The sequence below is a fragment of the Streptacidiphilus monticola genome (genome assembly GCF_042658505.1).
GTDB classification, from domain to species: Bacteria; Actinomycetota; Actinomycetes; order Streptomycetales; family Streptomycetaceae; genus Streptacidiphilus; species Streptacidiphilus monticola.
In genome coordinates this window covers 1-81,887 of sequence record NZ_JBHSQJ010000049.1, presented here as the reverse complement: position 1 = coordinate 81,887, position 81,887 = coordinate 1, and the positions used below count along the sequence as shown (strand labels likewise).

Below are 81,887 nucleotides of genomic sequence, written 5' to 3'. Positions count from 1 at the left end.
TCGGCTACAGCTTCATCCACAGCGCCGTCGACGACCACAGCAGTTGTCCCTGACGGGTCGTCACTGACGGGTCGCCGGCCCGGTCGGAGCGCGGCAGGGATGAGACCCTCGGGGCGGTGAGGGGTGCGCGCCGTGGCGCAGCGGGAGGGGCCGCAGCGGCTTGCCAAGTGCAGGACGGGATTTCTCACCCCATTCTTGACCCGGGTTCCGCTCGGCCGCCGGAATGCTGACGGCCTATCAGATGTCCTGGCTGCAGCGGCTCGTGCGCATGCAGCCGAATTACCGGGCGGCTTTTCCCATGCGGGCGTCCCGCGGGCAATCCCCCAGCTGGTGGCACAGGAAACCGCCAGTCGGTGGGCTACGCGTGTGGAACGGGCGCTGACCACGGCTGATGTTCACTCGCTGGTCGGTTTGTCGCCCACTTCCTGTGAATTGCCTGTTGACCCGGAATCGACAACTCTGCTTTGCTCCCACTCATCGGACGGCGCACACCACCACAAGTGGTGACACGAGTTCAATCGCCTTTCCGAGCATGCGAGTTGGTCTGGCGCAGTGCTGCGCCGCCGTTCCCCCACAGGGCAAGCGGACGCTCACCCTCGGCTTCGTCCGGGCGTCCGCGTCGAGAGAGGAACTCTCCCCAGATGCGCATCTCCCGCGTCAGAGCTGCGGCGCTCACCAGCGTCGTCGGCCTCGGCATAGCAGTCAGCGGACTGGCGGCCGTCCCCGCCTCCGCCCAGGGCGGCGGGCCGCAGAACCCGTACAGCCCCGCCTATCAGCACAGCTACCGCCACGGCGTGGTGCCGACGGTCGAGATCAACCAGAAGATGCACGGCTGGAAGGTCACCCACGCGGTGGCCACCGGCCAGCAGACCCTGTCCTACGGCGGCGGCGTCGACGGCATCGGCGTGCAGAGCGGCCACTCCAAGGTCTACCTGGTCTTCTACGGCACCCAGTGGGGCACCCAGAGCACCAACTCCAGCGGCGACCTGACCTTCTCCGGCGACCCGTACGGCGCGGCTCCGGTCACCCAGGAGATGTTCAAGGACATCGGCACCGGCGGCGAGACCTGGTCGGCCGACCTGACCCAGTGGTGCGACGGACCCAACGTGGCTACCGGCGCCACCAGTTGCCCGGCCAACGCCAACTTCATCCCGTACCAGAGCGGTGGCGTGCTGGCCGGCGTCTGGTATGACAACGCTGCCGCCTCGCCGAGCAACGCAACCGGCAACCAGCTGGCCAAGGAGGCCATCAAGGCCGCCGGGCACTTCGGCAACACCACCGCCGCGGCCAACCGCGACGCCTACTACGTGGTGCTCTCGCCGCACGGCACCGACCCGGACAACTACCAGGACCCGAACACCGGTTACTGCGCCTGGCACGACTGGAACGGCGACACCACCCTGAGCGGCGGTGCGGCTGCCTCCTCCTACGGCGACATCGCGTTCTCGAACCAGCCCTACAACATCGACCAGGGCTCCTCCTGCGGCACGAACTTCATCAACTCCGGCTCGGCGGGCATGCTCGACGGCTGGACGATGACGCTCGGCCACGAGTGGCACGAGATGATGTCGGACCAGAACCCGGCGGGCGGCTGGACCAACCACGTCTCCGGCTCGTCCTACAACGGCCAGGAGAACTCGGACGAGTGCGCCTGGATCGCGGCCGGTCAGACCGGTGGCGCGGCCAACGTGACCATGGGCACCGGCACCTTCGCGGAGCAGGCCAGCTGGTCGAACGACACCAACTCCTGCGCCATCTCGCACGCCATCCTGAACCACGGCAACGTGGTCACCGTCACCAACCCGGGCGCGCAGACCGGCACCGTGGGCACGGCGGCCAGCCTGCAGATCCAGGCCAGTGACTCGGCCTCGGGCCAGACCCTGAGCTACAGCGCGACCGGCCTGCCGGCCGGCCTGTCGATCAACTCCTCGACCGGCCTGGTCTCCGGCACCCCGACCGCCGCGGGCACCAGCAGCGTCACGGTCACCGCGACCGACGGCACCGGGGCCTCCGGCTCCACGTCCTTCACCTGGACCGAGAACGCGGTCGGCGGTGGCGGCGGCGTCACCAACGGCGGCTTCGAGACCGGCAGCCTGAGCGGCTGGACCAGCACGGGCACCGCCTCGGCACTGAGCACCGCGGCGCACTCGGGCAGCTACGGGGCCCGCCTCGGCTCGACCAACCCGTCGACCGACTCCACGGCCGCGCAGACCTTCACCGCGCCGACCGGCACCAGCAAGCTGTCCTTCTGGTACAACAGCACCTGCCCGGACACCCTGACCTACGACTGGGCGACGGCCACCCTCAAGGACAACACCACCGGCACGACGACCACGATCCTGCCGAAGACCTGCGCCGCCTCCGCCTCGTGGACCCAGGTCAACGCGTCGATCACGGCCGGCCACAGCTACACCCTGACGCTGGCCAACCACGACGACAACTACGCGGGTGACGCCACCTACACCTACTACGACGACGTGGTCCTCTCCTGACCCGACGTCATGAAACCGGGTCCGTCCGACGGACCTGACACGCACCAGCAGTCCCGGGGGTCGGCTCTCTGCCGGCCCCCGGAACCGTTTCCGGGTGCGCTCCATCCAACCCCCGGAAAGGATCGATCCCATGAAGCCCTCGCGTCTTCTGCTCCCTCTGGCCGCCACCGCAGCCGTCGCCCTCGCGGGCTGCGCCTCCTCCAGCTCGGCCGGTGCCGGCGCGGCCGGCTCCGCGAGCCCGTCCGCCCCGGCGGCCGCCTCGTCCTCCGTGGCTGCTTCCTCCCCCTCCGCGTCGGCGTCCGCCTCGGCGACCTCCACGCCCTCCGCGTCCGGCGCGTCAGCGTCGGGCCCGGCCCAGGCGTCGGTGTCCGTCGACGAGCGGGCGAGCGGCACCACCGTGCACCTGCCGGTCGGCGGGTCGCTGCTCGTGGTGCTGCACAGCACCCAGTGGGCCTTCCCGCAGAACTCGGCGCCCGCGCTGCTCCAGCAGGTCGGCCGACCGCTCTCCGCCCCGGGCGGGACCTGCCCGCCCGGCCAGGGCTGCGGAACGGTGACAACCCGTTACCTCGCCCGCCAGGCCGGGACGGTGACCGTCACCGACCACCGCAGCTCCTGCGGCGAGGCCCGGCGCTGCAAGCCCGGCGAGGGCGACTTCCGACTGACGGTGGTCGTCGGCACCGGCGGGTGAGCCGGTCGCCGGGCAGGTGCCCGAGCCGGCCGCGTAGGGTGCGGGGATGATCGCCAAGGACTATCTCTCCGAGCTGTTCTCCCTCGACGGCCGCGTCGCCCTGGTCACCGGCGGCAGCTCCGGCATCGGCCGGGCCATCGCCGCCGCGCTGGCCGGGGCCGGCGCCCGCACCGTGGTCCTCGCTCGTGGCGAGGCGGAACTCGTGGAAGCTGTCCGGGAGTTGACGGAAGCCGGGGGTCAGGCGGCTTGGGTGGCCGGAGACCTCGGGACCCGGGCAGGGGTACGGGCGGCGGCCGAGGCCGCGGTCGGGGTGTTCGGGGAGCCGGACATCCTGGTCAACTCCGCCGGCATCAACCTCCGCCCGCCGATGGGGGAGTTGGACGAGGAGGTCTGGGACCGCACGATGGCGGTCAACCTGGAGGCGCCCTTCCTGCTGGGGCAGCGCTTCGGCCCGGGCATGGCGGAGCGGGGCTTCGGCCGGATCATCCACGTCAGCTCGCAGCAGGCGCACCGCGCCTTCGTGCAGAGCGGGGCGTACGGAGTGTCCAAGGGTGCGCTGGAGTCGCTGGCCCGCTCCCAGGCGGAGGCCTGGTCGCCGCACGGTGTCACGGTCAACACCCTGGTGCCCGGCTTCGTGATGACCCCGCTGAACGCCCGGCTGTCCGCCGACCCCGAGCGGGTGGCGGCGCTGGCGGCCCGGACCCTGGTCGGGCGCAACGGGCTCGCCGAGGACTTCGCCGGCGCGGCCGTCTTCCTCGCGAGCGCCGCCTCGGCCTACGTCACCGGGCAGTGCCTCTTCGTGGACGGCGGGTTCTCGTCCCACTGACGGCCCGGTGCGGCCCACCGCGGGTCCGGCACCGGCCCACCGGGGGCCCGTTCCCTCGGACTTGGCAGACTGCTGCGCCATGGGGAACGGAACTTTCACGGTCGATCGCCTGGTCGACGGCCAGGGCTGGAAGGCGGACGCCGCCGCCGAGCGCGGGTACGCCGTGGTGCGCACACCGGTCGGCGAGCTGCAGTTGACCAGGTCCGGCACGGGGTCGCAGCAGCGTCACGAGCGGTGGCGTCTGCTGCTGGGCGCGGTGGAGCTGCTGCGCATCGACGACGCCTCACCGGCCGGGCTGCGCTGGAAGGGGCGGAAAGCGGCCGCCGACATGCACGGGTGCCTGGCCGGTGCGCGGCCGTTCACGCTCCGGCTGACCCGGCGGCTGCGGCCGTCGCGCCGCGAGGTGCGGTTCGACCTCGGGGACGGGTCGGCCTACCGCTTCGGCTGCGGACGCCGCGGGCGGGTGGAGCTGACCTGGGCGGGGCCGGACGGCGGCGGCAAGGTGCTCGCCGAGCGGCGGGGCGGTCGGTGGGGCGCCGGGGCGGAGTCGGCGGACGCGGCCGCGCTGGTGGCGCTGTTCGAGGTGTCCGGGCTGCGGCGGTGGACGGGCCGGCCGGTGCTCCGCTCGTGGCGGCTGGCGGCGACGCTGGAGTGGTTCGCCTGGGCCCTGTTCTACGCGGCCGCGTTCGTCCTGGACTGACCGATCGCTGTTGCAGAGCGGTGACAGGGCCCCGACGTTCTGCTGATGATCGGCTGTAAGGATCTTCTCATCGCCGAAAGTCGGCCCGCACGTTCTGGGGGGATCACCAATGTCCGTTCGTCGCAAGGCAGTTGCCGCATCCGCCGTTGCCGCTGTCGCGCTGGGCGCGGTCGCCGCGCTGCCGGGGGCCGCCGCGCAGGCGGCCGTCAAGCCGTTCACCGTGACGCTCGGCAAGCCCAGCGCCTCGGTGCTGTACCCGGGCGGGGTCAGCCGCACCTTCCTCTTCAAGGTCACCAACAACACCGGCAAGGCCGAGAAGGTCTCCGGCGACCTGGGCGGAAGCGCCAAGGGCGCGATCGCGCTCAACGGCAACGACGTGCGCTTCTCCATCGCACCGGTGCACGCGCCGAAGACCGCCTTCCAGTTCGGCGGCGAGGACGGCGGCATGATCGGCTCCTTCTACCCGAAGGGCCAGGAGTGGGGCAGCTACTTCACGCTGCCCGCGCACACCAGCTACACCTGGAAGATCACCGTCGGCCTGAACAAGAGCTGGCCGGTGAACGACAGCCGGTACTACCTCTTCGCGGGCGCGCACGACGACGCGAACCACTACGCCTCGGGGATGGCCAACTTCCAGGCGGGCAGCGGGCGCAACGGCGGTCCGGTCGTGGCCAAGCTGACCGGTGGCACCACGCTCAAGGCCTCCGCTCCGGTGTACGAGACGCTGACCCTCACCAACCGCACCGGCGCCGCGATCAGGAGCAGCTACGAGGCGCTCGGCTACGGCGAGAACACCCCCGGCCCGGGCTCGGACGCGACCATCGACTACGACCTGTGGAACGGGCACGCCTGGGTCCCGGTCAAGGACTCCACGCTGGCGCACCCGACCACCTGGGCCAACGGCGCCACCCTCAGCTACAAGCTGCGGGTCCGGGTCGTCGGCAAGGTCGGCACGGCCGGCAAGCTGACGCTGTTCGTGGACGGTGGCGCCACCGGACGCTACATCAGCTGGGGCGTGAGCAAGGACCTGCAGGTCGTCAAGGGCTGACCCGCCGGCCTGCACCAAGTCGGCCTGCACCGGCACAGGGGCCGACGAGGGGCAAACGGGGGAACGAGCGGGGGAACGGGGACGGCGGTGCCCGGGCGTCGGAGNNCGGAGACGGCGGCCGGGCCCCTCCGTTTGTTCGGACTACAATTACTTGCTGGAAGCAAGCAAGTAAGGGGGAACGGCCATGAGAGCCACACCCGAGGAGGCCCCGGGAGACGGCGGCCACGCGGCCGGAAGCGCGACCCGGCCCGCCACGGACGGGGAGACGCTCGCCGACGCGGCCGCCCTCGGCGAGGAGATGGCGCGTTTCATGCGCCTCGTGGGCGCCTGGAAGCAGCGCATGCGGGACGAGAACGGCGGCGACCGGCTGCTGCTCGCGCGCCTGGTGCGGCAGGGACCGCGGCGCGCCACCGACCTCGCCGCGGAGACCTTCCTCGACCTGTCCACCGTCAGCCGCCAGGTGCGCTGCCTGGTCGAGCGCGGTCTGGTGGCCCGCCGCCCGGACCCCGACGACCGCCGCGGCGCCCTGCTGATCGCGACGGAGGCGGGTCAGGACGCCTTCGCCCAGTACCGGGCCGAACGAAACCGGCAGATGGCCGAGGTGCTCGGCTCCTGGCCGGAGGACGAGCGCCATGAGCTGGTCCGGCTGCTGACCCGCCTCAACGACGACTTCGCCGAGTACCACGCCCGGGCCGCGGTGCCCCAACTCCCCGTACAGAACCAGACTCTCGGAGCGGCCCAGTGAGCAGCCAGAGCAAGACCACCCCGCCCGCCACCGCACCGATATCCGGTCCAGGCGGGCTGACCCACCGTCAGATCCTGACCATCCTCAGCGGCCTGATGCTGGGCATGTTCCTGGCGTCGCTCGACCAGACCATCGTCAGCACCGCCATCCGCACCATCGCAGACGACCTGCACGGGCTGAGCCAGCAGGCGTGGACGACGACGGCGTACCTGATCACCTCGACCATCGCCACGCCGCTCTACGGCAAGCTCTCCGACATCTACGGCCGCAAGCCCTTCTTCCTGGCGGCCATCAGCATCTTCGTGGTCGGCTCCTTCGCCTGTACCTTCTCCACCTCGATGGTGGAGCTGGCCGCCTTCCGCGCCTTCCAGGGCGTCGGCGCCGGCGGTCTGATGGCGCTGGCCCTGGCGATCATCGGCGACATCGTGCCGCCCCGGGAGCGGGCCCGGTACCAGGGCTACATCCTGGCCGTGTTCGCCACCTCCAGCGTGGCCGGGCCGCTGGTCGGCGGTTTCCTCGCCGGGCAGGACACGCTGCTGGGCATCGCCGGCTGGCGCTGGGTCTTCCTGGTCAATGTGCCGATCGGCATCGTCGCCCTCGCCGTCGTCGCCAAGGTGCTGAACGTCCCGCACACCCGGCACGACCACCGCATCGACTGGTGGGGCGCGGCCACCATCATCATCGGCGTGGTGCCGCTGCTGCTGGTCGCCGAGCAGGGCCGCGACTGGGGCTGGACCTCCGGCCGGGCCTTCGCCTGCTACTTCGTCGGCGTGCTGGGCTGCACGGCCTGGGTGTTCGTCGAGCGGCGGATGGGCGACGACGCGCTGATCCCGATGCGGCTGTTCTCCAACAACGTGTTCAGCCGCACCAGCATCCTCTCGGTGCTGGTGGGCATGGCGATGTTCGGCGGGATGATGATGATCCCGCAGTACCTCCAGATCGTGAAGGGCGCCAGCCCCACCAAGTCCGGCCTGATGATGCTGCCGCTGATGGCGGGTCTGATGGCGGCCGCGATCGCCACCGGCCAGACCACCTCGCGCACCGGCCGCTACAAGATCTTCCCGGTCATCGGCACCGCGCTGATGTGCGTGGCGATGCTGCTCTTCTACTTCGAGGTGCAGTGGGACACTCCGCTCGGCGAGACCATGGGCTTCATGGCGCTGCTGGGCATCGGCCTCGGCTTCACCATGCAGACGCTGACGCTGGCGGTGCAGAACGCCGTCCCCGCACGGGACATGGGTACGGCCACGGCCTCGTCCACGTTCTTCCGGCAGCTCGGCGCGACGGCCGGCACCGCGGTCTTCCTCTCGGTGCTGTTCAGCACGGTGGGCGACCGGATCCTCTCCGCCTTCCACAAGGTGCAGACAACTCCCGCGTTCCAGCAGGCACTTCACGCCCACCCGAACGCGCTCGGAGGCAGCAGCTCGAAGTCGGTGCTGAGCGACTCGTCCTTCATCCAGAAGCTGGACCCGGTGCTGGCGGCCCCGTTCAAGATGGGCTTCGCGGACTCGATGCACCTGGTCTTCCTCAGCGCCGCGGGCATCTCGGCGGTGGCGTTCGCGCTGATGCTGACCATCCCCGAGGTACCGCTGCGCCGGATGTCCGGCGTTCAGGCGCAGGCGGCCGAACGGGCGTCCAAGGGTGGTAGCGTGTCCGCTTCCGAGTAGGGACCACAGCCACAAATCGGACAAGAATCGGGATGGGCAATGAAGGGCTTCCGTAGCTTCCTGCTGCGCGGCAACGTCGTCGACCTGGCCGTCGGTATCGTCATCGGCGCGGCCTTCACCGCAGTGGTGAACGGGTTCGTGACGGCCTTCCTGACGCCGATCGTGGGCCTGATCACCAAGTCGACGGGCGACTACAGCAAGAAGAGTTTCACGGTCAACCACGTCACCTTCCCCTACGGCACGCTGGTCGCCGCCGCGATCAGCTTCGTGCTGATCGCCGCGGTGGTCTACTTCTGCGTGGTGCTCCCGGTGAACAAGCTGCACGCCCGATTCACCCCGGCCGCCGAGCCGTCGGCGCCGAAGAAGGACTGCCCGGAGTGCCTGAGCAGCATCCCGGCCCAGGCCACCCGGTGCGCGTTCTGCACCGCCCAGGTGCCGGTCGCGGTGCTGCCCAAGCAGTAGCCGGCGCAGGTCAGCTGACGACGAGTGCGGGCCGACGGGGATCGTCGGCCCGCACCGTCACATCTGCGGCCAGTTCGGGCTGGACCTCCTCCGCGTAGCGGGCGAAGGCGGGCAGCGTCCACTGCTCCCCCGGCGGTGTGCGGCGGGCCAGCGCCCCCGGGGTGAGCCGGAGATGCACGCTCAGGTCCAGCGGGAACCAGCGGTTCAGCAGCAGCGGGCCGTCCAGCAGGACCACCCCGCCGGGGGCCAGCGGCACCGGCCGGGCACGGGTCGCGCGGTCGCGCTCCGCATCCCAGAGGGACGGCAGCACCTGCCCGCTGCCGTCCGCCTCGGTGGGGTCGAAGACCTCGCGGAACAGCGCGCCCACGTCCAGCCATCGCTCGTAGTACGCCTCGACGTCCTGACGGCCGAACTCGAACCGCAGCGAGCTCGGGCGCAGGAAGTCCACGGCGCGGACCCGCTGCACCGGCCGGCCGCGCAGCCGCAGCGGCTCCACCAGGGCGTCCGCCAGGACGTCCGTCCCGGCGGCGGGCGCACCGTCCACGGCGACCCGCAGCCACGGCGAGGCCGCGGAGCCGGCGGCGGCGTCGATCCGCTCGGCCAGCTCCGCGACCAGGGCCTCCGGCGTCAGTGGCCGGACGGTGGGCCGACTCAGGCGGACGCCTCGTTCAGCAGCGACAACTCGTCCTCGGTGAGCGTGAGTTCCACCGAGGCCAGGAGCGCGGGGAGCTGCTCGGGGGTGCGCGCCGAGGCGATCGGCGCGGCGACGGTGGGCTGCGCCCGAAGCCACGCGAGGGCCACGCTCGCGACCTGCGCGTCGTGGGCTGCCGCGACCTTGTCCAGCGCCTCGAGCACCTTCGGGCCGCGCTCGCTCTCCAGGTACTTGCCGGCGCCCCCGGCACGCACGCTGTCCACGGTGGCGCCCGGACGGTACTTGCCCGTCAGGAAGCCGGCGGCGAGACCGTAGTAGGGGACCGCGGACAGGCCGAAGTGCGCGACCACGTCAGCGAGTTCGCCCTCGTAGGTGTCGCGGGAGACCAGGTTGTAGTGCGGCTGCAGCGCCACGTACTCGGCCAGGCCCTCGCGCCGGGCGAACTCCAGCGAGGCGCGCAGCCGCTCGGGGGAGATGTTCGACGCCGCGACCTGCCGCACCTTGCCGGCACGGACCAGCTCGTCCAGGGCGGTCACGATCTCCTCGACCGGGACCGACTCGTCGTCGAAATGGGTGTAGTACAGGTCGATCGTCTCGACGCCGAGGCGCTTGAGGGAGGCTTCGGCGCCGGCGCGGATGGTCTCCGCCTTGAGCCCCTTGAACTGGGGGTGCGCGCCGACCTTGGTGGCGACGACGAAGTCCGCGGGCTTGCGCGAGGCGAGCCAGGCGCCGAGCACGCCCTCCGACTCACCGCCGGTGTGCCCGGGCGCCCAGGCGGAGTAGACGTCGGCGGTGTCCACGAAGTTGCCGCCGCCGGCCAGGTACGCGTCGAGCACGGCGAAGGACGCCGCCTCGTCCGCCGTCCAGCCGAAGACGTTGCCGCCCAGGGAGAGGGGGAAGACCTGGAGGTCCGAACTGCCGAGAGGAACACGAGTCATACCCCGGTCCAACGTGATCACCCGCGGAGCGATTCCCCGGCTGTGTGACAGGACTGCTACAAGGGGCACACTCTTTCGTCCCGTCCGGTTGGCTAGAGTCTGGCGACATGGCGAACTACCAGCAGCAGCCCAGCGCCCCCCAGTACCCGCAGACCCCCCAGTACCCGCAGACCCCCCAGTACCAGCAGTACCCGCAGGGCGGTCAGTACCAGCAGGCCGGCGCCTACCCGCAGGGAGAGGCCTACCCGCAGGCCCCGCAGTACGACGACACGTCCGCGAGCACGCAGATGTTCAAGGCCTTCGTGGACGAGCCCAAGCAGCAGGCTGTGACCGCTGCCATGCCCAACGAGACCCGGCGGACTGGCATGATCGCCCTTGGCGTGGTCGTGGCCCTGGCCGTCCTGGTCGGCGTCGTGATCCTGGCGGTCAAGTAGGGCGAGGCGAAGGAGCGGCACCGCGATGGCTGAGGCAGCGGAACCGGGGGGTGGCCGGAGCCTCGGCCTGAGTGGTGCCGTGAACGCCCGCGACCTGGGCGGCTACCGCGTCGCGGACGGCCGCAGCGTGCGCGCGGGCCGCGCGCTGCGCGGTGATTCGCTGCACCGCGCCACCGACGGCGACCTGGAGCTGCTGGCCGCACTGGGCGTGCGGACCGTGGTGGACCTGCGCGGACTCAACGAGGTCCAGGAGAACGGCGAGGACCGCCTGCCCGCGGGCGCGGGCCTGGTGCGCCGCCCGGTCTACTCGCCGGACCACGACATCTACATCGAGCTGCGCGACGCCCTCGCCGGGGCGGACCCGGCGGTGCAGCACGCCCTGCTGGGCAACGGGGCGGGCGAGCGGATCATGGTCGAGATGTACCGCTGGTTCGTCACCGACGCGACGATCCGGGCCCAGTTCGCGGAAACGGTCCGGCAGTTCGCGGATCCTGCCGCGAGCCCGGTCTACTTCCACTGCACGGCGGGCAAGGACCGCACGGGCTGGACGGCGGCGGTCCTGCTGACCGCGCTGGGCGCGGACCGGGACACGGTCTACGCCGACTACCTGCTGACGAACGAGCGCGCGGCGGCACTGCACGCCCGGATCCTGGACCTGCTGGGGACCCGGGGCATGATGCGGGAGCCCGAACTCATGCGCCCGATTCTGCGCGTGGAACGCGCCTATCTGGACGCGGCGTTCGAGGCGGTGGCCGACGGCTGGCCCTCCTTCGACGCCTTCCTCGAACAGGGCCTGGGCCTGGACGAGGCCACGCTCGAAGCCGTCAGGAAGAACCTCCTGCATTAGGGGACCCCTTCGGGGGCGCGCGGCTGCGGACATGTGTTGCTCGCGCCCACGCGGCGGAGCCGCACATGTCTGCAGCCGCGCGCCCCTGGCGGGGCTAGCTGTCGGAGGTCAGGCCGTGGCGGAGTTGGGCGAGGGTGCGGGTGAGGAGGCGGCTCACGTGCATCTGGCTGATGCCGACCTCCTCGCCGATCTGGCTCTGCGTCATGTTCTGGAAGAACCTCAGCATGATGATCCGGCGCTCCCGCGCCGGCAGCTTGGCCAGCAGGGGCTTCAGGGACTCGCGGTACTCGACCCCCTCCATCCCGGCGTCCTCGTAGCCGATCCGGTCCGCCAGGGGCCCCTCGCTGTCCTCCTCGGAGGGGTTGCTGTCCAGGGAAGACGCCGTGTACGCGTTCCCCACCGCCAGGCCCTCGACGACGTCCTCCTCGGTGACGCCGAGGTACTCCGCGAGCTCGGCCACGGTGGGTGAGCGGTCCAGCCGCTGGGACAGCTCGTCGCTCGCCTTGGTCAGCGCCAGGCGCAGCTCCTGCAGACGGCGCGGGACCCGCACCGACCAACTGGTGTCGCGGAAGAAGCGTTTGATCTCGCCGATGATCGTCGGCATCGCGAACGTCGGGAACTCGACGCCCCGGCTGTGGTCGAACCGGTCGATGGCCTTGATCAGGCCGATCGTGCCGACCTGGACGATGTCCTCCATCGGCTCGTTGCGGCTGCGGAAGCGGGCCGCCGCGTAGCGGACCAGCGGGAGGTTGAGCTCGATCAGCGTGTTGCGGACGTAGGCGCGGTCCGGGTGGTTCGCCTCCAGCGCGGCGAAGCGGAGGAAGAGGGAGCGGGAGAGCGTCCGCGTGTCGAGCGGCTCAGCCCCCTCGGCCTGACGCGGGGCGGGGAGAACCGGGATGCTGCGGACGAGAGCGTCGGACACGCTACCCCCTTCTGATCTGACCTGCTCTGCCGGTGCTGGCGGTGCATCTGTGCAGTTGATGTGTCGACATGGCGATGAGCCGTGACACGAGGGGAATACCGGTCCGGAGGCGGGGCCAAACCCGAACAGCGCCAGTTGTCACGCAGTGGTAACCCGGTTCAACACCAGGCGCTTTGGGCAGACTGATCCTCTTGTATGACTGGAGTAAGCGCTGCTGACGTCGCGTCAGCCGGCTCAGTTCTCCCAGGAGTTGCCGCTCCGCAGCCTGGCGAAGATCCTGGCCAGCAGGCGTGAGACGTGCATCTGGGACATCCCCAGCTCGGTCGAGATCTGCGACTGGGTGAGGTTGCCGAAGAATCGCAGCATCACGATCTGGCGCTCCCGGTCCGGCAGTTGCACGAGGAGGTGGCGCACCATGTCGCGATGCTCCACATGGGTGAGCGCGCTGTCCTCGTACCCGAGGCGGTCCAGCAGGGCAAGTCCGCCCTCGTGCTCCTGCGCGGCCTCCAGCGAGGTGGCGTTGTAGGCGCGGCCGGCGTCCAGGCAGGCGCGCACGTCCTCCTCCGGGATGCGCAGGCAGGCGGCGATCTCCGGGACCCGGGGCTGGCGGCCGTGGGTGACCGTCAGCTCCTCCATCGCACCGCTGACCTGGACCCACAGCTCCTGCAGCCGGCGCGGCACGTGCATGGTGCGGACGTTGTCGCGGAAGTAGCGCTTGATCTCGCCGAGGATCGTCGGCAGCGCGTAGGTGGGGAACTGGACGCCTCGGGACAGGTCGAAGCGGTCGATGGCGTTGATCAGGCCGATGGTGCCGACCTGCACCACGTCCTCCATCGGCTCGTTGCGGCCGCGGAAGCGGGCGGCCGCGTAGCGGACCAGCGGGAGGTTGATCTCGATCAGCGCGTCCCTGACCCGCTCGTGCTCCGGGGTGCCGGGCGGGAGCTCCGTGAGCCGTTCGAACAGGACCCGGGTCAGCGCCCGTACGTCGACCCGTGAGCCCTCGGTCGACGGCGGCGTCTGCTCCGGCAGCGCCTGCTCGGGAGGAGCGACGGGGGGCGCGGGGTCTTCCTGTGCGCCCCCTGGGGCCTGCTTCACGACCATGCCACCCCCTCGATACCTTGCGTTCCTGTGCGCGACCGGCTATTCCGGCAAACCGGTCATAGCATCACAAGAGGGGCGCTGGTCGGCAAGGACCAAAACAGGGGTGTTGGTCGCCGGTCGTCCGATCGGACGAGTCGTCAGAAGCCTTTCGCCGCAGCTCAGACGTGGAAGTCGGCGATCACCCAGGTGGCGATGGAGCGCCAGTGGTCGACGGCGGCCAGGTGGTCCGGGTGGGTGGCGTAGCCCGTCAGTCCGGCCTCGTCCTCGACCAGGCTGTTGATCGCGAAGTCGTACGCGTTGTCGCGGGGCGAGACGTTCCAGCCGCACTGCCACTCGCGGAGCTGCTCGATCTTGCCGCCCAGGGCTTCGAACATCGCGGCGCCCTCGAGCGCGCGCGGGTCGTCCTTGGCGACGCCCTCGTTCAGCTTGAACAGGACCAGGTGGCGGATCATGGCGCGGCTCCTCGGGTGCGTCCGGTGACGGGTGCCCCGAGGCTACCGAGTCCCGTCCGGCACTACTTGACCAGGTTGGTCATGAAGGTGCCGAAGGCCTTGGCGGCCGTGGAGATCCCGGTGAAGCCGTCCTGGACCAGCTGCGCCGCCCGGGCCGGCTGCGTGATGATCGTGTAGAGCACGAAGATCACCAATGCATATGTGGCGATCTTCTTCGCCTGCCCCATCCCCGGCCGCCCCCTCCCCTGTGGTGCCTCACTCCAATGGCCGAAAGCCTAGCCCGTTCCACCCCTGTCAGGGACGTGTGAGCGACGTGGGACCAAGGTCCCGCGAAGACGGGACGGAGGCCCGCGGCGCAGGCGGCGGGGAACCGGCAGGGTGGAAGACGTACCGGGTACGGTCTGGCAGGAACCCCCCGGTACGTGGAGCCGGAGCCCCCGCTGTGGGACCGGCCTGCGCGTCCGCCCGCGGACCGCGCGGCGGGTTGTGGGGCTCCGCCCGGGGGAGCGGCACGTCCCCCCACGCGCTGCTCCCCCATCTCCGGGCCGTCCTCGGAGTCGACGACCCTCGGCGCCGCTGAGGGGCTGTCAGTTCATCGGCACCAGCGTCAGATAGGCGATCCCCATCACGCCGCGGTAACCGCGCAGCCAGCTGCTGCGATGACCGTCCAGGCGCGCCCGCGTCTCCTCGGCCAGCGGATGCCCGGGGTGGGCGGCCAGCCACTCCTCCACATCGGACTGGTAGCCCGACTCGAACTCCTCCCACTCCTCGGGGCTCGCCGTCTCGATCCAGGACGTGCGGAAGCCGGCCGCGACGGCCAGATCCGTCAGGCCGGCCAGGTCGTGCAGCTCGGCCGCGGAGGCGCCCGGCCACATGTGGCCCAACTCCTCGTCGGTGGGCGGACGCTCCCAGAAGCCTTCGGCGAGCAGCACCCGGCCGCCCGGGTTCACCAGGGCGTGCAGCTCCTTGAGCGCGACCGCGGTGTGCTCGGGCGGCTCCGCCTCGCTCAGCGCGTGGCTGGCGCTCAGGCAGAGCACGACGTCGGCGCGGCCGCGTGCGGTGCCCACCGCCGACTCCGCGACGAACTCCACCCGCTCGGCGAGTCCCCGCTGCCGCGCGTTGGCCCGCCCCCGGGCCAGGTCCTCCTCCTTGACGTCCAGGCCGACGCCCCGGGCCTCCGGCACGGCCGCCAGCAGACGCAGCATCAACTCGCCCCAGCCGCACCCGATGTCCAGGACCGTGCGGGGACCGGTACGGGCCAGCCGCTCGACGATGCGGGCGGCGCGCCGGTCGGAGAGCGGGCCGTGGAAGTCGAGCCGGGTGAGCCGCGGGGGCACGGTGGAATCAGTCATGCCCGGCACCCTAGGCGCGGGGGCGGCTCCGAGTCGTGCGCGTTTCGGCGACGTCGGCGCCGGGGCCGGCCCCGGACGCGCGCGGCCGCACCGCCCCGGCGGACCGGGACGGTGCGGCGGGGGTTGCCGGGCGGGACCGCCCGGCCGTGACGGGGGATCAGATGCGGTCGGCGGCGATCAGCAGGTACTGGAAGGAGCCGTCCCGGTAGGAGGAGAGGAACGGTTCTTCGATGCCGGTGGCGACCGAGGACTTCGACCGCAGCTCCCAGTAGGGGATGGTGAGCGGCGTCAGGTCCCGCACCTCCACCGGCACCAGGCGGTTGGCGGCCAGGGCGCGGAAGTACTCGCTGCGGCCGTGGATGTTGCACTCGTAGTGGGCGTTGATGGTGGACACGGCCTTGCTCGGCTGGCCGTAGACCTCGTTGTAGCAGCCGGTGATGGTGACGTAGCGGCCGCCGCGCTTCAGCAGCCGGGAGTGTGCGGCGAACAGGTCCATCAGGTCCACGTACATGGTGGACTCGTTGTTCCAGACCGCCTGGTAGGCCCCGGCCGTGAAGCCGGTGTCCAGCATGTTGCCGACGTGGAAGGAGACCCGGTCGGCCACTCCGCGCCGGCGTGCCTGCTCGTTGGCGAACGCGGCCTGCTTGCTGGAGAGCGTGATGCCGTCCACGTGGCAGCCGAAGCGGGCGTTGGCCAGGATCGAGGTCCCGCCGCGACCGCAGCCGGCGTCGAGGATCCGGTCCTCGGCGCCGACGTAGCCGAGCGCGCCGAGCAGCACCTCCGCCTGCGCGGTCTCCAGGCGGTGCAGTTCGTCGATGATCGCCTGGTCCCGCTCCGCCGCGGGTCGGTCCAGCACCGTCCAGTCGACGTCGCCCACTCCGTAGTGGTGGTGGTAGAGCCCGTCCACGTCTCCGAGACGGAGGTTGACCGGCCGCTCCTCCTCGTTCCAGTAGCGGGCGATGTCGTTCTGGTAGGGGCTGATCGACGTGGTCATGCAGTCTCCTCCTGGGACCAGAAGTCGGGCAGGGTGTAGCGGAAGGTGTTGCTGGCGTGCCACTCGTGGTTGCCGGCCACCCAGGCGGCCAGGCCGGCCAGGTAGCGGGCGAGCACCGGGTCCGGGAACTGGGCCCGCAGGTGCTCGCTCTCGGTCTCGAAGCGGCGCATGATCTCGTTGTGGATCTCGACGGCCCTGAGGAAGGCGTCGCGTTCGGACAGCCCGTCCCGCCGGGCGAGCACGGTGGGCAGGTTGAGGTGGGGGCGCGGGGAGCGTTGCTCCTTGGTGTACGAGTAGAGGTCGTTGACGAGGGTGGCGGCGTTGCCGCCGAGCGCGGTGATCCGCTGGAGCGCGGGCAACGCCTGGACGTGGGCCGGGAGTTCGTAGCCCGCGACCAGGTCGTTGAGCGTCAGACAGGGACGGAAGTTGTTGAACTGACGCATCACCAGGTACTCCCAGACGGGAGGGGTGACCTGGTCCAGGCTCCAGGCGGCCTCGTTGAGGTACCCGAGGTGGAGCCGGGCCAGATCGTGCCGGAGCCGGTCGCCCTGGGCCGGTGCGGCCCAGGGCAGCGCGAGCTCGATGGCCGAACGGTAGGCGCGCAGCGGCCCGTCGGCCGCCATGCCCTCGCGCCAGTGGGCTTCGTACTCGGGGGTGGAGTGCAGCGGGTCGAGCGCGGAGTGGGCCAACCCCAGCCGCGCGCCCAGCCCTTCGGGCGAGCCGCCGTGGTCCTCGCAATACTCGTCGTCCACCGCGTTCTCGGCCACGAGCAACCGGGCGGCGACGACGAGCCGTTCGACGTCGGCGTGGTCGGGGTGGGAGAGGCAGACGGACCGGCCGAAGCCGAAGCCCGCGAACTGGTCCTCCCACTCGGGCGGTACCAGGTCGAGGGTCCGCGCCCACTCCTCGGTGCGCCGGTCGACCTCGGCGACGAGGGCGGGATCGGGCCGCACCGCGGGACGGTAGTGCAGCCCCGGGATCGGACGGACCGGGATCTCTCCCGGGGGCGTGCTGCGTCCCTCGGCGGCGGGAGCGTCAGGGGCTTCCCGTGTTTCATGTGCTGCCCCTGCTCGCGGTGCGTCCTCGGGGTCCGGCTGCACGGGCCGGCCGGCGACGCCGGTCCGCCCGCCTGGGGGCTCCGGAACCGGCAGGCCGGGTATGCGCAGTCCGGACGTGCCGATGCCGCTGGGTCCGTAGGGGATGTCTCGGAGGTCCCCGCGGGGGGAGTGGTGGGAGTCGTCGGTGGCCATGGAGTGCTTGGCTGGGACGGGCAAGCTGAACTCGCACTTCTTCGTCGTGAATCCGGCCGCGGACAGACAGGCCATGCGGTGCCTGGACCGTTCCGGTACGGTGCACCGCGCCTTCGAGGTCAGATCTACCTCGCTCGAAGCCCCCGTATGCGCCTGCCCCCAGCCGCACGGACGTGCGGCGGGTGAGCGCCCGGAACGCCTGTGCGAGGGGAACGCCCGGGCGCGGCTCGGCGCCGGCCGCCCGCCCCGCGCGTCAGCCGAGCCGTTCCTGCCGCGTCCGGCCCGCTGCTCTCCGTCACTCCACTCCGGGCGGCTCGGCCCCGGCGGGCAGGCATGCCCGGAACAGGCCCAGCAGCTGCTGCCCCGCAGGGCTGTCGGCCTTGAACGTGCTCCCCCAGTCCTCGGACGGTATCCGCGGGCCCCACCAGCGCACGCGGTCGCAGTTGAAGCAGAAGGCGGCCTCGAAGAGGAACCCCGCCGCTCCATGCACGCGGACGCCCCACCCGGGCTCGAAGCACAGGAACATGGCGCTCTCCGGGACCTGCGCGATCACGGTCCGGAACGCGCCGATCTCAGCGGCTCCCCAGCGGGCGATGACCTCACCGCGCACGACATCGCGGAGGCCGACCCGCTCGTAGTCATGGATGCGGACCACCTCCACGGTCTCCGCCTTCTCGACCGCGCCCGGCAACCGCACCCGTTCAGGGTGCCCGGCGCCGCCCTCCTCCGCCAGCCCCTCGTGGGGCTGCGGTTCGGACCACGTCTGGGACCGGAATCGAGACCGCTACGACGGAAGGCCCCGACCGTGCAGGGCGGGGCCTTCCGTTTGTGCTGCTCAGAGCGGTAGCGGTGGGATTCGAACCCACGGTGGAGTTGCCCCCACACACGCTTTCGAGGCGTGCTCCTTTGGCCGCTCGGACACGCTACCGGGGGATACCTTACCGGATGCCCAGAGCTGGTCCTAACCACTTGGCGGGCGGCCCCACCAGGGGAACAGGGGCGGGCGTCACTCCGTCAGCAGCCGGTGGCCGTCGAAGAAGGAGAGCAGGAGGTCCGCGCACTCGTCCGCGAGGACGCCGGGGACGACCTCGGGGCGGTGGTTGAGGCGGCGGTCGCGGATCACGTCCCAGAGGGAGCCGGCGGCGCCGGCCTTCTCGTCGTGGGCGCCGTAGACGACGCGGGCGAGCCGGGACAGCACGATCGCGCCCGCGCACATGGTGCAGGGCTCCAGGGTGACCACGAGCGTGCAGTCGGAGAGCCGCCACTCCCCCTCGCGGCGCCCGCCGACGCCCGCGGCGGAGGCCGCCTGGAGCGCGGCAGCCGCCGCGCGGATCGCGACGACCTCCGCGTGGGCGGTCGGATCTCCCACCGCCTCGCGCTCGTTGTGGCCCCGGCCGATGACCGCGCCGTCGGGGCCCAGCACGATCGCCCCCACCGGGACGTCGCCGGTCGCCGGGGCGAGGGCGGCTTCGGCGAGGGCGAGGCGCATGGCCGGGTGCCACTTGTCACGAACAGGGTCGGGGCGCATGCCCCCAGTCTTACCGGATGGGTTCAGCGGACCGCTTCGAGGACCTCGCCGCAGCCCAGGGCCTCGGCGATCTCCGACAGCGCGTCGCCGGTGGACCCCTCCCCGGCGAGGTCCATCAACTCCTTTGCGCCGAAGCCGAACTCCATCAGGAGTCCGGCGTCCCCCAGCGGTCCGTTCGGGACTCCGTCCGCGTCGGCGCGGGCGTCGTCGTCCTCCTCCTCGTCCGTCTCCGACTCGGCGTCCTCGTCGTCCAGGTCCACCACCAGGTGGTCCAGGTCGTCGAGGTCGTCGGCGTCGACGCCGAGCAGTTCGTCGGTCAGCACGATCTCGCCGTAGGCGCTGCGGTTGGCCGCCGCAGCGTCCGAGACGAAGATGCGCGGGTCCTCCTCGCCGTCCACGCGGACGACGGCGAACCATGCGTCCTCCTGCTCGAGGAAGACCAGCACGGGCTCCTCGTCCACCGCGGCCTCACGTGCCAGGTCGGCCAGGTCGGCGAGGGTTTCGACGTCGTCGAGATCGGTCTCGCTCACGTCCCACCCGTCCTCGGTGCGAGCAAGCAATGCAGCGAAGTACGCCACCAGCGACTCTCCCAGGTCATTGGCCACAGGACCGGCCCCCGGTCCAGGGTGTCCAGGTGCGAACGCCCCATCGGCATCGTGACAGATAGCAGCGCGCTCCGGGGAGTGTTCGGGCGCGCGTCTTCCCTGGTCGTGTCGGGCTGTTCGAGAACGTGCGGGTGACGGGGCTGTCGGTGGCTGACGTCGTGTCAGCAGCGGAAGGTCAGTACCGGAAGGTGCGCATCCGTGCGGCCTGCCGCAGCCGCTGGACCTTGGTGCGCCGGGGGTGGACGCGTTCGCGCAGTTCACGTGCCTCGGCCAGCTCGCGCAGGAACACCGCGCGGCGCCTGCGGCGCTCGACCGGATCCTCTACGGGTTCGTCGTCGCTGGGCTGCTGCTTCGGCATGGGGCACCTCCGGCACCTCCGCTGAGCGGTTCGTCCCCTCCACCTTCCCCGTCCGCGCCGTAGCACACCACCTGACGGCTCGTCCGATCGTCGCTGGTGGGAGCGGCGTGTCGAGGGCGGCTCGCTGCTCGGCTAGCCTCGACGCATGCGGATTCATGTCCTGGACCACCCCCTGGTGGCGCACAAGCTGACCACGTTGCGCGACGAGCGCACCGACTCGCCCACGTTCCGCCGCCTCGCGGACGAGCTGGTGACGCTGCTGGCGTACGAGGCCACCCGGGACGTCCGGACCGAGCCGGTGGAGATCACCACGCCTGTCGCGGTGACCACGGGCGTGAAGCTCTCCTACCCGCGCCCGTTGGTGGTGCCGATCCTCCGGGCCGGCCTCGGCATGCTCGACGGCATGACCCGGCTGCTGCCCACGGCCGAGGTCGGCTTCCTCGGCATGGTCCGCAACGAGGAGACGCTGGAGGCGTCCACCTACGCGACCCGGATGCCCGAGGACCTGTCGGGGCGTCAGGTGTACGTGCTCGACCCGATGCTGGCGACCGGCGGGACGCTGGTGGCCGCGATCCGCCTGCTGATCGAGCGCGGAGCGGACGACGTGACGGCCATCTGCCTGCTGGCCGCGCCCGAGGGGGTCGCGGTGCTGGAGAAGGAGCTGGCCGGCCTGCCGGTGACCGTGGTCACGGCGGCGGTGGACGACCACCTCAACGAGCACGGCTACATCGTCCCGGGCCTCGGCGACGCCGGGGACCGCCTCTACGGCACGGCCGGCGACTAGCCCCTGCTCGGGGCCCGCAGGGCCCCTTCGGGGGCGCGAGGATCCCTCGTTCCCGGGTTGGAGTGCCCCCACCGCGAGGACACACCACCCGGGGAGGTCCGACCCCATGTGCGGGACGGACCTCCACGGGTGGTGTGTCCTCGCGCAGTTCCTCACGCCCCGTAGGGGGCCTGCGGGCCCTACTTGCAGGCGGCCGAGGATGACGGCTTCGGGCTCGGGGAGGCCACCGCCGCGAGGGCCTGGGCGGCCTGGGCCGGTGTCAGCAGCGCGGTGAAGCCGTTGCCGATCACCAGGTCCACCGTGGCGTCCTTGCGGGTGTCCACGTGCGTGGCCGCGCCCGAGAGCTCCGTGCCCAGCACGGTCATCAGGGGCTTGCTCGCGGCGCCGCCGATGATCTCGCCGGTGGTGGTGACCTTGTGGTCCAGCGTCGCCGGGGCGTTGCCGATCTTGCCGATCTTGAAGCCGCGGGCCTTGAGCTGGTTGGCCGTGTTGCCGGCCAGGCCCGTGCGGGTGGTCGCGTTGTAGACGTTGACCGTGATCGCCGACGGCGAGGGCAGCGCCGACGGTGAGGCGGAGGCCGAGGCCCCCGCCGAGCCGGCGGCGTCCGCTGCGACGTGCGCGCAGCCCGCTGCGACGTTCTTCTTCTTGCCCCCGCCGAAGATCTCGACGAGTTGGAAGGTGCCCACGCCGATCACGGCGAGGGCGACCAGGATGCCGATGGCTTTGAGTCCGCGCCTGCGTTTCTGACCGGGCCGACGCAGCCGCGGATACGCGGTTCCGGTGATCCGGTACTGCTTTCCCTTGAGGCCGGGGGGAGTCAACATGCTCACGCCGGGGTGCCCCCTTGTGCGCCGAGGCCGTGCTTGCGGTTTCTTCAGGCCAGACTATTCCCGAGCCCGGGCTGAGCGTACTAAAGGATCATCATCCGGGTGACAAGCGCAGCCGGACGGGTGACTTGAGGCCCCGTCAGCCCCCGTCGGCGGGGAGCCGCCGACCCGGTGTCAGTCCAGTTCGAGCACCCGGGCGTGCAGGACCTGCCGCTGCTGCAGCGCGGCCCGGACGGCCCGGTGCAGCCCGTCCTCCAGGTAGAGCTCGCCGTCCCACTTGACGACGTGGGCGAAGAGGTCGCCGTAGAAGGTCGAGTCCTCGGCGAGCAGGGTCTCCAGGTCGAGCTGGCCCTTGGTGGTGACCAACTGGTCCAGCCGCACCGGGCGCGGGGCCACGTCGGCCCACTCGCGGGTGCTCACCCGGCCGTGGTCCGGGTACGGCCGCCCGTTTCCGATGCGCTTGAAGATCACACGGGAAGCCTACCTTCCCAGAGCCTCGCCGTGCAGCCACGCAGGTGTTCGGAAGCCCTCGGGCCGACCGGCTCAGCCGCGCAGGGCGAAGCCGATCCGGTCCATGGAATCCAGCCGCATCAGCCCGTAGTGGTAGAACTCGACTTCGGGAACGCCGAGTTCGCGCAGCGCGCGGACCTTGGTGCGCAGGTTCTCCGGTCCGTCGCAGTCCTCGTCCATGGGGCGCAGGATCACCGACATCCGCTGCGGCGGTATCCCGTGCCGGGAGAAGGCGGCGACCTTCTCGGACACCGCCTCGGGGGAGCGGGCGTAGCCGAGCGTCTCGATCTGCGGCACGGCCTTGCCCAGGCCGGCCAGGTCGATGCCGGAGAGCCAGCCGGTGCCCGGGCCGCCGCCGTCGATGAAGCTGAGACGCATGCCCAGGGAGGCGGCGACCTCGGCCGCCTCCTCCGCGAGCGAGGTGACGGCTGCCGCCGAGGCGTCCACATAGGCGGCGACCACGCCGTCGCCGAGTTCGTCCACGGTGTACGGCTCGGCGGCGGAGTCGGCGTGGGCCAGGCGGCGGCGCAACTCCTCCTGGACCCGGCGGCGCACCTCGTCGGCGGGGACGCCCTGGGCGTCGGCCGAGCGGCGGCAGTGGACGCAGAAGCAGATGCCGAGCAGGGCCTCGGTGTCGGGGCCGAGGTGCTCGAAGTAGCGCTCGTGGTGGTAGCCGTGGCGCAGGCCGTGGAAGTGCAGCGACTCGGCGCGGATGGCGTCGACGCCGTAGCGGGCGTGCTCGGCGACCAGGGTGCGCACGTACGCGCGCACCTCCGGGTGGGCGGGGCAGAGCTCGGTGAGGTGGCGGTCGCCGAAGGCGTTGGCCGGGGAGCAGTCCGGGTGCTGGAAGCCCAGCCGGTCGTTGTGCAGGAAGACGGTCCAGGCGTGCAGCGCCAGGCCGCGGCGGTGCGCCTCGGCGGCGGCCAGGGCGAAGGGGTCGTCGTCGCCGATGGCCTGCGCGGCGACCGGGCGCAGCCGGCGGCCGGCCCAACTGGCCTCGTCCGGGCGGAAGTAGGCGGCGCCGGGCTCGAGGTAGCGGAGCACCCGGCGGGGGTTGTGCGGGAAGACGTCGCGGGCGGCGTGGTACACGGAGGCCAGGGTGACGGCGCCGACGCCGGCCCGGTCGGTCAGATTGCCGAAGAAGCCGTCCGCCCCCTCGTCCAGCAGGTCGGTGGCGAAGGCGAGGACGGAAGCGGACGGGACGGGCGGCTGGGCGGCGGTACGCACGGCGGACAGGCTAGCGATCACCCACCGAGTTGGTCTAGACCTTCTGCTGTCATCGCCCCCGGAGGACTGCCCTCCGGGGGCGATGACGGGACCGGTCAGTTCCCGAGCTGGAACATCCGCTCGATCACGCGGCTCGCGGCCTTGCCGTCGTCCAGGTCGCAGAACTGCTTGCGGAAGGCCTCGTACTCGGACGTGTAGCGGGCGGAGACGGCGTCGATGTCCCGCAGCGCGTCCACCAGTTCGGCGGACGTGGAGATCAGCGGTCCGGGCGCCTCGTGCTCGAAGTCGAAGTAGAAGCCCCGCAACTTGTCCCGGTAGTGCTCCAGGTCGTAGGTGAAGAAGAGCATCGGGCGGCCGAGGTTCGCGAAGTCGAACATCAATGACGAATAGTCCGTCACGAGCACGTCGGTCGCCAGGAACAGCTCGTTGATGTCCGGGAAGCCGGAGGCGTCGAAGACGAAGCCGTCGCCCGCGCCGGGGACGCTGTCGACGATGTTGGGGTGCTTCCGGATGAGCAGCGCGTAGTCGTCACCGAGACGGGTGCGGGCGTCGTCCAGATCGATCTGCAGGTCGAGCTTGAACCGGCCCGGGCTGTAGAACTTGTCGTCCCGCCAGGTCGGTGCGTAGAGGATCACTTTGCGGCCCTCGGGAATGCCGAGACGGGCCCGGATCTCCGACGCACGCCGGTCGCGGTCGGCGGCGTAGAGGACGTCGTTGCGCGGGTAGCCCGCCTCGAGGATCTCGCCGTCGAAGGCCATGGCCCGCTTCAGGATCGGGGTGCTGAACCGGTTGGGCGAGACCAGGAAGGACCAGCTCTGCGCCTCCTCCGCGACCCGCTCCAGGTAGCCGGTCTGGTCGAAGGTGACGTTCTCGATGTCCCAGCCGATCTTCTTCAGCGGTGTCCCGTGCCAGGCCTGGACGATGACCTGGCCCTCACGGCGGCGTATCCAGTGCGGCAGGTGGGCGTTGGTGATCACGTACTTGGCGCGGGCCAGGGCGGAGAACCACTCCCTGCTCCACATCGCCACCGGGGTCACCCCCTCGGGCAGCTCCACCTGCTGGTCGCGGACGATCCACAGGTGCTCCAGCGGCTCGCCGCGGCGCTGCAGCTCCTCCAGCACCGCACGCGGGCTGTCGGAGAACTGCTTCCCGGTGTAGGCGTCGTAGAGCACGGCCTGACGCAGCGGGCGGCGGCGCTCCTCCTGGTAGAAGGTCTGGCGCAACTGCTTGAGGCGGTAGGGTCCGCGCTCCAGCGGGTCAAGTTCCGAGTCGATGAAGAGGAACAGCTGGTCCAGGTGACGGCGCGTCAACTCATAGGCACGCTTGCGGATGACACGGGTCGGCTCCTCCGCGAACAGCGTGGCCGCCACCCGCACCGGAACGTCCACCGGGACGCCGCTGACGGCGTCGCGGTGGCGCAGCCGGAAGTCCCAGGAGCCGGCCCGCAGCGGGAGCATGCCGGCCGGGGTCGACAGGGCCGCCGGCGCGATGCGGGCCTCGAAGCGCCCGTCCAGGACCGTCAGCGGGAAGACGTGCTCCTCGTGGTGGCCGCGGGCCCGCAGCACCAGCTCCGCGCCGGCGGAGCGGCGTGCGGCCCAGCGTCCGGCCAGGGCGATGGCGTCGTCGGCGGTCCAGGCCAGGGTGTCGGCCACCGGTTGTACCGGGCGGTCCTGCAACCGCAGGTGGCCGGGGCCGTTGCGGTCGACCAGCAGCTCGTGCTCGACGTCGAAGTGCTCGTCGATCGGATGTGCGGCCGGGGCGACGTCGTCGTCCATGACGATGCGCACCGGGCGGGGCAGACCGGGGAGGACCAGGGAGGCTTCCCAGGTGTCGTTGGCGGAGCCGACCTGGGCCGACGGTGACAGCTCGGAGGTGCGGCTCTTGACCAGCAGCTCGAGCGGCACCTCGGTACTGAAAAGCAACCCGCCCGAGCCTCGGGTCAGGTGGGCGGGGCGTCGGATCGTCACGCCGCCCCGGCGCTCCAGAACCAGCTCCGCAGCGGCATCGGCCGCGGGCGTGCTGTCGAGGTAGGCGCGGCCGGCCAGGCGCAGCACGCCGCCGTCGAGTTGGTGGGAGGTCAGCCGTGCCCGGACCGTCTCCACCCGCAGTTCGAGCCCGCCCTGATGGAACTGCGGGGTGATCCGCACGTTCTCCTCGACGTAGCGGTAGCGCGGATGCGCGGCGTTGCCGCCGCGGCCCACGCCGACCTGGCCGTAGCGGAACGCGCCCTTGGTGGCGGCGATGCCCACGGCCAGCCGCCAAGTGCCGTCCACCCACTTGCCCTTGGTCCGCAGGCGGCGGGGGTCGATGGCGAGCTCGAAGCCCGACCAGTCGTAGTTGTGGTTCTCCCGGCCGTAGAGGGAGGTGACCTCGGGCGTGTAGGTGGTGCGCAGCGGCACGACGGAGGTCTGCTTGGTGCGGCGGTTGCGCAGCATCGCCATGCGGAGCTGGGAGCGCTTGGAGGCGGCATCCAGTTCGGAGATGTAGGCGTGGCCGGCCACCACGAAGCGGTCGCCGTTCCAACCGGTGCTGGTGGTGCGGGAGACCACCTTGAGCTCGGAGTCCAGCCGGTAGACGTGGTTGGGGACGCCGACCGAGGGGTCACCGCGGAAGGGGTAGTCGGCGGTCGGGCGCAGGGAGCCGGGGGCCAGGGGTATGCCCTTGCCGCCGTTCTTCTTCTCCCAAGCCAGCACCTCCAGCAGCTCCGGCAGTTTGCGGGCGCCGATCAGGTGCCACTTGAGCCGCATCAGCGACGGCAACTTGGCGACGGTGGCCGGATCCACCCGGCTGAGGAAGTCGGCGGCCCGATCGATGAAGATCTGGCGGAAGGTCTCGTCGCCCTCCTGCAGCACCTGGATGAAGATCTTGATGTCGCCGTTGAGGGCGGACTCGTCGTACCAGCGCTTGTACTCGGTCCAGCGCGGATCGGTGGCGGCGTGCGCGGCGAGGAAGCGGCTGACGCCGTCGACGGCGGCGATGCGGTCACGCACCGCGTTGTGCTCGGTGCGCCGCTGGGTGATCGACTTGCCTTCGCCGGCCTCGCGCTGCCGCCAGTAGTAGACGACGTCCTGGAGCACGTCCACGCTGGCCGCGTTGAAGTGGGCAGGCAGGGTGAGCGGGATGTCCTCGTAGAGCACGCCCTCGGGGAAGGCCATCCCGTGCTTCTCCCAGAACGTGCGCCGGAACATCTTGTTCGGGGCGAGGCGGTCGTAGACGAGGATCCGGTCGCGGCTGATGTGCGTCTTCAGCCGCGTACGGGTGGTCGCCTGACGGTGCATCGGGGACTGGCGGGTGCCGTTGGAGTCCAGCAGGAAGACGTTGCCGGAGACGAAGTCGGAGCCGGTCTTGTCGAGCGTCTCGGCCATCTTCCGGTAGGCCCCGGCCGGGATGATGTCGTCGCTGTCCAGGAAGACCAGGTAGCGGCTGTCCGGATGCATGTGCCGCACTCCCGCGTTGCGGGCCGCGCCCAGTCCGGCGTTGGCTTGCTGGACCAGGACGAACCGCGGGTCCCTCGCGGCGAAGGCGCGCGCGATGTCGGCGGTGCCGTCGGTCGCGCCGTCGTCGACCATGATGCACTCCAGTTCCCGGAGCGACTGATCGGCCACGGACTGGAGGCATTCCTCCAGATACCGCTCGACGTTGTACATCGGCACGATGACCGACAGGATCGGCGCCGCCATGAGGTCCCCTAAGTCGTTCAGTTCCGTCCAGCCCAGCGGCCCGGGGTTGGGTGCGGGTCGCTGGATTTTAATGTGAACCAGCCGTGAACAACGGCGAACAAATAGGCGACATCCGGACAATCAGCGCGATAACTGTGAGCATCTCTTACGCGTTTGTGACTCTCCGGACAGGCCTGTGACACGCCTCGGCTAAGGTCGTGCGGTGTACCTGTCCGAAACCCGCTCGTCCGACCGGGCCCGAGCCGCGGGGCCGCGGAGCCGACGTTCCCTTCCCCGGGCAGCCGTCTCCGGCACCGTCCTCACCCTGGGCTTGACGAGCCTGGTGACGGACGTCTCCGCGGAGATGCTCACCGCGGTGCTGCCGGTCTACCTGGTCACGGGGCTCGGCCTGAGCATGCTTCAGTTCGGCTTCCTGGACGGCCTCTACTCCGGCGCCACCGCGCTGCTGCGGGTGGTCGGCGGCTACCTCGCGGACCGCTTCACCGCGCGCAAGCTCGTCGCCGCCTCCGGGTACGCCCTCTCCGCCGTCACGAAGCTGGGTTTCCCCCTCGTCGGTGCCTCGGTCCCCGGTATCGGGCTGCTGCTCGCGGCCGACCGGGCCGGCAAGGGCATTCGCACCGCCCCCCGGGACGCGCTCATCTCCCTGTCCACCGCGCCCGAGCACCAGGGCCGCGCATTCGGGCTGCACCGGGCCATGGACACGGTCGGCGCCTTCATCGGACCCGTGGTCGCCTTCGCGCTGATGAGACTGCTCTCCACCGACCGCGGCACCGCCTACGACGCAGTCTTCGTCGTCAGCTTCTGTATCGCCGTCGTCGGTGTCGCCGCCCTGCTGCTGCTCGTCCGGGACCCGTTCCGGGCCACCCGGGCCCGGCCCGACGGCGTCTCGGTGCGCGCCGGACTGCGCTTGACGCTCCGTCCGGTACTCGGCCGCCCCTCGCTGGCGGCGCTGCTGCTCGGGCTGGCCACCGTCAGCGACTCCTTCGTCTACCTGTCGCTGCAGCAGCGCACCGACCTGGCCATCGGGTGGTTCCCGTTGCTGCCGCTGGGCACGACGGGGGTCTTCCTGCTCTCCGCGGTCCCGTTGGGGGCGCTCGCCGACCGGATCGGCCGTCGTCGCATCCTGATCGCCGGCCACCTGCTGCTCGCGCTCGCCTACCTGCTGCTCACCGGCGCTGTACCACTGGGAGGCAGGGGACTGATCATCACCGTCCTCGCGCTGCACGGCCTCTTCTACGGAGCGACGGACGGTGTGCTGATGGCCCATGCCGGCCCGCTGCTCCCGGAGCGCCTGCGCACCAGCGGTCTCTCGGTTCTGCAGACCTCCCAGGCCTTCGGCCGCTCCGTCTCGTCCGTCGCCTTCGGCGCCGTCTGGGCGGCTTGCGGGCCGGTCACGGCCGTACGTGGCTTCCTCGTGGCGCTGCTGGTGGCCGTGGCGGCCGCGGCACTGCTGCTGGGCGTCCGGCGGAAGGCGGCTGCCACTGACCCGGTTGCGGGGCCATGGGCATGAAGTACCGGCTGCTGGCCTTCGTCCTCCTCGTCCTGGCCTGCGCCGGGGCGGCCACTGGCTACACCCTTCATGCCCTCCAGCGCGACCGGACGGCTGTCGGGGGCGGGGCGACGCCGCGCCCGCATGCCCTGGATCTGACCCCCGGCTCGCCCCGACTGGTCTTCCAGCAGACCGGTGCCGGTTCCGGCTACGGCCATGTGGGAGAGACCGGCTCCGACGGCACGGGACCCCGCCTGATCGACCGTCAGACCTGCGAGCGCGTCTACGCCGCGGCAGGGCGGCTGCTCTGCCTGCACGGGTCCGGCGGCCTCATCGTCCACCAGGCCGCCACCCTCTACGATGCGGCGGGCCGTCAGATCGACTCCCGTCCGGTGCCGGGGCTGCCGAGCCGGGCCAGGCTCTCCGCCGACGGCAGGATGGCTGCCTGGACCGCGTTCGTCTACGGGGACTCCTACACCTCCGTCGGCTTCTCCACCCGCACCGCCCTGCTGGACACCCGCACCGGCGTCTACGTCCCCTCGCTGGAGGAGTTCCGGACCCTGCGCGGCGGGCGCACCTTCGAGCCGGCCGACCGCAACTTCTGGGGCGTCTCCTTCGCGCGGGACGACAACACCTTCTACGCGACGCTCGGCAGCCCCTCCTCCGGAGGCACTTTCCTGGTTCGCGGAGACTTCGCGGCCCGGACGTTGACCGTGCTGCGCAGCAATGTCGAGTGCCCTTCACTCTCCCCCGACGGCACACGGCTCGCTTTCAAGAAGAAAGTCTCCGACGACCAGTCCCGCCCCTGGCGGCTTTACGTGCTGGACCTGGCCACCATGAAGGAGACGCCGCTCGCGGACTCCCGCAGCGCCGACGACCAGGCGGACTGGCTGGACCTGCACACGGTGGCCTACGCCCTGCCCGGCAGCGGCCGGAACAGCTTCGACATCTGGGAGCAGCCGGCCGACGGCAGCGGCAGGCCGAAGCTGCTGCTGCACGATGCCGCGTCGCCCTCCGTGATCGGTCGACGCTGACGGGCCGTCAGCGCAACCGGACCGGCGCCGCCCAGCTCAGTTGGTGTAGGTGAGCCGGCTCGGCGGGGACACGTAGCGGCGGTAGTTGTCCACCGCCGGGTGGACGCGTCCCGCCGGTCCCTGCTGGAAGACCCGCAGGACGTTCGCGGTCACCAGGCGGGCGAAGTCGCCCGACACCGCCGGAACCCGCTTGGCCTTGACCGAGTTGCCTCGGCAGCCGGTCGCGCCGCCCAGGCTGCAGCTCCAGCCCATCGTCCCCGTGGCGAACACCCCTGCCCCGGAGGGCACCGTGTAGTAGGCCGCGTTCGAGTGGGTCTTGACCGGGGCACCGGGGATCTGGCAGGTCACCGGGGACTGGCTCACCACCTGGATGGGGCGCGGCACCGGCACCCCGGCCGTGAGCCGGTCCGTCTCCACGTTGACCAGACCCGGGAAGTGCTGGCCCGCCTTCACGCCGGTTCCCGCGAACATCCAGGCGTGGGGATCCGTCACCACGAAGTCGCCGTAGACGGGGTTGCACTCGTAGTAGACACCGGTCAGCGAGCTCTCAGGGCGCGGGTCGGGAGGTAGCCGCCACTGCTGGGTCGCCTCGGCCGGATTGGTGAGCGTCATCGGGTCCTCGGCGGCGTTCTTGTAGACCACCACCACCCGGTTCCGGCCCACCGAGCTGTTCTCCAGCCGGATGTGCCGGTAGGCCGTGTTCGAGGACAGCAGCGCGATGTTGGTGCCCGCCCCGCGGATCCGCAGGGTGTTGTCCCGCATCCCGGACGTCCAGTACTCGTCGTGCCCCGCGAAGAAGAGGGAGCGGGCGCCCTGGAACAGCCCGGGGCTGGTGGACAGTTCGAGGTCCGTCTCATAGGCGAGCGGGATGCCGAGCTGCTCCGCGAGCGAAAGAGCGGGGAGCTCGTACCAGTTGAAGTAGGAGCCGTTCTTGTCATAGGGCCGGTCGAAGCTCGCCTTTCGGGAGCGCTGGTTGTAGTCGCCCGCGCCCTTGTAGCCGGTGTAGCCGCCGCCGTAGACGTTGTAGCCGCCGCCCCACTTGTTGTACGCGGCCCAGGTGGTCACCGAGTTCATGAAGACGGTGCGGCCTGAGGTCCCGGGGGAGCGGAGAGTGATCGGCACCCAGCGGTCGTGCCCCTGCGCCGAGACCAGCTTGAGCAGGTAGTCGCCCTGCGGCCAGCCCGCGGTGGGCACGGTCGTCGTCGGACTCCACGGGGCGTAGACCTCGTTGATCCCCGGGATGCGCTTCGGCGCCGCCTGCTTCCGGCCCGGCACCGTTCCGGAGCGCCAGACCAGCCGGCCCTGCTTGCCGCCGTACCAGCCCATCCGGAACGCTTCGATGCGGAAGGACGGGGCCGTGGTGGACACGTACAGGCGGAAGCTCTCTCCCGGCAGGACGCTGACCTGGTCGGCGAATCCCTCGATGGCGTCGGTGGGACCGGGGTTGCTCAGCTTCCAGGAGGTGGTGCCGGGCAGGCGGTTCTCCTTCGCCACCGTCCAGGGCGCATTCACCACCGGGACGCTGAGCGTGCCGGTGGCAGTGCGCTCGGCGTCCTGGCCGCCGCCGCTGCCGGCGGTGCAGCCCGTGAGGAGCAGGGCGACGGCCGCGAGGGCTGGGGCGAAGCGGGCAAGCGCGGTCCTCCGCACGGGGCATGCCTTTCTGGTTAAGCGGTGCCGTGGTCCTGACGGCAGGTCAGGAAGCCGGATCAGAACTCCCAGCTGTAGGGCATGTCCTCCGGGAACGGCCGGGCGTACTCCTGGTAATTGTCCACGGCCGGATGGCGGCGCCCCACAGGACCCCTGGCGAACTCCTGGAGCACGTTCTTGGTGACCTGCTCCGTGAAGCGGCAGGTCTCCGGCGGGTTCTGCTTCCGGTAGCCGCCCAGCGGCAGCGCGGGGGTCCAGCCCAGAGTGCCGGTGCTGAACACCCCGGCCCCCGAAGGCGACGTGTAGTAGCAGGAGTTGGCGTAGGTGGAGGTCCCCCGGCACACGAGCGGCGAGTCCGAGAGCACCTGGATCGGACGGGGGACCGGGACGTCGGTGAAGAGCTTGTCGTACTCGACCCGGATCAGCCGCCCGTAGCTGGACCCCTTGACCGCGCCGGTGCCTGCGAACAGCCAGGCGTCGGGCTCGGTGACCACGAACGGGGCGTCGCAGGGGTTGGACTCGTACTGGACCCCGCAGATCTCGCTCTCCGGGCGGGGGTTGGGCGGCAGCCGCCACTGCTGGGTGGCCTCGTCCGGGTTCGACTCCAGGAACGGGTCCTCTTCGGCCCGCTTGAAGCAGGTCATCACCCGGTCTTCGCCCAGCCCGAGCGTGCTCGGCTCGAAGCGGACGTGCCGGTAGGCGGTGTTGGCCCCGAAGAAGGCCAGGTTTCCGCCCGAGTCGCGGACCCGCAGCACGGTCTCGCGCATGCCGGAGGTCCAGTACTCGTCGTGGCCGCCGAAGACGAGCCCGCGGCAGCGTCGGAACAGTTCCGGGCGGGCATGCAGGTCGTGGTCGGTGGCGTAGCCGAGCGGCAGGCCGAGCTGCTCGGCCAGGGAGAGCAGGGGCAGCTCGTACCAGTTGAAGTAGGAGCCGTTCTTGTCGTAGGGCCGGTCCAGGCTGACCTTGCGGGACCGCCGCTCGTAGTCGTCGACGGAGCCGCCCGGTCCGCCGTAGATGTTCCAGCCGCCGCCCCAGCGGTTGTAGGCCTGCCAGGTGCTGGTGGCGTTGACCATGACCAGCTTGCCGGCGGTGGACCGGGACCGCACCGTGATCGGGACCCAGCGCTCGAAGCCTTCTGCGGAGACCAGCTTCAGCAGGTAGCAGCCCTCGGGCCAGCCACGGGTCGGGACCGTGGTGCTGGGCTCCCAGGGGGCGACGACGGTCCAGTACGGGTCCTCGACCTTGGCCTCGGGCTGCAGCCGACCCGGCACCTCCTCCGAGCGCCAGACCAGTCGGCCCTGCTTGCCGCCGTACCAGCCCATCCGGTAGGCCTCGATCCGGAAGCTCGCGGCCGTGGTCGAGACGAACAGCCGGAAGCTCTCGCCCGGGTCCACGGCGAGCCTGTCGGCATATCCCTCGACCGCGCGATCCGGTCCCGGACGCCGCACCCGCCAGCCGTCCGTGCCGGGGCGGGCGTTCTCCCGTCCGACCGTCCAGGGCGGCTCGATCCCGAGTGAGCGCAGCGTGCGTCCTGCCGCGCGCCGCACGCGCTTGCGGGTCGAGGTCATGGGCCTGTTCCGTTCGTCCTGACTTGCTGGGAAACACCTGATCGTAGACAGGAAATCCGCGGTACCCCTGCGGTTCACCCGAACTCCGACCTGGGTCTCACCAGGGACGCGACTTCGCAGGAAACGGTTCCTTCGGGACGGCAGGGGCGGTGACGGAGAGTCAGCTCTCAGCGAGGAGGCCGTCGCGCTCCCGGTAGAGTTCGCCGGTCTCCGGGCACCGCCACACCCCGGGGCGGTCGGTCTCCTGGAGACGGGCGCCGGCGCGGCCCACCCAGCCGGTGCGGCGCGCGGGGACCCCTGCCACCAGCGCGAACGGCGGCACGTCACGGGTGACCACTGCTCCGGCGGCGACCAGGGCCCACCGGCCCACCCGGACCGGGGCCACGCAGACGGAGCGCGCGCCGAGTGACGCGCCCTCCTCGACGACCACGGCCACGGCCTCCCAGTCGTCCCCGCGCTTGAGCCGGCCCTCCGGCGTGACCGCGCGCGGGAAGTGATCGTTCGTCAGGACCGCCGCCGGGCCGACGAAGACGCCGTTCCCGAGCACCGCGGGCTCGTAGACCAGGGCGTGGTTCTGCAGCTTGACGTTGTCCCCGAGGCGCACACCCGGGCCGACGTAGGCCCCCCGGCCGATGATGCAGTTGCGGCCCAGCCGGGCCTTCTCGCGGATCTGGGCGAGGTCCCAGACCGTCGTGTCCTCCCCGACCTCGGCTGACGCGTCCACCTGAGCACTGGGCTGGATCTTCGGCTTCATGGCCGGAGTGTAGGCGGGGTGCACCCGGCCTCGGGCCGGAACGTCCGCACTCGTGCGGCGCCGGGGACGGATCCTCAGCCCAGCCCGAGTTCCGCGTCCCTGGCCTGCTCGACCTCGCGGCGGAAGAGGCGGAACCACATGAAGACGACGAAGCCGGCGAAGACGAACCACTCGCCGATGTAGCCGAGGTTCTGCGCGGCGCGCAGGTTGAGGCCGCCGCCGGAGGAGTCCGCGGACGCGGTGAGGACCACGGGCCGGAGGCCGTCCGCCGCCGGGTCGGCGGCGAGCCAGCCGTTCCACACCTGGTACGGCAGGGCGTTCACCAGGGTGGTCGCGCTGATCATCCCCAGCTGGCCGCGGGGCAGCGAGCCCGTGGTGATGGCCTGGGCGGAGTCCTGGGTCTCCGGCAGCTCCAGCCGGGCCGTCACGGTCACCGTGCCGCCCGGCGCCGCCGGGGCCGTCGCCGGAGCCCGGCCCGGCGCCCAGCCGCGGACCACGGGCACGTACACCCCGGACGCCGTCCGCAGCGGGGTGAGCACGTAGTAGCCGCGGGCGCCCTTCACACCCCCGTCCGCCGTGCGGTCCGGGACCAGCAGTTGGTGCGCCCCGTCGTAGACCCCACGGACCGTCACCTCGCGTCCCTGGTCCGCCGCCTGGGCCTGCTTCGCCAGCAGCGGCTCCGCCGGGAGCGCCCGCTCGGACGAGGCCGCCGCCTGCTTGCCGCCGCTGTGATGGCTGTGCAGTTCGTACCGGCTGACCTGCCAGAGCCCCAACCAGATGCAGACGGGCACGGCGACGAGCGCGAGCAGGTTGATGCCGAGCCACCGCGGCGTCAGGAGGAACCGGTACACCACACCACGGTAAACCGGTCGCCACTCCGCCCCGGGCGCGGGGTCACTGCCCGGCGACCGGGTCCGTCCGGTAGACCGTCCCGGCGCACGCGTCGGGGATCGTGGCCGAAGCGGCCGACGTGCCGCCGGCGCCGGGGGTGTGCCCGAGGACCAGCGTGGGCGCGGTGGTCGCGACCGTCTGAGGCCGGGGCTGGGCGGCCATCGGACCCTCCCCCGCCGCCGCCCCGGAGTTCGAGGACGTGCCGGGGCTGCCGCTGTCGGTCGGCGAGGCGGAGGCACTGGGCTGGTCGCTCGGCGAGGCCGAGGCGGACGGGGAGGCCGTGGCGGCGCAGCCGCCCGAGGCCGGCACCCAGGCGAAGCGGAGCAGGTAGCTCTGGCCGGGCGCCAGCAGCACCGGACCGGCGCTGCTCGGCGGCGGGCTGGGCAGCCCGCTCACGCCGTCGCCCGCGGAGTGCGGGACGACCCGGACCGCGGTCGGGTCGGGTGCGGACACCACGACGACCGTGCCGGGGCGGGAGACGCTGCAGTTGGTGGCGGAGACGTTGACCACGCGGAACGCCCCGTAGACCACGCCCTGGGCGTCGGGCGTGCCCACCTCGGCCGTGCCCTGGCCGAGTTGGGCGCGGGTGCATTCGGCGGCGGTGTGCGCGGGGCCGGTCTGCGCCGCCGAGGCGGGCAGCGGCGGGACGGGTGCGCCGGAGGGGGTGGCGGTCACCAGCAGCCCGGAACCGCCCTGGCCCGGCAGCGGGGAGGCGGTGTAGCCGAGCCAGCCGCCGGCGCCGGGCCGACTGCTGGACCCGGTCCCGGGCGAGGGCCCGACCCGCCCGTCCGAGCCCTGCGTGGAACTCGCCGTCTGGACCGAGGCCGTGCTGTCGAAGGGCTGGGCCATCACGACGCCGATCAGCCCGACGGCGGCCACCGCAGCCGCCGCCAGCCCGACCCGGCGACGCCGGGCGCGGCGCTGCGGAATGGCCTCGCGCAGCCGGACCAGCGCGTCCGGCGCGGGCTGCAACCGGCCTACCACGGCGGTGAGCTGACGGCGCAACAGTTCCTCGTCGCTCGGCGGCGGGGGCGGCGTTCCGTCCAGCCACGGCGGCAGCTGCGCGGGGGCGGCGAGCGGCATCGGCGGCGGCAGCACCCCGTCCCTCCCGGCGCCGCCGGGACGGACGACGCGCAGGTAGCGGGGGCGCTCCGGCGGCACGGGGGGCGTGGGCGGCGTCGGGCGGTTCACGAGGCGTCCATGCTGAGTCGCAGCGCGGCCAGGCCGCGGGAGGCGTAGGCCTTGACCGAGCCGAGGGAGAGCCCGAGGGTGTCCGCGACCTGGGCCTCCGTCATGTCGGCGAAGTAGCGCAGCACCAGCACCTCGCGCTGACGGCGCTGCAGACCCCGCATGGCGAGCATGAGTTGATCGCGCTCCAGGGCGTCGTAGGCGCCCTCCTCGGCGCTGGCCATGTCGGGCATCGGCTTGGGCAGCAGGCGCAGCCCGAGGATCCGGCGGCGCAGGGTGCTGCGGGAGAGGTTGACCACGGTCTGGCGGAGGTAGGCGAGCGTCTTCTCGGGGTCGCGGACCCGGCGGCGGGCGGAGTGCACCCGGATGAAGGCCTCCTGCACCACGTCCTCGCAGGAGGCGGTGTCGTCGAGCAGCAGCGCGGCGAGGCGGAGCAGGGAGGCGTAGTGCGCCTGGTAGGTCTCGGTGAGCTGGTCGACGGTGGTGCCGACGGTGACGGCCGCGGCGGACGCCTGCGCGTCGGCGTCGACGATCCCCCGGGCGTGCGGGATCGGGGCCGTCACGCGCGGTCCTGCGGGCAATACCAGTGCGGGCACGACAGTTGGACGCACGAACCCGTGCGAGGGTTGTACGCCACGGCCCCTCCCGGTCGCGCCCGCTGCAGAGGTAATCACGGTACGCACCCGATCCGCCCGGCGGAAGCGGAACCCCCCTGTGTCCACATCACCGCCACATGGCTTCCGCCAGTCAGTTGCACCACCACCCCAGGGCGCGAGGCTCCCCCACCCTTCGGGCGGGAGGTGCCCCACCGCGAGCAGCACACCCCTGGGGGAGGTTCGACCTGCAATCGGGGTCGGACCCCCCGTGGGTGGTGGGCTGGTAGCGGTGGGGCACCTCCCGCCCGAAGGGCGGCATCCACCCGCCCCCGGGGGCGGGCTAGCGCCCCGTGCCGCCGTAGACGACGGCCTCGTCGGTGTCGCTGTCGAGGCCGAAGGCCGTGTGCACGGCCTGGACCGCGGCGTTGACGTCCTCGGCGCGGGTGACGACGGAGATGCGGATCTCGGAGGTGGAGATCAGCTCGATGTTGACGCCCGCCTGGGACAGCGCCTCGAAGAACGTCGCCGTGACGCCCGGGTGGGACCGCATGCCCGCGCCGACGAGCGAGATCTTGCCGATCTGGTCGTCGTAGCGCAGCGCCTCGAAGCCGATGCCCTCCTGCACCTGCTCCAGGGCGGCGATCGCCCTGTGGCCCTCGGTCTTGGGGGCGGTGAAGGAGATGTCCGTCAGGCCCGTCGACGCGGCGGAGACGTTCTGCACGACCATGTCGATGTTGATGCCCGCGTCCGCCACGGCGCGGAAGATGCGGGCGGCCTCGCCCGGCTTGTCCGGGACACCGACGACGGTGACCTTGGCCTCGGAGGTGTCGTGGGCGACACCCGAGATGATCGCCTGCTCCATTTCGCCTCCTTCGGGCGCGTTGCGGACCCAGGTCCCGGTCAGTCCGGAGAAGGACGAGCGGACGTGGATGGGGATGTTGTAGCGGCGGGCGTACTCGACGCAGCGCGCCAGCAGCACCTTGGAGCCGGCGGCGGCCAGCTCCAGCATGTCGTCGAAGCCGATCTGGTCGATCTTCCGGGCCTTCTTGACCACGCGCGGGTCGGCGGTGAAGACGCCGTCCACGTCCGTGTAGATCTCGCAGACCTCGGCGTCCAGCGCCGCGGCCAGGGCGACGGCCGTGGTGTCCGAGCCGCCGCGGCCGAGCGTGGTGATGTCCTTGGTGTCCTGGGAGACGCCCTGGAACCCCGCCACGATCGCGATGTTGCCCAGGTCGAGCGCGGTGCGGATGCGGCCCGGCGTCACGTCGATGATGCGGGCCTTGTTGTGGACGGAGTCGGTGATGACTCCGGCCTGGCTGCCGGTGAACGACTGCGCCTGGTGGCCCAGTTCTTTGATCGCCATCGCCAGCAGGGCCATGGAGATCCGCTCTCCCGCGGTCAGCAGCATGTCGAGCTCGCGGCCCGCCGGGTACGGCGACACCTGTTCCGCGAGATCGATGAGCTCGTCCGTCGTGTCGCCCATGGCGGACACCACCACGACCACTTCGTGGCCGGCCTGCTTGGTGTCCACGATGCGTCGGGCGACGCGCTTGATGCCCTCGGCATCGGCGACGGAGGAGCCGCCGTACTTCTGCACGACAAGGCCCACGTGCGCTCCTCGACTCTGTGGTTCGGGCCTTCTGTGTGCGCGGCCCGAGACTGCGCACCACTGTACCGAGCGGTTGTGCGGCGTAGCCGGTGGTCCGCCATGTGATACATCCGTATCATCTGGTGATCAGGGCCGGACCGGCGTCCCTGCGTCCACGGCCCCCTCGGTCCCGGAAGTCTTCCCGGGGCCGCCGTTCCGGGCGGCGGAATCTTCCGCTCCCGGCGCACGGGTGTGATGTTCGACAGATTTCGCGCCCCTGGCGCTCCGGGAGCCGCCCACCGCACCCCAGGCCATCGCGCCCAGCGCCACGGCGAGGCCGGTGAGCTGAAGCGGCGTCAGCGACTGCCCCAGCGCCGCCCAGCCGATGACCGCCGCGGTGACCGGGCTGAGCAGTCCGAGGAAGGATGCCGCCGCTGCCGGCAGCCGGGTCACGCCCCGGAACCAGAGGGCGTAGCCGAGCGCCGTGTTGACGGTCGCCAGATAGAGGTAGCCCAGCAGGTTGGTCCCGGTGACGGCGGCCGGCAGGCCCTCGGCGAACAGGGCGAGCGGGAGAAGGAGCAGTCCGCCCACCGTCAACTGCCATGCGGTCAGCGCCAGCGGGCCCACCCCGGGCGGCAGGCCCCAGCGGCGGCCGAGCACGGTGCCCGCCGCCATCGACACGGCGCCGCCGAGACCGGCCAGCACGCCCAGGGCGTCCAGTCCGGCGTCGGCACGGAGCACGACCAGCGCGACCCCGACGACGCCGAGCAGCCCGGCCGCGAGCGTCCGCGCGCCGGGCCGCTGCCCCAGCACCCGCACCGAGAGACCGGCGACCACCAGCGGCTGCACGGCGCCGAGCACCCCGGCCACGCCGCCCGGGAGCCGGTAGGCGGCGAGGAACAGCAGCGGGAAGAAGGCTCCGATGTTGAGGACGCCCAGCACGGCGGCCCTGGCCCACCAGCTCCCGCGCGGCAGTCGGCGGACGAACGCCAGCAGCACGAGCCCGGCGGGCAGGGCCCGGACCGCGGCCGCCAGCAGCGGACGGTCCGCGGGCAGCAGGGAGGTGGTCACCGCGTAGGTCGAGCCCCAGGTGACGGGTGCGAGGGCGGTCGTGGCGAGCAGCAGGGTGCGGCTGGATGCGGGGCGGGTGTTCATGCGGTCGCCTCTAGGGCGGTGCGGGCCTCGGCGTCGTGCGGCGTCGGAGCGGGGATCAGGACGGGGACCGGCCGGACCGCGTCGGCGGGCAGGCTGCGGCCGAGCCGGAGCAGCAGCGCGGCGGAGGCCAGTGCCGTCGCGGCGACGAAGAGCCAGGGCAGGCTGCCGTGCACCGCGAGCAGCAGGGTGAACAGGGACGGGGCGATGGTGCGCGAGAGCGACCAGGAGAGCTGATAGGTCGCCAGATACCGCCCGCGCAGCGGCTGCGGGGCCGCTTCGGTGGAGAGCGCCGACAGTGCGGGGCTGTGCAGCAGTTCCCCCAGGGTGGCCACCGCGACGGCCGCCAGCAGTCCGGTCATCACGACGGTCACCGAGTGCGGCCGGGCCAGGCCCAGCGCCGCCTGGCCGAGGAAGGCCACCGCGAAGACGACGGCGCCTGCCGCGGCAGCCCTGGTGCGGTCGCCGAAGCGCCGCACCAGCCGGGCCGCGGGCACGCCCGCGACCGCGCAGAGGGCCGTGTTGAGCGCGAAGGCCGACCCGGTGAGGGATTGCGGCGTGCCCAGCCAGTTCGCCGCGAAGGCGGGCAGCAGCACCGAGAGCGCCGAATAGCCGAGGGCGACAAGGAAGTTGGCGGCCGTCAGACCGAGGTAGGGGCGGTCGGCGAGGACCAGGCGGTAGCCGCCGCGCTCACGGCGCGTCCGGGGCCCGGGAGTTGCCGTCGGCTGCGCGCCGCCCGGCACACGCTGGTTGAGCAGCGCCGCGACGAGGAAGCTGCCCGCGTTCAGCCAGGCCGCGGTGAGGAAGCCGGCGTCGCCGAGCCCTGCGATCAGCCCGGTGGCGAGCAGGGTGCCGATGCCCAGACCGGCGTTGGTCAGGCTCCGGCTGACGCCCTGCAGCCGCTCCAGCTCCGGGCCGCTGACCAGCTCGCCGATCCGCGCCTGCTGGGCGGCGGGGAAGCCGCGGTCGCCGATCGCCGTGACCAGGGCGACCGCTGCGAACAGCGGCAGCACGGTGGCGAGCGGGTAGGCGGCGAAGCCGACGGCGCGCAGCAGGTAGAGGGCGAGCTGCGCGCGCTTGGCGCCCCAGTGGTCCACGGCCGCGCCGACCAGGGGCAGGGCGGCCATCGCGACGAAGCCGGTGGCCGTCAGCACGGCGCCGATCAGCGGCAGCGGCAGCCGTGTGACGTGCTGGAAGAAGACCAGGCTGAACGGGATGTACATCCCGGATCCCACCGCGTCCACGGCCATGCCGGTCCAGAGCAGACGTTCCCCCGGAAACCGGCGGGACCGGCCGACCGAATCGCGCCCCGACGACCTGGCACCCATCACCCCTCCTGTTTGCTCGTTGCTAAGTAGCTTAGCACTAAGCAAATCACGGGCAAGCATTATTTCTGGCAGACTGGAGCCATGGCAGAGCAGCGGAAGAAGCAGGACGCGGTGGACGCGATCATCGCCCAGTGGGGTCGGGTACGCCCTGACCTCGACACCCGGGCGATGGAGGTCTTCGGCCGGATCTACCGGCTGTCGCGCGCGATGGGCGACCGGATGGAGAAGGCGTACGCCCAGTTCGGCATCAGCCGCGGCGAGTTCGACGTGCTGGCCACGTTGCGCCGATCCGGCGAGCCCTACTGCCTCTCGCCGCGCGAACTCACGACGACGCTGATGCTCACCACCGGCGGCATGACCGGCCGCCTCGACAAGCTCGAGCGCCGCGGGCTGCTCCGGCGCTCACCCGACCCGCACGACCGCCGGGGCCTCAAGGTCACGCTCACGGCAGAGGGCCTGGAGCTCATCGACCGCGCGGTGACGGCGGGGCTGGCGGAGCAGCAGACGGCGCTGACCGACATGGACGCGCGGCAGGTCGACCAACTCAACGACTTGCTGCGGGAGTTGCTCGCGCACACGGCGGGCCCGCGCTGAGCGCGCGGGCGCTCGGCGGGCTTGCGCTGAACGGGCTTGCGCTGCTGAACGGGACTGCGCTGGGAGTTCGCGTGCCGAGCGGGCTTGCGCGGAGGGGTCGCGCGCCGAGCGGGCCGGTCAGGTCCCCAGCTCGGACGCCATCAGGTCGCCGGCCTGCTGCTCCAACTGCTCGTCGGTGAGGCCGTCGTTGTCCGTGTCGGTGCCGTCCGCCGGGGCGGAGATGGGGCTGTCCAGCCGGACATGGGCCACCAGCGACTGCAGCGCGCGCAGCACCGACGTGGCGGTGGAGCCCCAGTTGGCCAGGTAGGAGAACTGCCACCACCACAGCGCCTCGGAGACCCGGCCCTCGCGCCAGTGCACCAGGCCGTGCCGCAGCTCGGAGACGACCTCGGCCAGATCGTCGGAGATCCGGCACGGCAGGGGCTTCTCGACCTGGCCGTAGGGGTCGAAGACCTCGTGGTAGACGTCGATCGGCGCGAGCAGCTCGGCCAGCTGCTGGCGCAGCTCGTCCGTGTCCTCGTCCGGCTCGGTGTCCGGCTCGTACCGGTCCTCCGGGAGGATGTCCTCGATCGCGCCCAACCGGCCGCCGGTGAGCAGCAGTTGGGAGACCTCCAGCAGGAGCATGGAGATCGCGCTGCCGGGTTCGTCCCCCTTGGCGATCTCGCGGACGGAGAGCAGGAAGCTCTGCACCGAATCGGCGATCTGCACCGCGAAGTCGTCCGGCTCCTGGGGACCCCGCGGGCGGGCGTCGGCGGTGCTGCGGGTGCTGGTGGCGTCAGACATCGAGCAGTCGTCTCCCTTCGAAGGCCCGGCCGAGGGTGACCTCGTCGGCGTACTCCAGATCACCGCCCACAGGAAGGCCGCTGGCCAGCCGGGTCACCTTGAGACCCATCGGCTTGAGCAGCCGGGCGAGGTAGGTGGCGGTGGCCTCGCCCTCCAGGTTCGGATCGGTGGCGAGGATCAGCTCCGTCACCGTGCCGTCCGCGAGCCGGGCCATCAGCTCGCGGATGCGCAGGTCGTCCGGCCCGACGCCCTCGATCGGGCTGATCGCCCCGCCGAGCACGTGGTACCGGCCGCGGAACTCGCGGGTGCGCTCGACCGCGACCACGTCCTTCGGCTCCTCGACCACGCAGATGACCGCGGGATCGCGGCGCGGATCGAGGCAGACCCGGCACTGCTCGGACTCGGAGACGTTGCCGCAGACCGTGCAGAAGCGGACCTTCTCCTTCACCTCGTTGAGCGCGTGCGCGAGGCGGCGGACGTCCACCGGATCGGCCTGGAGGATGTGGAAGGCGATCCGCTGCGCGCTCTTGGGCCCGACGCCGGGCAGCCTGCCCAACTCGTCGATGAGGTCCTGGACCACGCCCTCGTACACGCTGCCTGCCTACCTGTCTGTCCTCTGTGCCTGCGGTGCTGATCCTGCCGATGCTGTCGGCTCCCGCCGATGCGTTCGGGTCCTGCCGGTCTTGCTGGTACTGCTTGCCTTGCTGGTACTGCTTGCCTTGCTGTGCGACTCCTGTGGAGCCGCCTCGGGACTCATCATCCTCCCCGGGCGGCCGCCCCGGCAGCTAGAACGGCAGACCCGGGATCCCGCCGCCGCCCAGGCCCTGCGCCAGCGGGCCGAGCCGCTCGGCCGCGAGCCGCTGCGCGGCGTCGGTGGCGTCGCGCACGGCGGCGACGACCAGGTCGGCCAGGGTCTCGGTGTCGTCCGGGTCGACCGCCTCGGGGGCGATGACGAGGGCCTTGAGCTCGCCCGCCCCGCTGACCGTCGCCTTGACCAGGCCGCCGCCGGCCGTGCCCTCGACCGTCGCCGCGGCCAGTTCGGCCTGGGTGCGCTGGAGCTGCTCCTGCATCTGCTGGGCCTGCTGGAGCAGCGCCTGCATGTCGGGCTGGCCACCACCGGGGAACATGGCGCTCGCTCTCCTTCTGTCCGCTTCCGTCCGCCCGTCCGCGACCAGTGCTCGGGTCGTCGGCCGTTCGTCCGGGACTGCCGTCGGGTCGGGTCGGTTCGGGTACTGGGGTATTCCGGTACTGCCGTCGTTCGGTCGAGCCGAGCCTACGTGCTCCGGATGAACGAATCCTTCATCGTTCGTGGGTGATTTCCTCGATCACCGTGGCGTTCAGCTCACGGACGATCAGCTCCTGCCCGCTGACGCCCGTTTGAGGCGGCGGGACCGTGAGCGGGGCGTCCTCTTCGAAGTCGGGGTAGTCGTCCTCGGGCCCGTAGGGATCCGGCTCGTAGGGCTCGGGCACCGGTTCGGGCGCGGGAGACGGCGCCGGAGCCTGGACCGCGGGCGGCGGGGGGGTACGGGGGGGCGGCGCCACCGTGGGTGCGGTGGGCGTCGCGGGGGCGGCCGCCGACGGCGCCACGGGGGCCGGTGCCGGAGCAGCAGACGGTGCCGGAGCGGGGGTGAACGGGCGCTGCGGCGCCGCCTGCGGCCCGCTTCCCGGTGTGCCCGCGGCCGGACCGGCACCCGTGCCGGGGCCGCCCACGATGCACTCCACCCGCCAGTTGACGCCGAGGGCGTCCTGCAGCGCCTGCCGGAGGATCTCGTCGTGCCCGCCGTTGACGAAGCCGTCCCGGGTGCCGGCGTGCTCGAAGGCCAACTGCAGCGTGGCCCCGTCGAAGCCCGCGACCTGGCCCTGCTGCAGCAGCATCCAGGTGACGCGACGACGCCCCTTGACCGCTTCCAGTATCTGCGGCCACATCTGACGCACCTGCACCACGCCTGCGCCGCCCGCTGCTTGGGCCTGCGGCGCCGGCTGGGGGGCGGGCGCGGGGTGCGCGGGGTGCGCCACCGCTGTGGCCCCTGCGGGCCACGCGCCGGGATCCGCCTGCGACTGCGTCGGTGCTGCCGACGGGGTCGGCGCGGTCGGCGTCGGGGCCGACCCGGCGGGCGCCTGGGGTGCGGCGGGGACTCCGCCGCCGGCGCTCGTGCCGACAGGCCACGCTCCGGCGCCTGCTTGTGCGGCGGCCGGGCCGGGCGCAGCCGAGCTGCCGACCGGTGGGGCACCGCCGGGCGTGCCCGTGGTCGCAGGCCACGCTCCGGCGACCGCAGCCTCGCCTCCGGCGGCGGCCGACGTCTGCGGAGCGGCCGTCCCGACCGGCCACGCTCCCGCGTTCGCCGCGCCCACACCGCTGGCGTCCGGGCCGCCCACGGCGGTCGGGGCGGCTCCTGGGCCGGCCGTCGCCGGGGCGGACCCGGCAGGCCAACTGCCGGACCCACTCGCGGAGTTGCCTCCTGTCGGTGCCTGCGACTGCGGGTGCGGCCGAGCGGCACCCGCGGCTGCGGTCCCCGGGGCGTCCGAACCCATGGGCGCGGGCGCGCCGCCCACCAGGGCCCGGCGTTCCAGCTTCTCCAGCCGGGCCTGCAGCGACCGCTCGTCCGCGAAGGCCGCGGGCAGCAGCACCCGTGCGCAGATCAACTCCAGCTGCAGGCGCGGCGAAGTCGCGCCGCGCATCTCGGTCAGGCCGGTGTTCACCAGGTCCGCCGCGCGGCTGAGCTCCGCGGAGCCGAAGCGGCGCGCCTGAGCCTCCATCAACTCCACGCGGTCGGCGGGTGCGTCGATCAGGCCCTTCTCCCCCGCGTCCGGCACGGCGGAGAGGATCACCAGATCCCGCAGCCGCTCCAGCAGATCCGCCACGAAGCGCCGGGGGTCGTGCCCGCCGTCCACCACCCGGTCGACGATGCCGAACACCGCCGCACCGTCCTGCTCCGCGAAGGCGTCGACGATCTCGTCCAGCAGCGCCGCGTCGGTGTACCCGAGCAGCGCGGTGGCCATGGCGTATGTCACACCTTCGGCGCCCGCGCCGGCGAGCAGCTGGTCCATCACGGACATCGAGTCACGCACCGAGCCGCCGCCCGCGCGCACGACGAGGGGGAAGACGCTCTCCTCCACCTGGATCTGTTCGCGCCCGCAGACGTCCGTCAGGTAGTCGCGCAGCGTGGCCGGGGGCACCAGCCGGAAGGGGTAGTGGTGGGTCCGGGACCGGATCGTCCCGATGACCTTCTCCGGTTCGGTGGTGGCGAAGATGAACTTGAGGTGCTCCGGCGGCTCCTCGACGACCTTGAGCAGGGCGTTGAAGCCGGCCGTCGAGACCATGTGGGCCTCGTCGATGATGTAGATCTTGTACCGGCTGGACGCGGGCGCGAAGAACGCCTTCTCCCGCAGGTCACGCGTGTCGTCCACGCCACCGTGCGAGGCGGCGTCGATCTCGATGACGTCGATGGACCCGGGCCCGCCACGGGCCAGGTCGACACAGGAGCGGCACTCACCGCAGGGCGTGGGCGTCGGCCCCTGCTCGCAGTTGAGGCATCGGGCGAGGATGCGCGCACTCGTGGTCTTGCCGCAGCCGCGAGGGCCGCTGAACAGGTACGCGTGATTGACCCGGTTGTTCCGCAGCGCCTGCTGCAGCGGCCCGGTCACGTGCTCCTGCCCGATGACCTCGGCGAAGGTCTCGGGGCGATACCGGCGATAGAGAGCGAGCGACACGTAACGACCCTAATGCCCACCACCGACAACGGACCGCGCTTCCACACGGCCCGGCCGGAGGCCCGGAACGACAGGACCCCCCGTGCACCCGCCAGAGCTCACCTACCCTTGCTGCCTTCCGGCCCTGGGGGGGTTCAGCGAGATGACGCCACACGAGGGGCTGACCCACACCCTACCGGATCCCGGGCCCGCTCTTCACCGCCCCGACCCGCCACCCTGGAGGCGGTCTCCACCTGCGCGAAAGCGTGTGCACGAGCACCCCCGAACATCTAGTAAGCTCTCCCACGGAGGATTCGCCTAGAGGCCTAGGGCGCACGCTTGGAAAGCGTGTTGGGGGCAACCCCTCACGAGTTCGAATCTCGTATCCTCCGCACCCGCCCATCAGGGCAGACGAAGGCCCGGACAGTTCGACTGTCCGGGCCTTCGTCGTATGGCGTCCCAGTTTCCGCCTCAGTGGGGTCGAGATCCGGCTCCGTCCTGCGGAGTCTCGCCCGACAGCAACCCCGGTCGATCCGGCGGGCGGCGTCCTCCCTGCTCCTGCTGGTTCTTTCGCAGCAGCTGCACCAACCCGTCCGGCAGGCCGACGTAGCGCTTGCTCACGCGGGACGTCGTGTCCTTCGTCTCACGGCGGAGGTTCTGACGCTGCGGGCAGTAGCGCCGCCTTTCCGTCCGGAGGAGCCGTGGAAGCCGTGGGCGTACTTCGGGCGGAGTCGGCCGCGGCGGACTCGGATGAATCGGCCGTCCAGGTCCATGTCCGCCCACCTCAGACCGAGCACCTCGCCTTGCCGCAGGCCCAGTGCCAGGGCGATCACCCACGCGGGCGTTCCGACCCTTGCCCGCCTCTCGGCGAGGATCCGTCGCGCTTCTTCCAAGGTGTAGGGCTCGACCTCCTCCTCTTCGAGCCGGGGGCCTTGGCGATCTGTCGGTTCAGTACTCACCACTCACCGTTTCGTCCGGCCAAAGTGGTGGTCGCTCGACAGCCCGACATGGACGGAGGACGGCCCCGGCAGCTGGGCAGCCAGGGCCGTCGTGGTCCGAACCCAGCGTGTCAGCCGAACCAGCCCTGCAGGTCTGCGATCGCCTGGACGCTCTGGGAGTGGTTCTTGATCGTCACTCCATTGGAGACGTTGACCAGGGCGGGGTTGGAGGAGGTCTGGCCCCTACTGAAGTTGATCGTGGACGAGGCCAGACCGGCCGCGAGATAGCCGCTGCCCAGTGCCTGTGTCTCGGTGAGGTTCAGCAGAACCGACTTGGCGTCTGCGGGGATGCCGTTGCTGATGGTGATCTGCTGGCCGTTGTGCATCGGGCCGCCGCTCGTGCGGGTGTCGAGGAGCCGGGTCGGCCCAGCGGGGATGAACGCCTGCCCCGCGGAAGGGTCGTAGGAGCCCTCGACGTCGACCACCAAGTGCACGTTGCCGGCGTGGTTGTAGATACTCACCGTGCCGTTCATCGCCGTTGCGACGACGGCCTGCCCGGCCGTCGTCTGCCCGGCCTTGAAGTTGATGCTGGAGGTGGCGGGCACGGAACCCGAGCCGTACACGGTGACGTAGCCGTTGGTGCTGGGGGAGACGGCGGTGACGTTGAGCACGAGCGCCGTGTAGTCCCAGGTGGCGTACTGCGGGATGTGGACCTTGACCACCTGGCCGGGGCCCACCGGGATGTCCTTGCCCGTCCGGGTGTCGAGTACCCGGTCGGGAGACGCGTCGGGCAACATGCCCGTGCCGCCCGGCACGCTGGTCCCTGTCCGGTAGTAGCCGGCCAGGTCGGCGACGACGTCGGTGTGCGTGGACGCGAAGATCCGGATCCGGCCGTCTGCGCCGACCGGGACCGTCACCAGGTTCGACCGGTTCTCGTGGGCGGCGAAGTTGACGCTGGAGGCGGTCGGCCGCGAGCCGGATGAGCTGTACGCGGTGAGGTAGCCGGGGCCTGTGGGGTCGGCGGAGGTGAGGTTGAGCGTGACGGCTGTGATGCCGCTGGTCGGGATGCCGGCGACGCCCGCCACCTTGAGGGAGATCGTGCCGCCCGCGGCCACGGTGCCGTGGTGGCCGCCCGTCGTGGTCCGTGTGTCCAGCAACCGAGTCGGGCTGTGGGGGACGAACGCGCTGCCGGTGACGAGCCTCTGGGTGGTCTGCGCGGAGCGGCCGTGGTCGTCGGTTGAGGTCTCGGTGACGGTCCAGGCGCCCGGTCGAGGGTAGGTGTGGGTCGCGGTCGTCTGGGTGCCAAGGCTCTGCATGGGACTGCCGTCACCCCAGTTTACGGTCCTACCGGTGATCGACCAGCCGGACGTGTCACTGTCCCAGACATCCACGCCGGCCTTCAGCGGAGAGGTGGGCGCGGCGCCGACGTCGATGGAGGTGGTGAGCGGATCGGGAGCGTAGACCTGGGTGTTCACGCCGGCCTGGTAGGTGGCGCCCGTCGTGCTGGTCATCGTGACGTGGGAGGACCAGAGCCCGGCCTGGTAGGTGTGGGGGACCTGCGCGTCGGTGCCGGTCACGGCCTGGCTGTTGTCGCCGAAGGTGAAGGCGTACTGGGCAGGTGTGACCTGGTCACCCCACGGGTTGACCAGGGTCGCCTGGAGCTTGCCGGTGGCGGGGCTGTACACCGGGCCCGAGGAGTCGGGCACGAAGGCGAGCAGTTCGTGGATCGGGTCCTGGAACTCGATGGCGCCGCGGTCGATGGGGCCGGTGCTGCCACCCGCCGCGTCCACGATGGGGTCGGCCACCCGGGAACGTCCAAGGGCGTCGGTGTCGGGAAGCCCGGTCACCGTCGGATCCTCGCTGTCGATGGCGGACGAGCTTTCGGTCAGGGCCCCGGTGGTGCTCGCGCCGCACGCGCCGGCGCAGTCGTGGGCGCCCTGTCCGGTGGCCTGAGCGAAATCGGTCTGCGTTGCGTATGCGGTGCCGCCCCACTGGTAGGGCGTGACACCGCTGACGGGTTGCAGGACGTTGTACTGCTCCGAAGTCGTAGCCGTGGAGTCGGGGGCCACGGACAGTTCGGGTCCGCCCTGGCTTCCCGTCAGGACGCTGTCGTCGATCTGCGTCCCACTCGCGTTGCCACGGACGGAGACCCCAGCGCCCAGGGAGTAAGCCACCGTGTCGTTGCGCAGCCGCGTGCCGTTCGCGCCGTCCACGACGACGGCCGCGTCGGCGGAGATCGACTCGTAGAAGTAGTCCACCAGCAACTGTGTGTCCTGTGCCTGGTTGCGGACGACGACCGGCCCGCCGGACGTGCGGGTGCGGGTCACCGTCGTGCTGCCGGACCCGTCGATGTCGAGGGCCGTGGCCTTGCCCGTCTCGCTGATGGCCAGGCCGTCCAGGGAGATGTGGCTGCTGCCGTGCACGTGTACCGCGGTCGTGGAGGTGCCGTCGGTCACCCCCAGTTGGCTGACCGACACGTAGGACGCGCCGTCGATGTCCAGCGCGGGAGTGTCGTTGGCGAGGTTGGTTCGCAGGTACGTCCGGCCCCCGCCGAGGGTGGAGCTGTATACGCCACGCAGGACGATCGGCTGGGCCGCCGTCCCCGAGTGGGTGACGTGCAACGGCGGGTAGACGCCGGCTGCCACCTGCACCGTCTCGCCGGGCTGGGCCGCATCCACCGCCGTCTGCAGGGTGCAGTACGGGACGGCCTGCGCTCCCGCGGCTGGGTCGGTGTCCGAGCAGCCTGATCCCGAGCCGTTGTTGACGTAGATCGTGCTGCCGGTGTCGGCGTGGGCGGGGAATGCCCCGAAATACCCGAGCGTCACAGCTGTGGCCAGTACCACCCCGAAGCGGCGCACGGGCTTCTCCTCACGTCGTACCTGCAGCCATTACGGCGAAGGGGACTATACGTGTGCGTCCTTGCAGGTCAGCGTTCGCAGGCCGGGCGTCGCAGCGGAGCCTGCGCCGACGCCCCGCACGAACAGCACGAAATACGGACAGGGTGGTCTTCGGTTCGCGGGGATGTCCCGAGGCCGGGTAAGAAGGCGGCGCCCCCCGCAGTCGAGACAAGATCGTTTCCTTACCTTTCGAGGGGCTCGCGAAATGGGGTTCCGTCAGCACCTCACCGTCGATCTGCCCTGCGTCCGCTGGTCGGCGCGCCCCATGGCATGCGCTCCGAGATCTGCCGCTGTTGGCTGCGCGGCCGCGATTCGGACGCCGGTCGAAGGGCCCCTGCCGCCAAGGTGCAAGAGTTCGACAAGAATCCCAAGGGTGGGGTGGCTGCCGACAACTGCCTCTCCGCAGCGCGTCCTGGACTGCAGAACGAGGACTCGGGCGCGCCGCCGTACTCAGGGCCTCGGTCGCCGCGGTGCGCAACTCGGAACCGACGGCGCATTCGGTGCCGGGCCGGGGTGCACCGCGCAGCCGGGGAAGCAGCGGGGCGGCAGCTGAGACCGCACAGCAGGGTCCCCGACTTCACGGTCGGGACCCTGCTGTCGTTTCAGCGCCGGCTCTGCCAGTCGCTGGTGCCGCCGTATTTCCCCGGGCTCCTGGCCCGGTCACGGGAGGACCCCGGCCGAAGTACGGCCGGGGTCGTCGACGCGCTCTCGGGCGGTCAGTGCTGCAGGGTCAGCACGCCCGGCTGCCACGGCAGTCGGTCGTAGGGGCCGCTCGCGGAGGGGGACTTGCCCTGGTAGAGGAACTGCAGGTGGCAGGGGTCGATGGTCATGGTCTGGTCGGGGTTGTCGCGGACCAGGTCGCCATGGCTGATGTCGTTGGTCCAGGTGGCGCCGCTGTTGGCCTTGCCCGCGAAGGGGTTGCCCTCGGTGGCGGCCTGCGCGGTCCACGGGCCGTTCAGACTGGTGGCGGTGAAGGAGCGGAAGTAACGCTGCTCGTTCGCCCCCCGGGCCTCGACGATCATGAGGTACTGGTTCTGGCCCTTGACCTTGTAGACCTGTGGCGCCTCGAACAGCCTGCTCGGGGAGTCGCTCATGACCGTCGTGTAGGACGAGCCGAAGCTGCCCGGGAAGTCTCCGAGCGGCATGCTCGCCCGGTAGATGCTGCCGTTGTCGCCGGCGAAGAACAGGTAGATGTTGTGATCGTCGGCGATCAGGGTCTGGTCGATCGGTCCGGTACCGGAGCCGGGGATGCTGCCGGTGAACAGCGGCCGCGGCGCGGACCAGCCGCTCGGGTCGCTGGGGTCGCTCGACGTGCGGTAGCTGAAGGGCCACTGACCCCACTGGTAGGCCAGTACCCAGAGCTTCTTCGGCGCGAAGTAGAACAAGGTCGGCGCCACCGCGGCAGGGCTCATCCCGGTCTGGCGCGCGGACGCCATGTCCGACCAGTTGGTGAACGGGCTGAACATCATCGAGCCGTACGACGACCCCGACACGTTCGACGCGTAGACGAGGTGCTTGCCGTTGTAGACGACGTCGGTGAAGTCCTTCACTGAGGCCCATCCGTTCGCCGGCCGGGCCAACGCCCCGGTCGAGGACCAGTGGTACGTCGACGGCAGGGTGCACGTGCCGCCCGTCGGCGCGGGCGTCGACGGGGTGGACGAGCCGGACGGGCTGAAGGTCCAGTGCTGGTTGGGGGCGCCCGTGGCGTCCCAGACCTGGACGGTGGTGCCGTTGGCGGTCCGGCCGCCGGGGGTCTCCAGGGCCCGGCCGCTGGCGACGTTGGTCAGGGTGATGGAGCCGTCGCCGTTCCGCGCGGCCTTCCAGTGCTGGTTGGCGCCGCCGTTGGAGTCCCAGACCTGCATCCTGGTGCCGTTGCCCGTCTGGTTGCCCGGCTCGTCCAGGACCCGCCCGCTGGCGACGTTGGTGAGCGTCCAGGAGCCGTCGCCGTTCCTGGTGGCCCGCCACTGCTGGTTGGTGGCGCCGCTGGCGTCCCACACCTGGAGCGGCGTGCCGTTGCCGTTCTGTCCCGCGTACTCGTCGAGGACGCGACCGGCGGCCACGTCGGTCAGCGTGTAGACGGTGCCGGAGGTGATCTCTCCGCCCGGCGTGCCGCCGCCGCTGCCGCCGCTGCCGCCGCTGCTGCCCAGGGCGGTGAGTACCGCGCCGTAGGCCGGCTTCTTGTTGCCGTTGCCGTCGAACAGCAGGGGGTTCTCTCCGGTGCGCCAGGAGTCGCTGTCGCGGATGCCCCACACGGTGATGCCCGTGCAGCGGGCGACGGCCAGGCAGTCCTGGACGGCGTTGGTGTACGCGGCGGCCGAGGCCTGGGCGATGTCGAGTTCGGTGATCTGGACGTCCACGCCGAGGGCGGCGAAGTCGGACAGGGTGGTCCGGAAGCTTGCCGGTGGGCCGGAGGCCCCGAAGTGGCTCTGGAAGCCGACGCAGTCGATGGGGACGCCACGGGACTTGAAGTCCTTGACCATGGCGTAGACGCCCTGGGTCTTGGCGTCGGACCAGTTCTCGATGTTGTAGTCGTTGTAGCAGAGCTTGGCCGAGGGGTCGGCGGTGCGGGCGGTGCGGAAGGCCTCCTCGATGAAGCCGTTGCCCAGCACGTCCTGGAACACGGAGCTGCGGTGCCGGCCGCTGGGGCCGTCGGCGAAGGCCTCGTTGACCACGTCCCAGGCGTAGATCTTCCCCTTGTAGTGGGTCATCTCGGTGGTGATGTGGTTGTCCATCACCCGGCGCAGGGTGGTGGGGTCGGTGATGGCCTTGACCCAGTTGGGCAGTTGGGAGTGCCAGACCAGGGTGTGGCCGCGCATGCGCTGACCGTGCGCGGCGGCGTGGCTGACGATCGAGTCGCCCGGGGCGAAGTTGAACGACCCCTGGGAGGGTTCGGTGGTGTCCCACTTCATCTCGTTCTCCGGGGTGATCATGTTGAATTCCCGGTCGAGGATGGCGGAGTACGTCGCATCGCCGAGCCTGCCCGACGCCACGGCGGTGCCGAAGTAGCGGCCGCTGCCGGCCGCCGCCGCACCCAGCGTGCCGGCGTTCGGCGTGTGCGAGGCCTGGGCGACCAGCGGTATGGCAGCACCCGCGGCGGCGGCGAGGACCACGGCGGCGGTGAGCGCGCGGCGGGTTGCCGGCCGGCGGCGATGGGAGCGGTTCTGATCTGGCAAGGACTTGTCCTTCTCGCTCAGTGGGCTTTGGTCTCGGCCCCGGATTGCCCGTCAGTTGCCGCCGGGGCCGTCGAGGTTGCCTGTTCTGGGAGACACCCGTTGCCGGGTGGGAGAGACGAGAACGGAGCCGGCCCCGTCGCGGCGGGCGGGGCCGGGTCCGTACCTTCCGTCTACCTGAGCGCCACGCCACCGGAGTTGTGATAGGCGATGGTCTTGCGGATCAGGTTTCCGCCGTCGGTCTCGACCGTGGTCTGCTCCTGCTGACCCGGGCCGAACAGCAGACCGGCGATGTGCGCCTTCGCCACCTGGTCCATGTGCGCGAAGAACCAGTCGACCTTGTCGTCCTTGTAGTGGTTCAGGGTGTTGTTCTGCGCCATGTTGCCCACCGGGATCTGCCACAGGACCACCGGCTTGCCCACGGACTCGGCCATCGTCCGGTAGAACGCCAGACGTTCGGCGGCCTTCTGGTCGGTCCAGAAGTTGTCGAGGCCGCCGTGGGCCGGCTGTGCGTACCAGCCCGCATCGCGGTCCGACACGTCGGAGACCAGGAAGTCGGCGTTCTTGGCGCCGAGGTGGGCGTAGTCCGTGACGCACTGCGGGGTGTTCTGCTGCCAGTCGAAGCAGGACAGGTGCAGGCCCACGGCGGTGTGCGGTGCGTACCTGTGGCCCATCGCGATCATGCACTGCGCGAGGCCGGTGGCGCTGTTCGGCTGGGATCCGCAGTCCGTCGGATCCGCGGCCGTGACCTGCGCGGGGACCTGGCGCGGGTCGCCGAGCGAACGGACGTAGCCCCAGAAGTCGGGCTCGATGTCGATCATTTCCTGCGAGGTGCCGATCTTCTGGAGGAAGAAGCGGTAGTCGTTGAGGTAACGGGTGAGCAGGTCGACCCTGTTGATGGCCTTGACCTCGCCCGGACCGTCGCCCTCGCCCGCGAGATCGCCGAGGTCGCGCAGGGAGTACCAGGTCCACAGGAACTTCTGCGGGCGCGGGCTGCCGTTGTACGTCTCCTGGGCCACCTGGGAGTCGCGCCAGGTCACGTAGGTGCCGGGGGCCGTGGTGCTGCCGTTCCAGCAGCCCCACCAGCCTGTCCACCCGTCGTGGCAGCGGGCCGCCGTGTAGTAGTCCGAGGAGGGCGCGGGCTGGCTGTGCACGTAGGCGTACTGCACGTCGAACGGCGCGGCCTTCGCCGAGGCGTCGGACATCGAGCCGCCGATCAGCACCGTGCTGCTGCCCATGAAGCTCTTCGCCGAGCCACCGCCGCCGGCGGGGGTCGACGATGCCGGCGGCGCCGACGTCGGGCGGGCGCCGCTCGGCTGAGCGGACACGGACGGCCTGGCGGACGGGCTGGGAGTGGCGCTGCCGCTGGAGTTGCCCGGGTTCCCGGTGCCGCTGGGACTTCCGGCCGGGACGAGCTGCCACTGCTGGTTGGCGCCGTTCCAGTCGTGGTACTGGGCGACGCGGCCCCCGTCGGCCTTGGAACCGAGCGGAACCTCAACGGCCTTGCCGCTGAAGCGGTTGACCAGACGCACGTATCCGCCCGACGACTTCTCCAGGTGGAACTGCTGGTTGGCGCCGTTCAGGTCGCGCCACTGCACCAGCGCGGAGCCTTCGGTCTTCGACCAGTTGTAGTCGTCCAGCACCTTGCCGGAATTCCGGTTCAGCAGGCGGTAGTTCCCGCCACCAGCGTCGATGAACCTCCACTGCTGATTGGTCCCGCCGGTACGGCTCCACTGCACCACCGAGGCGCCGTCGTTCGTGGCGTACCCGAGGTCGTCCAGCGCCTGGCCGGTGTTGTGGTTGACCAGCACGTACCAGGCGTTCGTGTCCACGGTTTGCGCCGAGGCCGTGTTGATCGCGACCAGGGAGCCGCCCACGACCGCCAGGCTGACGGCCGCCCAGAAGGGCCGGCGCTGGTACAGCCGGCGGCCGCGATGCGTCTGTCGCCGCCCCGGACCGGCCGAGCGGAGGGAGGCGCGGCCATGGCGGCCGCGGCCACCGGGCGACCCCTCCGGGGAGGTGGATGGGTGAGGGAACATGTCGATGCTCTCTTTCAACCGGGACCTCTGACCAGACCGCTTGTCCGGACACCCCTCAGTTGTCACCGCTCCCGGAAAGGTTGCCCCGACACGAAGAGTTTTTTCGGCGCACGCAAGCCCGTACCTCCGCCCGATGCCGGACCTGAGTGCGAACCTTCTGGCCTCCGCGCCCGCCCGGTTGGGCAGACGCAGGCCCGGACAGGTCGACTGTCCGGGCCTTCGTCTCTTCTCAACTCCCCGTCGCTGTCCGGCCGGTGAGGAGTCAGCCGGCCAGACGGCGGAGGGCCGCGGCGACGAGTCCCTTCAGGTGGCCCGGGTCGTTGCCGGGCGCTCCGGTCAGTTCGAGGACGGCGAAGCGGCGGCCGCTGCGGATGACGGCGGCCCCGCCGGAGAGGGTGCCGTCGCCGTTGTAGGCCGGGTACCAGTGGCCCTCGCCGCCGTTGACGGTGAGCGTCCGTGGGGCGCCGTAGTGCCAGTGGCCGGCCGGCTCCTTGCGGCAGACGCTCAGCAGCGCGTCGAGTTGCTTCTCGGAGGCGCTCGCCGAGGCGACGGTGGAGCCGGCCGCGGCGGATTCGTTCAGCAGGCTGCCGCGTGTGTCGAAGGTCCAGCTGACGTCGGCGTAGCCGGCCGCCCGGCCCTTGGTCAGCGCCCGCATGGTCTCCTCGCCCGAGCACGCGGAGAGGGCCTGCCTGCCGGCCAGGCCGAACCGCGCGGCGACCGGGGCCAGGCCCTGCTGGAAGAAGTCGCCGCTCTGGATCAGGTTCTGCGAACCCAGGCCGGGCGCGGCGAGCGCAGGCGTGGTCGCCGGGGCCGCCGAGACGGCCGCGCGGTGACCGGCGTGGGCGCCGCCCCCCTCGGCGGTCGCGGGCTGGACGGTGACGCCCACCGCGACCAGGGCGGCGGCGACACAGGACACGGTTGCCGCGATGCGGCCGCGACGGGCGCTCTTGTGACGGGTCGTCTGGTGTTCGGACATCTCATCCCCCTGGTGATCGGGACGCGCTCTGCGCCCTCGTACAACCGGGGAGATGCCGGCCCGGAGGCGGAAGTTGGGCCGGTCGCCCGCTGTTTCAGAGCTGTGACACGGCGGTGCGGACCACCGCCGTCATCGCCGCCGTGCCCAGGCAGGCGTCGACCTCCAGGACCGCGTAGTGCGAGCCGCTGCGCAGGAAGGCGATGCCGCCGCACGGCTCCCGGCCGGGCGGTGCGGTGCCGGTGGAGTTCAGCTTCCCCTCGAAACCGCCCATCCAGCTCGCGCTGACCTCCGGTGCGAGAGCGAGGGTGTGCGTCGGCCCGTAGACCCAGTGGCCGGGCGGCTCGTCCTGGCAGGGCACCTCCTCCAGCGCCAGGCGTTCGGTGTAGTTCTGTGCCAGCGCCGGACTTCCGGCGTCGGCGGCGACCTCCCGGGCGATCTGTGCGGATTCGTCGACGGCCAGCGTGGAGTCGTCGGACGTGGCGGCCGCGGCGGTCATCAGGCCGCGGAAGTGCGCGCCCGGCCCGCCCAAGGTCTGGCCGAGGGTCTTCTCCCCGGCGCACTCCGCGTTGGCGTAGCGGCCGTCCCCGAACCGGTCCCGCACATAGAGGTGGGCGGTGACGCCGACGGCCGCGAAGGCTGTCGGCGTGAGCAGGTTGCGCTCCGTCACCGGTCCGGTGGCGGGCGTCGGCGCGGTGGCGCTGTGGCTGGGCGACGCCGTCGGCGCCGCCGGGGCCGAAGATCGGTCGGGTAGGACGAAGCGGCCGGTCAGCACGCCGAGCGTGGCGGCTGCGACAAGGACGGCGACGACGGCCCGAGCTCGCACCCGAAACCTCAGACGCCGTCGGCGAGGCGGTCGCGCATGAAACGGCGGGCCTGGTGGATGCGGTCCTTGACCGTGCCCAGGGGAGCGTCGAGGGTCTCGGCGACCTGGAGGTAGGTCAGGTCGCCGAGATCGCGCAGCACGAAGGACTCCACCAGCGCCGGATGCTGCCGCTCCAGCGCGGTCAGCGCTTCCATCAGGTCGATTCGGGTGCCCGCGATGACGCTCGTCGTCCGCGGGTCCACGCCTTCGGGCAGGACCGCGTGGCTGAGCTCCGCACGACGGCGCATCGAACGGTAGGTGGACCTGGCGGCGTTGGACGCGATCACGGTGACCCAGCCGACGAACGAGCCGCGCCCGCCGTACTCGTGCAGATGCGTGCTGACGGACAGGAGCGCGTCCTGGGCGGCCTCCTCGGCGTCGGCGAGATGGGGCAGGAACCTGGCGCAGCGCCGCATGACCAACGGCCGCAGCTTGGTCAGCAGATGCTCCAGTGACGCCCCGTCACCTGCCTGGGCAGCCGCCACCAGCTGCGTCAGCTCGCTCTCGTCGAGCACGTGTCGACCCCGTTCCCCGTCCGTTCGGGAGTTCCGCGCCCCCCGCGACTCCGGCAGAATGCTGCCACATGCAGAAGTTGGGCCGTTACCTCCTGGTGGACCGGCTGGGAGCCGGGTCCTTCGCGACGGTGTGGCGGGCGTACGACCCCGAGCTGGACACGGACGTCGCGGTCAAGGTGCTGGCCGACAACTGGGCGTCGAACGCGGATGTCAGGGAGCGGTTCCTGGCCGAGGCACGACTGCTGCGCCGGATCTCCAGCCCGCGGGTGGTGCGGGTGCACGACGTCGGGGTCCACGAGGACCGGCCCTACTTCGTGATGGACTACGTCCGCGGCGGCACACTGGCCGAGCGGATCGGGCAGTGCCCGCCCGAGGAGGCGCTGCGGCTGGCCGCCGAGGCCGGGTACGCGGTGCAGGTGCTGCACAGTGCGGGCGTCGTCCACCGGGACGTCAAGCCGTCGAACCTGCTGCTCGACACCGAGCAGACGCCTCCTGGCGTACTGGTGGCGGATCTCGGCAGCGCGAAGCGGCTGGCCGACGCGTCGGGGCTGACCGTCACCACGGGCACCCCCGCCTACATGGCACCCGAACAGGCCTTCCAGACGGGAGGGTTCGACGGCCGTGCGGACGTGTACGCGCTTGGCGTGCTGACCTTCGAGCTGCTGACCGGTCAGAAGCCCTTCGGCGCCGGCGGCCGCGCCGGTTGGGTCACCGGCGGCCTGCCCGCGTCCGCGCCGTTGTTGCCTCCCGGCGGACCGGCGCTTCCCGGGGGCGTCGCGGAACTGCTCGGCGCGGCGATGGCGGTGGATCCGGAACAACGGCCGCCCACCGCCCAGGCCTTCGCGGACGCGCTGCTCACACCAGGCGTCACCGCCGGGGCAGGGGCGGGGAGGCCGTTGGGGCGGTCGGGGCCGGGCTGGGCCGCGGTGTGCTCCGCGGCGGCGCTGGTCTTCCTGACGACGACGGTGCTGACCTGGCTGCTGCGCTGAGCCCGAGACGAGGCCGGAGCCGGGGTGCCGGGCGCACCGGGAGGAGCCGGGACGGTGGGTGCGGCCGCTGCCTGCGTTCGGCAGGTCCCCGGCAGCAAGCCCCACATCGGGTCCGGTGGAGCCTTCGGCGTCGCTGTCCCCGGCAGCGGGCGCCCCGAACTGGCCGGTGGCAGCGGAGCTTTCCGGCGGCGGCGCACGTCGGAGGTCGCGCGCCCCGCTGAGTTGGGGTGCGACTACCCACAAGGAGGGGCGGCAGGCGGCCGGTTGGGGGTACCCGGAGGCGGCGGCGCGGGTGAAGCTGGCATGGCCCCCACAACCTCGGCGCTGCCTGGGGGCGCGTGGCCGGTCCGGGCATCTCCGAGTCGGCCGCGGAGGGAACCGCAGTGCGCGGCGGATCCCGGCGGCGTCCGGGGCGTGGGGAAGAGGTCACTCACCGCCGCCGCGGGCGTGCTCGTGCCGACGACGGGGCTCTGTCGCTGGAAGTCCCGTACCGGCTGCCAGAAGAGTCGTGCCTTCCGGCAGCCGGGAGCGGGCGCGGCCGGTGACTACTGGGCATAGCAGGGCCGGCCGCGCCCGGCCCAGGTCCGGGTTCGCCCCTCGACTCTTCTGCTGCCACCGATCGATGCTCAGGCGCGGCAGCCCGCCTCAGCGGTCGGCGTCCTCCGCGAGCGTGTAGGCGACCAGGGCGTTGGCGTGGCCGTGGCCCAGGCCGTGCTCGGACTTGAGCCAGGAGACCAGCTCCATGTGCTTCTTCGGCGGTGCCGAGCGGATCAACTCCTGCCACTCGGCGAGCGGTCGGCCGTACTTCTTCTCGATGGAGGGGAAGTAGCTCGCGGGGCCCTTGGCGGTGGCGGTCATGTCTGTCTGTCCCGTCCTGTCCTTCGTCCGTCTGGGAGCCTGTCGGCTCCTGTCGGCAGGTAGGACGGACCGCGCGGCCGGAACTCATCGGTCCCCGCTCGGCGGAATCCACCTCGGCCTCAGGCCACCCGGCGGAAGTCGAAGTGGCCGCGGATGCGCCGGTTGAAGTAGCGGCCATGGCTGTCCGCCGACAGCAGTTCCTCGTGGACCGACTCCTGCACCGCCAGGTAGTCGTAGACCCTGCCACCGGGGAACTCCAGCTCCAGCACGTGCCGACGGGCGTCGTAGCCGGCGGAGACGACGCAGGTGGAGTCAAGTGCCATGCGGCGCACGGGTCCAGTGTGGTCACCGGGGCGTCCCGCCGCATCCGGAGGCGCGCCCCGGGCGGCCGGTCTCGGAACGGTCTCTGACGCAGGGTCAGCGGACAGGACCGTTCGTGCCGGGTGCTACCGTCCCCTGCTGAGTACCTGTCACATCACCCTCTTGGGTCTCGCCCACCACACAGGGAGCATGCTGTGAGCGGACGGCACGGTCGGCGCAGATCGCGGGCCTGGCTCGGGGCAGCAGGACTGATCGCGGTCTCCGCGGTGGTCGCCGGAGCGGCGGCCGAGGCCGCCACCCACCCCGAAGCCCGGGACGAACGCGCGCCGGTCCGCAAGGCCGTCTCCCCGCTCACCCGGCAGCAGCAGTTCGCCGCCGCGGCACGGGAGTTCGGCGTGCCGGTGCAGGTGCTCCTGGCGGTCGGCTACCAGGAGTCCCTCTGGGAGACCCACGACGGCCTGCCGAGCACGACCGGCAACTGGAACGTCATGGGCCTGACCGACGTCCGCGCCGCCGACCTGGAGACGCCGACCGGCAACGCGTTCGCCCAGGCGGAGGGCGTCGACGCCCGGGGCGACGGCGGGGGCGTGACGACGACAGCGCAAGGCTCCACCCCGGATGCCCGGACCGCCGGGGTGGACACCACCGCGCCCGCGCTGCACACGGTCGAGGCCGCCGCCGCGCTCATCGGGCAGCCCGCCGCCCGGCTTCGCACGGAGGCCGTGCAGTCGATCCGGGGCGGAGCCGCGCTGCTCGCCTCCTACCAGCGGAAGTTCGGCCGTTCGCGCTCCGCCGACCCGGCGGCCTGGTACGCGGCCGTCGCCGCGTACGCCCAGGCCGGGGACGCCACCGGAGCCCGCCTGTTCGCGGACCGCGTCTACCAGGTGCTGCGCACGGGCGTCAGCCGCACGACCGCGGACGGTCAGCAGCTCGGCATCACCGCGGATCCGGACCTGGCCCCCGACACCTCCGGCGCCCCGACGCCGTCCGGGACGGCACCCTGCCCGGACCCGGTTCCCGGCCTGACATGCCGTTACGTGCCCATCGCGCACCGCGCGTTCCGCACCGCCTCGGGTGGGACGGACTACGGCAACTACGACGTCGCGGACCGGCCCGCGGACGGCAACACCGTCGACACGATCGTCCTCCACGACACCGAGGGGACCCGGGACGGCGCGCTCGCCTGGTTCCGCGACCCCGAGGCGCAGGCCAGCGCGCACTACCTGATCGGCCGCGACGGCACGCTCACCCAGCTGGTCCCGGTGCAGGACATCGCGTGGCACGCGGCGAACCGGACCGTCAACTCCCACTCCGTGGGCATCGAGCACGAAGGCTGGGCGCTGCGCACGGGCGCCTGGTACACACCGTCCGAGTACCAGACCTCGGCCGCGCTGGTGCGCACCCTGGCCGCCCGCTTCCACCTGCCGCTGGACCGGCAGCACGTCATCGGCCACGACGAGGTCCCGGGCGTCACCGACGCGGGCACCCGCGCGCAGCACTGGGACCCGGGCCCGTACTGGGACTGGAGCTACTACCTCGGCCTGCTCGGCAGCCCCCTCTCCGGCGACGACCAGGCCGTCGTCGGCGGCACCGTCACCATCGCGCCGCCCTATACCGACGCCAACCGCCCGCAGTTGAGCGGCTGTTCGGGCGGGAGGAGCTGCACGGCGCACCCGGCGAACTTCGTCTACCTGTACCGGGGGCCGTCCTTCAGGTCGGGGCTGCTCAACGACACGGTCCTGCAGAACCACGGGTCGAGGCGGGGGTCGGACTGGGGCGACAAGGCCGTCTACGGCGAGACCTTCGTGGTCGCGCAGATCGAGGGCGACTGGACCGCGATCTGGTACGGCGGTCAGAAGGCCTGGTTCCACAACCCGGGCGGTCGCTTCGCCTATGCGAACGCGGGCGTCGGCGTCCCGGGCGGGGGCGGCGGCGAGGTGCTGGTCACGGCGACGGCGACCGTACCGGTCTACGGCGTGGCCTTCCCGGAGGGACGCAGGCCCGCCCCGCTCGGATACACGCTCGGCCCGGGCCAGGCCTACGTCGCCCTCAACGGCGGCATGCCGGTGACGGGCGACTACGCCTCCTGCTCGGCGACTGCCGCATGCAGCAGGAGTACCGGCGCCCAGCAGTACTACGTGATCTCCTACAACCACCGGCTGGCCTACGTCCGGACGCAGGACGTCCAGCAGGTCACCGCGCTCACCCCGCCGAGCGGCAGCTACCTGCCCCTCGACGGCAGCCGGGCGCTGGACACCCCGGTGCGCGGCCGCCGGTCGGTGCGCCTGGCGCTGCCCCAACTGGGCGCACAGGCAAGCGCGGTGGCGCTGCGCGTCGGCGACGGCAGCTCCGCGGGCACGCTGCTGGTGCTGCCGGTGCACGGGGGCGCCACGACGGTCCCGGCGCCCGCGGGCGCGAAGCGGGTCCGGGCGGACCTGGTGGGCTACTGGACGACGGACGGCACAGGCGCGCGCTTCGTCGTGGCGGGTGCGGGCGTCGCCGCGCCGGACGGAGTCACGGCGGTGCTGGTGCGCTGGGCCCGCACGGGGGAGTCGGCCCTGGTGGCGGCGGGCGCGCCGCTGCCCGAAGGTGCCACGGTGACGGGCTGGTTCACCACGGACCCGGCGCTGGGCGCGTCCCTGCACCTCGCCTCCGGCCGGGTCACCCTGCCCGCGGGCCGCACCGTCACCCTGGCGGGCGCGAACGGAGTCCCGTACGCGGCCACGGCGGCGCTGGTGGAAGTGTCAGGCGCCCAACGGCTGCTGCCGGTGCGTCAGGGGACGGTCGCCACCCCGCCCACGGCCCCGTCGACCCTGATCGGCTGGTTCGCCCCGTAGCCGACGGGCGGGCGTACGGCGGGGGCCGCCTCAGCCCGTGGCGGGGCGCGCGGTGCCTTGCGTGTGTGACTGCGTTGCCGGCGCCTCGCTCCGGCGCCCCGCGGCGGAGCGGCGGGACCGTGGGCCGGATCCCACGACCCGGGGTCGCTCCGGCGCCCATCGCGGCGGAGCCGCGTGACCCTGGGCCGGTACGCCCGACCTTGGAGCCGCTCCCGCGCCCCGCGGCGGAGCCGCGTGACCCTGGGCCGGTACCCCCGACCCGGGGTCGCTCCCGCGCCCATCGCGGCGGAGCCGCGGACCCTGGGCCGGTACCCCGGACCTTGGAGTCGCTCCCGCGCCCGCGGCGGAGCCGCGCGATCAGGCCTCGGAACCTCGGGCGGGTGCGACGAGGCCCCGCTGGGGATCGGTACCCTTGGCGCATGTCTGCTGCTCCCGTTCGCGTCCGATTCGCCCCCTCGCCCACCGGTATGTTCCACGTCGGTGGTGCGCGCTCCGCCCTCTACAACTGGGCCGTGGCGCGACAGTCCGGCGGCACCTTCGTGCTGCGGATCGAGGACACCGACCAGGCGCGCAACAAGCCGGAGTGGATCGACGGCATCATCGGCGCGCTCAGCGCCATCGGCATCAACGACGCCGACCCGCACTTCGAGGGGCCCTACTTCCAGTCCCACAACGCCGACCGCCACCGCGAGGCGGCAGCCCGCCTGCGGGACGCGGGGCGTGCCTACTACTGCGACTGCACCCGCGAGCAGCTCGCCGCCCGCACCGGCAGCGAGCAGCTGGGGTACGACGGCTTCTGCCGCGAGCGCGGCCTCGAGTACGCCGAGGGCCGGGCGCTGCGCTTCCGTACCCCGGACGAGGGCGAGACGGTCGTCCGGGACGTCGTGCGCGGTGACACCGCGTTCCCGAACAAGGCCATCGAGGACTTCGTCATCGCCCGCGGCGACGGTTCCCCGGTCTTCCTGCTCGCCAACGTCGTCGACGACATCGACGAGAAGGTCACCGAGGTCATCCGCGGCGAGGAGCACCTCTCCAACACGCCCAAGCAGCAGCTGCTCTGGGAGGCCCTCGGGGTCACCCCGCCCACCTGGGCGCACCTGTCCGTGATCGTCAACGAGAAGCGGCAGAAGCTGTCCAAGCGCCGCGACAAGGTGGCGCTGGAAGACTACCTGGCGGAGGGCTACCTGCCCGAGGCCATGGTCAACTACCTGATGCTGCTGGGCTGGTCCCCGGGCGCGGACGAGGAGATCCTCCCCTACGAGGAGCTGGAGCGGCGCTTCCGCATCGAGGACGTCAACACCTCGCCGGCCTTCTTCGACATCAAGAAGCTGACGGCCTTCAACGGCGAGTACATCCGCCAGTTGACGCTCTCCCAGTTCATCGCCGCCTGCGCCCCCTACCTGGCCCCGGACCGGGCTCCCTGGCCGGCCGAGAACTTCGACCAGGCCGCCTTCGACGGCATCGCGCCGCTCGCGCAGACCCGGATCGCGGTGCTGAACGAGATCGTGCCGAACGTGGACTTCCTCTTCCTTGACCAGCCGGTCGAGGACGAGGCCTCCTGGCAGAAGGCGATGAAGGCGGGCGCGGCCGAGGTGCTGCGTGACGCCCGGGCCGCCTTCGCCGAGGCGCCGTCCTTCACGGCGGAGCCGCTGAAGGAGATCCTGCTCTCGGTCGGCGAGCGGCACGGCCTGAAGCTCGGCAAGGCCCAGGCCCCGGTCCGCGTCGCGGTCACCGGCCGCACGGTCGGCCTGCCCCTCTTCGAGTCCCTGGAGGCCCTCGGCCGCGACCGTGTCCTGGCCCGCCTGGACGCCGCCCTGGCCAAGCTGGAGGGCTGACCTCCTGGAGCACGCCGCGCGCGGGCCCCGTCCCTCCGGGGACGGGGCCCGCGCGCGCAGGTGCGGAGCCGCCGGGCAGAATGCAGGTCAGCAGCTCACGCGCACGCGACAGGAGGCCGCCGTTCATGCCGCCCGGCAGCGAGCCCGAGGACCGTTCCGGTCTGTTCCGTCGTCTGGACCGGGAGGACGTCTACGGTGAGGGCGAGGAGCCGGACCCGCGGTTCACCCTCGCCAACGAGCGGACGTTCCTGGCCTGGCAGCGCACGGCGCTCGCGCTGATGGCCGCCGGGGTCGGCATCAAGGCGCTGACCGCGCACACCGCCGAGCGGGACGTCGTCGCGGTGGTGCTGGTGCTGCTGGGCCTGGGCTGTGCGATCACCGCGCTGCTGCGCTGGGGCGCGACGGAGCGGGCGATGCGCACCGGACGTCCGCTGCCGCGGTTCCGCGCGGCCTTCCCGCTGGCCGTCGCGCTGGCCGCGGTCGCGGCCCTGCTCGCCGCGATGCTCTTCCTGCGATGAGCGCCCGGCCCCGCCCGCACCGTCCCTGGGACCCGGGCCTGCAGCCCGAGCGCACGGCGCTGGCCTGGCAGCGGACGACCCTGGCCTACTGCGCGGGCGGACTGGGACTGGCCAAGCTCGCGGAGCACCACCACCAGCTCGGCCTCACCGTGCTGATCCTCGCGACGACCCTGCCCGCGGGCGGTGTGCTCACCCTGCTCGCCGGACGCCGCGCCCGCCGGGTGGAGACCGGCCTGCGCGAGGGCAGGCCGCCTGCGGCGGGCCGTCTGCACCAGGGCCTGACGGCACTGGCCCTGGTGCTCGGGGCGGCGTCCCTTGGGTATGTGCTGCTGGTGCCGTGAGAGCGCTCATCCGTCCCAGTGCGACGGTTGGTTGATGTAGTAGCCCTGCTCGTCAGCCACCACCTGGACGGAGCCGCCGCTCGCGTTGTAGACGTCGACCACTGCTCCACCGCCGAGGGTCACCTGGTTGGCCACGGTCTGCCCCCGGGCGAAGTCGAGGTTCGACGCCACCGGGGTGGTGGTGCCGGCCGGGAACGCGGTGACGAACCCGGCCGACGCGGGACCGGTCGCCGTGACGTTGAGGACCACCGCGGTGGCCCCGGCGGGGAGCTTCTTGGACAGATCGAGGGCCCCGGACTTGCTGCGTATGGGCGTGGCACGCTCCCTCTGCTCCGCACAGGAGCGGGCCGATGCCACGCAGGCTCGACCCCGGGGCAGTCCTCCGGGGTCGAGCCTGTCATCCGCTCGTACTCGATGGGCCTGCTCGAACGTGCTACTCGATCTCGACGCGGCCGGACTTCGCCTCCAGATCCTTCCCCTGGCTGCCGCCCAGGTTCTTGCGGACGCTGTCCAGGATCGTCAGGCCCTGGCCGACCAGCCCGGCGGCGATCTCGCCCAGCCCGTCCGCTCCGTTGAGGACGTTGACGTTGGCGCCCTGCAGGCCGCCGGCCGCCTCCTTGACGATCTGCGGGAGCTGGTCGATCAGCATGCGGTCCAGCGCCACCCGGTCGTGGGACGCGGCCGCCTCTGCCTGGATCTTCATCCGCTCGGCCTCGGCCAGGGCCAGCACCCGGATCCGCTCGGCCTCCGCCTCCGCGGGCTTGACGATCTCCGCCACCAGCTGCTGCTGCCTCAACTCCGCTGCCCGCTGCGCCAGTTCGGTCTGCGCCAGCAGCACCTCCTGCTGCGCGTGGGCCTGCGCCAGCGGGCCGGCCTGGGCGGCGCGGGCCTGGGCCTGGTCGACCTCGGCCTGGTACTGGGCCTGCACGACCGCCGTCTGCCGCTGGTACTCGGCCTGATTGCGGGCCGCCTCCTGCTGGGCCTCCGCCGCCTCCTGGGAGGCGCGGGCCTGGGCGATCTGCGCCTGGCGCTGGATCGCGGCCTTGTGCGGGGCGGACATCGCGTCGATGTACCCGGCGTCCCCGTCGTCGATGGACTGGATCTGCAGCGAGTCGACGATCAGACCGATCTTCGCCATCTCCGCCTTCGAGGTGTCCAGCACCTCCGTGGCCAGCTTCTGACGCTCCGTCACGATCTCCTCGACCGTCATGGAGCCGATGATGGACCGCAGGTGGCCCGCGAAGATCCGGCCGGTCAGCACCGACATCTGGTCCTGGTCGGAGAGGAAGCGCTGGCCCGCGTTGACGATGCTCTCGTTGTCGTTGCCGACCTTGAACGCGATCACCGCACGCACCGTCAGCGCGATGCCCTGGCGGGTCACGCAGGTCTCGGCGACCTCCGACTCGCACATGGCCAGGGTCAGGAAGCGGACCTTGCGGAAGAACGGCAGCACGAACTTGCCGTGGCCGGTGACCACGCGGAACGGTGCGCCGCCCAGGCCGCGGCGGCCGCCCGAGATGAGCATCGCCTCGTCAGGCGACGGCACCCGATAACCGAACATGAACTGTCATCTCCTCAACCGGCGTCGCCGGCTCCCCCGGTCAACGCATCCAACTCGTCCAGCGGATCGGTCCACTCGACCACGAGCACCGAGCGCGCTCCGCGTGACTCGACCACCAGTACCCGGGCGCCGCGCGGCAAGGGCTCCTCGGAGTACGCGAGGAAGCACTCCGTGCCGCCGCGCACCCCCAACTGGACCTCGCCCGGGCCGGCCTGCCCGCGGGTCCCGACCAGCAGCACGCCGGTGCGGCCGACCACGTCCTCGTCCGTCGCCACCCGCCGTCCCTCTCTGCTCGGACCTGCTCGGATCCACCCGGAACCGCGCCCGCGTGATCTGCCCGTCGGCCCCGACCCTAGCGCGGTCCGGGCGGCACGGCGCTGACTGGGACGCCGTCCGTTCGCAGCGGGTTCCACCGCGGCGGCCGTTCCGTCGCGCGGGCCAGGGCGAGCACCGCCATGTCGTCGCCGGCCTCGCCGCCTGTCCACCGGTCCACCCGGCTGAGCAGGGCGTTCAGCACGGCCTGCGGTTCGCGCGGCACCTGGGGCCCGAGCGCGCGCAGCGGGTCGAAGAACTCCCCGCGCCCGTTGCGCGCCTCGGTCACGCCGTCGGTCACCATGAGCAGCACCGAGCCGCGGACCGGCGCGTACTCCTGCTCCTCCGCGACCGGGCCGATTCCCAGGCCCAGCGGCGGCCCCCAGCCTGTCGGCGGGTCCAGCCGCCGGATGGTCCCGTCCGGACCGAGCAGGTAGGGGCTGGGATGGCCGCAGTTGAGGATCCGCAGGTAGGGCGGGTCGGGGCGGCACTCGGCGAGCAGCACCGTGGTGAACCCCTCCAACGCCTCCAGTCCGCCGCGCAGTGCGCCCTCGCGGCCGAGGGAGCGCTCGAGCCGTTCGGCGAGCTCGGTCAGCGTCCGCGCGTTGTCGGCGGCCTCGCGGAAGGCGCCGATCACGATGGCCACGCTGGTCACCGCGGCCAGGCCCTTGCCGCGGACGTCCCCGATGACCAGGCGGAGGCCCCACGGCGTCTCCTGCGCGGCGTAGAGGTCGCCGCCGATGTTCGCCTCGGCAGCGGCAGTGCGGTAGTTGGTGGCCACCCGGAACCCGCACAGCTCGGCGGGCACCTCGGGGAGCACGGCCAACTGCACCTGCTCGGCCACGGTCCGCACCCGGCGCAGCCGGCGGCCGCTGCGTTCCAGAGCCCGGTTGAGCACGAGGGCGATGACGCCCGCGATGACCACATGTCCCATGTCGACGAGTTCGTGAGAGGTCGTCAGCGATCCCTGGACCGCGCTCACCGCGATCTCCATGGTGAGGGCGGCGACGCAGAACAGGGCGGTGACGGCGAGGCTGCTGAGCGCTCCGCAGAGCACGCAGGCCAGGGTCAGCAGCGGCCCGCCGGTGATCGCCGGAGGTGTGGTGGCGTCGATGGCGCCTGCGGCGGCCAGCAGCACCCACGGCACGACCTGCAGCCACCCGGCCCGCCGCCCCCGGTGGTCCTCGCTTCCGCTGCGCCCGTCCTGTCCGGGGTGCCCGTCGCGCTCGTCCGCCGCCGCCTCCACGTCCGCCACGAGCCAAGTCTCGCCTTGCGGCTGGCGCGCGGCACGCACTGTTAGCCCGAGCCGGGCCGGGTACGAGAGCGGTGAGCAGGATCCTCCGGCGGTGCGGTCCGGAGACGGGGGTCGACGGACGGCCCTTGGACGGGCGCGGCACGTGCCAAGGGGTGCACGTCAGGCCGCGCGGCTCGCAGGCGGTGCCGCTCCGGCAGCCGGCCCCGGTCGGCCGTTCGGCCGGTCCCCGAGGGGTGGTCGGCCGAGGAAGACGCGATCTTGGGGCGCCGGCCCGGACCGCCGCGCCGCCCTGGGCTGCGGTCTGGCTCCGTGGGCGGTCGCCGGAGGGGGCTGGCCGCGGCGTACGTCCTGGTCGGGTCGGACGTCGTGCCGGTGCCTGCCGGTCGGCCGCGGTACCCGGCCAGGATCCGCAGTGTGGCCGAGACGAGAGGAGGTGGCTATGACCCCGCACCCGCGTCACCGGGGCCGTATCCCGCAGCCCCGGCTGGGTCTGCGGACGCGTCTGCGCATCGACCAGGAGGAGCGCCGACGCCGCCACACCGGCACGGAGCCCCGCACCGCCCGCAGCGATCTGCCCGCCCGGCGGGTACTGGCCCGTGTCTTCGGACTGCTCTTCCTGGTGGGCGCCGGCGGCATGTCCTACCTCGCCGCGCTCGCCCACCCGGGCGCCACGCCGCCGCGTGCGGCGTTCATCTTCCTCGCAGCCGTCTGCATGGCGGCCGCCGCCCTCGCCGCGGTCGACCTGCGCGTCATCCGCCGCCGGGAACAGGAGCAACGGCGCTGGGGGCGGTAGGGCGCTCGGCCACGTTCCCCGGTGACCCCAACCATCCGGCGCCGGACGCCTGTTGGCCGTCACCGACCCCCGCCCGGACGGACGCGTCCGGGCCCTGCGGGGAGGCAGGGCGCGGTCGGCGCCGATTCACGCCGTCACGCGTGAGCGGGTGCCTCCTCGGTGAGGGACGCGCGGATCTGTTCGCGGAGTTCCGGCGTATCCGTCTCGCTGTGGACGGACACCGCGTGCTCCGTCGCGGCGCGGACGACCTCGTCCTCCTCGCCGGAGATGGTGAGTGTGCAGCCGACCTCGCTGGGCCACTGCCTGCAGTCGGCGACCTTGCGCATGGGGACCTCCTGGAGACGCTCCGTCCGGCCGACTCGCCGTTGTACTCCACTATCCGCTGAATTGTCCGGTTCAGGAAGAACCGGTGGAGCCGTCGCCGCGTCCTCCCTGGCAGATGTCCCCTTTCCTCCCATCCCTCGGGACGCACCATGATCCTCAACTGCCGGCCGGTCGCCACCGCGCTCGCCGGCCTCCTGCTCGCCGGCTCCGCCGCAGTCGGCACCACCGCCTCGGCCTCCGCCGCGCCGACGACCGTTCCGCCCGCGACCGCCCAGGTCGTCAACGCCCGCTTCGGCGTCCACCCGGGCTACGACCGGATCGTCCTCGACATCAAGGGCCCTCTCCCCAGGGTCTCCGTCATCCGGGTCGACCAGGTCCGCTACGACCCCTCGGGCAAGCCCGTACCGCTGCGCGGGTCCTTCTTCCTGCGCATCCGCCTCGCCCCGGCCGCGGCCCATGACAGCGCCGGGCACAACGTCTACCGCGGCCCGCGGCTGGTCGCTCTCAATCTGCCCCACCTGCGCGGCTTCGCGCTCGCGGGCGACTTCGAGGGCGTCGTCGGCTTCGGCGTCGGCGTCCGGGACCACGGGGCGGTGCACGTGTTCACGCTGCAGAATCCCAACCGCGTGGTCATGGACGTCCGCTGACACGGCGTCAGCTCTGGTGGACCCTGCGCGGTGCGGGTCAGCCGTGGTCGGCGGCCCGGGCCGCCAGGTCCTCCAGCAGGGCGACCGCCAGCGAGGCCCGGTTGAACGGGACGAACAGGTGGTCGTGGTGGAAGCCGGACACGACATTGCAGCTCAGCCCCGCCGTGGCCAGTTCCTGCGCCACGGCGGCGGTCAGCCCGACCGCGTCCAGCGCGGAGTGCACCCGCAGGGTGATCCACCCCGCGACGTAGCTGTAGGCCAACCCCGCTGCGTCCGCCTCCTCCTGACGGACCACCAGGGTCAGCCCCTCCGGCTCCGCCACGGTGACGACCGGCGTGGCACCCTCGGGCAGCCGCCCGTCCGGGACGGTGGCGAAGACCCAGCTGCCGGGGTGCAGCTCGGGGCTCATACCGCCGACCAGCTTCTTCAGGTCACGCTCGCCGCTCATGCCCCGAGCCTACGGCCGCTCGTCCGCCGCAGCCCGGATTGAAGAATCCGGGAACGGTGCGATGCTGACGGATATGACCAGCGAGAGCCCGGATCAGGTGATCACCCGCGTGCAGCAGGCCCGCGCGGCGCTGGCGCACGCCGCGGCGACGACCGATCCGGTGGGGCTGCGGATCGCCCTCGACGAGCTCGAGGACGCCCTCCATCTCGCTCGCGAACTGGGCGTCGCGGTGCCGCCGCCGACCGCGGCGCAGGGCTCCTGAAGCACGCCGACCCTCGACCACCGGCCGTCGGCCCTGGGGCGCGGCCTGGCGCGAACGCGGTCCTCCGCCGATCTGTCAGACCTCCCGTCCATACTCGGACCGCCGGGCGCCGCACAGGTGCCCCTGTGGAGGGAGGCCGTCGGATGGCCGAGGTGCTGCTGTTCCACCATGCCCAGGGGCTCACGCCCGGCGTGGTCGAGTTCGCCGACACCCTGCGCAAGGCAGGGCACACCGTGCACACGCCCGACCTGTTCGAGGGGCAGGTGTTCGGCACCGTCGAGGCTGGGGTGGAGCACGCCCGCACGATCGGCTTCGGCACGGTCGTCGAACGCGGCCGCGCCGCCGCCGCGGAGCTCCCGGCCGGTCTGGTCTATGCCGGTATCTCGCTGGGCGTGCTCCCCGCCCAGGCACTGGCACAGAACCGCCCGGGCGCGGCGGGCGCGCTGCTGCTCGAAGCCTGCGTCCCCGCCGAGGAGTTCGGCGGCGCCTGGCCGGCTGCCGTGCCCGTGCGGATCCACGGCATGTCCGACGACCCCTCCTTCGCCGGAGAGGGTGACCTCGACGCGGCTCGGGCCCTCGTCGCCTCCGCCCCCTCCGCGGCTGAGCTGTTCCTCTACCCCGGTGACAGCCACCTCTTCACCGACTCGTCCCTCCCTTCCTACGACCCGTCCGCGGCGGCCCTGCTGACGGAGCGTGTGCTGGCCTTCCTGGAGACGGTGACGCCGTAGCGGTGGCCGCCGCGTCACGCCGGTGGCGGTGACATCCGTCATGCCGCTTCCCGGAGCCTGGACACTGACCCGACGCCCTGCCCCGGCGGCAGAGTTGGAGTCGCCGCAGCGAGCGGCACCAGGCACCGGGGAACGGGGAGAAGCAGCATGGCCGTCGAGACCGCCGCCACCACCACCAGCGTCATCGCCGTCGCCCGGCCGGTCCGGCGCGCTGAGGCCGGCAAGGACGCGGGCCCCGCCGCCGCGCTCCGGCCGGTGCTGCTCGACGTCGCCCTCCCGCTGGGCGCCTACTACGCCGCCCACTCCGCCCTGGGACTCGGCACCGTCGCGGCCCTGGCCCTCAGCTCGGCGGTCCCGGTGGTCCGCACGGTCGGCGCGCTGCTGCGCGGCCGCTCGGCCAGCCCGCTGGCGCTGCTCATGCTGGTGGTCAACGTGGCCGCGATCGCCCTGTCCACACTGAGCGGCGACCCGAGGCTGATGCTGGCCAAGGACGGCGCGGTCAGCAGCGTCATCGGCGCGGCGGTGATCGTCACCGCGCTGCTGGGCCGCCCGCTGATGACGGCGGGACTCAAGCCCTTCGTCGTCCGCGGCGACGCCGCTCGTGACGCCGCCTGGACCCGGCGGGCCGCGGCCTCCCCCTCGTTCCGCCGCAACGAGCGGAACTTCTCGCTGGCCTGGGGCGCGCCGCTGGTCCTGGAGTGCGTGGCCAAGGTCGTCGGCGCCTACACCCTGCCCGTCCACACGATGGTCTGGCTCGGCACGGTGATGCTGCTGGCCGCGCTCGCCCTCGGCCTCGCCGTCGGCAACCGCTTCGCGCACCGGATGGCGGAGGAGGTGCTCCGCGAGGCGAAGGCCGAGCGCGCCTGACGGAGCTGACGGAACGTCAAGGGCCGCCCCCTCCAGCGGAGGGGGCGGCCCTTGACGTTCTGCCGACCGGGGTCAGCTACCGCTGAAGTAGCCGGTAACGTCCGCGATCACGTGGGTGGGCGCGTTGACGTAGATGTCCACGTACCCGTCGCTGCCGACCGGGACCAGCACCAGGTTCGGCACGGTCCAGCCCTTCGCCCAGTTGAGGTTGGAGGTGCTCGGGCGGGAGATGCCGTCCGGCCAGGCGGTCAGCACACCGCTGCTGGTGGTGCCGGTGACCGTGATGTTGAGCAGCACGGCCGAGACACCGCTCGGGATCCCGGCGCGGCCGGCGACCTGCAGCTTGACGGTCTGACCGGCCGTCAGCGCCGTGGTCCGGCTGATGCCGATGTTGGCACGGGTGTCCAGCAGGCGGGTCGGCGTGGTGGTGTTCAGCTTGAGCGCACCGTCCGCGCTGAAGTAGCCGAAGACGTCCGCGATCACGTGCGCCTTGCCGTGGACGTACAGGCTGACCTTGCCGTTGCTGCCGACCGGCACGATGACCAGGCCCGGCAGGGTGGTGTTGCTCGCCGTCCAGTTGATGTTGGACACCGACGGGCGGGTCGCACCGCTCGGGTAGGCGGCGATGTAGCCGGCGCCGACCGTCTGCGTGGCCGTCACGTTCAGCACCACGGCCTTGGCGGTCGTGGGGATGCCCGCGTTGCCGGTGATGCTGACGTTGACGAGGTTGTTGCTCACCGGGGTGGTGGTGCTGACGCCGATCTTGGAGCGGGTGTCGAGCAGCCGCTTCGGGGTGTGCGCCGTGAAGGTGTACCCGGTGGTGTCGTTGGTGTAGTAGCCCTGCACGTCCGCGATCACGTCGGTGGCGGAGGTGGTGTAGAAGTCCACCCAGCCGTCGCCGGGCACCTTGACGGTGACCAGGTTCGAGATGGTCTCGCCCTTGGTCCAGTTCAGGTTGGACGTCTTCGGCCGGTTGGTGTTGTCACCCCACACCGTCAGCACGCCGTTGCCCGAGGTGCGGGTGACGGTGACGTTCAGCACGACCGCGGTGACGCCGGAGGCGGGGATGCCGTTGGCGTTGGTGATCTTCACGGCGGCGGAGGTGTTCGCGGGGACCTGCGGCGCGGAGGAGGAGCTGGAACGGGTGTCCAGCAGGCGCTTCGGGCTCAGCGGGTGGTAGGTGCTGGTGCCGGTGGCGGCGGCGGGGAGTTTCGAGCACAGCGTGTTGACCAGGTTCGCGCCGTTGGGCTCGCCCAGACCGGTGGTCAGGTCGTAGCCGGTGCCGGCGGAGAAGCCGCTGTGGCCCGGGATGCCGTTGTTGCCGCTCGTGACGTCCATGAAATTGGTGCTGTAGGCGCTCTTCGCGGCGCCGTAGAGCAGGTAGTTCAGGAAGCCGATCGGGCCGTTGGCCTTGCAGGCCGGCTGCGCGTCCGCGATGGCGACGAGCGCGGCCCACGTGGGCGTGGCACCGCTGGTGCCGCCGACCGTGCCCCAGCCGCCGCCGACGTAGACGGCGTAACCGCGCACGTCCGCGAGTGCGGCGACGTCGGGAACCTGGCGGCAGGTGTAGCCGGTGGACGGCGAGCAGTAGCTGGACGAGTAGCCGGAGCCGGTGAAGCCCGCCTGGTAGCTGTCCGCGCTGCGCAGCGACCAGATCCGGGACACGCCACCGGCGGAGGCGGCGCCGTCGCCGGTGTTCCACGTCGTCCGGCTGGTGGCCGGGTTGCCGCTCAGCGTGGTGCCGCCGACCGCCGTGACGTACGGCTGGTTCGCCGGGTCGCCGACGGCCTTCTCGTAGTTGTTGTAGCTTCCGCAGCTGAACGCGCCGTCGTCACCGGAGGCGACGAGCAGGCTCTGGCCCTGCGAGGCGGCCTCCAGGCTCATGTTGAGCTCGGTGTTGAGGATGGTGCTGTCCGCGCCCAGCTCGCAGCCGCCCCAGCTCAGTGAGAGCACCTGGGCGTTGTCGTCGACGACGGCCTGCTTGATCGGGTCGAGCCAGTAGGCGTCGGAGGTGTTGATCGCCGTCTTGCCGTCCGCGGCGACCAGGCTGCGGCCCTGGTAGTTGATCAGCTTGGCCCCCGGGACGAGGCCGATCAGGTCCTCCATGTCGAGGAGGGACTCGATGCCGATGTTGTTGGCCGGGTTGGGGGCCACCGTCGCGCCGCCGTCCACCTTCACCACGCTGACCGGCACCTTGGTGCCGAAGCAGGACTGGTAGTGGGCGAGGTCGCTGCTGCTGTAGCTCTCGTACTCGATGACCCCGACAGTCACCCCGGCACCGCTGGTCGCCGTGTGCTCCATGTTGTAGGAGGCGGCCAGGTTCTGGGGGCTGTAGTAGTCGCTGCCGTCGGTGCCCAGCGAGCTCAGCTCCGAGCAGGTCGGGCCTCCGGTGGCCGCCGCGGTCGCCGCACTGGTGTGCGTGGACGACAGCGAGCGGGCGCTGCGGGCCGCGGAGCGGAATCCGGTGTGCAGCGGCTTGGGCCGGACCAGTGTGTTGAGACCGGTGACGCCGGTGATCTCGGCGGCGATGCCGGACGCGAACTGCGGCGCGGCGGTGTTCTGGAAGCCGGTACTGCCGTCCTTGAGCTTGTAGGAGCGGAAGCCGGTGCCGAAGGCCTTGGCCGCCTGGTCGACCGTGGCCGACACCGCGATCGACATGCCGTCGGCGCTCACCGCTCCCGGCGTCAGACCCTGGGCCCGCAGGGCGGACCGGACCTGGGCGATGGTGTTCTGCGTCGGCCCGAAGGCGGACGCGAACTGACCCTTCGCCAGGAAGTGGTGGTACTCGGCGTTGCCCGGGGTGCTGACGGCCTTCACGAAGTCGCGCAGCGCCGAGGGGTCGCGCGGCTCGAGGTTGACGCTGAGGTCCAGCCGGGTGTCACCGGCGGGAGCGCCGACGGCGACCGCGCCCGACGGCGCGTGCGGGGTCGAGCCGACCCGCTGCTTGGTGGCGGACACCGCGCCCGAGCCGCCGACCGGCGAGGCCGCGGCTATGGCGCTGGTGCTGACGAGGGCGACGACCGCGGTGGCCGCGGTGATCGCAGCCCTCCCGAAGCGCCGCTTGCTGACCGGTATGGCCATGCAGAGACTCCTTGGAATGACACAAGCCATGCGGCTCCGCCGGCGGGCTGGATCCGCAGCTGATCAGTGAGCATCCGCAGGAAAGGGGCCGAACGTCCGCACCGGGGCACGCTCACGCGCGCCCGACACAGCACCTCGGTTCGGTTCACGGCTGTCTGCCGCCGCGACAGGCGGCACTTGGAAGACCCCCCACAAGCGAACTCGCACAACGTTCTATCAGGCGGCTCTGACGGCTGTCCCGTCCGGGTCCGAACCGATACCGAACAAAGACCCGACGCGCCGCTGCAGCCACCAGGCGAACCCGTGCCACCGGCACCGAAAGCAGGACGAAAGGCGGAACGACCTCCGACTGGGCGATTCGGTGCAATCGGAACTCGCCGGGCCCGCACCGACGTTGTCCGAGACCGCGCGGCACCGGGACGCCGGTGCCGGCCCTGGAGGCCGTCGGGTCCGTGCGGCCGCCGAGTCCGCTGCGGACGCCGACTCCCCGCAGTGGTGAGCCCGACCCGGATCCGGCTTCAGGCGCCGGCTACGAGTGGCGTCCCGGCCGATACCAGGCAGACCCTCCGGGGAACCGCCGAGTACCTCCTGAACGGAGCCTGGAAGCAACTCGGTGCCCACGAAGTCGTGGCGGCCTCCGGCGACGTCATCGAGCAGAGCGTCCGCACGGCCCCGGACGGGTCGTTCGCCGTGAGCCTCCCGGTGGGTGTGGCGGCCTTCAGCCGGAGCATCGAGATTCCCGCCCACAACGGCGACTTCCTCGAACGCAGCACCCCACCGTCCTTCGCGTCGCCTCGGGCGACTCGCGTGGCGGCACCCGGAGGGCAGGATGCGGGACGCCCTCAACGGGAGACGGACACCGCATCGTCGGTGGTCGGAGCCATGCCCTAGGCTCCCCAGTCAGCTGTGGGCCCCGCGTTCGCCGGGCCGTGCACAGCGCACTTTGTCTCCCGGCCTGGCGCCGGGTTTTCTGGGGGTCTCAACGGCATGCGCATACGCAGCCTCTCCACCGCGACAGTGCTCGCGGTCCTTGCCGGTTCGGCGGCGCTCGGCTTCGCCGCGACCGGAACGGCCACGGCCGCCACGCCTGTGACCGTCACCAGTCCCGGCGGCATCGCCGTGGACGGCGCCCTCAACCGGGTCTTCGTCGGCGACAGTTCGACGGGCACGGTCGTCGCCGGCGACTGGAACGGCGACCAGGTCGGGGCGGTGTCAGGAATCACCGGCGTGACCGACCTCGCCGTCTCGACCGACGGTGCCACGGTGTACGCGGCCTCACCCGCGACCCACGAAGTCGTGTCCATCGATGCCGCGACACTGGCCGTCAAGGGCCGCTACGCGGTCGCCACGAACAAGGGCCCGACGTACGTGGCCTTCGCAGGCGGCAAGCTCTGGTTCAGCTATGGCGACCAGTGGGACGCGAACCTGGGCTCGGTGGACCCCGCCGCCGACCCGGGGTCCGCCGTGGCCCTCGCGCAGTTCCCGCACACGGGCCCCGGCCTGTGGAATCCGGCGCTGCTCGATGCCAACCCGGGCGCCCCCGGCCTGCTCGCGGTCGCCGACTCCGGACTGTCCACCGACTCCGTCGGCGTGGTCGACGTCTCCGGAGCCACGCCGCAGCTGACCGCATGGAAGTTCGGCGACTACACCATCGACAACGGGGTCTCGGACATCGACCTCCTCCCCGGCGCCTCCCAGGTCCTGCTGGACGGCACGGACCGGGTCGCCTATGCGAACGGCACCCTCACCCGGGCGGGCTCGTACCCCTCAGGCCAGCGGGCGGCGGTCTCCCACGACGGCCTGGTGGCCCAGGTGACGGGCCGTCAGATCGCGGTCTACCAGCCGAACGGGACCGTACCGCTGCGCACGTACGCCCCGAAGACGACCGGCCTGGGCGACCTGGCCTGGGCGCCGGACGACTCGCGGCTCTTCGCGCTGGTCGGCCAGGGGGTCAAGGACTCGTGGTGGCCTAGCAGTTACACGCTCCAAGCACTCACCGGGCCCACGCTGAGCGTCCCGACCCTGACCGTGAAGGCGCCGGGAACGGCGGCGCGGGCCAAGCAGCTGACGGTGACCGGCAGGATGACGGCGGCGATCCCGGTGCCGGCCGGCGCGGCCCTCCACGTCACCCGGACCGACCTGCTCAGCCCCGCGGGCAAGGCGCTGCCCTCGGTCACGCTGAAGGCGGACGGGTCCTTCGCGTTCAACGACGTCCCGCCGTCGGGTGGCACGGTCACCTACAAGGTGAGCTATGCCGGTGACGCCCGGCATGCCGCGGTGACCGCCTCCGCCGAGGTGGGCGTCTCCCGGACGGCGACGGCACTGAGCCTCGTTCCGAGCGGAAAGGTCTACGCCTACGGCCGACGGGTCATCTTCACCGCCCACCTGGGCGCCAGCTACCAGAACCGCACGGTCGAGATCTGGTCCGACCCCTACGGCGCCGACAGGCCCGCAGTCCGGGTCCGGGTCGGGCGGGTCGACGTCCACGGGAACATCTCCGTCCCGCTCACGCTCACCCGGGACACCCGCGTCACCGCGATCTACCGCGGGGACAGCCGCAGTGCCCCGCGCAGCGTCGCGGTGACGGCGTACGACCAGGTGGCGATCGGGCTGTCGGTCTCGCACTACTACCGCACCGGGCGGATCGGCTCGACGAACTACTACTGGTTCCACAAGCGGTCCGACGCCTACCTGACCACGACGATGACCTACTACAAGGGACGCGCCCAGCGCCTCGACGTCCAGGTCTACTCGGGCGGAAGCTGGTACTCGGCCGACCCGGAGTTCTTCGCCCTGGCCCCGAACGGCCGCTCCCTGGTTCGCCTGACCGCCCCTGGCCAGGCCGGCTTCAAGGTCCGCGTCCGCGCCGTCTACGTGGACGGAGCATCCGGCGACACCGTCAACTCGACGACGTACGGCTCCTGGAAGTACATCTACTTCTCGAACTGACCCTTCTCGGGGTGCTGCGGCAGCCCGCCGCGGCACCCCGCCCCGGAGTGCCACCCGGGCTGCTGCGGCCGCGGCAGGACGACGCGTCCACGGGCACCGTCCGCTCGACGGGCGGCGGGCCGTGCACAGCGGCGGTCGTGGCCGCCCTGCCCGGCCCCCGCAGTCGCGTAGTCGACCCCGGGACGGCCCCCGTGCACGCAGAAACGCAGTCAGGGCCGGTCCTCCTGAACGGAAGACCGGCCCTGACCTGCTGTTACTCCAGTCGGGGTGGCGGGATTTGAACCCACGACCTCTTCGTCCCGAAGCAATTCCCGGGGCAAGGTCAGCACGATTCTCCAGCCCTCTGAGCAGGGCGGATGGTTCGCGGAAGTTCGCGAAGGTTCGCCGGAGTCTGCCTCGGTAGTCACTCAGTTAGTCACTCACCTGGGCTCGCGGTGCTCAATGCAGTTCGAGCAACCCCGGTCGGACTGTCCCATCTGTCCCAAGGGCGTTACCCCAGGTCAGCGCCACCAATGGGACAACGGGACGGTCGGGACAAGATGTCAGCCGACCATCCGCTTCCCGTCGTGGGCCCGGACGGCCGGAGATCCAGATGACAGCGCGTCGCGCAGTCGGATCGAGTAGACCTCGGCCATCCGCTCGACAGCTTCGCCAGGTGCCACCCAGTCCACCGATCGGCTTTCGTCCGATGTGGCTAGCTCCCCCCCAGTGGGGCGGCAGCGGAACACCAGGGCGACGACGCCCAGGTTCATGTTCTTGTAGACCCCGGTCAGCCGGTCCACCTCGACGTGCACCCCGGTCTCCTCCAGCACTTCTCGACGGAGACCGTCCTCTACCGATTCGCCGAGTTCGAGCACTCCGCCGGGCGGCTCCCACGTGCCGTTGTCGGCTCGCTGAATGACCAACACTCGGCCGTCATCCCGAACCACGACACCCGCCACGGACACGGAATGGAGTGGCGTTGACCGTCCCTGTCCAGTGCTGTTACTCATGTAGATGAGCATAGGAGGTTCCACCCAGATGAGGAGTGGAAGCAACCGCGAGAGTGCGGCCCCGCGTTACTTGCAGATCGCCGACGAGCTGGCGCAGCAGATCCAGAACGGCATCTTGGCACCCGGGGCGCAGGTGCCGAGTGAAGCCGAACTGATGGACCGCTACAAGGTGGCACCGGGAACCGTGCGCAAGGCTGTGGCCGAGCTGCGCGCAAGCGGCCTCGTGGAGACCCATCATGGTCGCGGCTCGTTCGTGAAGTCCCGACCGCCTGTCAGTCGGAAGTCTTCCGACAGGTTCCGGCGTTCCCACCGCAAGGCAGGTAAGGCCGCCTATATCGCCGAGGCTGAACAGGCCGGCGCTGTCCCGTTGGTGCGGGTACTGTACGTCGGCCCAGTGGACGCTCCTGACGACGTGGCCGAACGCCTCGGAGTGCAGTCAGGCGCGCAAGTGTTGGCGCGCCGACGCCTGTACTTCAGCGACGGGGTTCCAACAGAGGAGGCGACCTCCTACCTGCCGTGGGACATCGCGAAGGACATCCCCGAACTCTTCGCGGAGAACCCGGGCGGGGGCGGTATCTATGCCCGACTGGAGGAGCACGGGCATGAGCTGGAGGAGTTCTCGGAGACGGTCCGGGCTCGCCTGGCGACCAAGGCGGAGGCGGTAGCGCTCAGCTTGAGCCCCGGATCGCCTGTGATCCACCTCACAAGGAACGCCTACTCGACGCAGGGGCGCGTGGTAGAGGTCTGCGACACGCTCATGGCCGCTGACCAGTTCATTCTCGACTACCGCATCCCCGCTAGGGATTGACGAAGCGTTAGTTCTGCCAAGCAACCCCCCGCGCGAATCCGCGCGGGGGGTTGACTCATATACAGGAGCCGTGCACTCTGATGCATGTCACTCCTCTACATGAGTGCATGAGCGCAGGAGTAGAGGTTCTGGCGCTGGTTCGTCGTGCCCGGCAGGCCGCTGGTTGAGGGCTTCCGGAAGCGCTCGTTCCTTGAGAACTCCACATGGTTGCCGCCTCCGTGGAAAAGGCGGCCGTGCGTCCCAGGGCCTTGGCGGGTCCGGGGGACGCGACGCTCACTCGCGGGTGGCCCGGCCCGGCAGAAGGCCGCCGGACCGCCCGCGCCCCACTCGACTTCCCCGCCGGCGCTCGCCGACCGACCACACAGCAGGCCGGGCGCCGCGCGGGGCCCCTTCCCATCCGCCTTCTGGAGTTGCCGTGAAGCACTTCATCGGCCCGCACCGGGCCGCCACCCCCGCCGAGTTCATGGAACTGGCCCTCGGCACCCCGCTGGACCTGTGGCTCGGCACCGAGGACGAGAGCGACGACGAGCGCGCGGCCAGGTTGGACGCCGCCCGCGACATCCTCGCCGACGACCCCGACCTGACAGACCGTCTGATCGCCAAGGCCGCCGACGCCTTCCGGTTCCACCCGGCCGACGTGCTGCGGATCGTCGCCGTCGCCGAGCCTGCCCGCCCGACGCCCCGCCGCCGGGCCGTCCCGCGCAGGGCCGCGTGATGGCCGCCCGCCGCCACCCGCGCATGCTCGCCCTGCGCACCCCGTCCTCTCCCGCCCGGTTCCACCAAGCCCTGACCGTCACCGCCCCGCCGGACAGCGAGTTGCCGGGGGCGCTGTGCCGCCAGGTCGCACCGGACGTGTTCTTCCCCGAGCCGGACGACGCCGAGGGCGTCGCCCTCGCCAAGACCGTCTGCGGCTACTGCCCCGCCCAAAACGCCTGCCTCACGGCAGCGTTGAAGCGCGACGAGCGGATCGGGGTCCGGGGCGGGACCACCCCCGCCGAGCGGGACGCCCTGCTCGGCCGCCAGCGTCGCTGCGGCACCCCTGGCGGCTACACCGACCACGCCGCCTACGGCGAACTGCCCTGCGACGCCTGCCGCACCGCCCATACGGCGGCGAACGCCGCCCGGCGCGCCGAACGCGCCGCACAGTCCTCGCGCCGCCCGCCCGGGCCGCGCATCCCCCCGCCGTCCTTCGGCCCCTACCAACGCCCCGGAACGGAGGCAGCATGACCGCGCATCTGACCGAGCACCGCGAGCAGCAGATCCGGGCCATGCTCGACGACGAGCACGCGACCGCCTGCGGCCTGCTGGACGCGGTGGCCGACCTGCTCGCCGAGGTCGAGCGGCAGCGCGAGACCATCGGCCGTCTGGAACGCACCCGCGACCGGGCCGACACCCTCGCCGGACGCCTGCGCGTCCAGCGCGACGCCGCCCGTCAGGTGGCCCACCTGCTCGCGGGGGTGACAGCGTGAACCGGTCCGCGAAGCTGTTCGTCGTCGCGGGCCTGCTGGCCGTGGTCGGCATGGCGTTCCGCGTCTCCTGGAACGCGCTCAAGGACGTGGCGCACACCATCGGTGCGGACACCGTGGCCGCGGTCGTCTACCCCCTGGTGGTGGACGGCCTGATGGCCGTCGCCCTGGTCGCCACGCTGGTGCTGGAGGGGCGGGACCGGCGGTTCGCGCTGCGGGTGCTCGGCTTCTACACCGCCGCGTCGCTGGTGCTGAACTACGACCACGGCCTCATGCCCGGCATCCACGCCGGGACCGGCCACCACCTGGCCGACTGGTCCCCCGCCAACTGGGCCCTGGTCCTGCTGGCCACCTCGCTGCCGGTCGGCTCGATCTACTTCGGCTCGGACCTCGTGGCCAAGGTGCTCCACCACAAGCCCACTGCCGCCGCCGAAACCCCGGCCGCCGCACCGGCTCCCCTCGCGGCCCCGACCCCCAATGCGACCGCTGCGGCGGCATCCGTCTACCTGCCCAAGCCCGCGCCGCTGCCCGCGCTCCCCGCGCCGAAGCCGCGCAAGCGGACCGGGAAGAAGTCCGCCCCGCCGGCGCGGCGGACGCTGCCCGAACTGCTCGCTGAGGCCCGCCAGTTGGCCCCGGATCAGACCCGCAGTGCCGAGGCTCTGCGCGTCGCCCTGCGGTGCTCGGCCGCCAACGCCCGCGCCGTGCGCGACGCCCTCGCCGCCGAGCAGGCCCCGACTGCGGCCCCCGGACTGCACGCCGTGACCGACCCGGAGTCGTCTCCCGCCAACGAGCCCGAGCCCACCACCGCCGAGGACGAGAGCGGCGAGTCCGCCGCCTGACCGAGAGGAAACCCGCACCATGACCGACAAGCTGTCCATCCAGCAGATCCCCGCGGCCCGAACCGTCC

General features: G+C 71.8%; 76 protein-coding genes, 2 tRNA genes and 1 other RNA gene. 31 read left to right on the top strand and 48 right to left on the bottom strand.

Annotated elements, in window-relative coordinates; all coding sequences use genetic code 11:
* The first annotated feature begins 641 nt into the window (after positions 1–641).
* From ACFP3V_RS13170 to mscL, 8 genes are all read left to right on the top strand, one after another.
* Positions 642–2,492, top strand: coding sequence for a putative Ig domain-containing protein (locus tag ACFP3V_RS13170; RefSeq protein WP_380583160.1), 1,851 nt, complete (start codon positions 642–644; stop codon positions 2,490–2,492).
* 130 nt (positions 2,493–2,622) lie between these two features.
* Positions 2,623–3,180, top strand: coding sequence for a hypothetical protein (locus ACFP3V_RS13165; RefSeq protein WP_380583159.1), 558 nt, complete (start codon positions 2,623–2,625; stop codon positions 3,178–3,180).
* 46 nt (positions 3,181–3,226) lie between these two features.
* Positions 3,227–4,006, top strand: coding sequence for an SDR family NAD(P)-dependent oxidoreductase (locus ACFP3V_RS13160; RefSeq protein WP_380583158.1), 780 nt, complete (start codon positions 3,227–3,229; stop codon positions 4,004–4,006).
* Positions 4,007–4,085: 79 nt separating this feature from the next.
* A complete protein-coding gene (locus tag ACFP3V_RS13155; RefSeq protein WP_380583157.1) occupies positions 4,086–4,706 on the top strand; it encodes a hypothetical protein in 621 nt (206 codons plus the stop codon).
* Between the two features lie 109 nt (positions 4,707–4,815).
* Positions 4,816–5,754 (top strand): hypothetical protein, encoded by a 939-nt coding sequence (locus ACFP3V_RS13150; protein ID WP_380583156.1) that lies wholly within the window; start codon positions 4,816–4,818, stop codon positions 5,752–5,754.
* Positions 5,755–5,938: 184 nt separating this feature from the next.
* On the top strand, positions 5,939–6,499 hold the full coding sequence (locus ACFP3V_RS13145) for a MarR family winged helix-turn-helix transcriptional regulator (RefSeq protein WP_380583155.1): 561 nt from the start codon (positions 5,939–5,941) through the stop codon (positions 6,497–6,499).
* On the top strand, positions 6,496–8,166 hold the full coding sequence (locus tag ACFP3V_RS13140) for an MDR family MFS transporter (protein ID WP_380583154.1): 1,671 nt from the start codon (positions 6,496–6,498) through the stop codon (positions 8,164–8,166). Before ACFP3V_RS13145 ends, ACFP3V_RS13140 begins: the two co-directional genes overlap by 4 nt.
* Before the next feature lie 39 nt (positions 8,167–8,205).
* Positions 8,206–8,628 (top strand): large conductance mechanosensitive channel protein MscL, encoded by a 423-nt coding sequence (gene mscL, locus ACFP3V_RS13135; RefSeq protein ID WP_380583153.1) that lies wholly within the window; start codon positions 8,206–8,208, stop codon positions 8,626–8,628.
* A 10-nt stretch (positions 8,629–8,638) separates the two neighbouring features.
* Here mscL and ACFP3V_RS13130 read toward each other — a convergent pair whose 3' ends face one another.
* Positions 8,639–9,283 carry a nucleoside/nucleotide kinase family protein gene (locus tag ACFP3V_RS13130; protein ID WP_380583165.1) on the bottom strand — a complete coding sequence of 215 codons (645 nt, stop codon included), beginning with the start codon at positions 9,281–9,283 and terminating at the stop codon, positions 8,639–8,641.
* A complete protein-coding gene (locus ACFP3V_RS13125) occupies positions 9,280–10,218 on the bottom strand; it encodes an aldo/keto reductase (RefSeq protein WP_380583152.1) in 939 nt (312 codons plus the stop codon). The genes ACFP3V_RS13130 and ACFP3V_RS13125 overlap by 4 nt, the downstream gene beginning before the upstream one ends.
* 107 nt (positions 10,219–10,325) lie before the next feature.
* On the opposite strand from ACFP3V_RS13125, the gene ACFP3V_RS13120 reads away from it, so the two are divergent.
* Both ACFP3V_RS13120 and ACFP3V_RS13115 read left to right on the top strand, forming a co-directional pair.
* Positions 10,326–10,652, top strand: a complete 327-nt coding sequence (locus ACFP3V_RS13120; protein WP_380583151.1) for a hypothetical protein — start codon at positions 10,326–10,328, stop codon at positions 10,650–10,652.
* Between the two features lie 25 nt (positions 10,653–10,677).
* The gene (locus ACFP3V_RS13115; protein WP_380583150.1) at positions 10,678–11,499 is read left to right on the top strand and encodes a tyrosine-protein phosphatase; all 822 of its coding nucleotides are present in this window, start codon (positions 10,678–10,680) and stop codon (positions 11,497–11,499) included.
* Positions 11,500–11,593: 94 nt separating this feature from the next.
* Here the strand turns inward: ACFP3V_RS13115 and ACFP3V_RS13110 are convergent, their stop codons facing one another.
* The 12 genes from ACFP3V_RS13110 to ACFP3V_RS13055 form a co-directional block, all read right to left on the bottom strand.
* Positions 11,594–12,421 carry an RNA polymerase sigma factor SigF gene (locus tag ACFP3V_RS13110; RefSeq protein WP_380583149.1) on the bottom strand — a complete coding sequence of 276 codons (828 nt, stop codon included), beginning with the start codon at positions 12,419–12,421 and terminating at the stop codon, positions 11,594–11,596.
* 234 nt (positions 12,422–12,655) lie between these two features.
* Positions 12,656–13,522, bottom strand: a complete 867-nt coding sequence (locus ACFP3V_RS13105) for an RNA polymerase sigma factor SigF (protein ID WP_380583148.1) — start codon at positions 13,520–13,522, stop codon at positions 12,656–12,658.
* Between the two features lie 158 nt (positions 13,523–13,680).
* A complete protein-coding gene (locus ACFP3V_RS13100) occupies positions 13,681–13,974 on the bottom strand; it encodes a Dabb family protein (protein WP_380583147.1) in 294 nt (97 codons plus the stop codon).
* Positions 13,975–14,036: 62 nt separating this feature from the next.
* Positions 14,037–14,201, bottom strand: coding sequence for a hypothetical protein (locus ACFP3V_RS13095; protein ID WP_380583146.1), 165 nt, complete (start codon positions 14,199–14,201; stop codon positions 14,037–14,039).
* Between the two features lie 360 nt (positions 14,202–14,561).
* Positions 14,562–15,326, bottom strand: a complete 765-nt coding sequence (locus ACFP3V_RS13090) for an SAM-dependent methyltransferase (RefSeq protein ID WP_380583145.1) — start codon at positions 15,324–15,326, stop codon at positions 14,562–14,564.
* 157 nt (positions 15,327–15,483) lie between these two features.
* Positions 15,484–16,320 carry a geranyl diphosphate 2-C-methyltransferase gene (locus ACFP3V_RS13085; RefSeq protein ID WP_380583144.1) on the bottom strand — a complete coding sequence of 279 codons (837 nt, stop codon included), beginning with the start codon at positions 16,318–16,320 and terminating at the stop codon, positions 15,484–15,486.
* On the bottom strand, positions 16,317–17,570 hold the full coding sequence (locus tag ACFP3V_RS13080) for a family 2 encapsulin nanocompartment cargo protein terpene cyclase (RefSeq protein ID WP_380583164.1): 1,254 nt from the start codon (positions 17,568–17,570) through the stop codon (positions 16,317–16,319). The genes ACFP3V_RS13085 and ACFP3V_RS13080 overlap by 4 nt, the downstream gene beginning before the upstream one ends.
* Positions 17,571–17,865: 295 nt before the next feature.
* Positions 17,866–18,267: a hypothetical protein gene (locus tag ACFP3V_RS13075; RefSeq protein ID WP_380583143.1), complete on the bottom strand. Its 402-nt coding sequence runs from the start codon at positions 18,265–18,267 to the stop codon at positions 17,866–17,868.
* A gap of 144 nt (positions 18,268–18,411) precedes the next feature.
* Positions 18,412–18,498: transfer RNA gene (locus ACFP3V_RS13070), tRNA-Ser, on the bottom strand.
* A gap of 78 nt (positions 18,499–18,576) precedes the next feature.
* Positions 18,577–19,098: a nucleoside deaminase gene (locus ACFP3V_RS13065; protein WP_380583142.1), complete on the bottom strand. Its 522-nt coding sequence runs from the start codon at positions 19,096–19,098 to the stop codon at positions 18,577–18,579.
* A gap of 23 nt (positions 19,099–19,121) precedes the next feature.
* Positions 19,122–19,628, bottom strand: coding sequence for a tRNA adenosine deaminase-associated protein (locus ACFP3V_RS13060; RefSeq protein WP_380583141.1), 507 nt, complete (start codon positions 19,626–19,628; stop codon positions 19,122–19,124).
* 250 nt (positions 19,629–19,878) lie between these two features.
* Positions 19,879–20,061, bottom strand: coding sequence for a hypothetical protein (locus ACFP3V_RS13055; RefSeq protein WP_380583140.1), 183 nt, complete (start codon positions 20,059–20,061; stop codon positions 19,879–19,881).
* A 145-nt stretch (positions 20,062–20,206) separates the two neighbouring features.
* Between ACFP3V_RS13055 and upp the strand changes: the two genes are divergently transcribed.
* Positions 20,207–20,845 carry a uracil phosphoribosyltransferase gene (gene upp, locus ACFP3V_RS13050; protein ID WP_380583139.1) on the top strand — a complete coding sequence of 213 codons (639 nt, stop codon included), beginning with the start codon at positions 20,207–20,209 and terminating at the stop codon, positions 20,843–20,845.
* Between the two features lie 179 nt (positions 20,846–21,024).
* Here the strand turns inward: upp and ACFP3V_RS13045 are convergent, their stop codons facing one another.
* The 4 genes from ACFP3V_RS13045 to ACFP3V_RS13030 form a co-directional block, all read right to left on the bottom strand.
* Positions 21,025–21,669 carry a LytR C-terminal domain-containing protein gene (locus ACFP3V_RS13045; RefSeq protein WP_380583163.1) on the bottom strand — a complete coding sequence of 215 codons (645 nt, stop codon included), beginning with the start codon at positions 21,667–21,669 and terminating at the stop codon, positions 21,025–21,027.
* Between the two features lie 177 nt (positions 21,670–21,846).
* Positions 21,847–22,143: a type II toxin-antitoxin system VapB family antitoxin gene (locus ACFP3V_RS13040; RefSeq protein ID WP_380583138.1), complete on the bottom strand. Its 297-nt coding sequence runs from the start codon at positions 22,141–22,143 to the stop codon at positions 21,847–21,849.
* A gap of 72 nt (positions 22,144–22,215) precedes the next feature.
* The gene (locus tag ACFP3V_RS13035) at positions 22,216–23,409 is read right to left on the bottom strand and encodes a hypothetical protein (protein ID WP_380583137.1); all 1,194 of its coding nucleotides are present in this window, start codon (positions 23,407–23,409) and stop codon (positions 22,216–22,218) included.
* Positions 23,410–23,504: 95 nt separating this feature from the next.
* Positions 23,505–27,089 (bottom strand): bifunctional glycosyltransferase/CDP-glycerol:glycerophosphate glycerophosphotransferase, encoded by a 3,585-nt coding sequence (locus ACFP3V_RS13030; protein WP_380583136.1) that lies wholly within the window; start codon positions 27,087–27,089, stop codon positions 23,505–23,507.
* A 202-nt stretch (positions 27,090–27,291) separates the two neighbouring features.
* Between ACFP3V_RS13030 and ACFP3V_RS13025 the strand changes: the two genes are divergently transcribed.
* Both ACFP3V_RS13025 and ACFP3V_RS13020 read left to right on the top strand, forming a co-directional pair.
* On the top strand, positions 27,292–28,599 hold the full coding sequence (locus tag ACFP3V_RS13025) for an MFS transporter (protein WP_380583135.1): 1,308 nt from the start codon (positions 27,292–27,294) through the stop codon (positions 28,597–28,599).
* Positions 28,590–29,612, top strand: coding sequence for a TolB family protein (locus ACFP3V_RS13020; protein WP_380583134.1), 1,023 nt, complete (start codon positions 28,590–28,592; stop codon positions 29,610–29,612). The genes ACFP3V_RS13025 and ACFP3V_RS13020 overlap by 10 nt, the downstream gene beginning before the upstream one ends.
* A 36-nt stretch (positions 29,613–29,648) precedes the next feature.
* On the opposite strand, the gene ACFP3V_RS13015 is transcribed toward ACFP3V_RS13020, so the two are convergent.
* The 9 genes from ACFP3V_RS13015 to ACFP3V_RS12975 all read right to left on the bottom strand — a co-directional run bounded on the left by ACFP3V_RS13015 (position 29,649) and on the right by ACFP3V_RS12975 (position 40,324).
* The gene (locus ACFP3V_RS13015) at positions 29,649–31,259 is read right to left on the bottom strand and encodes a N,N-dimethylformamidase beta subunit family domain-containing protein (protein ID WP_380583133.1); all 1,611 of its coding nucleotides are present in this window, start codon (positions 31,257–31,259) and stop codon (positions 29,649–29,651) included.
* Between the two features lie 59 nt (positions 31,260–31,318).
* On the bottom strand, positions 31,319–32,827 hold the full coding sequence (locus tag ACFP3V_RS13010; protein WP_380583132.1) for a N,N-dimethylformamidase beta subunit family domain-containing protein: 1,509 nt from the start codon (positions 32,825–32,827) through the stop codon (positions 31,319–31,321).
* A 160-nt stretch (positions 32,828–32,987) separates the two neighbouring features.
* Entirely contained in the window at positions 32,988–33,581 is a 594-nt protein-coding gene (locus ACFP3V_RS13005; RefSeq protein ID WP_380583131.1) for an acyltransferase, read from the bottom strand.
* A gap of 74 nt (positions 33,582–33,655) precedes the next feature.
* Positions 33,656–34,432 carry an SURF1 family protein gene (locus tag ACFP3V_RS13000; RefSeq protein WP_380583130.1) on the bottom strand — a complete coding sequence of 259 codons (777 nt, stop codon included), beginning with the start codon at positions 34,430–34,432 and terminating at the stop codon, positions 33,656–33,658.
* Positions 34,433–34,475: 43 nt separating this feature from the next.
* Positions 34,476–35,663 carry a hypothetical protein gene (locus tag ACFP3V_RS12995; RefSeq protein WP_380583129.1) on the bottom strand — a complete coding sequence of 396 codons (1,188 nt, stop codon included), beginning with the start codon at positions 35,661–35,663 and terminating at the stop codon, positions 34,476–34,478.
* Positions 35,660–36,271, bottom strand: a complete 612-nt coding sequence (locus ACFP3V_RS12990) for a SigE family RNA polymerase sigma factor (RefSeq protein ID WP_380583128.1) — start codon at positions 36,269–36,271, stop codon at positions 35,660–35,662. The genes ACFP3V_RS12995 and ACFP3V_RS12990 overlap by 4 nt, the downstream gene beginning before the upstream one ends.
* 325 nt (positions 36,272–36,596) lie before the next feature.
* Positions 36,597–37,865 (bottom strand): aspartate kinase, encoded by a 1,269-nt coding sequence (locus tag ACFP3V_RS12985; RefSeq protein ID WP_380583127.1) that lies wholly within the window; start codon positions 37,863–37,865, stop codon positions 36,597–36,599.
* Between the two features lie 126 nt (positions 37,866–37,991).
* Positions 37,992–38,999 carry an EamA family transporter gene (locus ACFP3V_RS12980; protein ID WP_380583126.1) on the bottom strand — a complete coding sequence of 336 codons (1,008 nt, stop codon included), beginning with the start codon at positions 38,997–38,999 and terminating at the stop codon, positions 37,992–37,994.
* Entirely contained in the window at positions 38,996–40,324 is a 1,329-nt protein-coding gene (locus tag ACFP3V_RS12975; protein WP_380583125.1) for an MFS transporter, read from the bottom strand. The genes ACFP3V_RS12980 and ACFP3V_RS12975 overlap by 4 nt, the downstream gene beginning before the upstream one ends.
* Positions 40,325–40,405: 81 nt before the next feature.
* On the opposite strand from ACFP3V_RS12975, the gene ACFP3V_RS12970 reads away from it, so the two are divergent.
* On the top strand, positions 40,406–40,918 hold the full coding sequence (locus ACFP3V_RS12970) for a MarR family winged helix-turn-helix transcriptional regulator (protein WP_380583124.1): 513 nt from the start codon (positions 40,406–40,408) through the stop codon (positions 40,916–40,918).
* 117 nt (positions 40,919–41,035) lie between these two features.
* Here the strand turns inward: ACFP3V_RS12970 and ACFP3V_RS12965 are convergent, their stop codons facing one another.
* The 5 genes from ACFP3V_RS12965 to ffs all read right to left on the bottom strand — a co-directional run bounded on the left by ACFP3V_RS12965 (position 41,036) and on the right by ffs (position 45,577).
* Positions 41,036–41,701, bottom strand: coding sequence for a DUF5063 domain-containing protein (locus ACFP3V_RS12965; protein ID WP_380583123.1), 666 nt, complete (start codon positions 41,699–41,701; stop codon positions 41,036–41,038).
* Entirely contained in the window at positions 41,694–42,293 is a 600-nt protein-coding gene (gene recR, locus ACFP3V_RS12960; RefSeq protein ID WP_380583122.1) for a recombination mediator RecR, read from the bottom strand. The genes ACFP3V_RS12965 and recR overlap by 8 nt, the downstream gene beginning before the upstream one ends.
* Before the next feature lie 193 nt (positions 42,294–42,486).
* Positions 42,487–42,828 (bottom strand): YbaB/EbfC family nucleoid-associated protein, encoded by a 342-nt coding sequence (locus tag ACFP3V_RS12955; RefSeq protein WP_380583121.1) that lies wholly within the window; start codon positions 42,826–42,828, stop codon positions 42,487–42,489.
* 172 nt (positions 42,829–43,000) lie between these two features.
* On the bottom strand, positions 43,001–45,412 hold the full coding sequence (locus tag ACFP3V_RS12950; RefSeq protein WP_380583120.1) for a DNA polymerase III subunit gamma and tau: 2,412 nt from the start codon (positions 45,410–45,412) through the stop codon (positions 43,001–43,003).
* 66 nt (positions 45,413–45,478) lie between these two features.
* Positions 45,479–45,577: signal recognition particle sRNA small type (gene ffs, locus ACFP3V_RS12945), an RNA gene on the bottom strand.
* Between the two features lie 121 nt (positions 45,578–45,698).
* On the opposite strand from ffs, the gene ACFP3V_RS12940 reads away from it, so the two are divergent.
* A tRNA-Ser gene (locus ACFP3V_RS12940) sits at positions 45,699–45,783 on the top strand.
* Positions 45,784–46,460: 677 nt separating this feature from the next.
* Here ACFP3V_RS12940 and ACFP3V_RS12935 read toward each other — a convergent pair.
* The 6 genes from ACFP3V_RS12935 to ACFP3V_RS12910 all read right to left on the bottom strand — a co-directional run bounded on the left by ACFP3V_RS12935 (position 46,461) and on the right by ACFP3V_RS12910 (position 56,788).
* A complete protein-coding gene (locus ACFP3V_RS12935) occupies positions 46,461–49,187 on the bottom strand; it encodes a hypothetical protein (protein ID WP_380583119.1) in 2,727 nt (908 codons plus the stop codon).
* Between the two features lie 755 nt (positions 49,188–49,942).
* Positions 49,943–52,399, bottom strand: coding sequence for a non-reducing end alpha-L-arabinofuranosidase family hydrolase (locus ACFP3V_RS12930; RefSeq protein ID WP_380583118.1), 2,457 nt, complete (start codon positions 52,397–52,399; stop codon positions 49,943–49,945).
* Between the two features lie 170 nt (positions 52,400–52,569).
* Positions 52,570–54,273, bottom strand: coding sequence for an RICIN domain-containing protein (locus ACFP3V_RS12925; RefSeq protein WP_380583117.1), 1,704 nt, complete (start codon positions 54,271–54,273; stop codon positions 52,570–52,572).
* Positions 54,274–54,697: 424 nt separating this feature from the next.
* A complete protein-coding gene (locus tag ACFP3V_RS12920; RefSeq protein ID WP_380583116.1) occupies positions 54,698–55,411 on the bottom strand; it encodes a hypothetical protein in 714 nt (237 codons plus the stop codon).
* A 94-nt stretch (positions 55,412–55,505) separates the two neighbouring features.
* Entirely contained in the window at positions 55,506–56,234 is a 729-nt protein-coding gene (locus ACFP3V_RS12915; protein WP_380583115.1) for a hypothetical protein, read from the bottom strand.
* 8 nt (positions 56,235–56,242) lie between these two features.
* Entirely contained in the window at positions 56,243–56,788 is a 546-nt protein-coding gene (locus tag ACFP3V_RS12910; RefSeq protein ID WP_380583114.1) for an RNA polymerase sigma factor, read from the bottom strand.
* A gap of 68 nt (positions 56,789–56,856) precedes the next feature.
* On the opposite strand from ACFP3V_RS12910, the gene ACFP3V_RS12905 reads away from it, so the two are divergent.
* Positions 56,857–57,777 (top strand): serine/threonine-protein kinase, encoded by a 921-nt coding sequence (locus tag ACFP3V_RS12905; RefSeq protein WP_380583113.1) that lies wholly within the window; start codon positions 56,857–56,859, stop codon positions 57,775–57,777.
* A gap of 645 nt (positions 57,778–58,422) precedes the next feature.
* Here the strand turns inward: ACFP3V_RS12905 and ACFP3V_RS12900 are convergent.
* Positions 58,423–58,635 carry a DUF4287 domain-containing protein gene (locus tag ACFP3V_RS12900; protein WP_380583112.1) on the bottom strand — a complete coding sequence of 71 codons (213 nt, stop codon included), beginning with the start codon at positions 58,633–58,635 and terminating at the stop codon, positions 58,423–58,425.
* A gap of 119 nt (positions 58,636–58,754) precedes the next feature.
* Entirely contained in the window at positions 58,755–58,958 is a 204-nt protein-coding gene (locus tag ACFP3V_RS12895; RefSeq protein WP_380583162.1) for a KTSC domain-containing protein, read from the bottom strand.
* 192 nt (positions 58,959–59,150) lie between these two features.
* On the opposite strand from ACFP3V_RS12895, the gene ACFP3V_RS12890 reads away from it, so the two are divergent.
* From ACFP3V_RS12890 to ACFP3V_RS12875, 4 genes are all read left to right on the top strand, one after another.
* On the top strand, positions 59,151–61,793 hold the full coding sequence (locus ACFP3V_RS12890) for an N-acetylmuramoyl-L-alanine amidase (RefSeq protein ID WP_380583111.1): 2,643 nt from the start codon (positions 59,151–59,153) through the stop codon (positions 61,791–61,793).
* 467 nt (positions 61,794–62,260) lie between these two features.
* Positions 62,261–63,628 carry a glutamate--tRNA ligase gene (gene gltX / locus ACFP3V_RS12885; protein WP_380583161.1) on the top strand — a complete coding sequence of 456 codons (1,368 nt, stop codon included), beginning with the start codon at positions 62,261–62,263 and terminating at the stop codon, positions 63,626–63,628.
* A 125-nt stretch (positions 63,629–63,753) separates the two neighbouring features.
* Complete coding sequence (locus ACFP3V_RS12880; protein WP_380583110.1) at positions 63,754–64,146, top strand: YidH family protein; 393 nt, start codon at positions 63,754–63,756, stop codon at positions 64,144–64,146.
* Entirely contained in the window at positions 64,143–64,487 is a 345-nt protein-coding gene (locus ACFP3V_RS12875; RefSeq protein WP_380583109.1) for a YidH family protein, read from the top strand. The genes ACFP3V_RS12880 and ACFP3V_RS12875 overlap by 4 nt, the downstream gene beginning before the upstream one ends.
* 6 nt (positions 64,488–64,493) lie before the next feature.
* Here ACFP3V_RS12875 and ACFP3V_RS12870 read toward each other — a convergent pair whose 3' ends face one another.
* The 4 genes from ACFP3V_RS12870 to ACFP3V_RS12855 all read right to left on the bottom strand — a co-directional run bounded on the left by ACFP3V_RS12870 (position 64,494) and on the right by ACFP3V_RS12855 (position 67,615).
* Positions 64,494–64,844: a hypothetical protein gene (locus tag ACFP3V_RS12870; RefSeq protein ID WP_380583108.1), complete on the bottom strand. Its 351-nt coding sequence runs from the start codon at positions 64,842–64,844 to the stop codon at positions 64,494–64,496.
* 76 nt (positions 64,845–64,920) lie between these two features.
* Positions 64,921–66,048: a flotillin family protein gene (locus ACFP3V_RS12865; RefSeq protein ID WP_380583107.1), complete on the bottom strand. Its 1,128-nt coding sequence runs from the start codon at positions 66,046–66,048 to the stop codon at positions 64,921–64,923.
* A 14-nt stretch (positions 66,049–66,062) separates the two neighbouring features.
* A complete protein-coding gene (locus ACFP3V_RS12860) occupies positions 66,063–66,323 on the bottom strand; it encodes a hypothetical protein (protein ID WP_380583106.1) in 261 nt (86 codons plus the stop codon).
* Between the two features lie 77 nt (positions 66,324–66,400).
* Entirely contained in the window at positions 66,401–67,615 is a 1,215-nt protein-coding gene (locus ACFP3V_RS12855) for a PP2C family protein-serine/threonine phosphatase (protein ID WP_380583105.1), read from the bottom strand.
* Positions 67,616–68,054: 439 nt separating this feature from the next.
* Here ACFP3V_RS12855 and ACFP3V_RS12850 point away from each other — a divergent pair, with 439 nt between their 5' ends.
* Positions 68,055–68,408: a hypothetical protein gene (locus ACFP3V_RS12850; RefSeq protein WP_380583104.1), complete on the top strand. Its 354-nt coding sequence runs from the start codon at positions 68,055–68,057 to the stop codon at positions 68,406–68,408.
* 134 nt (positions 68,409–68,542) lie between these two features.
* Here ACFP3V_RS12850 and ACFP3V_RS12845 read toward each other — a convergent pair whose 3' ends face one another.
* Complete coding sequence (locus ACFP3V_RS12845) at positions 68,543–68,734, bottom strand: DUF1059 domain-containing protein (RefSeq protein WP_380583103.1); 192 nt, start codon at positions 68,732–68,734, stop codon at positions 68,543–68,545.
* A 147-nt stretch (positions 68,735–68,881) separates the two neighbouring features.
* Here ACFP3V_RS12845 and ACFP3V_RS12840 point away from each other — a divergent pair, with 147 nt between their 5' ends.
* Positions 68,882–69,379, top strand: coding sequence for an AMIN-like domain-containing (lipo)protein (locus ACFP3V_RS12840; protein WP_380583102.1), 498 nt, complete (start codon positions 68,882–68,884; stop codon positions 69,377–69,379).
* A gap of 37 nt (positions 69,380–69,416) precedes the next feature.
* Here ACFP3V_RS12840 and ACFP3V_RS12835 read toward each other — a convergent pair whose 3' ends face one another.
* Positions 69,417–69,827 carry an ACT domain-containing protein gene (locus ACFP3V_RS12835; protein ID WP_380583101.1) on the bottom strand — a complete coding sequence of 137 codons (411 nt, stop codon included), beginning with the start codon at positions 69,825–69,827 and terminating at the stop codon, positions 69,417–69,419.
* Positions 69,828–69,900: 73 nt separating this feature from the next.
* Between ACFP3V_RS12835 and ACFP3V_RS12830 the strand changes: the two genes are divergently transcribed.
* The 3 genes from ACFP3V_RS12830 (at position 69,901) to ACFP3V_RS12820 (ending at position 71,684) form a co-directional block, all read left to right on the top strand.
* Positions 69,901–70,089 carry a hypothetical protein gene (locus tag ACFP3V_RS12830; RefSeq protein WP_380583100.1) on the top strand — a complete coding sequence of 63 codons (189 nt, stop codon included), beginning with the start codon at positions 69,901–69,903 and terminating at the stop codon, positions 70,087–70,089.
* A 143-nt stretch (positions 70,090–70,232) separates the two neighbouring features.
* Positions 70,233–70,817 carry a dienelactone hydrolase family protein gene (locus ACFP3V_RS12825; RefSeq protein ID WP_380583099.1) on the top strand — a complete coding sequence of 195 codons (585 nt, stop codon included), beginning with the start codon at positions 70,233–70,235 and terminating at the stop codon, positions 70,815–70,817.
* Between the two features lie 147 nt (positions 70,818–70,964).
* Complete coding sequence (locus tag ACFP3V_RS12820) at positions 70,965–71,684, top strand: VC0807 family protein (RefSeq protein WP_380583098.1); 720 nt, start codon at positions 70,965–70,967, stop codon at positions 71,682–71,684.
* A gap of 72 nt (positions 71,685–71,756) precedes the next feature.
* Here ACFP3V_RS12820 and ACFP3V_RS12815 read toward each other — a convergent pair whose 3' ends face one another.
* Positions 71,757–74,765, bottom strand: coding sequence for a protease pro-enzyme activation domain-containing protein (locus tag ACFP3V_RS12815; protein WP_380583097.1), 3,009 nt, complete (start codon positions 74,763–74,765; stop codon positions 71,757–71,759).
* Positions 74,766–75,752: 987 nt separating this feature from the next.
* Between ACFP3V_RS12815 and ACFP3V_RS12810 the strand changes: the two genes are divergently transcribed.
* The gene (locus ACFP3V_RS12810) at positions 75,753–77,714 is read left to right on the top strand and encodes a YncE family protein (RefSeq protein ID WP_380583096.1); all 1,962 of its coding nucleotides are present in this window, start codon (positions 75,753–75,755) and stop codon (positions 77,712–77,714) included.
* Positions 77,715–78,256: 542 nt separating this feature from the next.
* Here the strand turns inward: ACFP3V_RS12810 and ACFP3V_RS12805 are convergent.
* A complete protein-coding gene (locus ACFP3V_RS12805) occupies positions 78,257–78,718 on the bottom strand; it encodes an NUDIX hydrolase (protein ID WP_380583095.1) in 462 nt (153 codons plus the stop codon).
* Positions 78,719–78,734: 16 nt separating this feature from the next.
* Between ACFP3V_RS12805 and ACFP3V_RS12800 the strand changes: the two genes are divergently transcribed.
* The 5 genes from ACFP3V_RS12800 (at position 78,735) to ACFP3V_RS12780 (ending at position 81,819) form a co-directional block, all read left to right on the top strand.
* Positions 78,735–79,514, top strand: a complete 780-nt coding sequence (locus tag ACFP3V_RS12800) for a GntR family transcriptional regulator (protein ID WP_380583094.1) — start codon at positions 78,735–78,737, stop codon at positions 79,512–79,514.
* 415 nt (positions 79,515–79,929) lie between these two features.
* On the top strand, positions 79,930–80,229 hold the full coding sequence (locus tag ACFP3V_RS12795) for a hypothetical protein (protein ID WP_380583093.1): 300 nt from the start codon (positions 79,930–79,932) through the stop codon (positions 80,227–80,229).
* Positions 80,229–80,741 carry a WhiB family transcriptional regulator gene (locus tag ACFP3V_RS12790; RefSeq protein WP_380583092.1) on the top strand — a complete coding sequence of 171 codons (513 nt, stop codon included), beginning with the start codon at positions 80,229–80,231 and terminating at the stop codon, positions 80,739–80,741. Before ACFP3V_RS12795 ends, ACFP3V_RS12790 begins: the two co-directional genes overlap by 1 nt.
* Positions 80,738–80,983, top strand: a complete 246-nt coding sequence (locus ACFP3V_RS12785; protein WP_380583091.1) for a hypothetical protein — start codon at positions 80,738–80,740, stop codon at positions 80,981–80,983. The genes ACFP3V_RS12790 and ACFP3V_RS12785 overlap by 4 nt, the downstream gene beginning before the upstream one ends.
* Positions 80,980–81,819 (top strand): DUF2637 domain-containing protein, encoded by an 840-nt coding sequence (locus ACFP3V_RS12780; protein ID WP_380583090.1) that lies wholly within the window; start codon positions 80,980–80,982, stop codon positions 81,817–81,819. The genes ACFP3V_RS12785 and ACFP3V_RS12780 overlap by 4 nt, the downstream gene beginning before the upstream one ends.
* Positions 81,820–81,887: the final 68 nt, after the last annotated feature.

Coding starts and splice junctions, on each gene's coding strand:
- ACFP3V_RS13170 (WP_380583160.1), top strand. CDS start 642: ATGCGCATCTCCCGCGTCAGAGCTGCGGCGCTCACCAGCGTCGTCGGC.
- ACFP3V_RS13165 (WP_380583159.1), top strand. CDS start 2,623: ATGAAGCCCTCGCGTCTTCTGCTCCCTCTGGCCGCCACCGCAGCCGTC.
- ACFP3V_RS13160 (WP_380583158.1), top strand. CDS start 3,227: ATGATCGCCAAGGACTATCTCTCCGAGCTGTTCTCCCTCGACGGCCGC.
- ACFP3V_RS13155 (WP_380583157.1), top strand. CDS start 4,086: ATGGGGAACGGAACTTTCACGGTCGATCGCCTGGTCGACGGCCAGGGC.
- ACFP3V_RS13150 (WP_380583156.1), top strand. CDS start 4,816: ATGTCCGTTCGTCGCAAGGCAGTTGCCGCATCCGCCGTTGCCGCTGTC.
- ACFP3V_RS13145 (WP_380583155.1), top strand. CDS start 5,939: ATGAGAGCCACACCCGAGGAGGCCCCGGGAGACGGCGGCCACGCGGCC.
- mscL (WP_380583153.1), top strand. CDS start 8,206: ATGAAGGGCTTCCGTAGCTTCCTGCTGCGCGGCAACGTCGTCGACCTG.
- ACFP3V_RS13125 (WP_380583152.1), bottom strand. CDS start 10,218: ATGACTCGTGTTCCTCTCGGCAGTTCGGACCTCCAGGTCTTCCCCCTC.
- ACFP3V_RS13120 (WP_380583151.1), top strand. CDS start 10,326: ATGGCGAACTACCAGCAGCAGCCCAGCGCCCCCCAGTACCCGCAGACC.
- ACFP3V_RS13115 (WP_380583150.1), top strand. CDS start 10,678: ATGGCTGAGGCAGCGGAACCGGGGGGTGGCCGGAGCCTCGGCCTGAGT.
- ACFP3V_RS13105 (WP_380583148.1), bottom strand. CDS start 13,522: ATGGTCGTGAAGCAGGCCCCAGGGGGCGCACAGGAAGACCCCGCGCCC.
- ACFP3V_RS13100 (WP_380583147.1), bottom strand. CDS start 13,974: ATGATCCGCCACCTGGTCCTGTTCAAGCTGAACGAGGGCGTCGCCAAG.
- ACFP3V_RS13095 (WP_380583146.1), bottom strand. CDS start 14,201: ATGGGGCAGGCGAAGAAGATCGCCACATATGCATTGGTGATCTTCGTG.
- ACFP3V_RS13090 (WP_380583145.1), bottom strand. CDS start 15,326: ATGACTGATTCCACCGTGCCCCCGCGGCTCACCCGGCTCGACTTCCAC.
- ACFP3V_RS13085 (WP_380583144.1), bottom strand. CDS start 16,320: ATGACCACGTCGATCAGCCCCTACCAGAACGACATCGCCCGCTACTGG.
- ACFP3V_RS13080 (WP_380583164.1), bottom strand. CDS start 17,570: ATGGCCACCGACGACTCCCACCACTCCCCCCGCGGGGACCTCCGAGAC.
- ACFP3V_RS13065 (WP_380583142.1), bottom strand. CDS start 19,098: ATGCGCCCCGACCCTGTTCGTGACAAGTGGCACCCGGCCATGCGCCTC.
- ACFP3V_RS13055 (WP_380583140.1), bottom strand. CDS start 20,061: ATGCCGAAGCAGCAGCCCAGCGACGACGAACCCGTAGAGGATCCGGTC.
- upp (WP_380583139.1), top strand. CDS start 20,207: ATGCGGATTCATGTCCTGGACCACCCCCTGGTGGCGCACAAGCTGACC.
- ACFP3V_RS13045 (WP_380583163.1), bottom strand. CDS start 21,669: ATGTTGACTCCCCCCGGCCTCAAGGGAAAGCAGTACCGGATCACCGGA.
- ACFP3V_RS13030 (WP_380583136.1), bottom strand. CDS start 27,089: ATGGCGGCGCCGATCCTGTCGGTCATCGTGCCGATGTACAACGTCGAG.
- ACFP3V_RS13020 (WP_380583134.1), top strand. CDS start 28,590: ATGGGCATGAAGTACCGGCTGCTGGCCTTCGTCCTCCTCGTCCTGGCC.
- ACFP3V_RS13010 (WP_380583132.1), bottom strand. CDS start 32,827: ATGACCTCGACCCGCAAGCGCGTGCGGCGCGCGGCAGGACGCACGCTG.
- ACFP3V_RS13005 (WP_380583131.1), bottom strand. CDS start 33,581: ATGAAGCCGAAGATCCAGCCCAGTGCTCAGGTGGACGCGTCAGCCGAG.
- ACFP3V_RS12980 (WP_380583126.1), bottom strand. CDS start 38,999: ATGAACACCCGCCCCGCATCCAGCCGCACCCTGCTGCTCGCCACGACC.
- ACFP3V_RS12975 (WP_380583125.1), bottom strand. CDS start 40,324: ATGGGTGCCAGGTCGTCGGGGCGCGATTCGGTCGGCCGGTCCCGCCGG.
- ACFP3V_RS12970 (WP_380583124.1), top strand. CDS start 40,406: ATGGCAGAGCAGCGGAAGAAGCAGGACGCGGTGGACGCGATCATCGCC.
- ACFP3V_RS12965 (WP_380583123.1), bottom strand. CDS start 41,701: ATGTCTGACGCCACCAGCACCCGCAGCACCGCCGACGCCCGCCCGCGG.
- ACFP3V_RS12955 (WP_380583121.1), bottom strand. CDS start 42,828: ATGTTCCCCGGTGGTGGCCAGCCCGACATGCAGGCGCTGCTCCAGCAG.
- ACFP3V_RS12920 (WP_380583116.1), bottom strand. CDS start 55,411: ATGTCCGAACACCAGACGACCCGTCACAAGAGCGCCCGTCGCGGCCGC.
- ACFP3V_RS12905 (WP_380583113.1), top strand. CDS start 56,857: ATGCAGAAGTTGGGCCGTTACCTCCTGGTGGACCGGCTGGGAGCCGGG.
- ACFP3V_RS12900 (WP_380583112.1), bottom strand. CDS start 58,635: ATGACCGCCACCGCCAAGGGCCCCGCGAGCTACTTCCCCTCCATCGAG.
- ACFP3V_RS12895 (WP_380583162.1), bottom strand. CDS start 58,958: ATGGCACTTGACTCCACCTGCGTCGTCTCCGCCGGCTACGACGCCCGT.
- gltX (WP_380583161.1), top strand. CDS start 62,261: ATGTTCCACGTCGGTGGTGCGCGCTCCGCCCTCTACAACTGGGCCGTG.
- ACFP3V_RS12880 (WP_380583110.1), top strand. CDS start 63,754: ATGCCGCCCGGCAGCGAGCCCGAGGACCGTTCCGGTCTGTTCCGTCGT.
- ACFP3V_RS12875 (WP_380583109.1), top strand. CDS start 64,143: ATGAGCGCCCGGCCCCGCCCGCACCGTCCCTGGGACCCGGGCCTGCAG.
- ACFP3V_RS12865 (WP_380583107.1), bottom strand. CDS start 66,048: ATGTTCGGTTATCGGGTGCCGTCGCCTGACGAGGCGATGCTCATCTCG.
- ACFP3V_RS12850 (WP_380583104.1), top strand. CDS start 68,055: ATGACCCCGCACCCGCGTCACCGGGGCCGTATCCCGCAGCCCCGGCTG.
- ACFP3V_RS12845 (WP_380583103.1), bottom strand. CDS start 68,734: ATGCGCAAGGTCGCCGACTGCAGGCAGTGGCCCAGCGAGGTCGGCTGC.
- ACFP3V_RS12840 (WP_380583102.1), top strand. CDS start 68,882: ATGATCCTCAACTGCCGGCCGGTCGCCACCGCGCTCGCCGGCCTCCTG.
- ACFP3V_RS12835 (WP_380583101.1), bottom strand. CDS start 69,827: ATGAGCGGCGAGCGTGACCTGAAGAAGCTGGTCGGCGGTATGAGCCCC.
- ACFP3V_RS12830 (WP_380583100.1), top strand. CDS start 69,901: ATGACCAGCGAGAGCCCGGATCAGGTGATCACCCGCGTGCAGCAGGCC.
- ACFP3V_RS12825 (WP_380583099.1), top strand. CDS start 70,233: ATGGCCGAGGTGCTGCTGTTCCACCATGCCCAGGGGCTCACGCCCGGC.
- ACFP3V_RS12820 (WP_380583098.1), top strand. CDS start 70,965: ATGGCCGTCGAGACCGCCGCCACCACCACCAGCGTCATCGCCGTCGCC.
- ACFP3V_RS12815 (WP_380583097.1), bottom strand. CDS start 74,765: ATGGCCATACCGGTCAGCAAGCGGCGCTTCGGGAGGGCTGCGATCACC.
- ACFP3V_RS12810 (WP_380583096.1), top strand. CDS start 75,753: ATGCGCATACGCAGCCTCTCCACCGCGACAGTGCTCGCGGTCCTTGCC.
- ACFP3V_RS12805 (WP_380583095.1), bottom strand. CDS start 78,718: ATGCTCATCTACATGAGTAACAGCACTGGACAGGGACGGTCAACGCCA.
- ACFP3V_RS12800 (WP_380583094.1), top strand. CDS start 78,735: ATGAGGAGTGGAAGCAACCGCGAGAGTGCGGCCCCGCGTTACTTGCAG.
- ACFP3V_RS12790 (WP_380583092.1), top strand. CDS start 80,229: ATGGCCGCCCGCCGCCACCCGCGCATGCTCGCCCTGCGCACCCCGTCC.
- ACFP3V_RS12785 (WP_380583091.1), top strand. CDS start 80,738: ATGACCGCGCATCTGACCGAGCACCGCGAGCAGCAGATCCGGGCCATG.